Here is a 93,051-nt window from a genome sequence, read left to right on the forward strand (position 1 = left end):
ACGATGCTGGCGCGGCTCGAAGCACGGGTCGCGGAGCAGCAGCGGTTCGCGGCCAACGCCTCCCACGAGCTGCGCACCCCGCTCGCCGTCACCCAGACCCTGCTCGACGTGGCGCGCAAGGACCCCGACGTCGACCACCGCGAGCTCGTCGACCGCCTGCGAGCCGTCAACACCCGGGCGATCGACCTCACCGAAGCCCTGCTCACCCTGAGTCGCGCCGACCAGCGGGCCTTCACCCCGGTGCCCGTCGACCTGTCGCTCCTCGCCGAGGACGCCGCGGAGACGCTCCTTCCCATGGCAGAGAAGCGCGGTGTCACGATCGAGACCTCAGGCGCCGCGACCCCGACCGTCGGGTCGCCCACCCTCTTGCAGCAGATGACGACCAACCTCGTCCACAACGCGGTCGTCCACAACGCGGCCGAAGGCGGCACCGTCTGGGTCACGACCAGCGCGCCCTCGGGCAGCGCCGTGCTCACCGTCGAGAACACCGGCACCCGCCTGACCCCAGCCCTCGTCGCCACCCTCGTCGAGCCGTTCCAGCGCGGGACCGGTCGCGCGCGCACCGACCACGCCGGCATCGGTCTCGGCCTGGCCATCGTCGACAGCATCATCCGAGCGCACGGCGGGACCCTCACCCTCGCCTCGCGTCCCGCCGGGGGGCTCGGCGTCACGGTGCACCTGCCGGGGGCACCCGTACTGGACCCATGAGTGCGGCCATCCTCCCTGGTGGAAGGGATGCCGCAGCCATGGGTCCAGGCTGACGGATGCAGATGGTCCGGCGGTGTCCCGAAGGTCCGTCCTCACCCTCGGTGCGGGCTCACTGGCGCGGCGTGCCGCTTACGGCTCTTCGCCACCACCGGCGAGGAAGCCCCGGTGACCATTGCAGGAGTCGCCCGGCTGGAAGCCGGAAGCCTTGAGGTCGGCCGGAGTGGCACCCGCGGCACGCTCTGCCTGCTGGACGTGTCCCCAGTTCTGGGGCGGTGCCCCGCCGGGCCCGGGGAAGCCGGCGCCGTCGCCGTCCTCCAGTCCCGAGAAGGCGCAGATTGAGTGGGCGTGGGCCGAACCGAGGCCTTCGCCCCCGGCTGGCTTGCCATTGCCGGTGATCTCGCCGGCACTCGCCGACGACAGTCCAACCAGTACAAGAGCTCCGGCAACGGCCGGGACGACGACAAGACGCTTGAGACGCATGGATGCTCCTTGGAGGCTCGCGGTTGGCCAACGCTGGAGGCGTGGTGGAACGACGCTAGGGTCTGCGTCCGCTGGACGCCTCCGCTCGGATGGCTAGGACATGTGCGGGGTACTCGGGGAGCCAGCTCGACCGGACCTCAGGCGGCACCCGCGGAGCTCGCGTGTTGACGTCGGGGATGGCCACGGCCCCGTCCGGCGCACAGTCGCCGGGCCGAAGACCTCGATCGCGCCCTGGGCTCGAACCAGCGGCCGTTGCCGAGGTTGACACCGGTCACCGACAGGTCGACCTTGGGGTGATCTGCGAGAGCCCAGCCTGAGGAGGGTGTCATGGCCAGCTCGATCTTCGCCAGGATCGGCACGATCAAGGGCGAGTCCCGCGATGCCAAGCACAAGGACGAGATCGAGGTCCTGTCCTGGTCGTGGGGCCTGGCCCAGTCCGGCAGCTCCGGTCAGGGCGGTGGGGGCGGTGCCGGGAAGGTGAGCTTCCACGAGTTCACCTTCACCCACCACGTGGACAAGGCCTCGCCGCTGCTGATGAAGGTGTGCGCCACGGGTGAGCACCTCAAGGATGCGACGATCACCCTCCGCAAGGCAGGCAAAGGGCAGCAGGAGTACCTCGTCATCACGATGACCGACCTCCTCGTGACCAGCGTCGCCACGAGCGTCAGCGCCGAGGGTGACGCGACCATCGAGAGCGTCGGGCTCGCGTTCGCAAAGGTCGACCTCGAGTACAAGCCGCAGAAACCGGATGGGTCGCTGGACGCCGGAGTCCACTTCACGTACGACCTGAAGACGCGCAAGGTCGGCTAGTTGGGCCGTCGTGGCGAGCAGGTCCGCTACATCAGCTCTGCGAGCCTGGCCAGCCCGGGGCCGGTGTGCGTCGCCAGCCGTTCGCGGACCTCGTCCAGGGCGGCCGACTCGGGATAGCCGGGTGGGGTGCGCGCAGGGTTCAGCGACACTCCCGCTGACCACTCCTGGATGTCGGGCTCGGCCGAGAAGGTCAGGGTGTTGCGGGTGCCCAAGACGTTCATGCTCGCCCACTCCGACAGCGAGTTGCCGTACTGCGACGGCGCGCAGACCCGGTTCTTCTCGTCGTCGTCATGGCGGGTCGCCTCGACATAGCCGGTCAGGGCCGCGGCGAAGGACGGGAAGCCGGCCCGGACCGTCTGGAGCGTGATCGCCTCGGGGCTCCAGACCGGAGTCGTTCCAGGCGTCCGCAGGCCGTCCGCTGCACAGTGCACGACGACGGCGTCCGGTGCGACGGCGACCGAGCCGTCGGCGAAGTTGAGCCTTCCCTTGTCGACGGTCTGGAGGTGCCCGCGTCGGACGACGTTCTCGAGGGTGCGCAGCTGGTCGAGCTCCCAAGTGGCGAGGGTGGGTGCCTTGGCCATCGTGGGCGTGACCGTGCGGTCGATCCGGAGCATGATGTCGAGCGCCTCGAGCCGCAGGAACAGCTCGTCGAGCGAGGGCGTGTCCCGCGCTGCCTTCATCAGGTCGGCGACCATGCCCAGGAAGATCGCGGGATCGGGCTGGATCATCGCCCGGTTGAGCATCCACGGGTCGCGGGGCCGCACCCAGCAGATCGCATCCGGGTCCACGCCACGCGAGAGCAGCCAGATGCACGTGTCGGTCGCGGTCTTGCCCGACCCCACGACGACGTACTGGCTCGGCGCCTCCTCGAGTCGCGCGAGGTGGTTGACCGGCACCACCCGGGCGTCCTTCGCCACACCGAACGGTGCCGCCGTCTCCGCAGGGATGCTCGGGGACAGGTAGTGCGCGTTGACGACCCGGCACCCCGGGCGCACCTCGAAACGGTCGCCCGAGATGCGCGAGACGAAGGTGCGGTCGCCGGCATACTCACTGTTGGGGAAGAACTCCACGCGTCCGCTCTCCACCAGGCGCTCGAGGACCCGGGCGTAGTACGCGCAGATCTCGGGCTGGGAGGCCCGCTCCTGCAGGCCCTTCTCCGGTCCGCGCTGCTGCAGCTGGCCGTCGCCGAGCAGGGTGGAGGCGACACCGTAGAACACCGAGGACTGGTGCAGCCGAACGAAGGGGTAGGCCTCCAGCCAGTGCCCGCTCACCCCGTGACGGCGGTCGACCAGGGCAACGCGGACGTCGGCATGGTCGATGAGGGTGTCGGTGAACCCCATCCCCATGGCGCCAGCCCCCACGACGAGGTAGTCGGCTTCGACGGTGCGCGTCACGAATCCACGCTGTCACCTTCCGGGCGGCGCGTCCATGGGTTCGGCTGCAGCCGCTGCACGCGGCCGGAATCGGTTGCCCACCAAGGCACTAGTCTCGGCAGGTGAGGATCCAGGAGCTCGACTGGGGCGACACCCCATGGGGTGCGATCAGCCTTCGCCAGCGGTGGGACCGCATCACCGAGCGCGATGTCTACGAAGTCAAGCTCGGGGACGACTTCCTCATGTCCAGCCAGTTCACCACCGGCGAGCAGGAGCTCTCGAGGATCGGCCTCGCGGCCGCGACGGGGACGTCGCTGACGGTCCTGGTGGGCGGCCTCGGCCTCGGCTACACCGCGCTGGCTGCCCTCGAGGACGACCGGGTCACCGAGCTCACCGTGGTCGAGGCCCTGGAGATCGTCCACTCGTGGCACGAGCGCGACCTGCTGCCCGATACCGTTGGCCTGGCAGCGGATTCGCGCGTGCGGCTGGTGCTCGACGACTTCTTCGACGTGGTGCGTTCAGGTCGCGCCGACCGCACCTACGACGCCGTCCTGGTGGACATCGACCATGCACCCGACTGGCTGTTGCGCGACGACCACGGCGACCTCTACACGGTCGAGGGCTTCGCGCGGGTCGGCGCGATGCTGGCCGACGACGGGGTGTTCGCCCTGTGGTCCGACGAGCCGCCCGAGCCCGAGGTGGTGCGGCGGATGGGCGAGGCCTTCGAGCATGCCGACGCCCACGTGGTGCCGTTCCCCAACCCGCTCACGGGCGGCGAGTCGGCCAACACCGTCTACCTGGCTGTCCGTCCGCGTCGCTGAACATTCCCGGGGATACCGGCCGTGCTGCGGCTTCGCGACCGTTGGCTATCACGTCAGGGTCAGGTGCAGGTCACGCCCGAGGATGCCGGCCAGCCGTGCCGCCTCCGCTTCGATGGCGGCATCAGGTCGGTGCCCCTCGTCGAGCCAGCTGACCGTGAGCTCGTCACCCTTGCGCGCCCACGTCCCACACACCACCCCTCCGACGATGACCGGGTTGGCCTTGCGGGTCACCGGTTCCCGTCGGGACGTCGGCGTGACGTGGACGTCCTTGGTCCCTGGACCGATCACCCACTGGTCGTGCCCGGGAAGCAGCCGGACCGCCTCCGATGGCTCTGCGGACTGCAGTGCGTCGACGTCCTCGCGCAGGACGTATGCCGTGCTGCCCTCGACATCGACCGCCACCAGCCGGTCTCCGAGTCCCGCGACCCAGCCGCCCAGCCGTTTGCGGCCCGCGCTCAGGCCATTACCGAGCCAGTAGTGGACATGGTCGACGGTCGCCGGACCGTAGGTCCGGAAGTACGCGGCAACAGCCCGCGGGCCCGCGTCCTCGAGGTCAGGTATGCCGCGCCAGCGTGGGTTGGTGTCGAGACGCTGGAACGTCGCCACTCCGTCGCGTGGCGGACCGAAGCTCATGTCGCCCTGCCAGGTGAGCGGCTTGACCAGCGTGCCGGCACCCTCGTCGAAGACGGCCTTCAGGTGCCGGTAGGCGCGGTGCCCCGCGAGCACCTCGCCGAGCTCGGCAACGGTCAGGGGTCCCTCGCTCAGGGCAGCGCGTACCGCGGCCCGGAAGTCGGGCCAGTCAGCCGCAGTGAGCCGGTAGTAGTCCACCCAGCTCGGAAGCTCCCACTGCCGGCCTGCCGACCTGAGGGCGAGGTAGCTGCCGCCGTCCTCCGGGGACAGGTAGTGCATCGAACCGCGGAACGCGAACACCTTGATGACGGCCCCGTCGACCAGCGCCTGCGCGAGCTCGCCCGGACGGGAGGTCGAGCGGCGGGTCCGGACAGCCAGCTCGGCGAGCGACTCGTCCATCGACAACACGGCGCCCAGTCGGCGGACGACGCCGGCCACCGACTCGGATCCCACGGGGGCGAGCAGCTGCCGCTCCATCCGCCAGGCCAGCGCCTGGGCCCAGGTCACCGAGATCTCCGTCGACGTACTCATGTCGGCAGACTCGCACGGGTTGCGGACGAACGACGTCCTGTTGGCCGACGTCGTCCGAGCTCAGAAGCAAGCGGGGTGAAGGTGTCGCCGGTGGCTTCGTGCAGGATGCTGTGGTGATGTCCGGACCGCCTCAGCAGCCGTCGTTCGACGGGGCTCCTGACGCCGCGCCATCGCGCGTCGACATCGAGGTCGCAGAGCGACTGCGCGAGGAACGGGACGAGGTCCGCGCTCGACTCGCCAGCATGACCAGGGATCTCGAGGCCCTCTTCGCCGCGTCGGCTGACTCCAACGCCGATGACGAGCACGATCCCGAGGGTCAGACGATCGCCTACGAACGGTCCCAGCTCTCGGCGCTCATCCGGGTGGCTCAGGAACACCTCGCCGGTATCGAGGCCGCCACTGCTCGACTGCACCAGGGCAGCTACGGGATCTGCGAGGTGTGCCACCAGCCGATCGCCCCTGCCCGGCTGGAGGCCAGGCCGACGGCGCGGACCTGTGTGCGTCACACCGCACCCGCCAGGCGGTGAACGGGTCTGCGGGGAACGGGTCCGGGCCGGCGGATCACTGGCGCAGGGCGTAGACGTACGCGTGCACCACCCTCCTGCTCCCGAGCCTGACGGGGGCCAGCACCCTGTCGTAGCCATCGCCCTCGAAGAGGTCGAGACGCTCCCAGTGCTCACCCAGCTCCTCGGACCTGAACAGCAGTCCGTCGACCTCTGGCTCGTCGTCGTCGAGGACGATGGCAGGGAAGCCCGCCGCGGCGCCCCACCCCTCGGGCAGGAGCCTGCCCCTGACCGTCCCCGGCTCCCAGGTGCCGGGCACGCCCTCCAGGACATGCGCGTTGGACCGGCCCGGCGCGAGCGTTCCGTAGACGAAGAGCCGATGCGTCATCCAGGTGCCTCCTCTTCCGAGCATCCGTCCACCGGTTTGCCTCCAGCCGCCACCGTTTTGCCTCCAGCCTCCACAGTTTGGCTCCAACGGTAGGCCGCCGCGTGGCCCGCCGCGTTGCTAGGTTCGCTCCAGGTGCAGACCGGCTGACGGAGGGGACGCAATGCAGCAGGAGCACGAACGTGAGCTGGCCCACGACACGGGCCCGGCGGTCGCGGCACGCAGGCTGACCGTCCCCGTCCCCGGCAACCGGGTCCGCCTCGTCCTCGCCAGCGCGCTCATGCTGTTCGTCGAGCTGGCCCTGATCCGGTGGACGTCGTCCAACAACCTCTACCTCGTCCACATGACCAACTTCGTGTTGCTGGCCAGCTTCCTCGGCATCGGGCTCGGCTTCCTGCGGGGCAGAGCTGGCCACGACCTCTTCCCGTTTGGGCCGGTCCTCCTCGCCGTGCTGATCGCGTTCGTCCTGGTGTTCCCGGTCCGAACGGGAACAGGCCGCGGCGGCCAGTGGCAGCTGGTGGGGCTCTTCGACTGGGCGCCCCTGCCACGCTGGCTCAGCCTGGCCGTGATCTTCGTGCTCACCGCGGCGACGCTGATGGCGCTCGCTCAGGAGGTGGCCCGGACCTTCAGCACCTTCGAACCGCTCGAGGCCTACCGGCTCGACGTGATGGGCAGCCTGGCCGGCATCGTGACCTTCGCGGCGTTGTCGTTCCTCCGGCTCCCACCACTCGGCTGGGGCCTGGTCGGCGCCGCCGTGTTCGTGGTCCTCCTTGGCCGTCGGCTGCGGATGGTGCGGCGGCTGCCGGTCCTGGCCCTCGGCGCCCTCGTGCTGATGCTGGGAGCCGAGTCGGTCGTCGGGTCCTTCCAGTGGTCGCCCTACTACAAGATCCACACCACACAGCTCTCCGGCGGGCTCTTCCGGGTCGAGGTCAACAACACTCCGCTCCAGACCGCCCTCCCGGTGTCCGACATCCGCCGCGACTCGCCCTTCTACCTGTACCCGTACACCTACGCCGGTTCGCGCGACGACGTGCTCGTCATCGGGGCGGGCACCGGCAACGACGTGGCCGTGGCGCTCGCCCAGGGCGCCAAGCGGGTCGACGCCGTGGAGATCGACCCGGCCATCATGCAGCTCGGTCGCGACCACCATCCCGACCGGCCGTACTCCGACCCGCGCGTGACGACCCACGTCGACGACGGCCGGGCGTTCATGGAGCGCACCGACCGGCGCTACGACCTCATCCTGCTCGCGCTGCCAGACTCGGCGACCATCGTCACCGGCCAGTCGGCGCTGCGACTGGAGAACTACCTCTTCACCACCCAGGCTCTCACCCAGGCCCGTTCTCTCCTCAAGCCCGACGGCACGTTCGCCATGTACAACTACTACGAGCCGTGGCTGCTCGACCGCTACGCCAACACCGTCCGCACCGTCTACGACGCGGCGCCGTGTGTGCAGCTCGGCCCCAGCTACGGTCCGCGCCAGCAAGCGGTCCTCACCCTCCGCAAGGACGCCAGCACCGGTGGGTGCACGACGACGTGGACGCCGCGGACCACCGCCCTCGAGCCCTCCGTCGACGACCGCCCGTTCCCCTACCTCGGGTCCCGCACGATCCCGTCCTTCTACCTCTGGATGCTCGGCCTGGTGCTGCTTGCGTCCGTCGTGGCGGTGCGTTCGGTCGCAGGACCGCTGCGCACCATGCGCCCCTATGCCGACCTGTTCTTCATGGGCACAGCGTTCCTGCTGCTGGAGACCAAGAACGTCGTCCAGTTCGCACTGCTCTTCGGCACCACCTGGGCGGTGAACGCAGCCGTCTTCGCCGGCGTGCTGCTCAGCGTCCTCGCCGCGATCGAGGTGGCCCGCCGCGTCACCATCGGTCGCCCGATCCTCCTGTATGCCGCGTTGCTCGCCGCCCTCGCGGCCGCCTGGCTGATCCCGCAGGATGCCTTGCTCGACCTCTCCTTGGTGCCACGGTTCCTGGCCGGCGTGACCATCGCCTTCGCGCCGATCTTCATCGCCAACCTGCTCTTCGCCGTGCGGTTCAAGGGCGTCGGCTCGAGCACGGTCGCCTTCGGGGCGAACCTGCTGGGCGCCATGGTGGGCGGTGCCTTGGAGTACCTCGCACTCATCTTCGGCTTCAACGCGCTGCTCGTCGTGGTCGCGGCGCTGTACGGGCTGGCGCTGCTCACCGGGCGCAGGCACCTGGTCGTCTCCAGCACCTGAGGCCCTCCCGCCGGGCGGACGGACACCGCGCCGACGGGGTGGGCGCTCAGGCCTCGGGGGTGTCCAGACCCTTGGCGATGGCGAAGCGCACCAGCTCGATCCGGTTGTGCAGCTGCAGCTTGCCGAGGGTGTTCTGCACGTGGTTCTGCACGGTCCGGTGCGAGATGAACAGGTCGGACCCGATCTCCTTGTAGGACATGCCGGTCGCGACGAGCTTGAGCACCTCGGTCTCGCGCTCGGTCAGCTCGGGGATGGGCCGCGACGGGTCGGTCTGCGGCTGGGTCGACATCTTGCGGAACTCTCCCAGCACCAGACCAGCAAGCCCCGGCGTGAACACCGCGTCGCCCCGCGCGGTCGCGTGGACCGCGGCGACGATCTCCTCGCGGGACGCGGACTTCACGAGGTAGCCGGTGGCTCCCGCCTTCACCGCCTCCAGGACGTCCTGCTGCTCCCCCGACGCCGACAGGACCAGCACCCGGGTGGCCAGGGAGCCCAGCGCGGCGCACACCTCGTGGCCCCGCATGCCCGGCAGGTTGAGGTCGAGGACGAGCACGTCCGGCCGGGTGGCCTTGGTGCGGTTCACCGCAGCAGGTCCGTCGTCCGCCGTGGCCAGCACGGTCATGCCGGCCTCGGCGAGGTCGCGCGCCACGGCGTCCCGCCACAACGGGTGGTCGTCCGCGACCACCACGCTCACTGGTGCCGCATCCGGAGTCCCGGCTTCGATCTCGGTCTCGTGCTCGGTCATCGCACTCCTTGGTTGTCGCGTCCGCCATCCTTCGGCGCCCGCATCCGCACGGTCACCCCGGCACCCTCCCGGCCCGAGTACTCGGCCGTCCCGCCCAGGTCGCTCAGCCGGCCCCGGATGCTCGACGAGGCGCCCAGCCGCCCAGCGGCAGCGGCCTCGTCGAGGCGGCCAGCCGGCATACCCACGCCGTTGTCACGCACGGTCAGGGCGACCTCGCCGCCCTCGTCCTCGACGAGGACCCACGCCTGAGCCGCCTCACCCGCGTGCAGCCGCACGTTGTCCAGCGCCGCCCCCACCGCTGCCACGAGCTCACCGGCCACCCGTGGCGGCACGAGCACCGGGTCGGCCGGGGCCACCAGGTGCACCCGTCCCCCGGCGAACCTCCCGAGCTGCTGGCGCAAGTCGAGGTCGCCGGTCACGGTGGCTTCGGTGTCGGCCGACGAGGTGCCGCTGACGAGGGCGCGCAGCAGTCGCTCCTGGTCAGCCGCCATGCCCCCGAGCTCAGCAGCCTCGCCGCCCAGCTGGGTGCCGCGGCGGTTGATGAAGGCCAGGGTCTGCAGGACGCCGTCGTGCACGGTGCGGGCCAGCCGCTCGCGTTCGCGCACCTGCGCCTCCAGCGCCAGCGCCTCGCGCAGCTTGGCGTGGCCCTCCCGGGCCAGGTCGCAGGCGTAGCCGATCAGGGTGCCGATGAGCACCAGCAGCACGATGTTGTTGACCGTGTTGGGCGTTGCCTTGCCGACCTCGACCACGTCGACGATGCCGATGAAGACGGCGGCCAGCAGGCCACCCTTGCGGCCGAACAGCACCGCCGCCGACACGACGCCGGCCGCTGGCCAGATGGTGGGAAGGGTGCGTGACCCCTCCTCGATGGCCGTGGCTGTGTCGACCAGGAGAGTGGCCATGATCGCGGCGGCGCCGAGCAGCAGCTCGACCACGACCAGCCAGAGCCGCCGCCGCCGGTAGAAGACCAGGAAGACGGTCCAGACACCGAGCAGGCCGAGCACCGCCCAGCCGAGGGCGGGTCGCGCCAGGTCGTGCGGACGGTCCGCGAGGGAGTAGGCGGCATACGCCAGCGCAATCGGGCGGAAGGCGTCGATGCCCTTCCAGAAGGCCGACACGACTTCGGGCTGGGAGTCCGGTGCCGCGATGGCCCGGCGCGCGGACAGGCTCAGGTGCCGCGCCACTGCGAAGGTGCCCTCAGCTCGCCGCGCGGGCGCCCGGGGGGACCTCACCGGACGCGTCCCCGGCGTCGACGCGGACACCCTCCTCGACCACGACCTGTCCGCGGTCGAGCGAACGGTCGTCGTCGTCGCTCTCGGTGTCCTCGTCGATGTCACCGGCGGCGTCGTCGACGCTGGGGCGCACCTTGAGGGCGGTCTCGTCGTCGCCGGCGTCGAGGGCCTCCTCGAGCTCCTTGGCGGCCGAGCCCGGCAGGGCAGCCTCCTGGAGCTCGCGGGCCTTGGTCTTGGCAGCGGCGAGGATGCGGTCCTTCATCGACGTGGCGTACATGTCGACGTACTCCTGGCCGGACAGCAGCATCAGCTCGTACATGATCTCGTCGGTGATCGAACGCAGGACGAAGCGGTCGTCCTCCATGCCCTCGTAGCGAGAGAAGTCCAGCGGCTTGCCGATCTTGACGCCGATCCGGATCAGCTTGGGGATCTTGGTGCCGGTCGGCTGGGCCTTGTCGGTGCCGATCATCGCGACGGGCAGCACCTTGACGTGACCCTCGAGGGCCATCCGGGCGACGCCGGTGCGACCGCGGTACAGCCGGCCGTCGGGGCTGCGGGTGCCCTCGGGGTAGATGCCGAGCAGCTCGTCGCGGCGCAGCACCTTCAGGCCCGAGCGCAGCGCCGCCTCACCGGCGCGACCGCCGGACCGGTCCACCGGGAGCTGACCGACGCCGCGGAAGAATGCTGCCGTCATCCGGCCCTTGATGCCTCGCCCGGTGAAGTAGTCCGACTTCGCCAGGAAGGTCATCCGGCGCGGGATCACCAGCGGGAGGAAGATCGAGTCCGAGAAGGACAGGTGGTTGCTCGCGAAGATGGCCGCGCCGTCGTCGGGAATGTTCTCCTCGCCCTCGACCCACGGGCGAAAGAGCAGCTTGAGGATCGGGCCAAGAACGACCGTCTTGAGCACCCAGTAGAACACCAGCACACCTCCGAAGTGACGCGGTGAACTCTACGGTACCCAAGGGGCTGTCGTGGCCCGTGCGAGAATGCGCCACCCCCAGATCTGTTCAAGTGTTCAGTGCGTTCAAGTATCTGATCAAGCACCCGTCTGTTTCGGCACCCGCCCCAGGAGTCCCCCTTGTCCGTGCTGCCCGGCGCTGAGCCCTACTCCCACGACGGATCCGACACCGGAGTCCTGCTGGTCCACGGCTTCACGGGCACGCCGCAGAGCATGCGTCCGTGGGGTGAGCACCTCGTCGAGCGGGGCTACACGGTCCGCGTGCCTCGGCTGCCCGGGCACGGGACCACGTGGCAGGAGATGAACCGGACCCGCTGGGACGACTGGTATGCGGTCGTCGACGCCGCGTTCCGCGAGCTGCACGAACGCTGTGCCCGGGTCTTCGTCGGTGGGCTCTCGATGGGTGGGGCGCTCGCCCTCGCCCTCGCGCAGGAGCACGGCCCGCGCGTCTCCGGACTGGTCCTGGTCAACCCGGCCGTGAAGTTCGAGGACTGGCGGGTCCGGCTGGTCCCGGTCCTCAAGTACGTCATGCCCAGCGCGGCCGCCATCGCCAGCGACATCAAGAAGCCCGGAGTCGTCGAGCTCGCCTACGACCGGTCGCCGGTGCACGCCGCGCACTCCCAGTTCACGGCGTGGAAGAACGTCATCCGCGACCTGCCCGAGGTGACCCAGCCGGTGCTCCTGCTGCACTCGCCGGAGGACCACGTGGTGCCGGCGTCGAGCTCCGAGCTGGTCCTTGCCCGCATCTCCAGCGAGGACTCCACCGAGATCCTGCTCCACGACAGCTACCACGTGGCTACCCTCGACAACGATGCGCCACGTATCTTTGAGGAGTCGGTGCAGTTCATCGAGCGACTGAGCTAGTCCGAGTCCGCCCGAAGCTCGTCCGAGCTTCGGCGGGGGCTGGTCCGAGCCAGCCACTCGATCAAGACCAAGGGGCATTCCATGAGCGACCGCGACGTCGACGCCGAGTTCGCGGACATCATCGCGCGCTGGGACGAGGTTGCCTCGCTCCCCGACGCCCCGGAGTCCACCGCCTCAGGCAGTGGGGCCGACACGGACCTGGACGCTGGCTCGGAGACCCGCGCGGGCAACGACAGCGCCGACGGTCCCCCGTCCGAGGGCTCCGGATCGCGCGCCACCGGGGTCAACCCGCCGTTGCAGCCGCGCACCAACCCGCCGCCCACCCGGCCGTTCGTGGTGTGGCGCGGTGCCGAGCAGCCCGACCCCGCCGAGGCCGAGCAGGTTCCCGACCCGGTCGAGCTAAGGGACCTGCGGGACGAGGACGACGACGAGCACTTCCAGCCCGGACCGACCGCCCCGCTCCCGCCACAGGAGGACCTGCAGTTCTGGGGGATCATCGTCGGCCTCGTCGCCGGACCCCTGGTGCTGCTCTGGCTGGTGCTGTTCCGCCCCAACGTCAGTGACTGGTGGACGCTCGGTGCCCTGGGGTTGACCGTCATGGGGTTCGTCCTGCTCGTGATGCGCCAGCCGCACGACCGCAACGAGGACGACCCCGACAACGGCGCCCGGGTCTAGCCGGTCCAGCCCCGGCTAGCTCGCAGACTCGTTCCCTGCCGCGTCCTCGGCAGCCGCCTCGGCCTGCTCGACGGTGGACTCCGACACCGCCGGACCCGTCTCGGTCTCGGCCGTCGGGACCACCTGCGGGTCGAGGTCCACGTCGACCCACGTCGGGCGGTGGTCGCTCGCCGCCACCAGGTCATCGACCGACAGCGCGACCTCGCGATGCGGCAGCACGGTCAGGTCGGGCGAGGCGAAGATGACGTCGAGCACCTTGCGCGGGGCCTTGGCCGGATAGGTCGGGATGGACGCCGAGATGAGGCGCAACGGCGAGGCGAACAGCCGCCAGGCCTTGCCGGTCTCCCCCTCGTTGAGGTCGCCGGCCAGCAGCACCGGTCCGCCCCCCGACACCCGCTTGAGGATCTGCACAGCGTGCCGCTCACGTTCGTCGGCATCGAGGCTGAGGTGCACCGAGGCCACCACGAGCGGCTGGTGGCCGGCGGGTCCGACGCGCAGCACGGCATACCCGCGGGTGCGTTGGAGGGCAGCCACCCGCAGCCGGTAGTGGCGCGACTCGGGCACCTGCACGCGCAACGAGGTGAAGACCGTCGTGCCGCCGCTGCCCCGGTGCCGGCCGGACCAGAACATCCCGCACTCCTGCGCGAAGTCGGACACCCGCCACGTGGAGAACAGCCGGCGCGGCACCTCCTGGAGGCACAGCACGTCGGGGTCGATGGCGCGGATGACGCGCGCCGCCGCGTGGCGGTCGAGGGTGAAGTCCTTGAGGTTGTAGGACGCCACCCGCATGGTGCTCATGCGCCCTCGGCGCCCGCGCGTCCCAGTGCGTCCCGTCGGGCCAGGTCCGCGGCCCCGATCAGCCCGGCCTCGTTGCCCAGCGCGGCCGCGACGATCCGCGCCTCGGGTCGGTAGCCGCGACCCGTGAGGTGGCGCCGGAACGTGGTGCGCGCCGGCTCGAGCAAGAGATCCCCTGCCGCGCTCACACCGCCACCGATGACGAAGACGCCCGGGTCGAAGGCGGCGGCCAGGTTGGCGATGCCGACCCCGAGCCACTGCCCGATCTCGCCGAGCAGCTCGGTGGCCGTCGGGTCGCCGTCGCGCGCGGCCTCGGTGATCATCGGTCCGGTCAGCGCCGACGGGTCGCCGTCGGCGAGGGCCAGCAGGTCGGTGGCCATCGGGCTGTTCGCCGTCATCATCGAGCGCGCCTCGCGCACGAGCGCGTTCCCCGACGCGTACTGCTCCCAGCAGCCCTTGTTGCCGCACTCGCAGCGCTGACCACCCGGCACCACCTGCATGTGGCCGAACTCCCCCGCGATCCCGTAGCGGCCGCGGATGATCTGCCCGTCCATGATGATCGCGCCACCGATACCGGTGCCGAGGTTGACCATGACGACGTGCGAGTCCCCTTGTGCCGCACCGAATCTCCACTCCGCCCATGCAGCCGCGTTGGCGTCGTTGTCGACCGAGATCGGCACCGGGACGCGGCGCTGCAGGTTGGCTTCGAGGGGTTCGTCGCGCCAGGACAGGTGGGGGGCGAAGACGACGGTGGCCCGGTCTGCGGCCACGAACCCCGCTGCCCCGATACCGACCGCGACCACGTCGTCACCGGCGATGTCGATGAGCTCGGCGACCACGTCCACGATGGTGTCCTCGACCACGGCCGGTCGCGTGGAGCGGTGCGGGGTGTCGCGTCTGGCCCTGGCGACGACGGTGCCATCGGCGTCGACGACTCCCCCAGCCACTTTGGTGCCGCCGATGTCGATGCCGACGGCCAGCCCGGAGCTCATGAGCCGACGCCTTCGGCGGCGAGTGCTGCCGCGCCGATCAGGCCCGCGTCGTTGCCGAGCCGGGCCGGCACCATGTCGGCGACCGGTCGGTGGCCGCGCCCCGTGAGATTGCGTGCGTATGCCGCGTGGGCGGGTCCGATGAGCAGGTCACCGGCCGCGACGACGCCGCCACCGATGACGATGAGCTCGGGGTCGAGGATGGCGGAGACAGATGCGGCACCCTCGCCCACCCAGCGGCCGAGGTCGGCGAGCAGCTCGACCGACGCCGAGTCGCCGGCCTGGGCGGCAGCGGTGATGTCGTCGCCCTTGAGGGCCGCAGGGTCGCCACCGCAGGCCTCGGCGAGGGCGGCGGCGCTGAGCGCACCTGACGCGACCAGCTCGCGCGCCTCGCGGACGAGCGCGTTGCCGGAGGCGTAGACCTCCCAGCAACCGCGGTTCCCGCAGCCGCAACGGATCCCGTCCGGGACGACCCTCATGTGGCCGAGCTCGCCGCCGACGCCGTAGGCCCCGCGCAGCAGCCGCGAGTCGACCACGACACCGCCACCGATCCCGGTGCCCACCGTGATGAGCACCATGTCGTCGGCCTCGGTGGCAGCTCCGTACCGGAACTCACCCCACGCCGCGGCGTTGGCGTCGTTCTCGATGGTGACGGGCTGGTCGACGAGGGCCTCGAGCCGCATCTTGAGCGGTTCGTCGCGCCACGCGAGGTTGGGGGCGAACAGCACCGTGGAGCCGGTGCGATCGATGAACCCCGCGCAGGCCACCCCGACGCCGCGCACGTCGCTGCGATCGGCGGCGAGCTCGGTGACGAGGTCCGCGACGTCGTGGGCGATCTGGTCCGGGTCCTGGGCCGGCGTGTCCCGACGGGCGCGCGCCAGGATCTCGCCGGTCGCGGACACGACGCCCGCGGCGATCTTCGTGCCGCCGATGTCAACACCGATGGTCACACTCATGAGGTGGCGCTCCCCGCTGTGCCGGGGTGCTCGTCCTCGTCGTCCACGACGATGTCCTGCACCCGGGTCCGGGAGGCTTGGTGCGACGACTTCTTGGTCGGCGGATCGCCCGCATCGGCGCGACGCTGGCCGGCCATGTCGCGCAGGGTGGCCGCGAGCGCACCGGCGAGGTCAGCCAGCCGGTCCACCGTCTCGGGTCGCACCGAGCGCAGCAGCCCGATGCCCTGGCAGACCGGGCACAGCTGACAGGTGACGGCCTGCCCCACGCCGTTCTCCGCACCACAGGACTCGCACCGGGACGCGTGACCGTCCGCGTGCGGGGCCGAGGCGTTCTCGGTCGAGCCGTTCCCGCCCGAGCCGGCCGCCTCTGGAGCACCCTCGTCGGGCGACGCCGGGCTGGGAGTCGTCCTCGCGGCATACCCGGCCTGGGTGCTGCTCGCCCACCCGCCGAGGGCGTCGAGCAGCCGGGCGGCCTCCTCGGCCACCGTGCCCACGGCAGGGCGTTCGTCGTCAGCCACGCGGCCAGACCTCCTCGTCGGGGACGAAGCGCACCCGCAGCAGACCATCGCGCACGGAGGCACCTTCGACCACGCATCGTTGCAGAGCGGCCGGAAGGGTGAGCACCCGGCGGTGCTCCCCCACCGTGACGACCAGCTCGTCGTCACGGCGTTGCAGGCCGAGGTCGGCCGCGTGCGCGAGGGGCAGCGGCAGAGTCATCACGAAACCCTCGTCGGTCTGCTCGACGGTCAGTCCCCGGTGGGTGACCGGCGACAGGACGTCGGCGCCACCCTCCTGCGCCGCGGCGAGGTCGGCCAGCGCGTCGGCCCCGATCGGCTCGGACGGCAGATAGGGGGTCACGACGACGGGCAGCCCAGCGAAGGACTCCCGGACCTCGACCAGACCCTCCTGCTGCGCGGCGTTCCACGAGGCGCGCCAGGCGTCGGGGGTGTGCGGACCGGCCTCGGCCGCGGCGTCCGGGAAGACCCGGTTGACGACCACGGCGTCGACGACGAACCCGTAGAGCGACAACGACGTCCAGGTGCGCCGGGACTCGGCGATGACCACCCGCTCCGGGGTGAGGACCAGGCGCACCGAGGTCTGGTCGCCGGTGAGGATGCGGTGCACGTCGCGCATCTGGCGCTGCCACCCAGTCACTGCCTCGACCACCGCCACGTCGGGAAGCGGCACGCCGGCAGCCGCGGCGGCGGCCGGGCGCAACGTCCGGATCAGCCCGCGCTGGGCCGGGAGCAGCCGCTCGAGGTGCCAGGCGAGGGCTTCGGGCAGGGCCAGCAACCGGAGCGTCTCGGCGGTGGGCGCGCAGTCGACGACGACGAGATCCCACGGACCGGACTCGACCTGCGAACGCAGCTCGAGCAGCGCCGCGATCTCCTCGGCACCTGGCAGCCGGGTCAGCTCCTCGGCCACCACCGGGTCGATGCCGACCGTGTCCAGCACCGAGAGCAGGTAGTCCTGCACCACCCGCCAGGACTCGCCCAGCAGGTGCGGTGGGCTGATCTGGAGGGCGGACAGGCCTGGTTCGACCTCCACCGGGGCGCCACTGCTCGCCCCGCCGAGGCCCACGCCCAGCGCGTCACCGAGCGAGTGCGCCGCATCGGTCGACATGACCAGCGTCTTGACGCCGGCCCGAGCGGCGTGGACGGCCGTGGCCGCGGCCGTGGTGGTCTTGCCGACACCACCCTTGCCGGTGAAGAGGATGACTCGCATGGCTATCGGCGCCCTGGGGCGACGACCTGCCTCAACCCTCCACCCGCTTCTTCAGCGACTTCAGCGCGGTGTCGATGATGACCTTCTCGGCCTTTCGCTTGAGCATGCCGAGCATCGGGATCTTGACGTCGACCGCGAGCCGGTAGGTCACCGTCGTGGCGTCCTTGCCCTTGGCCGCCAAGGTGTACGAGCCGTTCATGGCCTTGAGGACGGTCGCCTCCACCAGGCTCCACGAGACGACACCGGTGCCGTTCTTGGCCACGTCCCACTCGTAGTCGAGGGTGTAGGTGTCCTTGATCGCTCCGGCGTCGAGGGTGAACTGGACCTGGTCGGCCCAGCCGTCGCCCTCCTCGGTGAGGATGGTGACGTTCTTGACCTCGGTCGCCCACTGCGGATAGCTCTCGAAGTCGGCGATGACGTCCAGGACCTCACCCGGCTTGGCGTCGATGTCGATGCTGGATTCGGTGCGGTCGGCCATGCGCCGAAGGCTACAACGCCCAGCCTTTCCCCGACGACCGCGACTAGCCGTTCGCCGCCGTACCGCCTTCGAGCCGGTCCTTCAGCTCGTGCACCGCCCGCTTCCACCGCAAGGTATGCCGCGTGGCCACGTCCCGCGGGGCCCGTGGCCCGCGCGTGCCACGCACGTAGTGGTGCACGACCACCCCGTCCCGGTACGGCTCGAGCCAGACCTCCATCTCACCGACGACCTGACCGGTCACGCTCCATCGCACCCCTTTCACGCCGCGGTCCCTGAGGACCGCACGGGTCAGGTGCGGCCAGATCTGCGCCGTCCACCTCTCGTCGTCGAGGCTGTCGCGGACGACCTCGGGGGCAGCCCGGATGAACGTCTCGTCGACGATGTCGATCCTGGGGTCCCGCACCGGAACAGTGTTCCGCACGTCACGCCGGGATGTAGACGGGCACTCCCCCAGCACCCCTACCCACCGGTAGTCTGTGCGTCACTGAGGCACTGCTGTCACTGAGGCACAGATGCCGTCGTCAAAGGAGACTCTGTGCAGGAACACGTCGCACCCCCACTCGTGCCGCCCACGACCGAGGGGAGCCTTGCCGATCTCCCGGGCCGTAACGCAGTCTCGAACCCCTCGCGCGTGGCGTTCTCCCGCAAGGAGGGGAGCCGCTGGATCGACGTGACCGCAGCCGAGTTCGACCAGGACGTCCAGGGCGTCGCCAAGGGCCTGGTCGCCGCAGGGATCGCCCCCGGCGACCGCGTGGCCATCATGTGCAAGACCCGCTACGAGTGGACCCTCACGGACTTCGCGATCTGGACCGCCGGTGCGGTCACGGTCCCGATCTACGAGACCTCGTCCGCCGAGCAGGTCAGCTGGATCCTCACCGACTCGGGCGCCAAGGGCATCATGCTCGAGACCCCGGCCCACGCGGCCACCCTCGCCGAGATCCGCGACCAGGTGCCCGACCTGGCGCACGCGTGGCAGGTCGACGACGGCGCCATCGCCGAGCTCAAGACCGCAGGCGAGACCGTGAGCGACAGCGACCTCGAGGCCGCCAAGGGCGCGCTCAACCGGGCGAGCATCGCGACCATCATCTACACCTCCGGCACCACGGGTCGCCCCAAGGGCGTGCAGCTCACGCACGACAACTTCCTGGCGCTGTCCGAGAACGCCATCACCAAGCTCAAGTCCGTGGTCAAGGCCGAGGGCGCCTCGACCCTGCTGTTCCTGCCGCTGGCGCACGTCTTCGCGCGGTTCATCCAGGTCCTGTGCGTGACGGGCGAGGCCAAGATGGGCCACAGCGCCGACATCAAGAACCTGCTGGCCGACTTCGCGGAGTTCAAGCCGACCTTCATCCTGTCCGTCCCGCGCGTCTTCGAGAAGATCTACAACTCGGCCGAGGCCAAGGCGACCGCCGAGGGCAAGGGCAAGATCTTCGCCACCGCCGCCGACACCGCCATCGCGTGGTCGAGCGCCCAGGACACCGGTGGGGCCGGCCTCGGGCTCAAGGTGCGCCACACCGTCTTCGACAAGCTCGTCTACTCCAAGCTGCGCGATGCCATGGGCGGCCAGGTCATGTATGCCGTGTCCGGCGGCGCCCCGCTCGGCACTCGCCTCGGCCACTTCTTCCGCGGCATCGGCGTCACCGTCCTCGAGGGCTACGGCCTCACCGAGACCACGGCCCCCGCCACCGTCAACGTCCCGGACCGGGTCAAGATCGGCACCGTCGGCGCCCCCCTGCCCGGCGTGGGCATCCGGATCGCCGACGACGGCGAGATCCTCATCCAGGGCAACAACGTCTTCGCGTCCTACAACAACAACGCCGAGGCCACCGCGGGTGCGGTGCTCGACGGGTGGTTCCACACCGGCGACATCGGCGAGCTCGACGAGGACGGCTACCTCAAGATCACCGGCCGCAAGAAGGAGCTGCTCGTCACCGCCGGCGGCAAGAACGTCGCACCGGCCGGCCTCGAGGACCGGCTCAGGGCGCACCCGCTCATCTCCCAGTGCATCGTCGTCGGCGACCAGAAGCCGTTCATTGGCGCCCTGCTGACCCTGGACGAGGAGATGTACCCCGGCTGGGCCAAGAACAACGGCCTGGCGGGAGTCACCTTCGAGCAGGCCCGCACCAACGAGACGGTGCTGGCCGAGCTCCAGAAGGCCGTCGACGACGCCAACAAGTCGGTGTCCAAAGCCGAGTCGATCCGCAAGTTCGCGGTGCTGCCGGGCGACTTCACCGAGGAGAACGGCTACCTCACGCCGAGCCTGAAGCTCAAGCGCAACATCGTCATGAAGGACTTCCACGACGAGGTGGAGTCCCTCTACGCCGGCGGCGGCAAGGAGTAGTCGGCCGCCCCGTAGGGTCTAGCCATGCGTAGCCACCGCCTCGGACCGTCCACCCGGTCCGGGGCGGTGTCCGCTTTCCTGTTCGCCCTGGGGTGGCTGCTGTTCTTCACCGCGCTGCAGTGGAGCGTGGTGCGCTACCGCATCCCCATCGTGGCCACCCTGACGGCGGCCACCGCGGCCCTGGCGCTGTGGCAGTGGCTCGGGTGGCGGGTCCGGCTGACCCGCCCGGCGGTGGCGGTCATGCTGGCCGGTTCGGCGCTCGCCACCCTCGCAGTCCCCCTGTTCAGCTACCTCGCACCGACCGGAATCGCGCTGGCCACCACCCTGCTCGTCGTCGCACCGCTGGTGGCCGCAGTCCTGTTGTGCACCAACGGTCCTCGAGCCGCGTGGGCTGCCGGGATCGTCGCCGTCACCGGGTATGCCGCGTGCGCGGCCATCGCCGTCGTCTCCTCACCGCGGCCACGCATCGACGTCTGGGTCACCCTGCAACAGGCAGCCGACGGCCTTGCCCGCGGGGAGAACTTCTACGCCATGAACTGGACCGGCTCCCCCGGCATCCAGGACGCCTTCACCTACCTGCCCTGGACCGCCGTCCTGCTCGCGCCGGGACGCTGGCTGTTCGGCGACGTCCGCTGGGCGCTGGCGTTCTGGACCCTCGTGGCGGTGGCCGGGGTCTGGCTGCTCGCGCGCAGCCCTGCACGACGGCATACCGGGTCGGGTGCCCAGCCCGGCTGGGGCTGGACGGCAGCGGCGGTGACGGCGCTGCTGGTCTTCGCACCCGGGACCCTCACCCAGCTCGACCAGGCTTGGACTGAACCCCTGCTGCTCGCCGGCATCATCGGCTGGGCCGTCCTGGTGCAGCGCGACCGGGCCTGGTGGGCCGTCATCCCACTGGCCCTGGCGTGCGCCAGCAAGCAGCACCTCGCGCTGTTGCTCCCGGTCCTGCTGCTGTGGCGCCCATTCGGGTGGAAGCGGAGCATCGCGACGGGCGCGCTGACTGGCATCCTCATCGCACCGTGGTTCCTCGCGAGCCCGCCTGACTTCGTCCACGACACGATCAGCCTGCTGGTGGGCTTCCACCCGATCAAGTTCGCCAACACGCTCTACCTGTTGGCCCTCAACACCTTTGGCGTGACGCTGCCCCTCGCCGTGACAGGGATCGCCGTGCTCGGCACGCTCGCCGCCGTCTGCTGGACGGTGTGGCGCCGCCAGCCTCCGCTGGCCGACGTGCTGCGCTGGCTCGCGCTGGTGCTGCTCGTGGCCAACCTTGTCAACAAGCAGGCCTTCTACAACCAGTTCTGGCTGGTCGGCGCGCTGGTCGTCGTCTCTTTGGGCGTGGCGGAGCTGACGCGGAACACGCCGGACACGGGGAGCGCGTCGGACGCGGGGAGCGCGCCCGCCGACACGGACGGGCGCGCTCCTGCGCGACTGGGCGGACCCAGCTGAGACCGGGCTGTCAGCCGACCTTGGAGAACGTGCCCGAGGCAGCAAACCCGTTGCGCCACAGTGTGTCCACCTCAGAGGCCTCCACCGAGTCCGGGTAGGGGTTGGTGCACGACGGGCCGGGGCCGCCACCGGACATCAGCTTGGAGCACGGCTGGGTGTAGCGGTCCGGCAGGCCGAGCGCGTGCCCCGTCTCGTGGGTGACGATGCGCAGCGGTGCATAGACATTCGCCTGGTCGTAGTCCAGGAAGACGTAGCCGCTGCCGTGCCCGTCGCCGTAGTAGTACGAGCCGCTGGGGTCGGTCCCCTCGTAGTAGCTCAGGCTGGCGTTCGACGAGTTTCCCTCGACCAGCCGCACGTTCGTCACACGGGAGTTCCAGATGGCCGCCCCCTGGTCGATCAGCGAGTCGAAGGACGGCGCCTGCGAGTCGTCGTAGTACACCGTCACGGCAGCCGCGAGCGGCTTGCGCTGACCGCTGGCCTGCTCCTTGGCGGCCTGCGCGATGGCGGTGTCGAGGTTCTTCTGGAGCCGGGCGTTCTGCGCCTTCTCGCGCTGGTTCGGCAGGTAGCTGCTGCCCCGCGCCTGGCCTGGTTGCTCGCTCTGCTGCGTCCACGAGTGCTCCGTCGGTGCGGCGTCGGTGCTCGCCGGCGCTGCGGCGAGGGTGGTGGCGGCGAGCGCCGCGGTGCTGGCGGCGATGAGGGTCAGTCGGGCTTTCGACATGTCCTGCTCCCTTGGAGATGGTCGGTGTCAGGTCGGGTGCCGCGACGGGTGCCGCGGCACTGCCTTCCTTCCTAACCGCGGTGAGGTCGGGCGTTCGCAGGGTCCGGGTCAGGTCTTGGCCAAGTCCCGACAGGTCGGTGTATGCCGCGTGTGCAGCACGTCTGGAACGTCTGGACCCGACAGGTCGGCGCGCGTCCAGCGGTCGACAGAGTCGCCGGTCAGCGCGCGGCCAGGGACCTCAGGTAGGACAGCCACTCCTTGGTGAAGGCGGCCGGTGAGGTGCGCAGGACCGTCCTGAAGGCGGCGGCGACGTTCGCGTCGGGGTCGCTGGTCGCGCTCGATGACGGGTCGGTGGTGGTGGCCGCCGCGAGGTAGAAGCGGATCAGGGCCGCCGAGCCGTAGCGGTCGACGATGCGGTTGACCGCCAGCCAGGCGGCGTTGTAGCTCGGTGCGATGGTGGTGTGCGCCGGGTCGAAGTCACCGGCAGTCGGCAGGGTCTTGGGGCCCTTGCCGGCACGGACGCGGTCTAGCAGGGCGGCGGCGACCTGGGTGCGTGTCGCGCCGATGTCCCGGTAGCCGACGTAGTCGGCCATGCCCTCGGACAGCCACAGGGGCACGGGCCGGTTGGTCGTGGCGCGGATGGCGACGTGGGTCGTCTCGTGGGTCACGACGACCTGCTTGCCACGGGTCTGGAGGTTCGCGAAGGCACCGGGGTTGACCACCACCCGGTCGGCACCGGCACGGCCCTGGAGGTCGAACGGACCGTCCGTGACGGCTGCGACCTGTCCGACACCGTCCTTGTCCGCACCGACCTGCTCGGCCATCTGGGTGGCTGTCCCCGGGACGACGAGGACCAGCCGCTTGTTCCAGGGCGCGGTCCAGACCGCATCGACCCGCTTGACGGCGAGGTTGCCCAGCGTCAGGTACGGACGTAGCCGGCTCGCCGGACCGGAACCGACGACCAACGTCGTCGCGCTGCGCACCACGGTGAACTTCGGCAGGTCCCACAGCTGCACCTGCGTGCCACCGTCAGTGTCGTCGATGAGCCGCCACTCGTCCCCACGCCTGACCACGGTGAAGTAGGACTCGAAGTCCCGCGTCGCGGTGTCGAAACCCGCGAGGCTGTAGCGGCCGGCCACCCGCGAGACCCAGGCGTCCGGCCCGAGCTGGGCCACCCGTTCGACGCTCAGGGCCGGTGCCGGCTCAGGGGTGCCGTAGCTGAAGGTGCCCAGCGGGAGCTGGGCGAGGGCGTCGTACTGGGCGAGCTGACGCAGCCCGAACCCCGAGGAAGGGTCGTCGAGGGTGGCCGAGAACGCCCTCCGGTCATGGTCGCGGACCGCGGCGGCCCGCTGGGCGAGCAACGTCGCGAGCGCGTCCTCGCGGACGGTCGAGGGCTGCGGCGCGTTCTGCTGTGAGGAGGGCGACCAGGTCGTCGAGGACCCGTCCGGCCCGGGCGCCTTGCTCGGCGAGCAGCCGACCAGTCCGAGGCCGAGGACCAGCACGCCGACCAGCACCGCTCCCGCCACCCCGCGGTCCGGGCGACCGCCGCGGGACGTGGTGGGCCGGCTCATCCAGCCATCGTAGGAGCCGCTCAGCCGACGGCGCGGATGTGGGCGGCCCACGGCTCGCGCCGGGCGCTGGCCGAGGTGGCTTCGTGGGCAGTGACCAGCCCGGCCTCGGCGAACCGCGTGACGGCCGCCCGCTCGGCGGCATCGAGGGGCAGCTGCGCCCCCTGGGGCACCAGCAGGGCCGTGACCATGCAGTCGGCGCAGTGCAGGTCGCGCACCGGGCAGCTCTGGCAATCGATGATCATCGCGACCACCTCGCTCTCTGTCGGGACACTTCTGTGGAGAAGTACGGTTGATGGTTTCTCACCTGACGACGACGCTAGGTGAGGGCACTGACAACGCCGGCAACGCGGCATACCGAGCACTGGTCTGCGCCCCGGCCCGAGCCCTGACGGCCGGACACGGAACTGACCCGAGGCAAGGGCGCGCCTGCCGCCGGCTGTCACACCACCGGCCTACCGTCGGGTCCATGCAGATGGCCGGCGACCAGATGGTGCAAGGCACCTTCGACGACTTGGGCACGGCGCTGGCCGATGTCACGTTCGTCGTCGTCGACCTCGAGACCACCGGTGGCAGCCCGGCTGACTCCGCCATCACCGAGATCGGCGCGGTCAAGGTGCGCGGCGGTGAGGTGCTGGGCGAGTTCCAGACGCTGGTCAACCCGCACCTGCCGATCCCGCCGTTCATCCAGTCGCTCACCGGCATCACCACGTCGATGGTGGCCGACGCGCCACGCATCGAGTCCGCGCTGCCGGCGTTCCTCGAGTTCGCCCAGGGCGCGGTGCTGGTCGCCCACAACGCCGGGTTCGACGTCGGGTTCCTCAAGATGGCGGCGCGCGACCAGGGCATCGAGTGGCCCCGGCACGCGGTCCTCGACACCGTCCACCTCGCGCGCCAGCTGGTCAGCCGGGACGAGGCACGCAACCACAAGCTCTCGACGCTGGCCGCCCTGTTCGGCGCGACCACGACGCCCGACCACCGCGCGCTGCACGACGCCCAGGCGACGGTCGACGTGCTGCACGCCCTCATCGGCCGGGTGGGCAGCCTCGGGGTGCACACCTTCGAGGAGCTCGCGAGCTACACGTCGCGGGTCAGCCCCGCCCAGCGACGCAAGCGCTGGCTGGCCGACGGCCTCCCCAGCGAGCCGGGGGTCTACCTGTTCAAGGACTCCGACGGCCGGGTCCTCTACGTCGGCACCTCGGTCAACATCCGCACCCGGGTGCGCAGCTACTTCACCGCGTCCGAGCAGCGCACCCGGATGGCCGAGATGGTGCGGCTGGCCGAGTCGGTCACCCCGATCGTCTGCGCCACCACGCTCGAGGCCGAGGTCCGCGAGCTGCGCCTCATCGCCGAGCACAAGCCGCGCTACAACCGCCGTTCCAAGTTCCCCGAGCGGGCCACCTGGGTCAAGCTGACCGTCGAGGCGTTCCCGAGGCTGTCGATCGTGCGTGAGGTGCGCGGCGACGGCGCCCGCTACATCGGTCCGTTCGGCAGCCGTGGGTCCGCCGAGGCGGCCGTCGCCGCGGTCCACGAGGTCATCCCGCTGCGTCAGTGCGTGCAGCGGCTGAGCCCCACCCGCCCGGTCGGTTCGTGCGTGCTCGCCGACATGGGTCGCTGCGGCGCTCCCTGCACCGGCGCCCAGAGCGTGCAGGAGTATGCCGCCGTGGTGCAGGACGCCGTCCACGCGCTGGCCGGTGACTCCCGCAGCGTGGTCACCGCGCTGCGCACCCGGATGGGGTCGCTCGCCGACCAGGAGCGGTTCGAGGACGCCGGCACGCTGCGCGACCGCATGCTGGCGCTGGTACGCGGCATGGCCCGCGCGCAGCGGATCGCACCCCTGGCCGCCAGCCCCGAGATCATCGCCGCCCGGCCCGCCGTGCCAGGTGGGTGGGAGGTCGTCGTCGTCCGGCACGGACGCCTCGCTGCGAGCACCATCTCGCCGCGAGGTGCCGATCCGATGCCCTACGTCGACGCCGTGCGCACCAGCGCCGAGGTCGTGCTCCCGGCCCACTGGCCGGCCCCTGCGGCCACACCGGAGGAGACCGAGAAGATCCTGCGCTGGCTGGAGTCCCCCGGCGTCCGCATCGTCGACCTCGACGGCGAGTGGACCTGCCCCGTCGGTGGCGCCGGCGGTGCCCGCGCCGAGCTCGAACCCCAGGCGGTCGCCCGGCACGCGGTGGCCGGCTTCGTCGCCGCGTCCTGACCAGGCGGCTCAGTCAGGCAAGCTGCCGGGTCTCGGCCGGTGCCAGGGCCACGGCGAGGTCCACCGCCAGGAGCAGCAGCACCACTCCGGCCGCGAACCGCTCGGCGCCCAGCCCGGCGAGTCGGTAGTGCTCGGGGCTCACACAGAGCACATGTCCCCGGGACACAAGCGGATACGGACAGCCTGGCCTGGCGTCCGCAGGCGTCCCACCCGGCGCAAGCCTGAGACCCGACCATGCCGCGAGCAGCCCTGCCACGGCAATGAGGGCCAGGGCCGCTCCTCCGGGCGAGGCGAACGCACGCGCCAGCCGTCCGACGCTGACCCGGCTACGGGCGCGGCTGGTCAGCCGCAACCTGCCGGCCACACCCACCTGACCGGCGAGCAGCAGCAGGACAGCCGGCACGACCAGTACCGGACTGGCGGGCAGGGCTTCGGGCTGCGTGCAGGTCCACGCGACGACCGCGGCCGAGCCCAGCACACCCACCCCGAGGGCAAGGGGCAGGACGCGCAGCCCCTGCTGCGGCACCACGGTCCCCGTCTGGCCCACCCGGACATGATGATCCAGGACTGCCCGAGATGTGCCGCGTTCGGCAACAGATCCCCCCACGCGGCGTGCGGCAGCGCCGATACAGTGACCCTGTGATCTCCGCCATCGTGCTCATCAACGCCGAAGTCGACCGCATCCCCGAGGTGGCCCAGGCCATCGCCGAGCTCGAAGGTGTCACCGAGGTCTACTCGGTCGCCGGTGACGCCGACCTGATCGCGATGATCCGGGTCAAGGAGCACGAGCAGCTCAACGACGTCATCGCCGACCGGCTCAACAAGGTGCAGGGCGTCATCGGCACCAACACGCACATCGCGTTCCGCACCTACTCCAAGCACGACCTCGAGGCGGCCTTCAGCCTCGGCCTCGACGGGGGCTGACCAGCCGCACCTGCAGCGACAGCTGCAGGACCTGACACCTCCCCGCGGGCCTGCCTCGGCCGCCCGGCCGATCTGAGTAGCAACGCGCATTCGCGACACCCCTGCTGACCGGCACACTCGGACCACCGAGCGCTGCCGCGCCTGCACCCCCCCGGAGGACCGATGTCGCCGATCCCCTGCCCCGCCTGTAGCCGCTTCCTGCCCGAGTCACCGACCTCGTGCCCCGGCTGCCACCTGCCGCTCACCGGCCCCGACGCCGCCCGCCTCTGGCAGGTCGACCAGAGCCTGGCGGCCCTGCAGGTCGAGCGCACCTCGCTCATCGCCGCGCTGCGCAACCAGGCCACCTCGGCCGCGGGCGCCGTCGCTGCGTCCACCGAGGCCTCCCCGACCCTCCCGGCGCAGGTCCCTGGCCTGTCGACCATGGCCGCCCCTGCGCCGCGCCGCAGCTGGACCACCCAGCAGACCCTGCTCGCCGTCGGTGTCCTGCTGGTCCTCGTCGCCGCCTCGATCGCGCTGGCCATCGCCTGGTTCCTCATCGGCCGGACCGGCCAGCTGGTGGTGATGGGTGGTTTCACCGCCGCGGCCGTCGTCGCCGCCCTCCAGCTCTCGAAGCGAGAGCTGCCCAGCAGCGCCGAAGCCCTGGCCGTCGTCTCGGGTGGCCTCCTGCTCCTGGACGTCAGTGCCGCCCGGCGGTTCGGGCTAGCTGACCTCGACTCCCTCGACGGCCGCACGTATGCCGCGATCACCGGCCTGCTCGTCGCCGCCCTCCTCGCGGCCCTGCACCGCCGGGACCGGCGGATCGCCGGCTTCGCGCTCCTGTCGCTGACGGCCGCCTCGGTCGGCTGGGCGGGGATCGTGGCCTTCGCCGACACCGCCGCCGGCGTCGCCGGCCTGTCCCTTGCCGGTGCCGTGCTCTTCGGCCTGGCCCACCTGGTCATCCCCGCCTCGTTCGGGTTGACCCGGCGCGCCGCGACCGGGCCAGCGGCAGGCTGGATTGCCGTGACGTTCGCCAGCGCTGTGGTCGGTGCCCTGGCGGCCTCGACCGACGCGCTGGGTGCCACGACCGGTTCCCGACTCGGCGACCTGACGGTCGACGGCATGGCGTGCGTCGCCATCCTGGTCACCCTGGCCACCGCCGGTGCCCTCACGACCCGGCGGGTCGTGGCGCTGCGGACGGTCCGGATCGGCAGCCGCGCCGCGGTGCGGGCCGACTGGAGCGGCCGCCCGGTCTCCGGGGACTGGCGGGCCCTGGGCGTCATCGCCCTCGTCGCCTCCTTGGCGGCACCGACAGCGGTACTCACCCTGGCCCTGCAGCTCGGCGCGTTCTGGACCGCCGTCCTGGCCGTCCTCACCGCCATCCTCGCGACCGTACTGGCCGTCTCACGCGTCCGGACGACATCGGTGGGCACTGCCTGGTGTGAGGCCCAGACGGGAGTCGCACTCGCCGTCCTCGTCCTCGTCAGCGTGGCCCAGGACTCACGACCGGCGACGATCACCGCCCTCACCGCGACGGCACTCGCAGCCACGACGGCTGCGGTGAACCGTCCGACCTGGCGGGTGCCCGCCACCGCGGTGGCCTCGGCCGCCTTGGTGACCGCGGTGACGCTCGGCGGAGGCCTGCTGTCCCCGAACGTCGAGGTGCTGGCCGCCGCCGCCACCGGGGCCGCCTTCGTCGCCGTCGCACTGATCCGGCGCTCGCTGCCCGAGGAAGCTCCCCTCGTGGTCGTCGGCTACCTCAGCCTCGCGGGAGCCCTGCTCCGTGCGCTGGAGGGTGGTCGACCCGACGGCGTCGTCATCGCCGTCCTGGCGGCCATCGCCGTAGCTGCAGCCGCCACTGCCGTCCTGCGGCCCGTCCTGCGCGCCGGTGCTGCGGGCGTCGCCGCCCTGGCGGCAGCCTGGGCGCTGTGGCTGACTGGCGGCCTGGTCGGCGTCCAGACCCAGTGGGCCCTGCTGGTCGCCGCGGCGCTGGCCCTGGCTGCCCTCGCCCGGTGGCGGCGCACCGAACCCGAGGAGATCGTCCTCGGCGTCCTCGCCTGCCTCGTCGGCCTCACCACCGTCCTCGTCGCAGTCGACCGCTCCTGGCCACACGCCGCTGCCGGCGCCGCCGCGGCCTACGGGCTCATCGCCGTCGGGTATGCCGCCCTCCCGCGCCGTCGCGCGGTGGTCGCCCTCGCGGTGGTGGCGCTCACGTCGGCCACCTGGCTCGAGCTCGCCCACGCCGACGTGACGACGCTCGAGGCCTGGACCCTTCCGCTGGCCGGCCTGCTCCTCGCCGCAGGGCTGTGGTCGCACCGCGAGCTGGGTGACCACACCTGGCTGACCACGGGCCCCGGCCTCGCGGTGGCGCTGCTCCCCTCGGCGCTGTTCACGACCGTCGACGACGGCCTGCTGCGCCCCCTGGTCACCGTTGTCGCGGCCGTGCTGGTCCTCGTCGCCGGGGCGCAGCGTCGCTGGCAGGCGCTCGTCGTGCTCGGCGCGGTCGCCACCATCGTCATCGCGCTCACCCAGCTCGGGCCCTATGCGGTCCAGCTGCCGCGCTACCTCACCCTCGGCACACTCGGCGTCGCGCTGCTGGCCGTCGGGGCCAGGTACGAAGAGCGCCGGGCCGACGCCCGCCAGGCGGTGAGCTGGCTGGCCTCCATGTCCTAGCGCGTCCCCGGCCGACGTCTCATCCCGGCGGCGGAGGCTGTCAGGGCAGGGGCGGGCGTACCTTCGCGGACATGGATGATCTGACCCTCCTCTTCCAGCGGGCGGCCGAACTCGCCGCGCAGCACCGGTCAGGACTGGCCGAGGCACCCGTGCGTGCAGCCGTCGACGCGGCCACCCTGCGCCAGCGCGTGGACACCGCCATCCGGGACGCCCCCACACCGGCGGGTGCGGTGCTCGAGGAGCTCGTCTCGGCTTTCACGCCCGGGCTGGTCGCGACGCCGGGGCCGCGGTTCTTCGGCTTCGTCATCGGCGGCGCCCTGCCTGCCGCCAGTGCTGCCGACGTCGTGGCGGTCGGCTGGGACCAGTGCGCCTTCAACGCGGTCCTGTCCCCCGCAGCCGCAGTCGCCGAGGAGGTGGCCGGCGGCTGGCTGAAGGAGCTGGTGGGCCTGCCCGCCGACGCGTCGGTCGGCTTCGTGACCGGCGCCCAGGGCGCCAACACGGTCAGCCTGGCCACGGCGCGGCACCACGTCCTCGCGGCGGCCGGGTGGGACGTCGAACGGGACGGTTTGCCCGGCGCTCCCGTCGTGCGCGTGGTTGCCAGCGTCGAGCGACACGCGACCATCGACCGCGCCCTGCGACTGCTCGGGTTCGGCACGTCCGCCGTCGAGGAGGTGGCGGCGGACCGCAACGGCGCGATCGACGTCGCCGACCTCGAGGCGGTCCTGGGTCGGGGTGAGCCGGGGCCGACGATCGTCTGCCTGCAGGCGGGCAACGTCAACACCGGGGCGTGCGACGACCTCCGCGCGGGCACGGCGCTGGCCCGGCGTCACGACGCGTGGGTGCACGTGGACGGCGCCTTCGGTCTCTGGGCGGGCGCCTCCCCCAGCAAGGCCCACCTCGTCGATGGCGTCGCCCTCGCCGACTCGTGGTCGTGCGACGGCCACAAGTGGCTCAATGTGCCCTACGACTGCGGTTTCGCGATCTGCGCGCACCCCCAAGTGCACGCCGGATCGCTGTCCTACACCGCGTCCTACCTCACCGGTCAAGGTGGCCCGACGCCTGCCCTCGGTGACCTTGTCCCTGAATCCTCAAGGAGGGCAAGGGGTTTCACTGTCTGGGCTGCCCTGCGCGAGCTCGGCCGAGAGGGCGTCGCCGATCTCGTCGACCGGTGCTGCACCCTGGCGCAGCGGTTCGCCGACGGGCTCGGGGCCGGCAGCGTCGAGGTCGTCAACGACGTCGTCCTCAACCAAGTGCTCGTCAGCTTCGGCAGCGACGCGAGGACCGACCGGATCATCGACGGCGTGCAGCGCGACGGCACCTGCTGGCTCGGTGGCACGACCTGGCGTGGACGGCGGTTGATGCGGGTGTCGGTGTCGAACTGGTCCACCACGGAGGCCGATGTGGACCGCTCGGTCGCGGCGATCCTGCGGGTGGCCGCGGCAGATGCGGAGCAGACGCCGGCAGACTGACCGCCGGGTGGCGGCGGACCTAGGCGGAGTCGGTGCGCTGCGTCGCTGCGGCCCAGCGCTCCAGCTGTGCCGCCGCAGCGCCGGTGTCCAGCGCAGCCTCGGCGCGGTCCATGCCGACCCGCACCGCCGCGGCGAAGGCCTCGTCGGAGAGGTCGTGCTCGATCCGGTCGCCCGCCGCGCGCTCGGTGGCTCCGAGGTCCGGCCCGGCCAGCGCCAGGGCCATTCCGGCGTTGAGCACGACCGCGTCACGGACCGCGCCGCGGTGGCCGTCGAACAGGTCTCGCGCGACCTGGGCGTTGTGCGTGGCGTCAGCGCCACGAAGGGCTTCGATGGGCTGCCGCTGGAGGCCGACGTGGAGGGGGTCGAAGGTGCGCTCGGTGACCTCGCCACCCCGCACCCACCAGATCGACGAGGTGGTGCTGAGGGTGAGCTCGTCGAGCCCGTCGTCGCCCCGGAAGACCACCGCGTCCTTGCCACGGCCGGCGAACACCCCGGCCATGAGCGGTGCCATGCGGGGGTCGGCAACTCCGACCACGGCATACGTGGGCTGTGCCGGGTTGGTGAGCGGACCGAGGACGTTGAAGGCGGTGCCGACCCCGAGCCCGCTACGGGCCACGGCCGCGTGCCGCATCGCGGGGTGGAACGCCTGGGCGAAGCAGAAGGTGATGCCGGCCTCCGAGGCCACCTCCGCCACCCGTTGGGGGGTCAGCGTGAGGTTGACGCCGAGGGCCTCGAGCACGTCCGCCGAACCAGAGGCCGACGACGCGGCGCGGTTGCCGTGCTTGACCACGCGGATCCCGCTGGCCGCGATGACGATCGAGGCCATCGTCGAGATGTTGACCGTGTTGGACCGGTCGGCGCCGGTGCCCACGATGTCCAGGCTCGGGCCGGGGACCTCGATCCGGTTGGCGTGCGCCAGCATGACGTCGGCGAGGCCGCGCAGCTCCTCGACGCCCTCGCCCTTGGCCCGCAGCGCGACGAGGAAACCGGCCACCTGCACCGGTGACGCCTCGCCACGCATGATCTGGTCCATCGCCCAGGCGGCCTGGTCGGTGGACAGGTGGTTGCGCGCGATCAGCAGGGTGAGCAGGTCCGGCCAGGTGTAGGCGGCGGGGTCCGGTGCAGCCACCGGATCAGGAGACGCTGGGGCGTCCGCCACGACCCAGCTCGGCCACGGCGGAGGCCAGGGCGATCGGGTCGAGGGGGTGCGGGACCGCCTGGTCGGCCAGCGACCACGTCGCGAGCCAGCCGTCCTGAGGTCGCCCGGTGAGGACCAGGATGGGCGGGCAGTCGAAGATCTCGCTCTTGAGCTGGCGACACAGGCCCAGGCCACCCATCGGCGCCGCCTCACCGTCGAGGATGAGGACGTCGAAGGCGGCGTTCTCCACGGCCTCGATGACGGCGGCCGCGGTCGCGCACTCACGCCACGACACGACCTCCACGTCACGGGCCGGACGACGTCCCACGGTGACCCTGACGGCGTCCCTCGTGGTCTTGTCATCGCTGTACAGCAGCACCGAGATCTGGCGGCCCGAGGACCCCGACGAGGTCGGTGCGTCGGCGGCGGTCGCGTGCGAAGCGGTCATGTCGCAGATGCTACCGGTGCGGTGATCTGCGGCGTCCATCCACCCATCGGGGGGTCGACGGTGTGCCGCGTCGTGAATATGGCTAATCTGGCGGACGTGGCGACCGCATCCCCTGTGACTTCTGAACCCGCCCGTTCGGCCGGCAGCATCCCCGGCCACGGGCCGGTGTCCCGACCCAACATGGTGTCGGTGGGCACCATCGTGTGGCTGGCCAGCGAGCTGATGTTCTTCGCGGGCCTGTTCGCGATGTACTTCACGATCCGCTCGGTCGAGCCGGAGCTGTGGAAGCAGTCGACGGGCGTCCTCAACGTGCCGTTCGCCTCGGCCAACACCCTCATCCTCGTGATCTCCTCGGTGTGGTGCCAGCTCGGCGTCCACGCGGCCGAGCACGGCAAGGCGCACCGCGGTGACGCAAGCCTCCTGTCGGTCCCCAGCTGGGGCATGCGCGAGTGGTACGTCCTGACCTACATCTTCGGCGCGATCTTCGTATCGGGGCAGGTGCTGGAGTACTCCGAGCTGGTCCACGAGGGCATCACCCTCTCCTCGACGGCCTACGGCTCGGTCTTCTACCTCACGACCGGGTTCCACGCCATGCACGTCACCGGTGGCCTGCTGGCCTTCCTGCTGATCATCGGCCGCACGTTCACGACCCGGCACTACAGCCACGCGCAGGCTGCCGGCGCCGTGGTGACCTCCTACTACTGGCACTTCGTCGACGTGGTGTGGATCGCGCTGTTCGCGACGATCTACCTGCTGAAGTGACCAGCACGATGTCCTCCCAGCCCGCCCTGCCCGCCTCCATCGACAGGACCGCACTGTGAACGCCTTGGCCGCCCGCCGCCGTCACCCGGCCGCGATCGCCCTGCTCCTGCTCCTCGGCCTGATCCTCACCGGGGTCGCCTACTCGGCCCTGGCGCCCAAGCAGGCCGACGCCGCGAGCACCGCCGCCAGCTCCGTCGAGGACGGCAAGAAGCTCTTCCTCGCCAACTGCGCGACCTGCCACGGCCTGCAGGCCCAGGGCACCAAGGCGGCCCCGAGCCTTGCTGGGGTCGGCGCCGCAGCCGTGGACTTCCAGATGGGCACCGGCCGGATGCCGATGGCTGCCCCGAACATCCAGGCTCCCCGGGCCGACGAGGTCCGGTTCACCCAGGAGCAGATCTCCTCGGTCGCCGCCTACATCGCGTCGCTGGCCCCCGGACCCGCCGTCCCCGAAGCCGAGTACACCACCGGCCAGGGTGGCGACGTCGCCCTCGGTGCCGAGCTGTTCCGCGTCAACTGCGCCATGTGCCACAACTTCGCCGGCTCCGGCGGCGCCCTGACCCGCGGCAAGTACGCCCCGAGCCTGCGGGACGTCGAGGGCAAGCACATCTACGAGGCCATGGTCAGCGGCCCGCAGTCGATGCCCGTCTTCAGCGACGACAACATCTCCCCCGACGCGAAGAACGACATCGTCGCGTACCTGCACGAGGTGGACAAGCAGGAGAACGTCGGCGGGATGGCCCTGGGCAACCTCGGCCCGGTGTCCGAAGGCCTGTTCGTCTGGATCTTCGGCCTCGGCATCATGGTCGGCTTCGCCGTCTGGCTCGGCAAGAAGGCCGCCTGATGTCCGTGATGTCTCGGTCACACCCGTTGGCCGAAGCCACCACCTGGGGCGACACTGGAACTGACCACCGCGACTCGACAGGATCGACGACACGATGAGCGAACACGACACGCCGCACGGCGAGGTCGTCGGCACGAGCGACGGCCACGGGAATGGCCACAGCGACGGGCACAGCGACGGCTACGGCTCGACCGCGGTCCGGCTCGACCAGGGTCACGTGGAGGGTTCGGGCGGGCTCCCGGAGCGCTTCGCGAACCCGGGACTGCCCCCGCACGTCCCGCGGATGTCAGACCTGGACGAGAAGGGCGCCAAGCGCGCCGAGAAACAGGTCGCAGCCCTCTTCGGCCTGTCCAGCCTGGCCACCGTGCTGTTCATCGTCGCCTACTTCGCGATCGACCCCGAGCAGTCCGGCTACATCCCCGGCATCGGCAACGCGAGCCTCTACAACGTCGCGCTCGGCGTGACCATGGCCCTGGCCCTGCTGGGCTGCGGCGTCGGAGCCGTGCACTGGGCCAAGACCCTGATGCCCGACACCGAGTCGGTCGAGGAGCGCCACCCGCAGCGCGCCAAGGACGAGGACCGCCAGCGGGTGGTCAGCGAGCTGATGGGTGGTGGCGAGAGGGCCCAGCTCGGCCGTCGCCCGCTCATCAAGTTCTCGCTCGCCGGTGCGCTCGCCCTGCCGCCGCTGGCGATCCTGCTGCCGCTGGTCGGCGGACTCGGCCCAATGCCGAAGGACACGCTCTCCACGACCATGTGGAAGAAGGGCGACCGACTGGTCCGCGACCCGGAGCGCACGCCGATCCGCGCCGACCAGGTGACGATCGGTTCGGTGTTCCACGTGCTGCCCGAGTCGATCAAGGACTCCGAGCACGTCCTGGAGGACAAGGCCAAGGCCGCCGTGCTCCTCATGCGCCTCAACCCCGACGACATCAAGCCCCAGAAAGAGCGTGACTGGGGCCACGAGGGCATCGTCGCCTACTCGAAGATCTGCACCCACGTCGGATGCCCGGTGGGCCTCTACGAGCAGCAGACGCACCACCTGCTCTGTCCCTGCCACCAGTCGACCTTCGACGTGACGCAGGACTGCAAGGTCATCTTCGGGCCGGCCCACCGCCCGTTGCCGCAGCTGAAGATCACCGTTGACTCACAGGGTTACCTGATCGCCGACGCCCCCTTCCGCGAGGCCGTCGGTCCGAGCTTCTGGGAGCGTGGTTCCGCATGAGCACCGACCGCACCGTGTCCGGCGCCGACCCGATCGGGCGCCTGCGCAAGGACGACGCTGAGCCCGAGGCCCCCACGAATCCCGGCCTGAAGGCCGTCGGTGGCGTCGCGGGCTGGCTCGACGATCGCACCGGAGCCGCCAAGCCGGTCGGCTACCTCATGAAGAAGGTCTTCCCCGACCACTGGTCCTTCATGCTTGGTGAAGTCGCCATGTACTCCATGATCATCTGCCTGCTCTCGGGCACTTTCCTCACGTTCTGGTTCGTCCCCAGCGCCGGTCAGGTCGTCTACGACGGCTCCTACCTGCCGCTGCGTGGCATCACGATGTCCGAGGCGTTCCGCTCGACCGTCGACATCTCCTTCGACATCCGGGGCGGCCTACTGATCCGCCAGATCCACCACTGGGCCGCACTGATGTTCATCGTCGCGCTCTCCGTGCACATGCTTCGCGTGTTCTTCACCGGCGCGTTCCGCAAGCCGCGCGAGATCAACTGGGTCATCGGCACGATCCTGTCGATGCTGGCCCTGATCGAGGGCTTTGCCGGCTACTCCCTGCCGGACGACCTGCTCTCCGGCACCGGGCTGCGCGCCGCCGAGGGCTTCATGCGCTCGGTGCCCGTGCTCGGGTCCTACCTGTCCTTCGCCCTGTTCGACGGACCGTTCCCGGGTGAGGCAATCATCCCCCGCCTCTTCTCGATCCACGTGCTGCTGCTGCCGGCCATCCTGGTCGGCCTGTTCACGGCCCACATCGGCCTGGTGTTCGTGCACAAGCACACCCAGTTCCCCGGGCCGGGTCGTACCAACGACAACGTCGTCGGCTTCCCGGTCATGCCGGTCTACGCGGCGAAGGCCGGTGGCTTCTTCTTCATCGTCTTCGGCGTCATCTCGCTCATCTCGGGCCTGGTCACGATCAACCCGATCTGGGCCTACGGTCCCTACGACCCCTCACCGGTCACGGCGGGCTCCCAGCCAGACTGGTACATGGGCTTCGCCGACGGTGCGTTGCGCCTGCTGCCCGGGTGGCTGGAGTTCACCGCCTTCGGCTTCACGTTCTCGTTCAACGTGATGATCGGCGCCATCCTTCTGATCCCCGCCATGTACGGCCTGATGGGCGCCTACCCGTTCCTGGAGAAGTGGGTGACCGGCGACAACCGGGAACACCACCTGCTCGACCGGCCGCGCAACAACCCGACCCGCACGGGGCTGGGGGTGGCCGCGCTCACCTGGTACGGCATCCTGCTCTTCGCCTCCGGCAACGACCTGATGGCGATCAAGCTGCACCTGTCGATCAACGACCTCACCAACATCTTCCGGCTCGGCATCTTCGTGTTTCCGCCGCTCGCCTTCTGGGTCACCAAGCGGATCTGCCTGTCCCTGCAGCGCAAGGACCGCGACCTGGTCCTGCACGGTCGCGAGACGGGGCGCATCGTGCGCACGGCCGACGGGAAGTTCTTCGAGCAGCACGAGCCGCTCGACGAGTTCACCCGATGGAACCTCGTGCAGCACGACCGACACGACGTCCTCACGCTAGAGGCGGGCACCGACCAGCACGGGGTGGTCTCCCCGACGGCGCGCAAGGAGAAGGCTCGCTCGGCGTTGTCGCGGTTCTACTTCACCGACAGCATCAACCCGGTCACCCCGGGCGAGCTCGCGGCTGCGCACCACGACGGCCAGGGCCACGAGGCGATCGAGGCCGCGCCGAGCAGCGAGAGCCGCCCGGCCCTGGAGAGCTCGCGCAGGGAGCCCCCCAAGCGCCCCTGAGCCACCACCTCGACCTCTATGCCGCCCACTCCACCGAGTGGGCGGCATACGGCGTTCTGGGGCCCGTTGGTGACATGGCAGGCTGGGCGCGTGGTCGAGATGGAGGCAGCCGAGTTCGAGGAGGCGGTGGGTGATGCCCTCGACGCTGTGCCGGCGGAGCTGATGGCGCTGCTCGACAACGTCGTCTTCTTCGTGGCGGACGAGCCACCACCGGGCGACCCCGACCTGCTGGGCGTCTACGACGGCACGCCGATCACCGAGCGGGGTGACGGCTGGGCCGGCGCGCTCCCGGACCGGATCACGATCTTCCGTGGGCCGCTGACCCGGATGTGCGCGGACCGGGACGACCTGCTGGACGAGATCGCCGTGACCGTGGTGCACGAGATCGCCCACCACTTCGGGATCGATGACGCCCGGCTGCACGACCTCGGCTGGGGCTGAACCAGGCCGCCGCCCCGGACGGGCGGCGGCGACGCACGGGTGCCGTGCCCCGATGTCCGGGACACGGCACCTGTCGTGCTTGCTGCTACAGCGGTTGCTACTTCTTGGCGCCGCTCAGCTGGACCGTCTGCTCGGTATAGCCCACTGCGCACTCGAAGGTGCCGCAGGCGAAGGCGAAGGTCACGTTCGCTCCCTTGCCGCCCTTGAAGACACCGTTGTCGGTGAACGCCGTCCCGGACCAGCTGTGGGTGGCCCTGTCACACTGGATCGGGTTGACGAAGAACGAGCCGTTGATCTTCACCCGGCCGACCTGCTGGGTGAGGGAGCCCTCGATGTCGCTGAAGAAGTCGTCGGCGTTGCTGCACGAGTAGGTCCCGCTCAGGGTCGCCGAGCCGTCCTTGTTCGCGACTCCCCTGGGGTTGACCGTCACGGTCGCCTCCGGCGGCGGCGGGGCGTTGTCGAAGGTGACCACCAGGTTGCCGCCCTGGGTGGCGGTGTCGCTGAAGGCGACCACGTAGTAGGTCTGCCCAGCCGTGGTCGCGAACCCGACCGTGGTGGGACCGCACGCGATGAGGTTGCCGCCGGCCGGGTCGCCCTCGGTGACCAGGAAGCCGCCGGTGTAGCTCGAGGCCGACATGTCGGCGATGACCCCGCCGTCAGCGCTGGCGGTGTAGCGGAACCAGACGCTGGCGTTGGTGAACGGTGCCCCGCACTGCGCGTTGAGCGCGGCATCGGTCGCATCGGTCGTGGCGCCGGTGGTGTCCTGCTCGATCGTGCTGGGCAGTGCCGAGACGACGGTCGCCGTGGCGGCGGTGTCGTTCGGGGCGGGTGCCGCGCTGGCGGCGGTGGCGAGCAGCGGCACCAGGATCAGTGCGGCCGCCGCTGACAGGGCAGTGCGCTTCATCAACAACATGTGAATCCCCCAGCTGTGTGATGGGCCATCCCCCGTTGGATGGTCACACCCGGATTGACTCCGGCAAGCGGTCCCGAGGTTGCTTCGTTGACCAAGAAATGGGCCAAGGGCTACCAAGCCTGTGCCGGCGCTCGGTCAGGGCAGCGGGAGGTCGAAGGCCGTGGCCATCGACGCTGCCTTCGCCCCGTGCCCGAGCGGGGCCGTCCCGGTGACCTCGGCGTAGAGCCGGGTGAGCGAGTAGTGGTCGAGCCGGGTCGTGACCACGGCGCCGTGCTGGCTGGGGTGCACCACGACCGTCAGCACCCTGTTGCCCGCGGACCTGTCGTCCTCGTCCGCGGTGAGCACCACCAGCAGGTGACCCGACCTCCAGTCCGGGCCGGCCTGGATCCTGGTCATCCAGTCCTTGAACCAGGCGTCGGCGGTCGAGAGGCGGCAGTCGTGCGCGTCGTGGCACAGGTCCGGGACGACCATGCCCGCGTCGGGCAGTGACCCGGCGGTGATGTCGGCCGCCAGGGCGCTCATCGGCAGGTCGTGCTGGCGGCACAGGGCACGCTCGTCGACGAAGTACGGCCACGGGTTGTGCTTCACGGCGTACCGCCCGGAGGGAGTCAGGGCGCACGGCTGTGGCATGGCGTCGGCATACACCCCCGCGGTCCGACCTGCCGCGATGGCGCGGCCGAACACCGACTCCCCGGTGACGGGGACGTTGTCCCCAGGCGCCGCGTCCGTGGTGACGCCGTGGGTGCTGCCCGACGCGATCGCGAGGTAGTTGGGCAGCGAGGGGTGCCGGGTGGCGAAGTAGCTGGTCGCGTAGCCGTAGGTCCTGGCCAACCGGTAGGTGTAAGGCATGCCGGCCTTCATCTGGGCCAGGGAGTGGTTCTCGACCACGAAGACGAGCAGCTTGGTGACCGGTGTGCGCACCGTGCTCGGCACCGCGGTGGTCGTCGTCGTTCCGGCGGTCGTACCGGTCGCCGTCCCGCTCGGCGGGAGGGCGGGAGTCGACGACGACGCGGCACTGGTCGTGCCGCGCTGGCCGGAGACGCCGTCCGGCGTCGAGGTCGCGCACCCGCTCAGGGCAACGACCAGGCCCACCGCTGCGAGGAGCAGCCCACGGCAACGGGTTGTCGTGGACACCACGAACTCACCACCTCAGGCTTGCCGTGGGGCGACCCACCATCAGACGAGGGCGCTCTGCGCCTTCCAGTTCGCGAACGAGTACTGCCAGACGCCGATGCCCTCGGAGGGCTGGAACACGCGGGACGAGCCGGTGAACTTCACGATGTCGCCGGCCTTGGAGTTGGCGTACATCCAGGCAGCGTTCGCCGGGGACATGTTGACGCAGCCGTGGCTGACGTTGGCGCTGCCCTGGGAACCGACCGACCACGGAGCGGAGTGGAGGTACTCGCCCGTCCAGGTCACGCGCATGGCCGACTGGGTGGTGATCTTGTAGTAGCCGGGCTGGCCCTTCTTGATCCCGATGGTGGTGGAGTCCATGACCACGGTGCCCTCCTTGCGGATGATCACCTTGATGCCGGAACGGGTCTCCGTCTTCGGACCGGGACGTCCGGCGCTGATCGGGATGGTGTTGATCACCTTGCCACCGCGGGTGACGGTCATGACGTGGCGCTTGATGTCGACCGTGGAGATCATCGAGGAGCCGATGGTGAAGCTGGCGCTGTCGTCGTTGCCGATCCACTTGCCCTCACCCGTCTGCACGCCCGTGAGCGGCGCACTGATGGTGACCTTGGTGCCGGGCTGCCAGTAGCTCACGGGGCGCCACATGAGCTGGCGGTTGTCCAGCCAGCCCCACGCGCCGGGCTGCTTGGGCGAGGTGCTGACCTTGACCAGCCTCTCGACCTCGCCGCGCAGCTTCGCGGTGGCGACGGGCGAGTCGAACTGGATGCTCGCCGGCATACCGACGCCCACGGTCTCACCTGAGTTGAGGATGCCGTAGGTGGCGGTGACCTTGGGCTTGAGGGTCGAGAAGGTGGAGGTGGTCGTCGAGGGCGTGCCGTCCGGACCGGTCGCGGTCGCGGTGACGGTGTATGCCGCACTGGGCGCCAGGCGCGCGCTGGAGGTCCACGATCCATCGCTGCCGAGGTCGCCGGTGACCTTGCGGCCCTTCGCGTCGGCCACGGTGACCTCGCCGAGCGTGCCGGTGGTGGCCTTGACCACGACGGACTCGCTGGGCAGGACGTCGGTGGCGTCCTTGGCCGGGCTGATGGTGAGCTCGGCGGGCGTCGCCGTCGCGGAGGACGAGGATGACGAGGAGCTGCTGCTGGAGCCGGCAGCGACGTTGTCGGTCGCCGGGCTGTCCACGCTGCCTGAGCACGCCGCCAGCAGGGTCACGGCGGTCAACGCTGCCACGGTCATGGCCAGTCGTGACCCTTGTGTCCTACCCACCACGTGTGTGCTCCTGTGCTCTGCGCCACCGTGGCGCCCTGTGCGTGAAATGTCTCGTGTCTGCCGGCTGGACCGGTCGGACGGTGTCCGATGAAGTCCATCACCCGAACAGACGCCGGGCAGCCGTGATTGGTTGGCTATGCAACTGTGTCCGGCCGGGCGATCACGATTTCGCGCCAGGCCCCCTGAAGGCCCGCCCCTGCGCGGACCTGACCCCAGTCTACCTGCTCGGCGTGGATGCCCCGTCACGACGAACAGCCGGGCGCGTCACCCCGGGTGGGGTGACGCGCCCGGCTGGGCGATCTGCGAGCCGTCCTCAGACGGCGTGCGGGCCCTTGAAGTACTCGAACGTCCAGCCCACGAGGGCGACGACGCCGAAGGCCGCACCGATGATGAACAGCCACATTCCGACCGCCAGGCCGAGGAAGCACACGGCAGCGGTGGCGGCGAGGGCCAGCGGCCACCAGGAGTGCGGGCTGAAGAAGCCGTACTCGCCCTCCTGCTCGGCGATCTCACCGCTCGGGTTGTCTTCCGGACGCTCCGGAAGACGTCGGGCAGTGGCCCACAGGTAGAAGGCGATCATCGCGCCGAGCCCAGCGGACAGGAACAGCCCGGCCGGGCCGACCGGCTCCTTCCAGTGGGTGAAGATGCCGTAGACGACCCCGACGGGGGCGAAGAAGGCAGCCAGGATGACGAAGAGCTTGTACTCGATCTTCACGGGTCAGTCACGCTCCTCGTGGAACCGCGGGTGCTTGTCATGGTCGAGCTCGCCCGTCGCGTGGTGCTCGGACGAACGGGTCTCGGCCATGATCCGGGTCAGGGTGTCCGGGTCTGCGTAGACCCCACCGAGCTCGGATGCCTCGGGGTGGTGCAGGTCGAAGGCCGGGCGTTCCGAGCGGATCCGCGGGAGGGTGTCGAAGTTGTGCCGCGGCGGCGGGCAGGACGTGGCCCACTCGAGCGAGGCGCCGTAACCCCAAGGGTCGTCGGTCTCGACCAGGGGCGCGGTGCGCCAGGTCTTCCAGACGTTGTAGAGGAACGGCAGGGTGGACGCGGCAAGCAGGAACGCACCGGCCGTCGACACCTGGTTCATCCAGGTGAAGCCGTCCTCGGGCAGGTAGTCGGCGTACCGACGCGGCATGCCGTCCACGCCCAGCACGTGCTGGATAAGGAAGGTGGTGTGGAACCCGATGAACAGCATCCAGAAGTGGATCTTGCCGAGCGTCTCGTCGAGCATCCGCCCGGTGAACTTGGGCCACCAGAAGTAGAAGCCGGCGAACATCGCGAACACCACGGTGCCGAAGACGACGTAGTGGAAGTGAGCCACGACGAAGTAGCTGTCGGACAGGTGGAAGTCCAGGGCCGGGCTGGACAGGATGATGCCGGTCAGGCCACCGAACAGGAAGGTGACGAGGAAGCCGATCGCCCAGAGCATCGGCGTCTCGAAGGACAGCTTGCCGCCCCACATCGTGCCGATCCAGTTGAAGAACTTCACGCCGGTCGGGACCGCGATCAGCATGGTCATCACCGCGAAGAACGGCAGCAGCACCTGGCCGGTGGCGTACATGTGGTGGGCCCACACGGTCACCGAGAGGGCGGCGATGCCGATGGTCGCGAAGACCAGCGTCTTGTAGCCGAAGATCGGCTTGCGCGAGAACACCGGCAGGATCTCGGAGATGATGCCGAAGAACGGCAGCGCGATGATGTAGACCTCGGGGTGGCCGAAGAACCAGAACAGGTGTTGCCAGAGCATTGGCCCACCGTTGTCGGCCTCGAAGATCTGCGCCCCGAACTTGCGGTCGGCACCGAGCGCGAGCAGCGCCGACGCCAGCACCGGGAAGGCCATCAGCACGAGCAGGCTCGTGACCAGGATGGTCCAGGTGAAGATCGGCATCCGGAACATCGTCATGCCGGGCGCGCGCATGCAGATGATCGTGGTGATGAAGTTGACGGCACCCAGGATGGTTCCGAAACCACCGAGCGCCAGGCCGAAGACCCAGAGGTCACCGCCGAGGCCCGGGGTGTTGGACGCGTCCGACAGCGGGGAGTACGCGAACCAGCCGAACGACGCGGCACCCGTGGGGGTGAGGAAGCCGGCGGAGGCGATCAGCCCGCCGAACAGGTAGAGCCAGTAGGCGAACATGTTCAGCCGCGGGAAGGCGACGTCGGGGGCACCGATCTGGATCGGCATGAGCGCGTTGGCGAAGCCGGCGAACAGCGGCGTCGCGAACAGCAGCAGCATGATCGTGCCGTGCATCGTGAACAGCTGGTTGAACTGGTCGGGGTTGTCCACGACCTGCAGCCCCGGCTGGAACAGCTCGGCTCGGATCAGCAGGGCGAGGATGCCGCCGAAGATGAAGAAGATGAACGAGGTGATGAAGTAGAGGTTGCCGATCACCTTGTGGTCGGTCGTCGACGCCCACTTCACGAAGGTCTGGCCCTTGGTGAGGCGACGGGTCGCCGTGGCCTCGGTGGAGCGGTAGTACATCCCCGCCGAGGTGGACTCGGTTGCCGCTGCCATCAGTTGCTCCCTGCACTCGGAAGAAGGCCTTGGTCTTCGTCCATGACCTTCGAGGGGTTCAGGCTGTTGTCCAGCTGACCGGTGTTGCCCTGGGCCTTGAGCTCCGCGATGTGCTGCTCGTAGGCCGCCTGGTCGACGACCTTGACGTTGAACAGCATCTGGGAGTGGTAGGCGCCGCAGAGCTCGGCACACTTGCCCTTGAAGTCGCCGGTCTCGGTCGGGAACACCTGGAACTTGTTGACCCGCCCGGGGATCATGTCGAGCTTCTGCAGGAACGCCGGCACCCAGAACGAGTGGATGACGTCCCGCGAGGTGAGCACGAACTCGGTCCGCTTGTTGACGGGCAGGTAGAGGGTCGGGAGGTTCTTCTCGGCGCCCGGCTTCCCCGTCAGCTCGGCCTGCGTGCCGCTCTCGAAGGTCTGCTCGTTGACGTAGTTGAAGTCCCAGCTCCACTTCTTGCCGACGACGTTGACCACGACGTCGGGGTGCTTGGAGGTGTCCAGCAGGGCCGCCTCGTCACGCGCGGTGTAGTAGAAGAGCACCGCGATCATGAAGACCGGGACGATCGTGTAGAGGATCTCCATCGGCACGTTGTAGCGCAGCTGCACTGGCAGGGTGGTGTCGTCCTTCTTGCGGCGGTAGGCCACGACGCACCAGCCGATCAGGCCCCAGACGATGACGCCGACGATGAGCGCGGCGATCCAGGCTCCGTTCCAGAGCGTGGTCACCCGCTCCCCGCCCTGGGTCACCGCGCGGGGCAGGAAACCGTCCTGCACGCGGCCGGCACACCCCGAGAGGGTGAGGGCCACGAGCGACAGCCCTAGAGCCGTGGTCGTGCTCCTGCTGAGGGGCCGCCGCCGGTGTGGGCGCGGCGCAGAGACGTCGTGCTGACGCAACGGTGCACCTTCTTCGAAACAGTGATGGGCCATCGCGCCAAACCCTACTCCAGAGGGTGCCTGCCGTCCGGTCAGGGTGGGACTAACGTCGAGGTGTGGCGAACCCCTCCCCGGACATCGATTTGAACAGCCGAAATGACCGTTCTTTTCAGCGCACGCTCCTGGACGCCGCGCCCGGCCCGATGCACCCTCGCGCGAGGGACACCTTGGTCGCGGCCATCGACGCCGGATGGGCCGATCCGCGACGCCTGCACAGCGAGGCGAGGACGGCCCGCCGGCTGCTGGACCAGGCCCGGGAGGTGCTCGCGACCGGCCTGCAGGTGCGCCCCTCCGAGGTCTCCTTCGCGCCGGACGGCCCGACCGCGGTCCGCTGGGTGGTCGACGGCCTCCGGTATGCCGCCCGCCGCCGCGGAGCGCGCGTCGTCGCCTCCGCGGTCGAGCACTCCTCGGTGCTGGTGCCCGGGCGGCACGCTGCCGACTCCTCGGGGGAGTCGACGGCCTTTGCGACCGTCGCGGTGGACCGGACGGGCCGGGTCGACCTCGGGGCGTGGGCGCAGGCCGTGACCGGTCCCGGCACCGTCGGGGCAGCCCTCCAGCACGCCAACGGTGAGGTCGGGACGGTGCAGCCGCTCGAGGAGGCCTGGGCCGTCTGCCGGGCTGCCGGTGTGCCGCTCGGCGTGGACGCCCAGGCATCGCTGGGCCGGACCGTCTCCCCCACCTCCTACGACGTCCTCGCGGGTGACGCCCAGTCGTGGGGCGGACCCGGCGGCCTGGGGCTGGTCGTCCTCCCCGAGCGGACCAGGTGGCTGCTTCCGGGCGCGCCGGACCCGGACGCTGCGCTGAGCGGTCCGACCCGGCACACGCCCTGGATCCCCCTGGCCCTCGCCGCGGCCGAGGCCTGGCAGCAGACCGAGGCGACCCGCGAGGCAGACGCGCTGGAGGCGTTCGCCCTCGTGGACCGGATCCGCGCCGCAGCGGCCGCCGTCGCCGATGTCGAGGTCGTGGGCGACCCGGTCGACCGGCTCCCCCACGTCGTGACCTTCTCGGCCCTCTACGCCGACGGTGAGGCCCTCGTCCGCGAGCTCGACCGCCGGGGCTTCGGGGTGGCCTCCGGCTCGGCCTGCACGGCCAGCACCCTCGAACCCAGCCACGTCCTCGCGGCCATGGGCGCCCTGACCCACGGCAACATCCGCGTCACCCTCCCCCTCGGGGCGGTGGCCCCCGACCGCGCGGCGCAGGTGGCGGCCTTCTGCTCGGTCATCGCCGAGGTGGTGGCCTCGGTCCGGGCCGAGCTGGGCGCGCACCGGCTGTGAGCCCGACCTTCGAGGCAGGCGACGGCCAGTCCGCGCCCATCGTCGTCGACGCCCGCGGGCTGCGGTGCCCGCTCCCCGTCATCCGACTGGCCCAGACCGCCCGCGATGCCGCAGTGGGAGCCGTCATCGAGGTGTGGGCGACCGACCCTGCGGCCAGGGCCGACATCCCGGCGTGGTGCCGGATGCGCGGCCAGGACTTCCTCGGTGAGGTGCCCGCGGACGGCGGGCACGCGGCATACCGGGTGCGCACTGTCGGCTGAGGCTCAGCCTCAGGAACCCGCGTCGAAGGTCGGGGGCGCCAGGTCGACGGCATCCTTGAGCAGGCTCAGGTAGTCCGGCCGCGACACCGTCACCACGCCCAGGCTGCGCAGGTGGTCGGTGGCCCACTGCACGTCGATGAGCCGCCGCGGGTCGCCGTCGGCGAAGACGTAGGCCGCGGTGGCGACCACGGCTGCCTTCGACGCGTCGGTCACCCGGTGGAACATCGACTCCCCGGCGAACAGCCCGCCCACGTTGATCCCGTACAACCCACCGACGAGCTCGCCGTCCTGCCACGTCTCGATGCTGTGCGCCCAGCCCAGCGCGTGCATCTCCGTGTAGGCGTCGGCGATCTCCTCGGTGATCCAGCGCCCGTCGCGGCTCGGGTCGGCGCAGGCGTCGACGACGTCGCGGAACGCCGTGTCGACCCGCATCTCGAAGCGCCGCAACGACTTCTGCAGCGAGCGGCTGGCATGCACCCGACCCGGCAGCAGCACGCCGCGCGGGTCCGGCGACCACCAGGCGAGCGGCCGGGCGCCGTGCTCGCCCAAGCCCATCGGGAAGACCCCGCTGCGGTAGGCCTCCACGAGGGTGCCGGCCCGCAGGTCGCCACCCACCGCGACCATGTCCTCGCCGTCATCGACCTCACTGACGTCGAACACCCACGTCGTCGGCAGGGGCTCGACCGGTTCGGTCACCACGGGGTGTGCGCCCGGTCCCTAGGGCGCGACGCAGGCGATGTGGGGTTCGATGGCGTCGGCCGATGCCTGGCCGTAGGCCTCCGCCAGACGCTGCAGGAAGCTCGCCTTGCCGAGGGTGTACTCCTGCGTGCCGACCGTCTCGATGACGTAGGTCGCCAGCATGGATCCGAGCTCGGCGCTGTGCCGAAGGCCCAGGTCTGCCGCGAGGCCGGTGAGGAACCCCGCGCGGAACGCGTCGCCGACCCCGGTCGGGTCGGCGCGGCGGACCTCGCGGGCCACCGACACCTCGATGGGGTCCTCCCCCTTGCGCTCGATGGTGACGCCGTCCTTGCCCTTGGTGACCACCCGGGTGTTCACGCGGTCGGCGATCTCCGCGGCGCTCCACCCGGTCTTCTGCTCGGTCAGGGCGGCTTCGTACTCGTTGGTGAGCAGGAAGTCGGCGCCGTCGATGAGCTGGCGGATGGTCGCGCCGTCGGCGAAGGCCAGCTGCTGGCTCGGGTCCGCGGCGAACGGGATGCCGCGCGAGCGGCACTCGCGGGTGTGGCGCAGCATCGCCTCGGGGTCGTTGGCGCCGACGAGCACCAGGTCGAGACCGCCGACGCGCTCGGCGATCGGGCCGAGCTCGATGGCCCGCGCCTCACTCATCGCACCCGCGTAGAAGGTGGCGATCTGCGCCATGTCCTCGTCGGTCGTGCAGACGAAGCGAGCGGTGTGCTTGGACTCGGACGTGTGCACCGAGGCGCAGTCGACGCCGTGGCGCTCCAGCCAGCTCCGGTAGTCGCCGAAGTCCTCACCGACCGCCCCGACGAGGATCGGTCGCTGTCCGAGGTTGGCCATGCCGAACGCGATGTTGGCGGCCACCCCTCCCCGGCGGACCTCGAGGTCGTCCGCGAGGAACGACAGCGAGACCTTGTCGAGCTGCTCGACGACGAGGCTGTCGCGGAACCTGCCCTTGAAGGTCATCAGGTGGTCGGTGGCAATGGATCCCGTGATGGCTATCTGCACGGTGGAAAACCTACCCCGTGGGCGCGACGTGCGGCATCGCAGGGAGTTACCTCCTGGTAGCGGCGTGTCCCCGACAGGTCCGGCCTAGCGTGGGTGCATGACCCCGCGCCGGATGGTCCCCGCAGCCCGCCACGCTGCCATTCCGGGGCCCTTCCCCGGGCCGCGTGACGCCCTCGACAGCGGCAGCGTCTCCGAGCTGGTCGAGGACGGCCGCGGCGTGCAGCTGACCGTCGCCCGGGCGCGTCCCTGGCCGGTCCAGCACCACGACATCGTCGTCCCGACCGGCGCGCCCTCGCTGCTGGACGGTCTCGGGAGCTACGGCTCCTGAGCCGCCTCGGCGCACGCCGCTCGTGCGGACCTGCCAGCTGGCCGCCTGCCGCCTGCCGTCTGCCGAATGACCGCCTCGTGACGCTTGCCGGGGACCGGCCGAGCGGGCACAGTCGGTCGCATGAGTGATCCCGAGATCAGCGCCTTCGACTTCAGCGGCCTGCGCGCGACCTTCGTCAACTGCACGCTCAAGCGGTCGCCGGAGCCGAGCAACACCCAGGGCCTGGTCGACATCAGCGCCGCCATCATGCGCAAGCACGGGGTCGACGTCCAGGTGATCCGGGCGGTCGACCACGACATCGCCACCGGTGTCTACCTCGACATGACCGAGCACGGCTGGGAGCGCGACGAGTGGCCGACCCTGTTCGCGCGGATCATCGACTCCGACATCCTGGTCGTCGCCGGACCGATCTGGCTGGGCGACAACGCCAGCATCACCAAGCAGGTCATCGAGCGCCTCTACGCCGGGTCGTCGATGACGAACGCGTCGGGCCAGTACGTCTACTACGGCAAGGTCGGCGGAGCGATCATCACCGGCAACGAGGACGGCATCAAGCACTGCTCGTCCAACATCCTCTACAGCCTGCAGCACATCGGCTACGCCATCCCGCCTGCCGCCGACGCCGGGTGGATCGGTGAGGCCGGACCCGGCCCGTCCTACCTCGACCCGGGCAGCGGGGGCCCGGAGAACGAGTTCACCCAGCGCAACACCACGTTCATGACGTGGAACCTGATGCACCTGGCTGCCCTGCTCAAGGCCGCCGGCGGCTTCCCCGTCGGCGGCAACCAGCGCACCGAGTGGGATGCCGGCGCCCGGTTCGACTACCCCAACCCCGAGTACCGCTGACCGACGTCCCACGACGGAGGCGGGGCACGCCCCGGAACGCACGTGGCCGGCATACCCCGAGGGGTGTGCCGGCCACGTGCGTTCCCTGGGTGCGATGCCCAGGTCAGTCTTGGTCGATCAGCTGCCGTGCTTGCTCAGCTGAACGAGTCCCCGCAGGCGCACGAGCTGCCGGCGTTGGGGTTGTCGATCGTGAAGCCCTGCTTCTCGATGGTGTCGGCGAAGTCGATGCTCGCGTCCACGAGGTACGGGGCGCTCATCCGGTCCACCACGACCTCGACACCGTCGAAGTCGCGCACGAGGTCACCGTCGAGGGTGCGCTCGTCGAAGTAGAGCTGGTAGATGAGGCCGGAGCAGCCACCGGGCTGGACTCCGACGCGCAGGCGCAGGTCGTCACGCCCCTCCTGCTCGAGCAGGGACTTGACCTTGGCAGCCGCAACATCGGAGAGGAGCACGCCGTGCGTGGTCTCGGCAGGCGCCGCGGTCGCGTCGGCGGTGGTCGCCGTAGCGGTCTGGTCCTGAACACTCATGGGATGAGTCCTTCATGTCGGTGGAGGTTGGCCACCAGTGCCAACCTGCGGTTCTCGCGAAATGTTCCCCGCGCACCTCCCACTGTACGACCTGGTCAGCTCCGAGGGGACCAGGTGGCCGCCACCCGGGCAGCGCGCGCCGCCAGGGTGCCCACCGGATCGGACATCGCGGCCTCGACCTGGGCGGGCGTTTCGGCCACCGCATAGCTGCCCGACAGACCGAGCGTCATCGCCTCACGACGCCCCACGGTGGCCTGCCCGGCGATGACCACGCTGGGCGTCGCGGTCTCGAGGGCCAGCCCGGCCACGCCGGCCACGACCTTGCCCTGCAGGGACTGCCAGTCGAAGCAGCCCTCCCCCGTGACCACCAGGTCCGCCGCGCGGAGCAGCTCGCGCAACCCGACCGCCTCGAGCACCTCCGACACGCCGCTGACCCGGACGCCTCCGAGGAGGGCCAGGCCGTAGCCGAGACCACCCGCGGCACCTGCCCCGGGTGTCTTGTCGATCCGGCGAGCGGTACCGGTCAGCAGGTCGGTGTGCTCCGGAACCGTGCGACGGACCACCTCGACGAACCGCCCGAGCGCCCCCTCCAGAGCCTGGGCGACCTCTGGCGAGGCGCCCTTCTGTGGGCTGAACACGGCACTGGCGCCCTGCAGCCCCAGCAGCGGCGACTCCACATCGGTGGCAAGCACCAGCTCGACCCCGGCGAAGCGCTCGCGGGTCGTCGCGAGTCCCGGCAGGGCCGCGTCGGAGATGTCGGCCAGGGCCAGCCCACCCCGCGCGAGGTCCTTCGGTGCGCCGGCTCCCAGCGCCGCGAGCATCCCTGCGCCGGCGTCGTTGGTGGCGCTGCCACCGAGACCGACGACGATGCGGGTGGCCCCTTCGGCCAGGGCCGCCTCCACGAGCTGACCCACCCCCCAGGTGCTGGTGACGGCCGGGTTGCGCTCGTCGGCGGCGAGCAGGTGCAGCCCCGCTGCCTGCGCCGACTCGACGTATGCCGTGCGGTCGCCTTCCGCACCGACCACCAGCAGGGCGGCGGGCACGTCGCGACCGAGCGGGTCTGCCACGGTGACCGCGAGGGTCTGCGCGTCCGGGAGCGCTGAGGCGAGGACGTCGAGGAACCCCGGGCCGCCGTCCGAGAGCGGACGCAGGGTCAGCAGGTCGTGCGGCGCGCTGGCGGCCCACCCCTGGGCGATGGCCTGGGCGGCCTGCTGGGCGGTGAGGGTGCCGGTGAAGCAGTCCGGCGCGATGACGACGTGCACGCGGTCATCCTTTCAGCCTTCGCGCCCGGCGCCACGGCGGGTTTCTTCCGTGCTCCTGAGCACGGGCGCGCCGGAATCCGCATCGCGGTGGAGGCCGCAGGGGCAAAACAGGTCCACAATGGATGGATGCGCCCCCGCCAGCCCGCCAAGAAGCCGCATCTGCCTAACAGCCCGTTCCGGGCCGCTCCGGTGCCCGACATCCCGGACTTCGCCGTGAACGACCGCGTGACCCACGACCGGCACGGGCTCGGATCGGTCGTCCGGATCACCGGCGACCGGATCCACGTGAAGTTCGGTGAGAACACCGTCAGCGTGGCGATGTCCAGCAGCAAGATCCACCCGCTCTAGACCTACCCGCCCCACGGTCCGCTAGGGCACCAGAGCAGCAGCAAGGAGCCGACGGGCGGCAGCCTCGTCACCGTCGGTCACGAGCACCGCTGAGTCCGCGCGGTGCCACAGCGCAAGGTAGAGGTGGGACGCCGGTCCCCTGACCCGGGCGACCGCCTCCTGCGCCACGCTGTCGATGACGCGAACCGCTCCGTCGACCACCCCTACGGTCCACGAGGCGTCGGTGTCCGTGCACGCGAAGGCGATCGGTTCCCCGGCCGGGACCACCTCCAGCGGCGGACGGTCCGCGTGCCGGACCAGGCTGCGCGGGGCCATCACCTCGAAGACCTCCGTGACGCCGTCGGCAGCCTGCTCCGTCGTCATTCCGGGGATGCGGTCAACGAGCCCGGTCGTGGGCAGCAGACCGCCTGCCTGCAGCGCGTCGACGTGGTGGACCGTCGTCTCGTGGAGCTGGCGACGCCGCCAGAACCGGACGTCCTGGTGACCCGGCACGGCGGAGAAGCTCCACGACGGGTGGTCGGGCGACAGCTCGGCCAAGGTGCCCACGACCGTGTCGGCGGTTGCGGCATACCAGTCGGGCAGCGGCTGCTCGCGGTCACGACGCGGGTAGGGATCGGGCGGTGCGCCGTGGCGTGCGCAGTGCGCCGCCCACAGGTGCACCCGGCCGAGGTGGTCGACGAGGTCGGTCACGCTCCAGCCCGGGCAGGCCGGGACCGGTGCGTGCGGGTCGGCACCTCGGACGGTGGCTCCCATCGCGGCGGTGGCCGTCCGCAGGGCTCTCACGAGGCTCTCGTCGTCCATGGCCGCGACCCTAGGGCACCGGACGGGGGCCAGGTCGGCCGTCGACGACCACTGGGCGCTGGCAGTGCTCCGGTTGCCCACGGCATACGATCGAGGACGTGAGCACCCCTGTGACGCAGTCGGACTCCCGGCCCACCACTCCCCTGCCGTTGCTCGTCCTCGGACGCGGCACGGAGCTGCACACCGAGCGCGGGGTCGAGTGCCCGGGTGATCTGCCGGCACCCTCCGACCCCGGGCTGGTCGACCGCGCTCGCGCGGCCAAGGCCGCCCTGGGAGACCAGGTGTTCGTGCTCGGGCACCACTACCAGCGCGACGAGGTCATCGAGTTCGCCGACGTGACCGGTGACTCCTTCAAGCTGGCCAAGGACGCTGCTGCCCGGCCCGACGCGCCGTACATCGTGTTCTGCGGCGTGCACTTCATGGCCGAGTCGGCCGACATCCTCACGGCCGAGAACCAGACCGTGATCCTCCCCGACCTCGCGGCCGGGTGCTCGATGGCCGACATGGCCGCCATCCGCCAGGTCGAGGACTGCTGGGACGACCTGGTCGAGGCGGGGGTCGCCGACGTGACCGTTCCGGTGACCTACATGAACTCCTCCGCCGCCATCAAGGCCTTCACGGGTCGGCACGGCGGCACCATCTGCACGTCGTCCAACGCCAAGACGGCACTGACGTGGGCGCTGGACCAGGTGGGCGCCGGCGGCAAGGTGCTGTTCCTGCCGGACCAGCACCTGGGGCGCAACACCTTCGTCCGTGACCTCGGCGGCTCGCTCGACGGCTGCGTGGTGTTCGACCCGCACAAGCCGATGGGTGGGCTGACCAAGCAGGAGCTCCAGGACGCGACGATGATCCTGTGGCGCGGTCACTGCTCGGTGCACGGCCGGTTCAGCCTCGCGGCCGTCGAACAGGCCCGCCGCGAGATCCCGGACGTCAAGGTGATCGTCCACCCCGAGTGCCAGCACGAGGTCGTCGAGGCCGCTGACGAGGTCGGCTCGACCGAGAAGATCATCCAGACCATCGCGGCCGCTCCCGATGGCACGAAGTGGGTGGTCGGGACCGAGCTCAACCTGGTGCGGCGACTCGGGACACTGTTCCCGCGCCAGCAGATCTCGTTCCTGGAGAAGAACGTCTGCTACTGCTCGACGATGAACCGCATCGACCTGCCGCACCTCGTCTGGACCCTCGAGTCGCTCGTGGCCGGCCGCGTGGTCAACGCGATCAAGGTCGACGACGAGGTGGCCCACTTCGCGCGCCTCGCCCTCGACCAGATGCTGGCGCTGCCGGGCGAGACCTCGAAGGACTAGTCCTGCTGGCGGAGGCCACCGCAGGCCAGCCCCCGCAGACTGATTGGTTTGCAGGGGTCCGCAACCCGCCAGGAGGATCACCCATGGTTCGCATCGTCGACCCACGAGGACGAGGACGTCGCACCCTACTCACGTTGACCGCCACGGTGGCTCTGGTCGCCGCCGCAGTGGCTCCCGCCCAGGCCCACAGCAGCCACGGACACCCCACTCCGCCGCCGACGAGGGTGGCCAGCGGCCTGGACAACCCGCGGCAGCTCATCGTCAACGGCCACGGCGACCTGTATGTCGCCGAAGCCGGACGGGGCGGCAGCACCCTCTGCATCACGGGCCCGGAGGGTGACGACATCTGTCTCGGGTCGACCGGCGCGGTGACGCGGGTGACCCGGAAGGGCACGCAGTCGCGGGTCGTCACCGGACTGCCGTCGCTCGCGGCTCCCGACGGCTCAGCAGCCATCGGACCCTCGGACGTCGAGTGGCTGGGCGGGCGTCAGCTCGCTGTGCTCATCGGGCTCGGCGCCGACCCAGCGGCCCGCGACGCAATGCCTGCTGAGGGCTCCCGCCTGGCGACGTTGCAGCTCGCCAAGGTCGGCTCCACGCACACCCGGACCATCGCCGACCTGGGCGCCTACGAGGCCAAGGCCAACCCGATCCACGACCCGGACAGCAACCCGAGCTCGTTGATCCGGGTCGGCGACAAGTTCGTCATCACCGACGCCGGGGGCAACGACCTCGTCAGGACGGGACGTCATGGCCTGTCGACGGTGGCCGTGTTCGACGACCAGATGGCCGACGCCCCGCCATTCCTGGGCCTACCTCCCGGTACCCAGATCCCGGCTCAGGCCGTGCCCACAGCGGTCGTTCGCGGACCTGACGGCGCGTACTACGTCAGCCAGCTCACCGGCTTCCCGTTCCAGCCCGGCCTGGCGAACATCTACCGCGTCGTGCCCGGACACGCCCCGACCGTGTGGGCCTCTGGGCTGACCAACGTCACCTCCCTGGCGTTCGACTCACGTGGTTCGTTGTATGCCGTCCAGCTCGCCAAGGACGGTTTGCTCAACGCGCCGCCGGACGCGCCGCCGGTCGGTTCGCTCGTCAAGGTGTCGCGCAGCGGCGCCCACACGGTCGTTGCCGACAACCTGGTCGCGCCGTACGGCATGGCCATCAGCGGGCACCAGGCCTACGTGTCGACCTGCTCGGTCTGCCCAGGTGGCGGGGAGGTGTGGCGAATCACGTTGTAGGAGAAACTGGTCCTGGACCAGCTGGATTCCGTGGGCGAGCGACCCGACCGTGAGTTTCAGGGGCGGTCGGGCAGCTCGTCCACGGTCAGCGTGAAGGCCTGCGCGCGGAGTCGCTCCACGAGCGCGTCGCCCATCGCGGTGGCGGGAGTGAGCACTCCCGCCGCCTCGGGCAGCTTCTCGCCGTCCAGGGCGAGGCACAGAGCGGACTCGCCGAGCATGACTGCCGTCGCGGCATACCCCGGGTCCCCCTGGGCGGACACCGTCGCGAGGTAGCGTCGCCCGGTCTCCGTGGTCGTGCGGATCTTCATCGCGAACCAGCCGGAGCGCCGGTTCTGCTCGCTGGGACCCTCGCCGGGCGACGGCGCGAGCCGGTCGAAGATCGGCCGCGTGCGGGGGTTGGCCAGGCCGGCGATGGCCAGACCCATCACACCGGTGAAGACGGTCGCCTGGCGACGTCCACGCAGTCCACGGCCGTAGGCGCTGACCTCGCGGTAGCGGAACCGGCGTCCATAGGCGTGGTCGCGCAACGCGTTGCTCCGCCTGACGATTCGCGTGTTGAAGCCAGCCATGATGAACGGTCCGACCCACTCGCCCGTCTCGGCGTCGGCGAAGACCGACCTGACGTCGCGCTCCTTGCCCAGGTCGGGCTCCGCGACCCGGTCGGGGCTCAAGGCGTAGGGGTCGAAGATGACCTTGCTCAGCGCCTTGTCCTCGCTGACCGCCTCGAGCTGGGCCCTCGACGAGTCGATGGTACCGCCGCTCAGGCCACCCTTGGACTTGGCGTGCAGGGTGGTGTCGAGCAGACCACCGGCGGCGTCGGCGACCGCGCGCTCGTGCAGCAGCAGGACCCCGAGGTCGGAGGGGATCGAGTCGTAGCCGCACGCCGTCACGATGCGCGCGCCGGTCTCCTTTGCCCTGGCGTCGACGGCGTCGATCGCCCTGCGCACGAACAGGACCTCGCCGGTGAGGTCGGCGTAGTGGGTGCCTGCCTCCGCGCACGCCTGCACGACGGGCAGGCCGTAGCGGAGGTAGGGGCCGACGGTGGAGGCCACGGCGGTTGTCGACTCGGCAAGCGCACGCAGCGAGCTCGGATCGGCCACGTCGGCGACGACCAGGGGCCAGTCCCGGGCGCGCGGCGGCAGCGTGGCGCGGACCTGCACGAGGCGCTCGCGCGACCGGCCGGCCAGGGCGACCCGGACGCCATCGGGGGCGTGCTCGGCGAGGTACTCCGCCACGAGCCGGCCGACGAAGCCGGTCGCCCCGAAGATGACGACGTCGTGGGGGCGGGTGGGGTTGGTGGCTGCACTCATGATGGCGATCCGTTCGCTCGGGTGTGCGCGATCAGGTCGCGGTACCAGTGGTAGGAGTCCTTCGGCGTGCGGACCTGCGTGTCGTAGTCGACGTGAACCAGGCCGAACCGCTCGGCGTAGCCAGCAGCCCACTCGAAGTTGTCGGTCGCTGACCAGGCGAAGTATCCCCTGACATCGACGCCGTCGGCGATCTCGGCCGCGATGGCCCGGAGGTGGGCGTCGTGGTAGGCGACGCGTCGCGGGTCGGCAACGTGGCCGTCGACGGGGTCCGCGTCATGGAAGGAGCACCCACTCTCGGTGATGTAGACGGGCGGCAGCGAGTCGCCGTAGCGCTCGCGAAAGGTCCGCACGATCTGGGCAAGACCCTCGGGCACGATCGGCCAGTCGAAGTCGGTGCGCTGGTAGCCCTCGATCCGGCGGTTCTCGAAAGGCAGCCCCGGCGGGAGCTCGGCACCGTCGAGCTGGGAGCTGTCCTGGCCGGCGCCGGGCGCCCCGATCAGCGCAGGGTTGTAGTAGTTGATCCCGAACCAGTCCAGCGGCTGCGCGATGGTGGCGAGGTCTCCGTCCCGGTAGGTGGGAAAGCCCTGCTCGGTCCCCTCGACGGGGTAGCGACCGAGCAGCACCGGGTCGGCGAACATCCAGTTCCACAGGTTGTCGTACACCTGCGCCGCCTCTTGGTCCTCGGGTGACGTGGATGCGGGCCAGACGGGCGAGTGGTTGCTGGCGATCCCGATCTCACGGCAGCCAGCGGCGCGCAACGCCTGGGTCGCGAGCCCGTGACCGAGCAGGAGGTGGTGGGCGACGGGGAGCGCCTCGAACCCGAGCGACCTTCCGGGCGCGTGGTTGCCGATCGCGTACCCGAGCATGGTGACGACGTTCGGCTCGTTGAGCGGCACCCAGCGCGCGACCCGGTCCCCGAGCCGCTCACCCACGATGCCGGCGTATGCCGCGAAGTGCTCGGTGATCTCGCGGCCGGTCCAGCCGCCGAGGTCCTCGAGTGCCTGAGGAGTGTCCCAGTGGAACAGGGTCGCGGTCGGGGCGATCCCGGCTTCGAGCAGCTCGTCGACGAGGCGGTCGTAGAAGTCGAGACCTGCTTCGTTCACCGCACCGGCGCCGGTGGGCAGGATGCGCGGCCAGGCGATCGAGAACCGGTAGCTGTCGACGCCGAGCTCCTCGAGCAGGGCGACGTCCTCACGGTGGCGGTGGTAGTGGTCGCAGGCCACGGCACCGCTCGCGCCGCCGACGATGGCGCCGGGGCGGTCGCAGAAGGTGTCCCAGACCGACCTGCCGCGTCCGTCTTCAGTGACGGCGCCCTCGACCTGGTAGGAGGCGGACGCCACGCCGAAGGTGAAGTCCCTTGGGAGAGTGGGGAACTCGGTCACAACCGCCTCCTCAGGCAGGTGTCTGTGTGCGTCAGGCAGGTGTCGTTTCGTCCAGCAGGTGCCGCTTCGGCAGGTGCGCTTCCAGCGAGGCCGTCATCGGGCGGGCGGGAGCCGCTGGCGGTCAGCGAGGCATGGCGCCGAGCCGTGCGAGCAGCACCGCCTCGGCGACGCAGACCTTCTCGAACTCGCCCAGGTGCAACGACTCGTTGGCGCCGTGGGCTCGGGTGTCGGGGTCTTCGACGCCGGTGACGAGGATCGCGGCATCGGGGAACTTCTCGGCGAACGACGCCACGAACGGGATGGATCCGCCCACACCGATGTCGACCGGCTCGACGCCCCACGCGTCCGTGAACGCAGCGCGCGCCTGGTCGTAGACCGGCCCGTCGGCGTCGGCGTCGAAGCCCGCGCCCTGGTCGTCGAGGTGCACCTCGACCCTGGCACCCCAGGGGATGTTGGCTTCGATGTGTCGCTGCATCGCGGCATACGCGTCCATCGGCACCTCGTCGGGGGCCAGCCGGATGGACACCTTCGCGCTGGCAGTGGGGACCAGGGTGTTGGAGGACTTGGCGACCGAGGGCGCGTCGATGCCGATGACGGTGGCAGTCGGCTTGGCCCAGATCCGGTCGAGGAGGCTGCCGGTGCCGATCACCTCGACGCCGTCGAGCAGACCGGACTCTTCGCGCAGCCGTGCCTCGTCGAAGGCCAGGTCGCTGGCTTTGCCTGACTTGAGGCCCGCGATCGCGACGTCACCGGCGTCGTCGTGCAGTGTCGCGAGGATGCGGATGAGCGGGGTGATCGCGTCGGGGACGGCACCGCCGAACATGCCCGAGTGGACCCCGTGGTCCAGCGTCGTGACCGTGACGACGACCCGGATCAGGCCACGCAGCGTGGTGGTGAGGGCGGGCTCCCCGATGGCCCAGTTGGTGGAGTCGGCCAGGACGATGGCGTCGGCGCGCAGCTTCTCGCCGTGCTTCTCCAGCAGGGTCGGAAGGGAGTCGGAGCCGATCTCCTCCTCGCCCTCGACGAAGACGGTCACTCCCACGGGCAGGTTGCCGGCGTGGGCACGCAGCGCAGCGAGGTGGGCCATGATGCCCGCCTTGTCGTCAGCGGCACCGCGGCCGTAGAGGCGACCGTCCCGCTCGGTCGGCTCGAACGGCGGGCTGTCCCAGTCCTTGTCGTCACCGGGGGGCTGCACGTCGTGGTGGGCGTAGAGCATCACGGTGGGTGCGCCCTCGGGCCCGTCGATGTGCCCGATGACCGCGGGACGACCTCCCTCGCGGACGATCTCGACGTCGAGACCCTCGGCGCGCAGCAGCGCAGCGGTGGCTTCGGCACTGGCTTCGACGTGGGCCTGGTCGAACGCGTCGAGGCTCACGCTGGGGATACGGGTGAGGTCCTCGAGGTCCTTGCGCAGGCCGGGCATCAGGCCCGCGACGGTGGTCTTGAGGGCGGAGATCTGGTCGGTGGTCAGCACGTCGTCAGTCACGTCGGCGAGCCTAACGCGTGGCTCCGCCACGACCTCGAGGTATGCCGCGTGGCCAGCGTGACTGCCCACAAAGGAGGCGCAAGACGCCTGGCTGGCAGTGCGGGCGGCGGCCTTGTGGCTACCACATGGCACCGACATCGGATGTTCGAATTCCGTTTACTGTCAACACTATTCGTTCCCCTGGGTCTTGCACTGATGTTCGAACAGGTGTACGATTGAGACATGTCCATCACCGCCGCAGCTGTCGTCGCTCACGAGGCGACGACCAACTCCCTGTGGGAGCGGGCTGCGCAGGTCGCCGGCAGGTTGAACCTGGCACACGGCGAGCTCGTGGACATCGCGGCCGAGCTGGTCGAGGGCGGCCACTGGGGCGATGGCGGCTTCAGCTCGCCAGAGCACCTCCTCGTGGTTCGCGCCGGCCTGTCCCCCGCCCAGGCGGGCGACGTGGTGCGGATCGCGCGCCGCCGTGCCGAGCTCCCCGATGCCGTGGCCGCCCTCGCCGCAGGTGAGCTCTCGATCGGCCAGGCCGCCGTCGTGGCCAGGCATGGCCGCGCCGACCACCAGGCCGGCATCGCCAAGTTCGCCCGCACCGCGACCGTCCCCCAGCTGAGGCGGGCGCTGTCGACGTCGGTGTTCCTCGACCCCGACACAGGACTGCCCTCGACCGCGCCCGCGCCCGATGGCACCGACTCAGCCACGGGCGACGATGCGCACAGGGACGTGTCCGACGGGGTCGTTCAGGAAGCGACCAGGCAGCACGATCCACTCGCAGCCCTCCGTGCTGCGGAGGCACAACGGATCGCTGACAGGGCATGCGCGCGCCCCGACCTGTCCATGCACTTCGACGAGTCCGGTCGATTCCACCTGCGGTACTCCGCGCCCGCCGAGATCGGGGCTCTCGTCGAGCAAGCCGTCAAGGAAGCCAGGGATGCCTTGTTCACGGCAGCGTCCGGCGCCGACGGGGCCTCACCTGCCCAGGGCGCTCAGTCTGGCGACCTGCTCACAGGTGTGACGTCGTCGCGACCGAGCTACGCCGGCGCGATCGCGGAGATCGCCAGCCGATCCCTTTCCACCATCAGCTCCACCAGCCGGGCCAGCCACTACCGCGTCTACCTCCACCTCGACACCAACGGCGGCTGGGTCAACGGCGGCGGCGCCATCACGCCGCGGATGGCTGCACGGTTCAGCTGCGACGGCACCATCACCCCACTCTGGGAGACCGAGGGACGTCCGATCTCGGTCGGCCGCGACCAGCGGATCCTCCCGGCCCGCACCCGTCGCCTCATCGAGGACCGCGACCGGGGCTGTCGCATCCCCGGGTGCAGCACCACCCGGTTTGTCGAGATCCACCACCTCGACCACTGGGCCGACGGCGGCGCCACCGACTACGACACCCAGGTCAGCCTCTGCCCCTTCCACCATGACGCCCACCACCGCGGTGACCTCACCATCACTGGCGACCCGACGAGACCGGACGGGCTGACCGTCAGCAACCGCTATGGCATTCCCATCCGACCGCCCGCAGCGGCCGAGCTCGTGCCGGCCGACCCTGGTGCGGCTGCAGCTGATCCTCCTGGGTGCGGGCCGTACCCCAGTCCCAGCGGCGGACCGATGCGTGCCCGCGACATCGAGTTCGTCCCCGACGCCTGGCAACGCTGGCGAGAGCCCGCCGTGGAAGGTCAACCCGCGCCGCTTCGCCTCGTCCGCCGGGATCTGAAGTCTGGCGTCTGAACGCCCGTTGCCTCGAGTAGCCAGGAGCTCGCGATTCAAGGGATGGCTGCCACACGGCATACAGTGAGGTCGTGTTTGGACGCAACAAGACCTTGAACGAGCAGCAGGCCGAAGCGGTCGGGCATGCGCCCCGTGAGGGTGCCAAGAACCGGCCCACGCCCAAGCGCAAGGACCAGGAGGCAGCCAACCGGCGTCCGCTGGTCGTCACCGACCGCAAGGCGGCCCGTGACACCGACAAGGTCAAGCGTCGCGAGGCACAGCTCAAGCAGCGTGCCGCGATGGCCACAGGTGACGACGCCCACCTGCCCGCTCGTGACAAGGGACCGGTGCGGCGCTACATCCGCGACTACATCGACGCCCGCTGGAACCTCGGCGAGTTCATGCTGCCGGTGATGATCGTGGTGCTGGCGCTGTCGTTCATCCGCATCCCTGCGCTGTTCGCCATCGTCTCGATCTCCGTCTATGGCCTCCTGCTGGCGGCAGCGGTTGACGGTTTCCTCATGTGGCGCCGCCTCAAGAAGCAGCTCATCGCGAAGTTCGGCGAGGACAAGGTCGGTCGCGGACTGGCGATGTACGCCGTGATGCGCGGTTTCCAGATCCGTCGCTCGCGGATGCCCAAGGCCCTCGCCAAGCGCGGCGACTACCCCACCTGACCGGGCGTTCGGCGCCCTACTCGGCCGCGCGCAGGCTCATCGGCCCGTACACGAGGGCACCCTCGTGGAACAGGTTGACCGCGTCGACCCCGAGGTCGGTCAGGTCGTGCCACGACTCGCCGAACCAGTTCTCGGCATCCGACTGCGACGGGAACGCCGTCGTCACCAGCTCGTCGCCAGCCATCGCGTTGCCCTCGGCATCGACATAGGTCCAGGTCCACGCATCGCTCATCCCTCCACTCTAGGGTTCGCTCCGTGATCGTGTCCGAGGCAGTGACCGTCGCGCATGCCGGCGTGCCGGCCTTGCGCGACGCCTCCTTCACGGTCCCCGAGGGTGAGCTGGTCCTCGTGGTCGGTCCGACCGGATCGGGCAAGACCTCCCTGCTGCAGTGCCTGGGTGGCCGGCCGGCGGCCGCGGCGCAGGTGACCGGTCGCGTCCTCGTGGACGGGGTGGACCTGAGGGACCGAAGCGCCGACGGGAGCCGAGCCCTCGTGGGCCTGGTTCGACAGGATCCTGCCGCCGAGATGATGAGCGGCACCGTGGAGTCCGTCATCGCCGCAGGGGTGCGACCACGCGCCGACGACCCGCACGCGGGCCAACGCCAGGTCGAGGAGAGCCTCGACCTGCTCGGCCTCGCCACCCTCCGTGACCGTCCTGTCGCCGAGCTGTCCGGCGGCCAGCAGCAGCGAGTCGCCATCGGTGCCGCCCTGGCCGCCGGACCCCGGGTGCTGGTGCTCGACGAACCCACCTCGGCGCTGGATCCCGTTGCGGCAGAAGAGGTGTTGGCGATACTGCACCGCCTGGTGCATGACGTCGGCATCACCGTGGTCGTGGCCGAGCACCGGCTCGAACGGGTGGTCCACCACGCCGACTCCGTGCTCCTCGTCGAGGACGGGCTGGTGACCGGCCCCTTCCACCCGGCAGCCGGGATGGCCAGGTCCACCATCAGGCCACCCGTCGTGGAGCTGGGCCTGCGGCTGGGTTGGACCCCCCTTCCCCTGTCCGTTCGTGCGGCCCGGCGTCAGGTTCGTGGTCTGCGCGCCACCCTCGCAGCTGCACCAGCCGCACCAGCCGCGCTAGCCGCACCCACTGCACCCGCGCCGCCCGCTGCCGGCACCCAGGTCAGGGTCGAGGTGCAACGGCTCAGCCTGGTTCGCGGGGACGTCGTCGCGCTCCGAACCGTGACCCTTCAGGTTCGCCCCGGCGAGGTGGTCGCCCTGATGGGTCGCAACGGGGCCGGCAAGTCGAGCCTGCTCGGCATCCTCGACGGTGCCCTGCAGCCCACGTCCGGTCGCACCGCTGTCTCCGGACGATCGGGGCTGGCCCCCCAGGACCCGAAAGCCCTCCTGACCGACGCCACCGTCGACCATCAGCTCTCCGCCAACGACGAGGCGTTCATGCTTCCCGCCGGAGCGACTTCGGCTGTCCTCGAACACCTCGCGCCGAGGCTGGCCCGGGACCGTCGCCCTGCTGAGCTGTCCGAGGGGCAGCGGATGTGTGTCGCCCTGAGCCTCGTGCTGGCTCGCGGCAGTGAGGTGGTCCTGCTGGACGAACCCACGCGCGGGCTCGACTACCCGGCCAAGGCGCGCCTCACCATCCTGCTCACCGACCTCGCCGAGGCCGGGAGGGCCATCATCGTCGCCACCCACGACGTCGAGCTGGCCGCGGAAGTCGCCACCCGGGCCGTCATCCTGGCCGAGGGCGAGGTGGTAGCCGACGGTCCGGCGAGACGGATCCTGAGCGACTCCCCCGCGTTCGCACCCCAGGTCGCCAAGATCATGGCCCCGCTCCCCCTGCTGCGGGTCTCGGACGTGGCTGCCGCCGCCACTCCCTAGCCGGGTGGCCCAGCCTTCACCCTGCGTCGGATCTCGGCCAGGCCGGCTGGACCGGGCTGCACGCTCCACCAGCTCTCGACCCACCAGGTCGCGCCGATCGTGGCCCACTGGTCAGGCGTTCCCGCGGACTTGACGAACTCACCCGTGCTGTCGCCCTCGATGACCACGTCGTAGCCGTCCCACGGCATCCCGGCGCCCTTCCGCAGCTCGCGCACGACCCCCAGGGCCTCGGCCACGGAGTCAAGGGTGAGGTGGGGACTGCCCGGTTGGGCGTCCGGGACGGCGACGGTGGGCAGCACGCCCTGCCACCGCGAGGCACGCTCCAGGGACGGCTGGCTGGCCCGACCGGGTCGGTAGGCGCCCACCACCCACACGGGCGGGTGCGGACGCTGGGTCGGGGGCGGCGGCAACGGCGGAGCGCCCTCGCCCTCCGGACCGACCGGGTAGTGGACCCCGTCGAAGGTGAAGGGCTGCCCGGACAGCAGCCCCCGGTAGACGGCGAGCGACTCGTCGAGCTTGGCCGCCCGCAGCGCCCGCCCCTCGTCTGGCTCGAACCGGGTCCACCCGGGGTGCAGCGCACCCAGCCCGACCGACATCACGACGCGGCCCCCACTGAGCCGGTCAACGGTGCTCACCATCGAGGCGAGGTCCCACGGTCGGTGTCGCGAGGCGGGCGTCAGCAGCGTGCCGAGCCGGATGCGCGAGGTCTGCATGGCCGCGGCGGCCAGGGTCACCCAGGCGTGCTCACCGTAGAGGCTCTCCCAGGTGAAGACGGCGTCCCAGCCGTGCTGCTCCCCCAGGGCGGCCACCTCGGCGAACTCGCGGGCCTCTGCGTACGGGACGACGAAGCCGTATCTCATCGTCCGAACGTAACCCCGACCCCTGACACCGGCCGGCACCCGCTCACGTCTGTGCACAGATCCAGGTGGTTCTGCGCAGAGAGCGGGTCTCTGCGCAGCCTGTCTCCGGTCTGTGCACAGACCGGAGATCAGACCGGAGATCAGGTCAGGTCAGGTCCGGACGACGATCTCGGGCTCGACGACGACGTCGGTGGTGAGCGAGTTCGCGATGTAGCACTGCTCGTGCGCCTCGTGGGTCATTCGCTCGACGGTCGGCAGGTCGGTCCCGGCTGCGACCGTCACCACCGGGCGCAGCACGATCCGGGTGATCCGTTGCGGCACGATGTCGTCCGGCATCTCGCCCGTCGCGTCGTCCGCATAGCCGAGCACGTCGACGCCGCCCCGTGACGCGACGGCGAGGAACGACAACAGCTGGCACGACGACGCCGCCAGGACCAGTAGCTGCTCAGGGTTCGGCAGGTCCGGGTCACCGCGGAAGTGCGCGTCCGAGCTCAGGTCGAAGCCCTCGGTGGCCGGCGGCGTCCACGCCGTGTGGGCGCGCGGGTAGGCCCGGTAGCCCATGCCCGTCGACCCGCTCCACTCGACCCGCGCGGAGTAGACGTGTCCGCGAAAGTCCTTGTCCGGCATACCGATCCCTCCCGGCCCGACCAAGCGTCCGGCCGACCGCTCAGTCCTCGCGGACGTCGACCTGCACGAACGGGGGCTTCACGACCGTGGCCGTGACCTCCCGACCACGGACGTCGATGACGACCTCGTCGCCGGCGGCGACCGACGGCGCCAGCAATGCGAGCGCGATGCCGTTCTTGAGGGTCGGGCTGAACGTCCCCGACGTCACCTCACCGACCACCTCGCCGTCGACCTTCACCTGACAGTGCGCGCGAGGTATGCCGCGTCCGGTCGCGAGCAGACCCCAGGCCGCCCGCGCGGGACCGGCAGCCTTCTCGGCGACCAGAGCCTCGCGACCCCAGAACGCCTCCTTCTTCCAGCCGACCGCCCAGCCGACGCGGGCCTGGACGGGGCTGATCGTCGGGGACAGCTCGTTGCCGTGCAGGGCGTAGCCCATCTCGGTGCGCAGGGTGTCGCGGGCGCCGAGGCCACACGGCAGCCCGTCGAGCGGGGCGGCCGCCTCGAGGAGGGCGTCCCACAGCTGTGCGGACACCTCCCACGCAGGCACCAGCTCGTAGCCACGCTCACCGGTGTAGCCGGTGCGGCAGACGATGACCGGGTGGCCGTTCCAGTCGGTCTCGACGAAGGACATGTACTCGTGGCCCGTGGGCAGGCCCAGTGCCTCGAGAACCTCGTCGCTCTTGGTGCCCTGGACGGCGATGACGCCGTAACCCTCGTGCAGGTTCTCGACCGTCAGCCCCTCGGGCGCCGCGGCGGCGAGCAGCTCGACGACGGCGCCGGTGTTGGCGGCGTTGGGGATGAGGAAGACGTCGTCGTCACTGCGCAGGTAGGCGATCAGGTCGTCGACCACGCCGCCGGTCTCGTTGCAGCACAACGTGTACTGCGCCTTGCCCTCGTGGATGCGGCCGAGGTCGTTGGCCAGGCAGGAGTTGACGAACTCCCTGGCTCCCGGCCCGGAGACGCGCGCCTTGCCGAGGTGTGACACGTCGAAGACCCCGACCGACGTGCGGACCGCCGAGTGCTCGCGGACGACGCCACCACCGGGGTACTCGATGGGCATCTCCCATCCGCCGAAGTCGGCCATCTTGGCCCCCAGGGCCACGTGCCGGTCGTGCAGGGGTGAGGTCTTCAGGGCTCCATCGGTCATGCGCCGAACGCTACCGCCCTCGACCGCGACTCCTCACCCGCACGGCTATCCTGCGCTGTGCAGGTGCCAACCAGCCCCCACACGAAGGATGAGTGCGTGACCACCGTCAACGTCTCCGACCGCCCCGCCCACGACCTCAAGGCGGACGTCCTCGTCCTCGCCACGGTCGACACCGACGGCAAGGCGGCTCTCGCCGCCGGCCACGGTCTTCCTCGGGGCGCCGCCACCCATGTCGCCGCCCAGCTGGCCGCGCTGCACGCGACCGGCGCCGCGGAAGAGGTGCTCACCATCGCCGCAGTGCCCGGCGTGGCCGCTGCTCGGGTGGTCCTCACCGGCCTCGGGAAGGCGTCCGCGCGCACGACAGCCTTCGACCACGAGGTGCTGCGACGCGGTGCCGGCGCCGCCTCCCGCTCGCTCAAGAACGCCACCAGGATCGTCGTCGCCCTCCCGACGACCGGTGCCGAGTCGGTAGCCGCCGTCGCTGAAGGCGCCGCCCTCGGCGCCTACCGGTATGCCGGGGTGCGCGGTCCGTCGGCCCAGCCCACCAAGGGCGTCACGACGGTCACCGTCGCCACCTCCGACGCCCGCGTCAAGGCAGTCAAGGCTGCGGCCACCCGCGCAGGGATCCTTGCCGACGCCAAGGCCTACGCCCGGGACCTGGTCAACACTCCCCCGAACCAGCTCTTCCCGCAGTCCTTCGCCGACTCGGTCAAGGCGCGCAACGCCGCCGCGACCGCCAAGGTGACCATCAAGGTGCTTGACGAGAAGGCGCTCGAGAAGGGTGGCTTCGGCGGCATCGTCGGCGTCGGCCAGGGTTCGGTCAACCCGCCCCGCATGGTGACCCTGACGTGGAACCCGCCTCGGGCCAAGGCCTCGGTCGCCCTCGTCGGCAAAGGCATCACCTTCGACTCCGGCGGTCTCAACCTCAAGCCCGCCGCGTCGATGCTGGGCATGAAGTCGGACATGGCCGGGGCAGCCGCCGTTGCCGCCACCGTCTTCGCCGCCGCCGAGCTCGGGCTGCCCGTGAAGGTGACCGGGTACCTCTGCCTGGCCGAGAACATGCCCAGCGGCACCGCGCAGCGTCCGAGCGACGTCGTGACGATGCGCAACGGCACCACGGTCGAGATCCTCGACACCGATGCCGAGGGACGGATGGTCCTCGGTGACGGCATCTGCCTGGCCGGCGAGGCCAAGCCGGACGCCATCGTCGACATCGCGACCCTCACCGGCGCGCAGATGGTCGCCCTCGGCGCCCGGGTCGCCGGGATCATGGCCAACGAGGACACCTTCCGCGACCGGGTCGGCACCGCGGCCGCCTCGGCCGGCGAGTCCGCCTGGCCGATGCCACTGCCGACCGACCTGCGCAGCCAGCTCGACTCCAGCGTCGCCGACCTCGCCCACAAGGGCGAGCGGTGGGGCGGGATGCTCACGGCCGGCCTGTTCCTCAGGGAGTTCGTCACCGAGGGCACGCCGTGGGCCCACGTCGACATCGCCGGGCCCTCCTACAACGAGGGCTCCCCGTGGGGCTACACCCCCAAGGGCGGCACCGGCTTCGGCGTCGGGACCCTCCTCGCGCTCGTCGAGGGCTACGCCGGCTGACCTGGCTCTCCTCAGCGACTCCCGGCCACCGGTCGCACCGCGAGCGCCGACATGCCGGCCGCTGGCGCATGAGTGGCCAGAACTGCTGAGAAGCAACGCCAGAGGGGCCCGTCCGATGCGGACAGGCCCCTCTGGCAGATATATCTACGGCTGCATCTGCTGCGACTTCTGGTGCAGTTCAGCCACCGCTCTTGCGACGGAACATCTGCTGGGTCGCCGTGGTCGCCGCCGCCTGGGCATGGTCGACCTTGCCGTGCTCGGTGTCGTCCGAGACGTCCTTGCCGGCGTGCGACTGCTTCTTGTCGAGGGCCTCGCGGAACTTGCGCTTCATGTCCTCGCTCGGTCCCTGCCCCGCTGGCTTCTTTGCGTCACCGGACTTGGCCATGGTGTCTCCTGCTCCTCGTGCGGACGAGCCGGTTCCGGCCCGAAGGTCTACCTCAACTGTGTCATCCCGCGGCTGGTCGGACCACCGGGTTTGACCCGGTGCGGCGACCACGCGGCATACGGTCACTGCTTCTTGCGCTGGCGCGAGTTCCACTCGCGCATCCGGTTGGGATAACCCGTCTGGAGCACGTCGTAGACCGGCACCTCGAGGCTGCGCGCGAGCGCGAACGCGGCGTCGCGCGAGCCTGCCGCGCGACGGGTCCACTCGCCGTCGAAGGCGATCAGGATGACGGTGGTGGCGGTGACGTTCGTCGGCGGCTCGACATAGGCCTCGACGCCTCGGCGGCTCGTGGCGAAGTCGGTCAGGTGCTTGCGCACGGCCTGTTGGTCGACCGCCATGTTCGGGCCGTCGCGCGGACCCCGTTCCGCCCGCTTGCCACTCCGCTTCCACCACGCCATGGGGCAACGATACGGGGAGCGTCGCCGCGAGCCGACGCCATTCGCGGGACCGGAGCGCCGTCGCCTTCCGACCCGTGGGCCATCGGTCGACCTGCTTGCGCCCCGATGTGCAATCAGTGACAAGATGCTCTGTGTCGATCCGGACCGGCCACGAACTGACCGCGACCCGTGAGCGACGCGACCGTCCGACGCACACGACGCAAGGGAGCGAGCATGTCGGCTGACGCCGAGACCACCGAAGAGACCACGTACGACGTGGTGATCCTGGGTGGAGGCAGTGGCGGCTACGCGTGTGCGTTCCGGGCTGCCGAGCTGGGCCTTCGTGTCGCGCTCGTGGAGAAGGACAAGCTGGGTGGCACCTGCCTGCACGTCGGGTGCATCCCGACCAAGGCGCTGCTGCACGCCGCCGAGGTCGCCGACACCGCTCGCGAGGGTTCGCAGTTCGGCGTGAAGTCCACCTTCGAGTCCGTCGACATGTCCGGCGTCAACGCCTACAAGGACGGTGTCATCGCCCGTCTCTACAAGGGTCTGCAGGGCTTGGCCAAGGCGCACAAGATCGAGCTGGTCGAGGGCGCCGGTCGCCTGGTCGACCGCTCCACCGTCGAGGTCGACGGCCGCCAGATCCGCGGACGCAACGTCGTGCTCGCCACCGGTTCCTACGCCAAGTCGCTGCCCGGCCTCGAGATCGCCGGCCGCATCATGACCAGCGAGCAGGCCCTGACCCTCGGCTTCGTCCCGCCGCGTGTCGTGGTCCTCGGCGGCGGCGTCATCGGCGTCGAGTTCGCGTCGGTCTTCAAGTCGTTCGGCTCCGAGGTGACCATCGTCGAGGCCCTGCCCCGGCTCGTGGCTGCCGAGGACGAGGCCATCTCCAAGACCCTCGAACGGTCCTTCCGCAAGCGCAAGATCGCCTTCAAGACCGGCGTGAAGTTCGCGGGCGCGACGCAGTCCGGTGACACCGTGACCGTCTCGCTCGAGGACGGCAGCACCATCGAGGCCGACCTCCTGCTCGTGGCCGTGGGCCGTGGGCCGGTCACCGATGGTCTCGGCTACGCCGAGGCGGGCGTGACGCTGGACCGTGGCTTCGTGACCACCGACGAGCGCCTGCGCACCGGCGTCGAGGGTGTGTATGCCGTGGGAGACATCGTCCCCGGCCTCCAGCTCGCGCACCGCGGGTTCGCGCAGGGCATCTTCGTGGCCGAGGAGATCGCCGGGCTGTCGCCGGCCGTGATCGACGAGGTCGGGATCCCGCGGGTCACCTACTGCGACCCTGAGATCGCGTCCGTCGGTCTCACCGAGGCGCAGGCCGGCGAGAAGTACGCCGAGATCGAGACCTACGAGTACAACCTTGGTGGCAACGGCAAGTCCCAGATCCTGCAGACCCAGGGCTTCGTGAAGCTGGTCCGCGAGAAGGACGGCCCGGTCGTCGGCGTGCACATGATCGGCGCCCGGATGGGCGAGCAGATCGGCGAGGCCCAGCTGATCTACAACTGGGAGGCGCTGCCCTCCGACGTGGCCGCCTTGATCCATGCCCACCCCACCCAGAACGAGTCCCTCGGCGAGGCCCACCTGGCCCTGGCCGGCAAGCCGCTCCACGCGCACAACTAAGAGGAGAAAGACCAGATGTCTGAACGCGTGACCATGCCAGCCCTGGGTGAGTCCGTCACCGAAGGCACCGTGACGCGCTGGCTGAAGAACGTCGGCGACACGGTGGCGGTTGACGAGCCACTGCTCGAGGTCTCGACCGACAAGGTCGACACCGAGATCCCGTCCCCGGTAGCCGGTGTGCTGCAGGAGATCCTCGCCCAGGAGGACGACACCGTCCCCGTGGGCGCCGACCTCGCCGTGATAGGCGATGGCTCGGACACGTCCGGGGGCGGCGAGCAGCCCGCTCAGCAGGACGGCGGACAGGACGGCCAGGCGCAGGACCAGCCAGACGGGGACCAGCAGGAGCAGGCGCAGGAGCAGCCCGCCGAGGAGGCGCCGGCTGCCGAGGCACCCTCCACCGAGCAGGAGCCGCAGCCCGCGACCTCCGAGCCCGAGCAGCACGAGGCGTCCGGTCAGGACGACTCCCCCGCCGCCGGCTCCGACTCCGGTTCGGACGCCGGGTCCTCCGGGTCCTCCGGCGGCGAGACCGTGAAGATGCCTGCACTCGGTGAGTCCGTCACCGAAGGCACCGTCACCCGCTGGCTCAAGGCAGAGGGCGACAGCGTCGAGGTCGACGAGCCGCTGCTCGAGGTCTCCACCGACAAGGTCGACACCGAGATCCCCTCCCCCGTCGCGGGCACCCTCACCAAGATCCTGGTCCAGGAGGACGACACCGTCCCGGTAGGTGGCGACCTCGCCATCATCGGCGGCTCCGGTGGGGGCGCGGCTCCGGCCCAGGAAGCCCCGGCCCAGGAGGCGCCCACGCAGGAAGCGCCCGCGCAGGAGGCTCCCGCGCAGGAGGCCCCGGCCCAGGAAGCACCCGCGCAGGAGGCCCCGGCCCAGGAAGCACCCGCGCAGGAGGCCCCGGCCCAAGAAGCACCGGCCCAGGAAGAGCCGACGCAGGAGACCCCGGCCCAGGAGGCACCCAAGCAGGACGCCCCCGCCGCAGCCCCGGCGCCGGCTCCCGCAGCCGCGGGCTCTGACGACACCGACGCCTCGGCCTACGTCACACCGCTCGTGCGCAAGCTCGCGTCCGAGAACAACATCGACCTCGGCTCGCTCAAGGGCACCGGCGTCGGCGGGCGGATCCGCAAGCAGGACGTCCTCGACGCGGCCCAGGCCGCCAAGGCAGCCAAGGAGGCCGCCGCTGCACCCGCACCGGCCGCAGCGCCCGCTGCCGCACCTGCTGCCGCCGCACCCGCGGCGTCGGCTGCCAGCGCTCCGGCTGGCGTCTCGCCCAAGCGGGGCACCACCGAGAAGATGTCGCGGCTGCGCCAGACCATCGCCAAGCGGATGGTCGAGTCGCTCCAGGTGTCGGCCCAGCTGACCACCGTCGTCGAGGTCGACGTCACCAAGATCGCCCGGTTGCGGGCCAAGGCCAAGGCCGAGTTCGAGCAGCGGGAGGGCACCAAGCTCAGCTTCCTGCCGTTCTTCGCCCTCGCCGCGGTCGAGGCGCTCAAGGCCCACCCGTCGGTCAACTCCAGCGTCGACGGCACCGAGGTGACCTACCACGGCACCGAGAACCTCGGCGTCGCGGTCGACACCGAGCGTGGCCTGCTGGTCCCGGTCATCAAGGACGCCGGCGACCTCAACATCGCCGGGCTGTCCCGCAAGATCGCGGACCTGGCCGAGCGCACCCGCACGAACAAGATCGGTCCGGACGAGCTCGGCGGTGGCACCTTCACGCTGACCAACACCGGCAGCCGTGGCGCCCTTTTCGACACCCCGATCATCAACCAGCCCAACGTCGCCATCCTCGGCACCGGCGCGGTCGTCAAGCGTCCGGTTGTCGTGTCCGACGGGGACGGCGGCGAGACGATCTCGATCCGCTCGATGGTCTACCTCGCGCTGTCGTACGACCACCGGGTCGTCGACGGTGCCGACGCGGCCCGCTTCCTCACGACGATGAAGGCGCGTCTCGAGGACGGCAACTTCGACTCCGACCTCGGTCTTTAGGAGTCGAGACCCAGGAGCAGCTCATGCCGCAGCGCGTTGCCATCACCGGTGCCTCCGGACTGATCGGCGGCGCGCTGTCGGCATTCCTGACCGCCCGCGGCGACGAGGTCGTCCGGCTGGTCCGCCGACCGCCCTCGGCACCGGACGAGGTCCAGTGGGACCCGACCAAGGGTCGTCTGGACCCCGCCGACCTGGCGGCCGTGACCGCTGCGGTCCACCTCGCCGGTGCTGGCGTCGGGGACAAGCGGTGGACGCCGTCCTACCAGCAGCAGATCCTCGCTTCCCGCGTCGACGGCACCACGACCATCGCCACGACCTTGGCGACCCTGGCGGCCCAGGGGCAGCAGGTCCGGCTGGTCAGCGGTGCCGCGGTGGGCTTCTACGGCGACCGCGGCGACGAGGTGCTCACCGAGGAGTCGACCGCCGGCGAGGGCTTCCTCAGCGAGGTCGTCCGCGCCTGGGAAGCCGCCGCCGATCCGGCCCGCGCCGCCGGGCTGTCGGTGGCCACCACCCGCACCGGCCTGGTGTTCGCGCCCGACGGCGGCGCCCTGTCGCGGATGCTGCCGCTGGCCAGGCTCGGCATCAACGGTCCCCTGGGCAACGGCCGGCAATGGTGGCCCTGGATCTCGTTGCGCGACACCGTCGCAGCTCTCGCGCACCTTGTCGACCACCCCGAGATCCAAGGCCCGGTCAACGTCGTCGGACCACACCCCGACCACCAGGTCGACATAGCACGGGAGCTCGGCCGGCAGATCCACCGCCCAGCCGTGCTGCCGGCCCCGGCCTTCGGGATCAAGCTGGTCCTCGGTGGCTTCTCCGACGAGGTGCTCACCAGCAAGCGCGCCGTCCCGGCCAAGCTGACCGATTCGGGCTTCATCCACCAGGACCAGAGCGCCGAGTCGGCGCTGCGCTGGGTGCTGTCCCAACAGCCCTAGCTCGCAGCCCCGGTGATGCTCGCGACTCGCCACCGACCCGCCGACCAGACCAGCGCGAACCGCATCTCCTCCCCCGCCACCGCCGGCCGCTGTTGCGCGCGTCCCGACCTGTCGACGAGCCGGTATGCCGACGTCTGCACCACCGCATCGACAGTCGCCGACGTCGCGGTGTGGGTCACGGCGCGGGCCGAGGTCACTGTCAGTACCACGCCCTGCCAGGACTGACCCGACGCAGCGAGGCCCTTCAGGAGTGCCGTGTCCTGCGCGAGAGCCTCAGAGCCGGGAGCGTCGAGCCTGGCCAGATCGGTCAGCTCTGCCGAGGTCATCAGGTCCGCCCTCAGCGTCGAGAGGGCCATCATGAGACCGCGCGGATCCCGTTGCGGGGCATCCTGATCCGTTGCAGGGTCAAAGCCCGACGCAACCGGCTCGAGGATCGAGGGCCGGCCAGCGGCGCGGTCCTGCGACGGGTGGACCCAGTCCGGGGTCGTGAGGCGCCCAGCCGCCATCAGTCCACCCACCCCCAGACCGAGCACGAGCAGCACCACGGTGACGAGGGCCGCCGCGCGTCTCGGCTCAAGCCCCCACCGCGCGACCGCCGACACGGAGCGCAACGGCGCCGACATCCAGGACCACATCAGGGACGACAGGAGGGCTGCCGCCAGGACGACAACCCGCCGTCCGCGCTGGCGCAGGGCTGAGACGCCAGAACTGGGCGGACCAGCTGGCTCCAGTGGTGGCGCGGCGCCGGTCTGTCGCAGCCGCTGGGTCAGCAGCGACGTCTCGTCGCTCCCGACCACCAGTCGAAGTGGTTCGCACGGAGCCGAGTCGTAGTAGGCCAGGGCGAGCTCGGCTGCCGTCGGCCGGGCCTCCGGGTCACCACGCAGGGCTTGGCGGGTGATCTCGGACCAGGCCTCGGGCAGGCCGGGCGCCAGTTCCTCGAGCGGCCGCCGGAGCGCCACCGGTGCCGGTGCCGAACCCGTCGCGCACCACCACGCGAGCGCGCCCACGGCATACACATCGGAAGCGGTCGTGACCACGCCGCGATCGAGGACCTCGGGCGCGACGAAACCCTCTGTGCCATAGAGCTGCCCGGGCACGTCGCCGGCCAGGGAGGCCACCCCGAGGTCGGCGAGCAGAGGGCGTCCGGTGCGTTCGAGCAGGATGTTGCCGGGGTGCACGTCGCCGTGCACGACCCCGAGCCCATGCAACCCGGCGAGGGCGCGCGCGACGGGGGCCAGCATGGTGACCGACTCCCCCACGCTCAGGTGGCCACGCGCCCGCACTATGCCCTCCAACGAACCACCGCCCACGTGGTCGAGGACCAGGGCCACCGACGCCGGCTCACCCGCGAGCCCGACCGCCTCGTGGAAGCCGACCAGCCCCTCGACGTCGACCCTGGCGAGGACGGCGATCTCGCGCGCCAGCGAGTCAGCCTCCGCCCCGGCGCCGAGGGCCACCACCTTGACCGCCACCGGCGCCCCGTCGCTCACGCGACTCGCAGCCCAGACGGTGCCGGAGCCGCCGCGCCCGAGCGGCTCCCCCACGTCGTAACCCGGCACCTCCGGTGCGTGCAGGGCGAGGTCCGCGCTCATGCCGCCACTATGCCCAGTCGCGCGGGACCGCCCTGAGAGTTGTCCACAGGGCCTCGTAGGGTCGAGCCATGCCAGCAGACCAGCCGACGATCCTCGCCACCTCCGGTGGCTACCGCTACGCCCAGCGCACCCGTTTCGAGTTCGACGCCCTGGTGCACCACGCCGTCGAGCTCTCCGGGGCCGGCGGCACACCCAAAGTGACCGTGCTCGGCACAGCGAGCGGCGACCCGCGGAACTTTGCAGCCGACATCGACGAGGCCGGCCGCGTCGCCGGCTTCGCGGTCACCAACCTGCACCTGTTCCCCATGCCCAACACCGAGGACATCGAGGGCCACCTCCTCGACCAGGACGTCGTGTGGGTCAACGGCGGTTCGGTCGCGAATCTCCTTGCGGTGTGGCGGGTTCACCAGCTGGAGGAAGCCTTCCGTCGCGTCTGGGACGCCGGGGTGGTCCTCGCCGGCGTCTCCGCCGGATCGATCTGCTGGTATGCCGGCGGCACGACCGACTCGTTCGGCCCCGAGCTCCGCGCGGTGACCAACGGCCTGGGCTTCCTGCCCTACGCCAGCGGCGTGCACTACGACTCGGAGGCCCGTCGGCGCCCGCTCGTCCACCGCCTCGTCGCGGACAGCACGCTCCCGACGACGCACTGCACCGACGACGGGGTGGGGCTGGTCTACCGCGGTACCGAGCTCGTCGAGGCGGTCACGGAGCAGGACGGCAAGGGTGCCTTCATCGTCACCCGCGACGGAGACCAGGCCGTCGAGGAGCGCATCGAGCCGCGGCGCCTCCCGACGCCCCGGTGACGGGTCGCTAGTCCTTGCCGCGGGCCAGCGCGCTGGGCGCCCAGATCCGTCGGCCGATGTCATGGCTGAGGGCCGGCACGAGCAGCGATCGCACGACGAGCGTGTCGAGCAGCACCCCGAACGCGACGATGAACGCGATCTGCACGAGGAACAGGATCGGCAGCACGGCGAGCGCGGAGAACGTCGACGCCAGCACCACCCCCGCACTGGTGATCACGCCCCCGGTGACCGCCAGCCCCACGAGCACGCCACGCCTGGTCCCCTGCTCGACCGCCTCCTCACGCACCCGGGTCATCAGGAAGATCGAGTAGTCGATCCCCAGCGCCACGAGGAAGACGAACCCGTACAGCGGGGTGGACGGGTCCGACCCCGGGAAGTCGAGCACGTGGTTGAAGACCAGGGCGGCCACACCCATCGTCGCCGCGAACGACACCACGTTGGCCGCCACGAGGACCAACGGCGCGACGAGTGACCGCAGCAGCAGGGCCAGCACGACGAAGATGACGACGAGGATCGCGGGGATGACCGTGCGCAGATCTCGGTTGCTCGCCTCGAGCACGTCCAGACTCATCGCTGTCTGACCCCCGACGAGCACGTCGTCGCCGACCGTGTCGAGGTCCGCCCGCAGGCGCTTGACGACGTCGGTCGCCGCAGGACTGTCGGCTGCCTCGGTGAGGGTCGCCTGGACGAGGACCTGGCCGTCCACGACCTTGGGCGGGGCACCCGGTGCCGCGCCGGCATACGGGTCGTTGACGCCGTCCTCGCCGCGCAGGGCGGTGAGCACCGCCGCCACCTTGGCCTCCGGAGTGAGCACCTGGATGGGGCTGCCCGAGCCCGCCGGGAAGTGCTTGGCCAGCACGTCCTGGCCGGTCACCGACTCCACCTTGTCGAGGAAGATGTCGGACTGGCTGACGCCGTCGGCCTTGAGGGTCGGCAGGAACGCTGCGAGCGCAAGCAGACCGGTGAGGGTGAGCACCCAGGTACGCCTGGGGTGGCTGCCGACGAGGGCCGCTACCCGGCCCCACAGCCCGCGCGTGCCGATCTTGTCCTGGGCGTGGACGTGGTCCAGCCGCGGGACCGCCGGCCAGAACGCGGCCCGTCCGATGAGCAGCAGCACGGCCGGGAGGAAGGTCAGCGCCGAGACCAGCGCACCGGCGATGCCGAGGGCGCCGACCGGCCCGAGACCCGAGGTGTTGCCGAGGTCGGACAGCAGCAGGCAGAGCAGTCCGAGGATGACGGTGGCAGCGCTGGCAACGATGGGCTCCACCGCCCCGCGCCAGGCCTTCTTCATCGCCACCCAGGTGCTCTCCTCGTCGTGCAGCTCCTCCTTGTAGCGGGACACCAGCAGGAGTGCGTAGTCGGTGGCGGCGCCGACGACGAGGATCGACAGGATGCCCTGGCTCTGCCCGGACAGCCCGATGACGTCGTTCTTGGCCAGCGGGAAGACCACGAGCGCGGCGGCGGCGAGCCCGAAGACGGCGGTCAGCAGCACCGCGATGGGCAGGATCGGGCTGCGGTAGACGATGAGCAGGATGAGGAAGACCACGCAGAGGGCGACCACGAGCAGGATCCCGTCGATCCCGGCGAACGCGGTCACGAAGTCGGCCGTCACTCCGCCAGGTCCGGTCAGGTAGGGCGTGAGCCCACTGGGCACCAGGTCGGTCTTCGCGGCTGCCCGCAGCGCGTCAGCCGCGGCGAACAGCGGGGCGGTGTCACCGATGGTCTCGGCAGACGTGACGGCGTTCATCGGCACGACCAGGAGCAGGGCCGAGCCGTCCTGGCTCGGGATCGCGACCTTCGGCGTCTCGGTGAGGTAGTCCAACAGCTTCGGCTCTCCCGGCAGGTCCAGGGTGAGCCCGGGCAGGGTGGCGACGAACCGCTGTGCAGCCGCCTGCTGCTCGGTGCTGACCGTGCCGCGGCCCTCCATGACGATGATGAACGGCAGTGACTCGGTGTCGCTGAACTTCGCGACCTCGTTCATCACCTCGGTCGACTCCGCCTTGGCCGGCAGGAACGACGCGTTGTCGTTCTTCTGCACCTCCGAGAGGCGACCGACGAGCGGGCCACCGATGCCCGACACCGCCAGCCAGACCAAGAGGGCGCCGAGCGCCACCAGACGAACTGTCCAACGTGACCGCATCGGTGAACTCCCCCTGCTCGACGGTGTGTGCAGTCAGCCTATGCACCGGGCGTAGGCTTGCCGCATGCGGTTCGAGCACGTGGGCTTCGCCCCCGACTTCGTCGACTACGAGGCGGCCTGGGCGCACCAGCGGGAGGTGCACGCCGCAGTCGTCGAGGGTGGCGAGGACACCGTGCTGCTGCTCGAGCACGCCGCGGTCTACACCGCCGGCAAGCGCACGGAAGCGCACCAGCGGCCGTTCGACGGCACGCCGGTCATCGACGTGGACCGCGGGGGCCTGATCACCTGGCACGGCCCGGGTCAGCTCGTCGGCTACCCCATCGTCCGGCTGCACGGCGTACCGATCGACGTGGTCGCCCACGTGCGCCGCCTCGAAGAGGTCATGATCCGCACCTGCCGCGAGTTCGACGTCGAGGTCACCCGGGTCGAGGACCGCAGCGGTGTCTGGGCGCTGGCCGACGACCACCCGGGCGGTCGTCCGGACCGCAAGCTCGGCGCCATCGGCGTACGGGTGAGCCACCAGGTCACCATGCACGGCTTCGCCCTCAACTGCGACGCGGACCTCTCGTGGGCGGACAACATCGTCGCCTGCGGCATCGACGACGCGGGCGTGAGCTCGCTGAGCCGCGAGGCGGGGCGCGTGGTCACCGTCCAGGACGTGCTCCCGTATGCCGAGAAGCACCTCGGCGACGTCCTCGCCTCGGGCGCGTGACGGGCGCCGTCGGCGCTCGGGCACCTCGCAGATCCCCTTGACCACGAAGCACACCGCTCCCGCAAGCCTGTCGCGACGCCTCGTGCAGCTGGTGCTCTCGTGCATCGTCCTGGGTGCCGGCGTCGCCTGCCTGCTCGACGCGGCGCTGGGCTCGGACGGCTACTCCACCCTCATCTCCGGACTCACGAAGACGTCCGGGCTGCCGTTCGTGGTCGTCAACGCCAGCGTCGGGGTGCTCCTCATCGCGCTGGCGTGGAGCCGGGGCACCCGGCCGGGTGTTGGCACCATCGTGCAGACGGTCGTCGTCGGAAGCACGGTCAGCCTGCTGCTCCCCCTCCTGCCGACACCCGACGCGCTGGGTGCACGGTTCGTCGAGCTGGCCATCGCCTTTGCCCTGCTGTCCCTTGGCGTGGCGGGCTATCTCGCCTCGCACACCGGGGCGGGTCCCGCGGAGGCCGCCGCGATCTCCTTCGACCCGCCGATGCCGTTCAAGTGGAGCTACACGGTGCTGCAGGCGATCAGCGGCCTGATCGGCTGGGCGCTCGGGGCCGCGGTCGGGCCCGGCACGCTGCTCGTGTCGCTGTTCGTCGGGCCCACCGTCGACCTGCTCACCAGGGCGCTGTTCCACAGCCGCAAGGTCAGCGCCTAGCCAGCACACCGGGCCGACCCGTCCGACCCGCCCTGTTGGAAGCGAAACTTCCGGATATCGGGAAGTTTCGCTTCCAACAGGGCGGGTCGGGGCGCGGCGTGAGGGCACGGGAATACCCGTGGAGCCACAGGCGTACCCTTGAAGGACGCCCGGTGACCTCCGGGCGCTTTGGTGAGTGAAGGGGATCGCGCGTGACCATCGCACCCGAGGGCCGCCGACTGCTGCGCGTCGAGGCGCGCAACGCCGAGACGCCGATCGAGCGCAAACCCGAGTGGATCCGGACCACCGCCAAGATGGGGCCCGAGTACACCAAGCTCCACTCGATGGTGAAGACCGAGGGTCTGCACACGGTGTGTCAGGAGGCCGGTTGCCCCAACATCTTCGAGTGCTGGGAGGACCGCGAGGCGACCTTCCTCATCGGCGGTGACGTCTGCACCCGCCGCTGCGACTTCTGCGACATCGCCACCGGCCGCCCCGAGTCGCTCGACCGGGACGAGCCGCGCCGGGTCGCAGAGTCAGTCGCCCAGATGGGCCTGCGCTACTCCACCGTGACCGGCGTCGCCCGTGACGACCAGCCCGACGGCGCCGCCTGGCTGTATGCCGAGACGATCCGCCAGATCCACGCCAAGAACCCGAACACCGGCGTCGAGATCCTGCCGCCCGACTTCGGGGCCAAGCCCGAGCTCGTCGGCCAGCTGTTCGACGCACGACCCGAGGTGTTCGCCCACAACCTCGAGACCGTGCCGCGCATCTTCAAGCAGATCCGGCCCGCCTTCACCTACGAGAAGTCGCTCAAGGTCCTCTCCATGGCCCGCGACGCCGAGCTGGTGACCAAGTCCAACCTCATCCTCGGCATGGGCGAGGAGGACCACGAGGTGGAGCAGGCGATCGGCGACCTGCACGACGCCGGCTGCGACATCCTCACCATCACCCAGTACCTCCGCCCGTCCAAGCTGCACCACCCGATCGACCGGTGGGTCAAGCCCGAGGAGTTCGTCCACTGGAGCGACGTCGCCCAGGAGATGGGCTTCAAGGGCGTCATGGCCGGCCCGCTCGTGCGCTCGTCGTACCGGGCCGGACGGCTCTGGGCGACCGCCATGAAGAAGTGGGGCCGCGACATCCCCGAGCACCTGCAGCACCTCGCCGAGGCCGCCGGGGACCCCGCCCGCCAGGAGGCTTCCTCGCTGCTCGCCGCCCGCCAGCCGGGCGCGTTGGGCGCGTCCGCCTGACACCCGTATCCTGACCCTCATGGCCCGCAAGGAAAAGCAAGAGTCAGACACGCCCAAGAAGCCGGGCCGGTTCGCCCAGATCCGTCAGGTGTTCACCGCATCGCGCAAGGCGGACCCCACCATCCCGTGGTGGATGCTGCTCGCCTTCGTCGCTGTCCTCGCGGTCGGCGTGGGCATCGGCGTGCTCCTGGGCCACTGGAAGTACGCCCTGTTCCTGTCCATCCCGATGGGCCTGCTGGCTGCCACGCTCGTGCTGTCCCGGATGGCTGAGCGGGCGGCCTACAAGTCGCTCGAGGGTCAGCCCGGCGCGGCTGGCGCCGCCCTGGGCGGCCTGCGCCGCGGCTGGTTCTTCGACCAGCAGCCCGTGGCCGTCGACGGCGCGCGGGGTACGCGTCCCGAGGACGTCGCCACCGCGGCGTTCGTCTACCGCGCCCTGGGTCGTCCCGGCATCGTGCTCATCGGCGAGGGTCCTGACGCGCGTCGCACCAAGCTGCTCACCCAGGAGCGCAAGAAGGTCGAGCGCGTGGCTCCCGGCGTTCCGGTGATCTCGGTCGTCGTGGGTGACGGTGCGGACCAGGTGCCGATCCGCAAGCTCAGCGGCAAGCTGACCCGGATGAAGCCGGTCCTCACGAAGGAAGAGGTCTCGGCCGTCAACAAGCGCCTCAAGTCGCTAGGCGGCCTGCGTCCGCCGATCCCCGCGGGCATGGACCCGATGCGCGCCCGTGTCGACCGCAAGGCGATGCGCGGCCGCTGAGGATCTAGCGGGGGAAGGGTAGGCCCGAGAAACGAGGGACCTGCCCGGAGGAGCGCTGACGAAGCGGCCACATCGAGTGCGGCCGCTGAGGATCGAGCCCGCTAGCTAGAGGCGCGCTCGACCAGTGAGGCGTCGAGCACGAGGTGCTCCGGGGCCGCGACGCCCCCGCTGCTGATCTGGGCGAGCAGCATGGTGGCCATCTCGCGACCCAGCTGCTCCATCGGCTGGTGCACCGTCGTGAGCGGAGGGTCGGACACGGCGGCGAGCGGCCCGTCGTCGAAGCCCACCAGGGCGACGTCCGTGGGCACCTTGAGCCCGGCTTCGCGCAGCACCCGCAGGGCGCCGAGGGCCATCAGGTCACTGGCCGCGAAGACGGCGTCGATGTCGGGCCGCCGGTCCAGCAGGGTCCGCATGGCTGCCGCCCCGCTCGCCTCGCTGAAGTCGCCGACCTCGACGAGCGAGTCCTCGACCTCTCGACCGGCAGCCCTGAGGGCGTCCCGGTACCCGTCGAGGCGGTCGCGCCCAGCGATCATGTCCTGCGGCCCGGCGATCAGGGCGACGGCGCCACGTCCGCCGGAGACCAGGTGGGTCACCGCGTCGCGGGCTCCCCCGGTGTTGTCGACGTCGACATAGCTCATCCCGGCGAACTGTCCGGGACGTCCACACAGGACGATCGGCAGCCCGCGGCCCTGGATCCGGCTGGGCAGGGTGTCGGAGTCGTGGGCCGAGAGCATGAGCACGCCGTCGACGTGCTGCGGCGTGAGGTAGGTGTCCAGCCGGTCGACCTGCTCACGGGTCTGGGCCAGCGCGAGAACCAGCTGACGGGACGCATCGCCCACGACGGTGGTGATGCCGCGGACGACTCCGGCGAAGAAGGGCTCCCCGAAGATGCGCTCCTCGGGTTCGCTGATCACCAGGGCGATGGCCCCGGTGCGACGGGTCACCAACGCGCGTGCCGCCATGTTCGGCACGTAGCCCAGCTCGTCGACCGCCCGCATGACGCGCACCCGGGTCCGTTCCGACACCTGCGGAGACCCGTTGACCACCCGCGAGACCGTGCCGCGACCCACGCCCGCCCGTGCCGCCACCTCTTCGAGCGTGGGCTGTCCGCCGGTGCTGTTGCTCACGAGCTGCGCCTCATGGGGTCAGTATTGCGTGCGGTCCCCGGCGAGGAACGCGGCATACCAGCGACCGCTGTCCTTGACCGTCCGCACCTGGGTCTCGAAGTCGACGTGCACGATGCCGAAACGCTTCGCATATCCCTCGGCCCACTCGAAGTTGTCCATCAGGGACCACGCGAAGTAGCCCTGCAGTGGCACGCCGGCAGCAACCGCCCGACCTGCCGCCTCGAGGTGGCCAGCCAGGAAGTCGATCCGCAGCGGGTCGTGGACCAACCCGTCCGCGCTCAGCTCGTCGTCGAACGCCGCGCCGTTCTCGGTCATCACCAGCGGCAGGTCGCCGTAGTCCCGCGTCACCCGGGTGAGGATGTCGAACAGGCCGTCGGGGTCCACCTCCCAGCCCATCGCCGTCGTGGGCAGACCACGGTCGGCGAATTCGACCACGCCTGACCCGGGGAAGGCGCCCGGCCCCACGATGTGGCGGGTGTAGTAGTTCACGCCCAGGAAGTCGAGGGGGCTCGCGATCGTCCCGAGGTCGCCCTCCGCGACGAACCCGAGGTCGCTCACGTGCGCGACGTCCTCGACCACGTCCTTGGGGTAGGCCCCCCGCAGCACCGGGTCGAGGAACCAGCGGTTCGACAGCCCGTCGATGCGCCGGACCGCGTCGTCGACCCCGTGGCCGTCGTGGACGCCCGCTACCGGATAGAGGTTCAGGGTGATGCCGACCTGCGCGTCCGGCACCAGTTCGCGCAGCTGCTGGACCGCCAGCCCGTGTCCGAGCATGAGGTGGTGGGCCGCCGCGAGGGCGTCCGCGCCGTCGGCCCGTCCCGGGGCGTGCCGACCGCTGCCGTAGCCGAGGAAGGCCGAGCACCACGGCTCGTTGAGGGTGATGAAGTGCTTGACCCGGTCGCCGAGGGCATCGGCGACGTGCCCGGCATACTCCGCAAACCGGTATGCCGTGTCGCGGGCCGGCCAGCCGCCGGCATCTTCCAGCGTCTGCGGGAGGTCCCAGTGGTACAGGGTTGCCCACGGCGTGATGCCCTGCGCCAGCAGGGTGTCGACGAGCTGGTCGTAGAAGTCAATGCCCTCAGGGCTTGCCGGGCCCCTGCCGGTCGGCTGGATGCGCGGCCACGCGATGGAGAAGCGGTAGGCCTCGATCCCGAGCCGTGACATCAGGTCAACGTCGTCACCGAAGCGTTTGAAGTGCTCGACCGCGACGTCGCCGTTGTCCCCGTCGATGACACGCCCGGGGGTTGCGGCGAAGGTGTCCCAGATCGATTGGCCCCTGCCGCCCTCGGCCGTGGCCCCCTCGATCTGGTAGCTCGACGTGGCCACGCCCCAGGCGAAGTCGGTCGGGAAGTCGTTGCGCGACAGTGAGTTGTGGATCGGCATGGTCATCCCTTGACTCCGCCCTGCATGATGCCGCCGATGATCTGGCGGCCGAACACGATGAACACGATGACGAGCGGCAGGGTCCCCAGAAGGGTGCCTGCCATGACCAGCGCCTGGTCGGTGTAGTAGCCGCCGGAAAGCCTCGACAGCGCCACCTGAACGGTGGGGTGTTCGGCGTCCAGGGTCAGGTAGGGCCACAGGAAGTCGTTCCAGCGCTCCATGAAGGTGAGCAGCCCGAGCACCGCCGCGGCCGGACGCAGGATCGGGAAGACGACCGAGAAGAAGATCCGGAATGTCGACGCTCCATCGACGCGCGCCGCCTCGATGAGCTCGTTGGGGATCGCCTGCGCCGCATACTGCCGCATCATGAAGACCCCGAAGCCGCTGACGAGGAACGGCAGCAGCGCCGACGGGAGGGTACCCGCGAGACCGAGCTTGCCCATCAGCATGTAGAGCGGCACGAGGCCGAGCTGGACCGGGACCATCATCGTGCCGATCACGATGAGCAGCAACGCATTTCGCCCGCGGAACCGCAACTTGGCAAAGGCGAAGCCGGCCAGGGCCGACAGCACGACGACCGATACGGTGGCGACGCCGGCAACGAGCACCGAGTTCACCATCGCCTGGCCGAACATCACGTCCTGGTTGTCGAACACCCGGGTGATGTTGGCGCCGAGCTGGTTCCCCGGAGTGAGCGGCGGCGGGGTCGAGGTGATGTCGCTGTTGGGCCGGGAAGCCATCACGACCATGTAGTAGAGCGGTCCGGCGGCGAGGAGCACCGAGATCGCGAGGCACAGGTAGATGAGCTTGCCCGCAGGGGTGGCTCCGGTGCTCTGCGCGGCCAGGCGAGCGAGCGATCGGGTGTGGCGCGCGCTCGGTGGCTTCGACGGCGCGGCCACCGGTGGCACCACCGCAGGGATCTGGGTCTGGGTCATGTCCGCCTCACTCCGCCGACCGGATGCGGCGCAGCAGCAGGACGTTCACTGCCGAGAAGACCGCGATGAACAGGAAGAGCACCCAGGCGATCGTCGCGGCATACCCGAACCGTTGGCCGGTGAAGGCCTGCTGGACGAGGTACATCGCCGCGGTCTGGAACTGCGCGGTCGTGCCGCCGCCGATGGAGTTTGCTCCCGGGTTGAACAGCAGGGGTTCGGTGAACAGCTGGGTGCCACCGATCGTTGCCACCACGGACACGAAGATCAGGGTCGGGCGCAGCATCGGCACGGTGATCGACCAGAAGGTGCGCCAGCCGTTGGCCCCGTCGATGCGGGCCGCCTCGTAGATCTCGACCGGCACCGACTGCAGAGCCGCCAGCAGGATCAGGGCGTTGTAGCCGGTCCAGCGCCAGTCCACCATCGTGGAGATCGCCAGCCAGGACGACCAGCGGTGGTCCTGCCAGGCGATGGGTTCGACCCCGACGTGGCCGAGCACCCAGTTGAACAGCCCGAAGTCGCGACTGAACATCAGCGTGAAGATGATCCCGACCGCCGCCACGGACGTGACGTTCGGGAGCAGGATGCCCATCCGCCAGGCAGTGGCACCCCGCAGCCTGGCGTTGAGCATCTGCGCCAGGACCATGGCCAGGACGAGCTGCGGCACGGTCGCGATGACGAACATCGCGAAGGTGTTGAGCATCGCGTTCCAGAAGTCCTTGTCCTGCATCAGCTCGCTGTAGTTGCCGAGCCCGAGCCAGCCCTGGTCACCCGCCAGCAGGCTCCAGTCGTGCATCGACACCCACGCGGTGTAGACCAGTGGGAAGAACCCAAAGACGGCGAACAGCAGGAAGAACGGGGAGACCATGGCGTAGGGCGACAGCCGGGTGTCGGCCCGCCTGAGGCGCTGCCGCCAGCGCGGTGTCGAGCCCGGCGCTCCCGGCGCTCCCGGTGAGCCGGGTGCCCCGGGCGTGGCCGCGCTCGTGGCCTTGCCCGTCGGCGTCGTGGTGGTCACGGTGCTCCCTGTGGTGTGGTCGGCGAGGTGGTGCTCGCTGGTGACGCTCGGGTGCCGGCCGCGAGAAACGCCGGCACCCGAGCGCGGTCAGGTGGTCCGCTGGGCTACTTGGCGGCCTTCTGGGCCGCCGCGAGGGCCTCGGCCCACCCTGCTGCCGTGGTGCGCTGTCCGCCTTCGACGGATCGCAGGGCGTTCTCGACAGCATCCCGCACCGGCTGGTTCTTCGCACCGAGGTAGACCGGCTTCAGGTTGGCCGCTCCGGCGACGAACAGCTCACCGACCGGCGCGTTGTTGAAGTAGTCGTTCTTCGCGTCCTTCAGGGCCGCTTCGGTGTAGAGCTTGGGGTTCGACGGGAGGTTGCCCGCCGCCTTGAACGCCGCCAGCTGGCTCTCACCGGTGGTGAGGAACTTGGCGAGCTCGACGGCTTCCTTCTGGTGCTTGCTCTGCGTCGGGACTCCCAGCCAGGAGCCACCCCAGTTGCCACCACCGCCGGGGACCGTCGTGATGTCCCACTTGCCGGTGTTCTCGGCGCCCGCCTGGTCCTTGATGTAGCCGGTCATCCACGCGGGGCAGGCCAGGGTGGCGAACGAACCGTTCTTGAACCCGGCGTTCCACTCCGGCGAGAACGCCTTGAGCTTGGCCGACAGGCCGGTGCTGACCATCTTCAGCGACTCGTCCCACGCCGACTTCACGGCGGGGTTGCTGTCGATGACGAGCTTGTCGCTCCGGTCGAAGTAGGTGTGGTCGCCGGACTGCATGAGGATCGAGTTGTAGGTGTTGGTGGCGCTGTCGACGAAGTGCGACTTCGCGTCCTTGATGCCGGCCTGGTACTGCTGGCCGGTCGCGATGTAGGCATCCCAGGTGGGCCAGAGCTTGCCGACCTCCACCCGGTCGGTCGGGAGGCCGGCCTTCTCGAAGAGGTCCTTGCGGTAGCACATGGCCAGGCCACCGACGTCGGTGCCGAGACCGATGGTGGTCGCACCGTCTGCGGTGGTGGCGTTGGCGTACTTCCAGGGCAGCCAGTTGTCCTTGAGCTCGTTGCTGCCGTACTTCTGCAGGTTCACGAACTTGTCGGCGCTCTGGAGGAAGTTGACGACCTGCCCCTCCTCGATGGCGACGACGTCGCCAGCACCGGAACCGGCCGCGATCCGCTGGATGAGCTGGGTGTTGTACTTGCCCAGGTCACCCTCGGCGGTCTCGACGACCGTGACGGTGGGGTGGTCCTTCATGTACTGCTTGTACAGGTCCGTGTAGCCGAACTTGCCGAACGTGCTCACCCGCAGCGTGACCTTCTCGCCGGATGAGGTGGAGCCGCCGCCGTCGCCGCCGCACGCGGCGGTGAGGGCGGCCGTAGCGATCATTGCGGCTGCGGGAACCAGCCAGCGAGAACGTGAGTGCACCGTTGCACCTTTCGTCGGGCCCCCTTATGGGAGCGCTCCCGAACAGAGTGGGACCGAGTCCGCGGTCGGGTCAAGAGTTCCGTGGGAGCGTTCTCATTTCGTGACCTTCTCGTGACCTTTGGTATGCCGCGTGCTCACTCCGGCGCGCGGAGTCACCCCTGCAGCTGGGCCGCCACCGCGACAGCGAAGCGTTCCACCGACCCCGGGGCGGTCCGCAGGAAGAGATCGGGCTCGATCAGCTCGAGCTCCATCAGGGTCGGCTGGCCCGTCACGTCGAGGAGGTCGACACGGGCGTAGACGAGCTCGTCGGGCGCCATCGCCATCGCCATGGTGGCCACCTCGAGCTCCTCGGACGTGGGCTCGTGGTCCTCCTCGGAGCCACCGTGCATCGCCTGGACGCGGTAGTCGCCGGGCTTGGGGACCTTGCGCACCGCGTGCGAGAAGGTGCCACCGAAGAAGAACAACGACGTCTCCCCCAGCTCCACACTGGGTGCGTAGGCCTGGACGATCGTGTCGCCGGCCTCGACCAGTCGGCTCAGGTGGTCCGCGGTCTCCGGCGAGATGGCTGGACCCTTGAGCGCTCCCCGGGCGCCCCCATCGACGGCCGGCTTGATCACGACCTCGCCCCACCCCGTGGCCAGCATCCGCTCGACGGGGCGCGCCGCCCCCTTCGCGAGGGCGAGACTGGGCAGCACCGGTATGCCAGCCTCCCCCAGCTGTGCGAGGTAGCCCTTGTGGGAGTTCCAACGTATGACCTTGGGGCTGTTGATGATTCGTGACGCGGAGTCGACCCGGTCCGCCCAGTCGAGGAACTCCTCGAGACGGTCGAAGTAGTCCCAGGTCGAGCGGATCACGACGAGGTCGAACGACGCCCAGTCGACCTCGTCGTGCCAGACGACGACCTCCGCCTCGAAGCCCATGTCGCGCAGCACCGCAGCGATCTGCGGGGGCTCGGGGTCGAGGTACGACGGGTCGGACCAGGTGCACAGGGCGATGCGGCGCGTCGTCACACACGGATTGTTTCAGGCGCAGCGCCGGCTCAGCAGGGGGCGCGCCCGGGGACTTGCCCACGCGGCATTCGCGATATAACGTGAGTCTCGACACGCGATATAGCGCGAGATGAAGAACAGCGAAAGGACATCCCATGAGCGAGGAATGGTCGATCGACACCGCCAGGGTGCTCGACATCGGTGGCGACGGTGAGCGGGTCCGCCGGCTCAGCGTGGCGATCGTCGGCGGTCGGGTCGACGTCGTGACCCACACCGACTCCCCCACCGCCCGCGTCGAGATCGCCAAGGTCGAGGGCATGCCTCTCAAGGTCGTCTGGGACGGGTCGAAGCTCAAGATCACCCACGGCGTGGACTCCACCCGGATCCTGGACAAGGTGCGCCAGGCCTTCGACGGCCTCGACCGCAACCGGGTCGCCCTCAGCATCTCGATCCCCGAGGACGCCGAGACCACGGTCAGCACCGTCAGCGCCAGCGGACTCCTCGCCGGTATGCGGTCGGGCGCCAGGGCCAACACCGTCTCCGGCTCGATCACCATCGACGACATCGTCGGGGCGGTCGACGTCAACACCGTCAGCGGTGAGGTGGAGTGCGGCAACGTGCGTGGTCCGCTCAAGGTGCACTCGGTCTCGGGCGCGGTGACCGCCCAGCACAGCGACGTGCCCGAGGTGAGCATCAGCACGGTCAGCGGCGATGTCGCCCTCGACCTGGTCAACGGTGCCGCCACCATCAAGTCCAACTCCGTCTCCGGTGACGTGACCGTCCGCGCCCCGCACGGTGGCTACGACGTCCAGGTCAACACCGCTTCGGGCCAGGTCGTCATCGACGGCCACACCATCGACAAGCACTCGCGCCAGTCCGGCAACCGGCTCACCGAGGGTGACGGCAGCCTGCGGCTGAAGGCGAATGCCGTGTCCGGCAACGTCGTGGTCCTCAAGGCCAGCCCCGCGGCGCCGGTGGACGAGGCGTCCGCATGAGCCCCGTCTTCGCGCACGGGCAGCTCCGGCTCTACCTGCTGGCTCTCCTGAACGAGGGCCCGCGGCACGGCTACGAGGTCATCCAGGACCTCGAGCACCGGTTCAACGGGCTTTACACCCCCAGCGCCGGGACCGTCTACCCACGGCTGGCCAAGCTCGAGGAGGAAGGGCTGGTCGAGCGGTCCGATGAGGGACGCAAGGCGATCTACCGGATCACCGACGCCGGTCGCGAGGAGGTGCGAGCGCGCCAGGACGACCTGTCCAGCCTCGAGTCCGACCTCGACCTGTCGGTGCGCGAGCTCGCCGAGCAGGTCCGTTCCCGGGTCCGCGGCCAGACCAAGGACCTGCGCGCGGAGCTCAAGGCTGCCGCGCAGGAGGCCAGGCGGACCGCGACACCGGTCGGCGGGCCCGAGCCCTGGAATGGCTGGAAGGGCAGTGACCCCAAGGCAATTCGCGACCTTGAGCAAGCTGTTGCCGAGCTGCGCTCCGAGGCGCGGGGCGCGTGGAAGCGGCACGGGCTCACGAGCGACCAGAGCCGGGAGATCATCGAGATCCTCAGCGAGGCGACGGGCCGGATCCGCGACGTGATCACCCGTCGCTGAGCTGACGCGCCCCCGCCGCCCGTCAGCCCCGTTGGTCAACCCCTGGCGATGAGGGTGCCCGCGGCCTTGTCGTGCAGGCCGCGGCCGTCCTTGTCCCAGAACAGCGCCGGCAGGAACAGGCAGAGCAGGACGGTGCGCACCAGCACCTGGAACGGCCGCGCCCGCTGGCCGTCCAGGGACAGCACGCGCAGGCCGACGATGCGGTGGCCGAGGGTGTAGCCGGTGGTGCTCAGCAGGAGCAGGTTCTCCAGCGCGAACAGCGCCAGCAGGATGGTGGTGTCCCCACGGGAGGCCACCCCCGCGAACGGCAGCGGCACGCTGAACAACGCGGCCGCGATCAGCTGGCAGGCGGTCCAGTCGATGATCGCCCCGAGCAGGCGGCGCCCGAACCGGGCCATCGAACCGGCGCCGTCACGCGGCATACCCAACCGCTCACCGGGGTATGCCGAGGGCGCACCCGAGCGCGAACCCGGCCCCTCGAGCCACGAACCGATGTCCTTGCGGTCGACCACGAGGAAAGCCTATGTGGGCGTAACACCCGCGAAACATTCGGGTCATGGGTGGGTAATCCCCAGCCGTTAGTGTCGTGGTCGACACCAAGTCAGTCAGTCGTGCGTGGACGCTCTGCGCCACCGCCCCACCAACAGGAGGATGCACTTTGTTCAGCAATGCTGACGAGGTCCTGAAGTTCATCAAGGACGAAGACGTCATTTTCGTCGACGTGCGGTTCTGTGACCTGCCCGGCGTGATGCAGCACTTCAACGTGCCGGCCAAGAGCCTCGACGCGGACTTCTTCAAGGAAGGGCAGATGTTCGACGGATCCTCGATCCGCGGCTTCCAGGCCATCCACGAGTCCGACATGAAGCTGATCCCGGACCCCACGAGCGCGTACCTCGACCCGTTCCGCAAGGAAAAGACGCTCATCCTCAACTTCTCCATCGTCGACCCGTTCACGGGCGAGGAGTACTCCCGCGACCCGCGCAACATCGCGGCCAAGGCCGAGGCCTACCTCAAGTCGACCGGCATCGCCGACACCGCCTACTTCGGTGCCGAGGCCGAGTTCTACGTCTTCGACGACGTGCGGTTCGAGACCAAGCAGAACGCCAGCTACTACTACATCAACTCCATCGAGGCCGCGTGGAACACCGGCCGCGAGGAAGAGGGTGGCAACAAGGGGTACAAGACCCGCTACAAGGGTGGCTACTTCCCGGTCCCGCCGACCGACCACTTCGCGGACATGCGCGACGCGATGACCCTGGCCCTCGAGGAGGCCGGCCTGTCCGTCGAGCGCGCCCACCACGAGGTCGGCACCGCCGGCCAGCAGGAGATCAACTACCGCTTCAACACGCTGAAGCAGGCTGCTGACGACGTGCTGAAGTTCAAGTACATCGTGAAGAACGTCGCGTGGGATGGCGGGAAGACCGTCACCTTCATGCCGAAGCCGATCTTCGGCGACAACGGTTCGGGTATGCACTCGCACCAGTCGCTCTGGAAGGACGGCGAGCCGCTGTTCTACGACGAGCGCGGCTATGGCGGTCTGTCCGACCTGGCTCGCTGGTACATCGGTGGCCTGCTCAAGCACGCCCCGGCGCTGCTCGCCTTCACGAACCCGACGGTGAACTCCTACCACCGCCTCGTCCCGGGCTACGAGGCTCCGGTCAACCTGGTCTACTCGGCCCGCAACCGCTCGGCGTGCATCCGGATCCCGATCACCGGTGACAACCCGAAGGCCAAGCGCGTCGAGTTCCGCGTTCCGGACCCGTCGGCCAACCCCTACCTCGCGTTCTCCGCGATGCTGATGGCTGGTCTCGACGGCATCAAGAACCGGATCGAGCCCCCGGAGCCGGTGGACAAGGACCTCTACGAGCTGCCGCCGGAGGAGCACGACGCGATCGCGCAGGTCCCCGGTTCGCTCCCCGAGGTGCTGGCCGCCCTGGAGGCCGACCACGAGTTCCTGCTCGAGGGTGACGTGTTCACCAAGGACCTCATCGAGACCTGGATCGAGTGGAAGCGCAAGAACGAGGTCGACCCGATCCGGTTCCGCCCGCACCCGCACGAGTTCGAGATGTACTACGACATCTAGGCGGCCACGTCACAACTCGAGACAGCACCCTCGCCACTCAGGCGGGGGTGCTGTCTTGTTGATGGGGTTGGGGGCAGGACTCCCCCCACCTCAGATCGTGGTGGCAGCGCCGTTGAAGATGCCCGAGATGTTGTTTCCGAGCAGTGTCACGGCGCCGATGATGACAAGCGCAATGAGGGCGACCATCAGGCCGTACTCGACGGCGGTGGCGCCGCGCTCGGTCCGCTTTGCCTGCAACTTGATGATGTAGCTGGTCATTGTTGGCTCCGTCCCTGGATCGATGGCAGGGACGTCCGGCCCTGCTGGGGCAAGCGTGACAGTCATCGCGCCTGCTGCGGTCGTCCGTTTGTGGGAGTCCGCCATCCGGCCTACAGCGGCCAGTTCGGTCCGCTACCGTCGCCACGTGTCCGACCTCCAGGTGGAGCGCTGGGAGCGGCGAACCAGCGTCCCCCTGCTTGTAGCGGCTGGGTTGTTCCTCGTGGCCTATGCCTGGCCGATCCTCCAGCCCGGCATCCCTCGGACTGCTGGCCACGTCTGCTCCGCAGTCTCGTGGGCCGTCTGGATCGTCTTCGGCCTCGACTTGATCGCGCGTTTGACTCTTGCCGAGCATCGCTGGGACTTCCTGCGCCGCAACTGGCTCGACGTCGTCACGCTGGCCGTCCCCATGCTGCGCCCACTCCGAGCGCTGCGCGCCGTGGTGGCACTCAACATCCTCAGCCGCCGAGGGAAGGGATTCGTCCGCGGCCGGGTCGTGGCGTACGTCGTCGCCGCGGTGGGCATTGTCGGCTTCGTCGCGGCGCTGGCGATGCTTGACGCCGAGCGCACCAACCCCGAGGCCAACATCGACTCGTTCGGCGATGCCCTCTGGTGGGCGGCCACGACCGTGACCACCGTCGGCTACGGCGACCAGTTCCCCACCACCACAGAGGGGCGCTTCGTGGGGGTCGGACTCATGCTGACTGGAATAGCCCTGCTTGGTGTCATCACGGCCGCGTTGGCCTCATGGTTCGTCGAGAAGGTGGCCGAGGTGCAGGCCGCAGAGGAGCGCACCGAGGAAGGCGTGTCCGACCTCGTCGCCGAGGTCAGGAGCCTGAGGCTGGAGATGGCACAACTACGACGGGTGAAACCACGGCCGTGATCCGTGGCAAGGGTTCAGTGCTGCGTACGGGTGGGGCTCTGCGGACCGGTGTCAACGTACGAGCGTCGCCACCTCAGCTCCTCGTGGAAGCGCGCAACGCAGGAGCGAGGGCCGGTCCGCAGAACCACATGGGGCGGATCGGACCAAGTCCTTCAAAAGGGCGCAAAACCTCCGTCCGGCCGATCTAGACTGCGGTTTGCCTGGACCCCCTGACGAGGGTTCGGCATTGGTCACCGTTGCCGCGCTGTCGGCCCGAGCTGTCGAGGTTGATGTGCGCCGAACTCTCCGCCTACTTGTCCCTGTCCTCCTCCTGTCGTTCATTCAGCTCGGGAACGCCACGGGAGCGATGGCCGCCACGCCAACTTCCTATGTCCCCCTGGCGCCGTCGCGGGTGTTGGACACCCGGGCTGGTGTGGGTGCGCCGAAGGCTGCGGTGGGCCCGGGAGGCATGGTCGACCTGCAGGTTGTCGGTCGAGGCGGGGTGCCTGCCTCGGGGGTCGGCGCTGTGGTGTTGAACGTGACTGCCGTCGCGCCCACTCGGAGCGGATACCTCACCGTCTTCCCCTCCGGTCAGGTGCGTCCGACCGCGTCGAACCTGAACTTCGTCGCAGGCCAGGCGGTGGCCAACCTGGTCATCGTCAAGGTCGGCGCCGGCGGCAAGGTCGCGTTGTACAACTCCAGCGGACAGACCCACCTCGTCGCGGACGTGATGGGCTGGTACCCCAGCGGTTCGGAGTACGCCGCACTGGCGCCGTCGCGGGTGTTGGACACCCGGGCTGGTGTGGGTGCGCCGAAGGCTGCGGTGGGCTCGGGAGGCCTGGTCGACCTGCAGGTTGTCGGTCGAGGCGGGGTGCCTGCCTCGGGGGTCGGCGCTGTGGTGTTGAACGTGACTGCCGTCGCGCCCACTCGGAGCGGATACCTCACCGTCTTCCCCTCCGGTCAGGTGCGTCCGACCGCGTCGAACCTGAACTTCGTCGCAGGCCAGGCGGTGGCCAACCTGGTCATCGTCAAGGTCGGCGCCGGCGGCAAGGT

Annotated in this window: 92 protein-coding genes (1 of these 92 only partly in view); 42 read left to right on the forward strand and 50 right to left on the reverse strand. The window is 70.3% G+C overall.

Translation table 11 applies throughout. The features are described from left to right. Nucleotides 1-708, forward strand: the 3' portion of a protein-coding gene (locus EAH86_RS07895) for a sensor histidine kinase (protein WP_140739038.1). The gene continues 384 nt to the left of window position 1, outside the view; only the last 708 of its 1,092 coding nucleotides appear in the window; the start codon falls outside the window, past its left edge; the stop codon is at nt 706-708. A 129-nt stretch (nt 709-837) separates the two neighbouring features. On the opposite strand, the gene EAH86_RS07900 is transcribed toward EAH86_RS07895, so the two are convergent. After that, nucleotides 838-1,188: a hypothetical protein gene (locus EAH86_RS07900; protein ID WP_140738595.1), complete on the reverse strand. Its 351-nt coding sequence runs from the start codon at nt 1,186-1,188 to the stop codon at nt 838-840. 327 nt (nt 1,189-1,515) lie between these two features. On the opposite strand from EAH86_RS07900, the gene EAH86_RS07905 reads away from it, so the two are divergent. Next, complete coding sequence (locus EAH86_RS07905; protein ID WP_140738598.1) at nt 1,516-1,998, forward strand: Hcp family type VI secretion system effector; 483 nt, start codon at nt 1,516-1,518, stop codon at nt 1,996-1,998. 26 nt (nt 1,999-2,024) lie between these two features. On the opposite strand, the gene EAH86_RS07910 is transcribed toward EAH86_RS07905, so the two are convergent. Next, nucleotides 2,025-3,392: a pyridine nucleotide-disulfide oxidoreductase gene (locus tag EAH86_RS07910; RefSeq protein ID WP_140738601.1), complete on the reverse strand. Its 1,368-nt coding sequence runs from the start codon at nt 3,390-3,392 to the stop codon at nt 2,025-2,027. A 101-nt stretch (nt 3,393-3,493) separates the two neighbouring features. On the opposite strand from EAH86_RS07910, the gene EAH86_RS07915 reads away from it, so the two are divergent. Then, a complete protein-coding gene (locus tag EAH86_RS07915) occupies nt 3,494-4,192 on the forward strand; it encodes a spermidine synthase (protein WP_140738604.1) in 699 nt (232 codons plus the stop codon). Between the two features lie 48 nt (nt 4,193-4,240). On the opposite strand, the gene EAH86_RS07920 is transcribed toward EAH86_RS07915, so the two are convergent. Further along, nucleotides 4,241-5,353: a winged helix DNA-binding domain-containing protein gene (locus EAH86_RS07920; protein ID WP_140738607.1), complete on the reverse strand. Its 1,113-nt coding sequence runs from the start codon at nt 5,351-5,353 to the stop codon at nt 4,241-4,243. A gap of 116 nt (nt 5,354-5,469) precedes the next feature. On the opposite strand from EAH86_RS07920, the gene EAH86_RS07925 reads away from it, so the two are divergent. Continuing rightward, entirely contained in the window at nt 5,470-5,880 is a 411-nt protein-coding gene (locus tag EAH86_RS07925) for a TraR/DksA family transcriptional regulator (RefSeq protein ID WP_140738610.1), read from the forward strand. 34 nt (nt 5,881-5,914) lie between these two features. Here the strand turns inward: EAH86_RS07925 and EAH86_RS07930 are convergent, their stop codons facing one another. Beyond that, nucleotides 5,915-6,244 (reverse strand): gamma-glutamylcyclotransferase family protein, encoded by a 330-nt coding sequence (locus EAH86_RS07930; protein ID WP_140738613.1) that lies wholly within the window; start codon nt 6,242-6,244, stop codon nt 5,915-5,917. A gap of 160 nt (nt 6,245-6,404) precedes the next feature. Between EAH86_RS07930 and EAH86_RS07935 the strand changes: the two genes are divergently transcribed. Then, a complete protein-coding gene (locus EAH86_RS07935; RefSeq protein WP_140738616.1) occupies nt 6,405-8,462 on the forward strand; it encodes a methyltransferase domain-containing protein in 2,058 nt (685 codons plus the stop codon). 46 nt (nt 8,463-8,508) lie between these two features. Here the strand turns inward: EAH86_RS07935 and EAH86_RS07940 are convergent, their stop codons facing one another. The 3 genes from EAH86_RS07940 to EAH86_RS07950 are packed head-to-tail and all read right to left on the reverse strand — an operon-like array spanning nt 8,509 to nt 11,358. Then, nucleotides 8,509-9,207 carry a response regulator gene (locus EAH86_RS07940; protein WP_140738619.1) on the reverse strand — a complete coding sequence of 233 codons (699 nt, stop codon included), beginning with the start codon at nt 9,205-9,207 and terminating at the stop codon, nt 8,509-8,511. Further along, nucleotides 9,204-10,439, reverse strand: a complete 1,236-nt coding sequence (macS, locus tag EAH86_RS07945; RefSeq protein WP_206665766.1) for a MacS family sensor histidine kinase — start codon at nt 10,437-10,439, stop codon at nt 9,204-9,206. Before macS ends, EAH86_RS07940 begins: the two co-directional genes overlap by 4 nt. Then, nucleotides 10,405-11,358 carry a lysophospholipid acyltransferase family protein gene (locus tag EAH86_RS07950; RefSeq protein WP_194150753.1) on the reverse strand — a complete coding sequence of 318 codons (954 nt, stop codon included), beginning with the start codon at nt 11,356-11,358 and terminating at the stop codon, nt 10,405-10,407. The genes macS and EAH86_RS07950 overlap by 35 nt, the downstream gene beginning before the upstream one ends. A 165-nt stretch (nt 11,359-11,523) precedes the next feature. Between EAH86_RS07950 and EAH86_RS07955 the strand changes: the two genes are divergently transcribed. Further along, entirely contained in the window at nt 11,524-12,261 is a 738-nt protein-coding gene (locus tag EAH86_RS07955) for an alpha/beta hydrolase (RefSeq protein WP_241668284.1), read from the forward strand. 81 nt (nt 12,262-12,342) lie between these two features. Continuing rightward, a complete protein-coding gene (locus tag EAH86_RS07960; RefSeq protein WP_140738625.1) occupies nt 12,343-12,936 on the forward strand; it encodes a hypothetical protein in 594 nt (197 codons plus the stop codon). Between the two features lie 15 nt (nt 12,937-12,951). On the opposite strand, the gene EAH86_RS07965 is transcribed toward EAH86_RS07960, so the two are convergent. From EAH86_RS07965 to EAH86_RS07995, 7 genes are read right to left on the reverse strand one after another with little or no spacing between them, the layout of a single operon-like run. Continuing rightward, entirely contained in the window at nt 12,952-13,734 is a 783-nt protein-coding gene (locus EAH86_RS07965; protein ID WP_140738628.1) for an endonuclease/exonuclease/phosphatase family protein, read from the reverse strand. Further along, complete coding sequence (locus EAH86_RS07970) at nt 13,731-14,723, reverse strand: ROK family glucokinase (RefSeq protein WP_140738631.1); 993 nt, start codon at nt 14,721-14,723, stop codon at nt 13,731-13,733. The genes EAH86_RS07965 and EAH86_RS07970 overlap by 4 nt, the downstream gene beginning before the upstream one ends. Further along, the gene (locus EAH86_RS07975; RefSeq protein WP_140738634.1) at nt 14,720-15,676 is read right to left on the reverse strand and encodes an ROK family glucokinase; all 957 of its coding nucleotides are present in this window, start codon (nt 15,674-15,676) and stop codon (nt 14,720-14,722) included. The genes EAH86_RS07970 and EAH86_RS07975 overlap by 4 nt, the downstream gene beginning before the upstream one ends. Next, nucleotides 15,673-16,194, reverse strand: a complete 522-nt coding sequence (locus EAH86_RS07980; RefSeq protein ID WP_140738637.1) for a hypothetical protein — start codon at nt 16,192-16,194, stop codon at nt 15,673-15,675. The genes EAH86_RS07975 and EAH86_RS07980 overlap by 4 nt, the downstream gene beginning before the upstream one ends. After that, nucleotides 16,187-17,401, reverse strand: coding sequence for an ArsA family ATPase (locus EAH86_RS07985; protein ID WP_140738640.1), 1,215 nt, complete (start codon nt 17,399-17,401; stop codon nt 16,187-16,189). Before EAH86_RS07985 ends, EAH86_RS07980 begins: the two co-directional genes overlap by 8 nt. 31 nt (nt 17,402-17,432) lie before the next feature. After that, entirely contained in the window at nt 17,433-17,879 is a 447-nt protein-coding gene (locus EAH86_RS07990; protein ID WP_140738643.1) for an SRPBCC family protein, read from the reverse strand. A gap of 43 nt (nt 17,880-17,922) precedes the next feature. After that, entirely contained in the window at nt 17,923-18,282 is a 360-nt protein-coding gene (locus EAH86_RS07995; protein ID WP_140738646.1) for a polyketide cyclase / dehydrase and lipid transport, read from the reverse strand. Between the two features lie 132 nt (nt 18,283-18,414). On the opposite strand from EAH86_RS07995, the gene EAH86_RS08000 reads away from it, so the two are divergent. Together EAH86_RS08000 and EAH86_RS08005 are read left to right on the forward strand one after the other, a co-directional pair. Continuing rightward, nucleotides 18,415-20,217 carry an AMP-dependent synthetase/ligase gene (locus EAH86_RS08000; protein ID WP_140738649.1) on the forward strand — a complete coding sequence of 601 codons (1,803 nt, stop codon included), beginning with the start codon at nt 18,415-18,417 and terminating at the stop codon, nt 20,215-20,217. A gap of 24 nt (nt 20,218-20,241) precedes the next feature. Further along, the gene (locus EAH86_RS08005; protein ID WP_140738652.1) at nt 20,242-21,663 is read left to right on the forward strand and encodes a glycosyltransferase 87 family protein; all 1,422 of its coding nucleotides are present in this window, start codon (nt 20,242-20,244) and stop codon (nt 21,661-21,663) included. A gap of 10 nt (nt 21,664-21,673) precedes the next feature. Here the strand turns inward: EAH86_RS08005 and EAH86_RS08010 are convergent, their stop codons facing one another. The 3 genes from EAH86_RS08010 to EAH86_RS20430 all read right to left on the reverse strand — a co-directional run bounded on the left by EAH86_RS08010 (nt 21,674) and on the right by EAH86_RS20430 (nt 24,194). After that, the gene (locus EAH86_RS08010) at nt 21,674-22,381 is read right to left on the reverse strand and encodes a snapalysin family zinc-dependent metalloprotease (protein WP_140738655.1); all 708 of its coding nucleotides are present in this window, start codon (nt 22,379-22,381) and stop codon (nt 21,674-21,676) included. Between the two features lie 218 nt (nt 22,382-22,599). Beyond that, entirely contained in the window at nt 22,600-23,952 is a 1,353-nt protein-coding gene (locus EAH86_RS08015) for a hypothetical protein (protein ID WP_140738658.1), read from the reverse strand. Nucleotides 23,953-23,972: 20 nt separating this feature from the next. After that, nucleotides 23,973-24,194 (reverse strand): hypothetical protein, encoded by a 222-nt coding sequence (locus EAH86_RS20430; RefSeq protein WP_140738661.1) that lies wholly within the window; start codon nt 24,192-24,194, stop codon nt 23,973-23,975. A 224-nt stretch (nt 24,195-24,418) separates the two neighbouring features. Between EAH86_RS20430 and EAH86_RS08025 the strand changes: the two genes are divergently transcribed. Continuing rightward, nucleotides 24,419-26,152: a DEDD exonuclease domain-containing protein gene (locus EAH86_RS08025; RefSeq protein ID WP_241668264.1), complete on the forward strand. Its 1,734-nt coding sequence runs from the start codon at nt 24,419-24,421 to the stop codon at nt 26,150-26,152. A 13-nt stretch (nt 26,153-26,165) separates the two neighbouring features. Here the strand turns inward: EAH86_RS08025 and EAH86_RS08030 are convergent, their stop codons facing one another. Next, nucleotides 26,166-26,699, reverse strand: a complete 534-nt coding sequence (locus EAH86_RS08030) for a hypothetical protein (RefSeq protein WP_140738664.1) — start codon at nt 26,697-26,699, stop codon at nt 26,166-26,168. A 92-nt stretch (nt 26,700-26,791) separates the two neighbouring features. On the opposite strand from EAH86_RS08030, the gene EAH86_RS08035 reads away from it, so the two are divergent. From EAH86_RS08035 to EAH86_RS08045, 3 genes are all read left to right on the forward strand, one after another. Continuing rightward, on the forward strand, nt 26,792-27,076 hold the full coding sequence (locus EAH86_RS08035; protein WP_140738667.1) for an Lrp/AsnC family transcriptional regulator: 285 nt from the start codon (nt 26,792-26,794) through the stop codon (nt 27,074-27,076). A 162-nt stretch (nt 27,077-27,238) separates the two neighbouring features. Further along, nucleotides 27,239-29,725 carry an SCO7613 C-terminal domain-containing membrane protein gene (locus EAH86_RS08040; RefSeq protein ID WP_140738670.1) on the forward strand — a complete coding sequence of 829 codons (2,487 nt, stop codon included), beginning with the start codon at nt 27,239-27,241 and terminating at the stop codon, nt 29,723-29,725. A gap of 71 nt (nt 29,726-29,796) precedes the next feature. After that, the gene (locus tag EAH86_RS08045) at nt 29,797-31,194 is read left to right on the forward strand and encodes a pyridoxal phosphate-dependent decarboxylase family protein (RefSeq protein WP_140738673.1); all 1,398 of its coding nucleotides are present in this window, start codon (nt 29,797-29,799) and stop codon (nt 31,192-31,194) included. Between the two features lie 19 nt (nt 31,195-31,213). On the opposite strand, the gene trpD is transcribed toward EAH86_RS08045, so the two are convergent. Continuing rightward, on the reverse strand, nt 31,214-32,323 hold the full coding sequence (trpD, locus tag EAH86_RS08050; protein WP_241668265.1) for an anthranilate phosphoribosyltransferase: 1,110 nt from the start codon (nt 32,321-32,323) through the stop codon (nt 31,214-31,216). A 4-nt stretch (nt 32,324-32,327) separates the two neighbouring features. Continuing rightward, entirely contained in the window at nt 32,328-32,780 is a 453-nt protein-coding gene (locus EAH86_RS20785) for a hypothetical protein (protein WP_241668266.1), read from the reverse strand. 78 nt (nt 32,781-32,858) lie between these two features. Here EAH86_RS20785 and EAH86_RS08055 point away from each other — a divergent pair, with 78 nt between their 5' ends. The 5 genes from EAH86_RS08055 to EAH86_RS08075 all read left to right on the forward strand — a co-directional run bounded on the left by EAH86_RS08055 (nt 32,859) and on the right by EAH86_RS08075 (nt 37,806). Next, nucleotides 32,859-33,542: a cytochrome c oxidase subunit 3 gene (locus tag EAH86_RS08055; RefSeq protein WP_425325219.1), complete on the forward strand. Its 684-nt coding sequence runs from the start codon at nt 32,859-32,861 to the stop codon at nt 33,540-33,542. A gap of 55 nt (nt 33,543-33,597) precedes the next feature. Next, nucleotides 33,598-34,383: a c-type cytochrome gene (locus EAH86_RS08060; RefSeq protein WP_140738679.1), complete on the forward strand. Its 786-nt coding sequence runs from the start codon at nt 33,598-33,600 to the stop codon at nt 34,381-34,383. A gap of 94 nt (nt 34,384-34,477) precedes the next feature. Then, entirely contained in the window at nt 34,478-35,605 is a 1,128-nt protein-coding gene (locus EAH86_RS08065) for a ubiquinol-cytochrome c reductase iron-sulfur subunit (protein WP_140738682.1), read from the forward strand. After that, the gene (locus EAH86_RS08070) at nt 35,602-37,365 is read left to right on the forward strand and encodes a cytochrome b (RefSeq protein WP_140738685.1); all 1,764 of its coding nucleotides are present in this window, start codon (nt 35,602-35,604) and stop codon (nt 37,363-37,365) included. The genes EAH86_RS08065 and EAH86_RS08070 overlap by 4 nt, the downstream gene beginning before the upstream one ends. Before the next feature lie 99 nt (nt 37,366-37,464). Then, a complete protein-coding gene (locus EAH86_RS08075) occupies nt 37,465-37,806 on the forward strand; it encodes a metallopeptidase family protein (RefSeq protein WP_170212789.1) in 342 nt (113 codons plus the stop codon). A gap of 97 nt (nt 37,807-37,903) precedes the next feature. On the opposite strand, the gene EAH86_RS08080 is transcribed toward EAH86_RS08075, so the two are convergent. The 6 genes from EAH86_RS08080 to coxB all read right to left on the reverse strand — a co-directional run bounded on the left by EAH86_RS08080 (nt 37,904) and on the right by coxB (nt 44,569). Further along, nucleotides 37,904-38,710, reverse strand: coding sequence for a DUF6299 family protein (locus EAH86_RS08080; protein WP_140738691.1), 807 nt, complete (start codon nt 38,708-38,710; stop codon nt 37,904-37,906). A 144-nt stretch (nt 38,711-38,854) separates the two neighbouring features. Next, a complete protein-coding gene (locus EAH86_RS08085) occupies nt 38,855-39,856 on the reverse strand; it encodes an alkaline phosphatase family protein (RefSeq protein ID WP_206665767.1) in 1,002 nt (333 codons plus the stop codon). A gap of 39 nt (nt 39,857-39,895) precedes the next feature. Then, nucleotides 39,896-41,092 carry a L,D-transpeptidase gene (locus EAH86_RS08090; RefSeq protein ID WP_140738694.1) on the reverse strand — a complete coding sequence of 399 codons (1,197 nt, stop codon included), beginning with the start codon at nt 41,090-41,092 and terminating at the stop codon, nt 39,896-39,898. Between the two features lie 346 nt (nt 41,093-41,438). Further along, complete coding sequence (locus tag EAH86_RS08095; protein WP_140738697.1) at nt 41,439-41,840, reverse strand: cytochrome c oxidase subunit 4; 402 nt, start codon at nt 41,838-41,840, stop codon at nt 41,439-41,441. 3 nt (nt 41,841-41,843) lie between these two features. Then, complete coding sequence (ctaD, locus tag EAH86_RS08100; RefSeq protein WP_140738700.1) at nt 41,844-43,640, reverse strand: cytochrome c oxidase subunit I; 1,797 nt, start codon at nt 43,638-43,640, stop codon at nt 41,844-41,846. Further along, entirely contained in the window at nt 43,640-44,569 is a 930-nt protein-coding gene (gene coxB / locus EAH86_RS08105; protein ID WP_140738703.1) for a cytochrome c oxidase subunit II, read from the reverse strand. The genes ctaD and coxB overlap by 1 nt, the downstream gene beginning before the upstream one ends. A 62-nt stretch (nt 44,570-44,631) precedes the next feature. Here coxB and EAH86_RS08110 point away from each other — a divergent pair, with 62 nt between their 5' ends. Together EAH86_RS08110 and EAH86_RS20530 are read left to right on the forward strand one after the other, a co-directional pair. Next, a complete protein-coding gene (locus EAH86_RS08110; RefSeq protein ID WP_241668267.1) occupies nt 44,632-45,849 on the forward strand; it encodes an aminotransferase class V-fold PLP-dependent enzyme in 1,218 nt (405 codons plus the stop codon). After that, nucleotides 45,846-46,109 (forward strand): sulfurtransferase TusA family protein, encoded by a 264-nt coding sequence (locus EAH86_RS20530; RefSeq protein ID WP_194150755.1) that lies wholly within the window; start codon nt 45,846-45,848, stop codon nt 46,107-46,109. Before EAH86_RS08110 ends, EAH86_RS20530 begins: the two co-directional genes overlap by 4 nt. A 9-nt stretch (nt 46,110-46,118) precedes the next feature. Here EAH86_RS20530 and aat read toward each other — a convergent pair whose 3' ends face one another. Both aat and EAH86_RS08120 read right to left on the reverse strand, forming a co-directional pair. Further along, nucleotides 46,119-46,808, reverse strand: coding sequence for a leucyl/phenylalanyl-tRNA--protein transferase (gene aat / locus EAH86_RS08115; protein ID WP_338325234.1), 690 nt, complete (start codon nt 46,806-46,808; stop codon nt 46,119-46,121). 18 nt (nt 46,809-46,826) lie between these two features. After that, nucleotides 46,827-47,813, reverse strand: a complete 987-nt coding sequence (locus EAH86_RS08120; protein ID WP_140738705.1) for a carbohydrate kinase family protein — start codon at nt 47,811-47,813, stop codon at nt 46,827-46,829. Nucleotides 47,814-47,910: 97 nt separating this feature from the next. On the opposite strand from EAH86_RS08120, the gene EAH86_RS08125 reads away from it, so the two are divergent. Both EAH86_RS08125 and EAH86_RS08130 read left to right on the forward strand, forming a co-directional pair. Next, nucleotides 47,911-48,141 carry a hypothetical protein gene (locus EAH86_RS08125; RefSeq protein ID WP_140738709.1) on the forward strand — a complete coding sequence of 77 codons (231 nt, stop codon included), beginning with the start codon at nt 47,911-47,913 and terminating at the stop codon, nt 48,139-48,141. Nucleotides 48,142-48,261: 120 nt separating this feature from the next. Further along, a complete protein-coding gene (locus tag EAH86_RS08130; RefSeq protein WP_140738712.1) occupies nt 48,262-48,987 on the forward strand; it encodes a flavodoxin family protein in 726 nt (241 codons plus the stop codon). Between the two features lie 134 nt (nt 48,988-49,121). On the opposite strand, the gene EAH86_RS08135 is transcribed toward EAH86_RS08130, so the two are convergent. Continuing rightward, a complete protein-coding gene (locus EAH86_RS08135) occupies nt 49,122-49,514 on the reverse strand; it encodes a HesB/IscA family protein (protein ID WP_140738715.1) in 393 nt (130 codons plus the stop codon). A 95-nt stretch (nt 49,515-49,609) separates the two neighbouring features. Further along, a complete protein-coding gene (locus EAH86_RS08140; RefSeq protein ID WP_140738718.1) occupies nt 49,610-50,776 on the reverse strand; it encodes a glycerate kinase in 1,167 nt (388 codons plus the stop codon). Nucleotides 50,777-50,902: 126 nt separating this feature from the next. On the opposite strand from EAH86_RS08140, the gene EAH86_RS08145 reads away from it, so the two are divergent. After that, a complete protein-coding gene (locus EAH86_RS08145) occupies nt 50,903-51,124 on the forward strand; it encodes a hypothetical protein (RefSeq protein WP_140738721.1) in 222 nt (73 codons plus the stop codon). A 21-nt stretch (nt 51,125-51,145) separates the two neighbouring features. Here EAH86_RS08145 and EAH86_RS08150 read toward each other — a convergent pair whose 3' ends face one another. Next, nucleotides 51,146-51,925: a maleylpyruvate isomerase N-terminal domain-containing protein gene (locus tag EAH86_RS08150; RefSeq protein WP_140738724.1), complete on the reverse strand. Its 780-nt coding sequence runs from the start codon at nt 51,923-51,925 to the stop codon at nt 51,146-51,148. 98 nt (nt 51,926-52,023) lie between these two features. Here EAH86_RS08150 and nadA point away from each other — a divergent pair, with 98 nt between their 5' ends. Both nadA and EAH86_RS08160 read left to right on the forward strand, forming a co-directional pair. Continuing rightward, a complete protein-coding gene (nadA, locus tag EAH86_RS08155) occupies nt 52,024-53,229 on the forward strand; it encodes a quinolinate synthase NadA (protein ID WP_241668268.1) in 1,206 nt (401 codons plus the stop codon). A 134-nt stretch (nt 53,230-53,363) separates the two neighbouring features. Next, nucleotides 53,364-54,467, forward strand: coding sequence for a ScyD/ScyE family protein (locus EAH86_RS08160; RefSeq protein WP_161988596.1), 1,104 nt, complete (start codon nt 53,364-53,366; stop codon nt 54,465-54,467). A 56-nt stretch (nt 54,468-54,523) separates the two neighbouring features. Here EAH86_RS08160 and EAH86_RS08165 read toward each other — a convergent pair whose 3' ends face one another. The 3 genes from EAH86_RS08165 to EAH86_RS08175 all read right to left on the reverse strand — a co-directional run bounded on the left by EAH86_RS08165 (nt 54,524) and on the right by EAH86_RS08175 (nt 58,645). After that, complete coding sequence (locus EAH86_RS08165) at nt 54,524-55,777, reverse strand: saccharopine dehydrogenase family protein (RefSeq protein WP_140738730.1); 1,254 nt, start codon at nt 55,775-55,777, stop codon at nt 54,524-54,526. Beyond that, entirely contained in the window at nt 55,774-57,159 is a 1,386-nt protein-coding gene (locus EAH86_RS08170) for a GH1 family beta-glucosidase (RefSeq protein WP_140738733.1), read from the reverse strand. The genes EAH86_RS08165 and EAH86_RS08170 overlap by 4 nt, the downstream gene beginning before the upstream one ends. 121 nt (nt 57,160-57,280) lie before the next feature. Next, entirely contained in the window at nt 57,281-58,645 is a 1,365-nt protein-coding gene (locus EAH86_RS08175; protein WP_241668269.1) for a dipeptidase, read from the reverse strand. Nucleotides 58,646-58,867: 222 nt separating this feature from the next. On the opposite strand from EAH86_RS08175, the gene EAH86_RS08180 reads away from it, so the two are divergent. Further along, entirely contained in the window at nt 58,868-60,376 is a 1,509-nt protein-coding gene (locus tag EAH86_RS08180) for an HNH endonuclease signature motif containing protein (protein ID WP_140738739.1), read from the forward strand. A gap of 71 nt (nt 60,377-60,447) precedes the next feature. Next, nucleotides 60,448-61,029 (forward strand): DUF3043 domain-containing protein, encoded by a 582-nt coding sequence (locus EAH86_RS08185; protein WP_140738742.1) that lies wholly within the window; start codon nt 60,448-60,450, stop codon nt 61,027-61,029. Nucleotides 61,030-61,045: 16 nt separating this feature from the next. Here the strand turns inward: EAH86_RS08185 and EAH86_RS08190 are convergent, their stop codons facing one another. Beyond that, nucleotides 61,046-61,261 (reverse strand): hypothetical protein, encoded by a 216-nt coding sequence (locus EAH86_RS08190; RefSeq protein ID WP_140738745.1) that lies wholly within the window; start codon nt 61,259-61,261, stop codon nt 61,046-61,048. A 23-nt stretch (nt 61,262-61,284) separates the two neighbouring features. Between EAH86_RS08190 and EAH86_RS08195 the strand changes: the two genes are divergently transcribed. Further along, nucleotides 61,285-62,865, forward strand: a complete 1,581-nt coding sequence (locus tag EAH86_RS08195) for an ABC transporter ATP-binding protein (protein WP_140738748.1) — start codon at nt 61,285-61,287, stop codon at nt 62,863-62,865. On the opposite strand, the gene EAH86_RS08200 is transcribed toward EAH86_RS08195, so the two are convergent. The 3 genes from EAH86_RS08200 to gcvT form a co-directional block, all read right to left on the reverse strand. After that, nucleotides 62,862-63,725, reverse strand: a complete 864-nt coding sequence (locus EAH86_RS08200; RefSeq protein ID WP_140738751.1) for an LLM class flavin-dependent oxidoreductase — start codon at nt 63,723-63,725, stop codon at nt 62,862-62,864. The genes EAH86_RS08195 and EAH86_RS08200 overlap by 4 nt on opposite strands. Before the next feature lie 150 nt (nt 63,726-63,875). After that, complete coding sequence (locus EAH86_RS08205) at nt 63,876-64,352, reverse strand: OsmC family protein (protein ID WP_140738754.1); 477 nt, start codon at nt 64,350-64,352, stop codon at nt 63,876-63,878. 40 nt (nt 64,353-64,392) lie between these two features. Beyond that, nucleotides 64,393-65,499 carry a glycine cleavage system aminomethyltransferase GcvT gene (gene gcvT, locus EAH86_RS08210; protein WP_140738757.1) on the reverse strand — a complete coding sequence of 369 codons (1,107 nt, stop codon included), beginning with the start codon at nt 65,497-65,499 and terminating at the stop codon, nt 64,393-64,395. Nucleotides 65,500-65,595: 96 nt separating this feature from the next. Between gcvT and EAH86_RS08215 the strand changes: the two genes are divergently transcribed. Further along, nucleotides 65,596-67,098 carry a leucyl aminopeptidase gene (locus EAH86_RS08215; protein ID WP_140738760.1) on the forward strand — a complete coding sequence of 501 codons (1,503 nt, stop codon included), beginning with the start codon at nt 65,596-65,598 and terminating at the stop codon, nt 67,096-67,098. Nucleotides 67,099-67,276: 178 nt separating this feature from the next. On the opposite strand, the gene EAH86_RS08220 is transcribed toward EAH86_RS08215, so the two are convergent. Together EAH86_RS08220 and EAH86_RS08225 are read right to left on the reverse strand one after the other, a co-directional pair. Beyond that, nucleotides 67,277-67,483 carry a DUF5302 domain-containing protein gene (locus EAH86_RS08220; protein ID WP_140738762.1) on the reverse strand — a complete coding sequence of 69 codons (207 nt, stop codon included), beginning with the start codon at nt 67,481-67,483 and terminating at the stop codon, nt 67,277-67,279. Nucleotides 67,484-67,605: 122 nt separating this feature from the next. Next, nucleotides 67,606-67,941, reverse strand: coding sequence for a hypothetical protein (locus EAH86_RS08225; protein WP_140738765.1), 336 nt, complete (start codon nt 67,939-67,941; stop codon nt 67,606-67,608). A 213-nt stretch (nt 67,942-68,154) separates the two neighbouring features. Between EAH86_RS08225 and lpdA the strand changes: the two genes are divergently transcribed. Genes lpdA through EAH86_RS08240 form a run of 3 tightly spaced genes read left to right on the forward strand, consistent with a single transcriptional unit; the run spans nt 68,155 to nt 72,476 of the window. Then, nucleotides 68,155-69,546, forward strand: coding sequence for a dihydrolipoyl dehydrogenase (gene lpdA / locus EAH86_RS08230; protein WP_140738768.1), 1,392 nt, complete (start codon nt 68,155-68,157; stop codon nt 69,544-69,546). A 15-nt stretch (nt 69,547-69,561) separates the two neighbouring features. Then, complete coding sequence (gene sucB / locus EAH86_RS08235; protein WP_140738771.1) at nt 69,562-71,541, forward strand: 2-oxoglutarate dehydrogenase, E2 component, dihydrolipoamide succinyltransferase; 1,980 nt, start codon at nt 69,562-69,564, stop codon at nt 71,539-71,541. 23 nt (nt 71,542-71,564) lie between these two features. Continuing rightward, nucleotides 71,565-72,476, forward strand: coding sequence for a TIGR01777 family oxidoreductase (locus EAH86_RS08240; RefSeq protein WP_140738774.1), 912 nt, complete (start codon nt 71,565-71,567; stop codon nt 72,474-72,476). Here the strand turns inward: EAH86_RS08240 and EAH86_RS08245 are convergent. Then, complete coding sequence (locus EAH86_RS08245; protein ID WP_140738777.1) at nt 72,473-74,068, reverse strand: serine/threonine-protein kinase; 1,596 nt, start codon at nt 74,066-74,068, stop codon at nt 72,473-72,475. The genes EAH86_RS08240 and EAH86_RS08245 overlap by 4 nt on opposite strands. Nucleotides 74,069-74,136: 68 nt before the next feature. Here EAH86_RS08245 and EAH86_RS08250 point away from each other — a divergent pair, with 68 nt between their 5' ends. Continuing rightward, nucleotides 74,137-74,871: a peptidase E gene (locus EAH86_RS08250; RefSeq protein WP_140738780.1), complete on the forward strand. Its 735-nt coding sequence runs from the start codon at nt 74,137-74,139 to the stop codon at nt 74,869-74,871. 7 nt (nt 74,872-74,878) lie between these two features. Here the strand turns inward: EAH86_RS08250 and EAH86_RS08255 are convergent, their stop codons facing one another. Continuing rightward, the gene (locus EAH86_RS08255) at nt 74,879-76,984 is read right to left on the reverse strand and encodes an MMPL family transporter (protein ID WP_338325235.1); all 2,106 of its coding nucleotides are present in this window, start codon (nt 76,982-76,984) and stop codon (nt 74,879-74,881) included. Nucleotides 76,985-77,075: 91 nt separating this feature from the next. On the opposite strand from EAH86_RS08255, the gene lipB reads away from it, so the two are divergent. From lipB to EAH86_RS08275, 4 genes are all read left to right on the forward strand, one after another. Beyond that, the gene (lipB, locus tag EAH86_RS08260; RefSeq protein WP_140738786.1) at nt 77,076-77,723 is read left to right on the forward strand and encodes a lipoyl(octanoyl) transferase LipB; all 648 of its coding nucleotides are present in this window, start codon (nt 77,076-77,078) and stop codon (nt 77,721-77,723) included. A gap of 37 nt (nt 77,724-77,760) precedes the next feature. Continuing rightward, the gene (locus EAH86_RS08265; protein ID WP_140738789.1) at nt 77,761-78,372 is read left to right on the forward strand and encodes a YczE/YyaS/YitT family protein; all 612 of its coding nucleotides are present in this window, start codon (nt 77,761-77,763) and stop codon (nt 78,370-78,372) included. A gap of 191 nt (nt 78,373-78,563) precedes the next feature. Beyond that, nucleotides 78,564-79,601, forward strand: coding sequence for a lipoyl synthase (lipA, locus tag EAH86_RS08270; protein WP_140738792.1), 1,038 nt, complete (start codon nt 78,564-78,566; stop codon nt 79,599-79,601). A 19-nt stretch (nt 79,602-79,620) separates the two neighbouring features. After that, the gene (locus EAH86_RS08275) at nt 79,621-80,355 is read left to right on the forward strand and encodes a DUF4191 domain-containing protein (RefSeq protein ID WP_140738795.1); all 735 of its coding nucleotides are present in this window, start codon (nt 79,621-79,623) and stop codon (nt 80,353-80,355) included. Between the two features lie 101 nt (nt 80,356-80,456). Here the strand turns inward: EAH86_RS08275 and EAH86_RS08280 are convergent, their stop codons facing one another. The 6 genes from EAH86_RS08280 to EAH86_RS08305 form a co-directional block, all read right to left on the reverse strand. Further along, entirely contained in the window at nt 80,457-81,482 is a 1,026-nt protein-coding gene (locus EAH86_RS08280) for a LacI family DNA-binding transcriptional regulator (RefSeq protein ID WP_140738798.1), read from the reverse strand. Nucleotides 81,483-81,500: 18 nt separating this feature from the next. Continuing rightward, nucleotides 81,501-82,865 (reverse strand): GH1 family beta-glucosidase, encoded by a 1,365-nt coding sequence (locus tag EAH86_RS08285; protein ID WP_140738801.1) that lies wholly within the window; start codon nt 82,863-82,865, stop codon nt 81,501-81,503. Between the two features lie 2 nt (nt 82,866-82,867). Continuing rightward, nucleotides 82,868-83,800: a carbohydrate ABC transporter permease gene (locus EAH86_RS08290; RefSeq protein WP_140738804.1), complete on the reverse strand. Its 933-nt coding sequence runs from the start codon at nt 83,798-83,800 to the stop codon at nt 82,868-82,870. 7 nt (nt 83,801-83,807) lie between these two features. After that, on the reverse strand, nt 83,808-84,812 hold the full coding sequence (locus EAH86_RS08295; protein WP_194150758.1) for a carbohydrate ABC transporter permease: 1,005 nt from the start codon (nt 84,810-84,812) through the stop codon (nt 83,808-83,810). A gap of 104 nt (nt 84,813-84,916) precedes the next feature. Continuing rightward, nucleotides 84,917-86,212: an extracellular solute-binding protein gene (locus tag EAH86_RS08300; protein WP_206665768.1), complete on the reverse strand. Its 1,296-nt coding sequence runs from the start codon at nt 86,210-86,212 to the stop codon at nt 84,917-84,919. A gap of 152 nt (nt 86,213-86,364) precedes the next feature. Then, a complete protein-coding gene (locus EAH86_RS08305; protein ID WP_194150759.1) occupies nt 86,365-87,222 on the reverse strand; it encodes an ATP-grasp domain-containing protein in 858 nt (285 codons plus the stop codon). A gap of 134 nt (nt 87,223-87,356) precedes the next feature. Here EAH86_RS08305 and EAH86_RS08310 point away from each other — a divergent pair, with 134 nt between their 5' ends. Together EAH86_RS08310 and EAH86_RS08315 are read left to right on the forward strand one after the other, a co-directional pair. Further along, nucleotides 87,357-88,196, forward strand: coding sequence for a DUF4097 family beta strand repeat-containing protein (locus EAH86_RS08310; protein ID WP_140738807.1), 840 nt, complete (start codon nt 87,357-87,359; stop codon nt 88,194-88,196). Further along, nucleotides 88,193-88,798, forward strand: coding sequence for a PadR family transcriptional regulator (locus EAH86_RS08315; protein ID WP_140738810.1), 606 nt, complete (start codon nt 88,193-88,195; stop codon nt 88,796-88,798). The genes EAH86_RS08310 and EAH86_RS08315 overlap by 4 nt, the downstream gene beginning before the upstream one ends. Before the next feature lie 35 nt (nt 88,799-88,833). Here EAH86_RS08315 and EAH86_RS08320 read toward each other — a convergent pair whose 3' ends face one another. Continuing rightward, complete coding sequence (locus EAH86_RS08320; RefSeq protein ID WP_140738813.1) at nt 88,834-89,310, reverse strand: RDD family protein; 477 nt, start codon at nt 89,308-89,310, stop codon at nt 88,834-88,836. A 146-nt stretch (nt 89,311-89,456) separates the two neighbouring features. Between EAH86_RS08320 and glnA the strand changes: the two genes are divergently transcribed. After that, complete coding sequence (glnA, locus tag EAH86_RS08325) at nt 89,457-90,881, forward strand: type I glutamate--ammonia ligase (protein ID WP_140738816.1); 1,425 nt, start codon at nt 89,457-89,459, stop codon at nt 90,879-90,881. 90 nt (nt 90,882-90,971) lie between these two features. Here the strand turns inward: glnA and EAH86_RS08330 are convergent, their stop codons facing one another. After that, nucleotides 90,972-91,139: a Flp family type IVb pilin gene (locus EAH86_RS08330; protein WP_140738819.1), complete on the reverse strand. Its 168-nt coding sequence runs from the start codon at nt 91,137-91,139 to the stop codon at nt 90,972-90,974. A 145-nt stretch (nt 91,140-91,284) separates the two neighbouring features. On the opposite strand from EAH86_RS08330, the gene EAH86_RS08335 reads away from it, so the two are divergent. Together EAH86_RS08335 and EAH86_RS08340 are read left to right on the forward strand one after the other, a co-directional pair. Beyond that, nucleotides 91,285-92,019, forward strand: coding sequence for a potassium channel family protein (locus tag EAH86_RS08335; protein WP_241668270.1), 735 nt, complete (start codon nt 91,285-91,287; stop codon nt 92,017-92,019). A gap of 517 nt (nt 92,020-92,536) precedes the next feature. Then, nucleotides 92,537-93,051: hypothetical protein (locus tag EAH86_RS08340; protein ID WP_206665769.1), on the forward strand; the 515-nt coding region annotated here is incomplete at its 3' end.

The sequence above is a fragment of the Pedococcus bigeumensis genome, assembly GCF_006438965.1.
GTDB classification, from domain to species: Bacteria; Actinomycetota; Actinomycetes; order Actinomycetales; family Dermatophilaceae; genus Pedococcus; species Pedococcus bigeumensis_A.

What these genes read in the sequence shown, in the direction of transcription:
- EAH86_RS08165 (WP_140738730.1), bottom strand. Translation starts at nt 55,777, where the DNA reads ATGAGTGCAGCCACCAACCCCACCCGCCCCCACGACGTCGTCATCTTC.
- EAH86_RS08225 (WP_140738765.1), bottom strand. Translation starts at nt 67,941, where the DNA reads ATGGCGTGGTGGAAGCGGAGTGGCAAGCGGGCGGAACGGGGTCCGCGC.
- EAH86_RS08065 (WP_140738682.1), top strand. Translation starts at nt 34,478, where the DNA reads ATGAGCGAACACGACACGCCGCACGGCGAGGTCGTCGGCACGAGCGAC.
- EAH86_RS08310 (WP_140738807.1), top strand. Translation starts at nt 87,357, where the DNA reads ATGAGCGAGGAATGGTCGATCGACACCGCCAGGGTGCTCGACATCGGT.
- sucB (WP_140738771.1), top strand. Translation starts at nt 69,562, where the DNA reads ATGTCTGAACGCGTGACCATGCCAGCCCTGGGTGAGTCCGTCACCGAA.
- EAH86_RS08090 (WP_140738694.1), bottom strand. Translation starts at nt 41,092, where the DNA reads ATGACCGTGGCAGCGTTGACCGCCGTGACCCTGCTGGCGGCGTGCTCA.
- EAH86_RS07905 (WP_140738598.1), top strand. Translation starts at nt 1,516, where the DNA reads ATGGCCAGCTCGATCTTCGCCAGGATCGGCACGATCAAGGGCGAGTCC.
- EAH86_RS20430 (WP_140738661.1), bottom strand. Translation starts at nt 24,194, where the DNA reads ATGATCATCGATTGCCAGAGCTGCCCGGTGCGCGACCTGCACTGCGCC.
- EAH86_RS08200 (WP_140738751.1), bottom strand. Translation starts at nt 63,725, where the DNA reads ATGAGATACGGCTTCGTCGTCCCGTACGCAGAGGCCCGCGAGTTCGCC.
- EAH86_RS08290 (WP_140738804.1), bottom strand. Translation starts at nt 83,800, where the DNA reads ATGACCCAGACCCAGATCCCTGCGGTGGTGCCACCGGTGGCCGCGCCG.
- EAH86_RS08080 (WP_140738691.1), bottom strand. Translation starts at nt 38,710, where the DNA reads ATGAAGCGCACTGCCCTGTCAGCGGCGGCCGCACTGATCCTGGTGCCG.
- coxB (WP_140738703.1), bottom strand. Translation starts at nt 44,569, where the DNA reads ATGGCCCATCACTGTTTCGAAGAAGGTGCACCGTTGCGTCAGCACGAC.
- EAH86_RS08240 (WP_140738774.1), top strand. Translation starts at nt 71,565, where the DNA reads ATGCCGCAGCGCGTTGCCATCACCGGTGCCTCCGGACTGATCGGCGGC.
- EAH86_RS08275 (WP_140738795.1), top strand. Translation starts at nt 79,621, where the DNA reads ATGGCCCGCAAGGAAAAGCAAGAGTCAGACACGCCCAAGAAGCCGGGC.
- EAH86_RS08245 (WP_140738777.1), bottom strand. Translation starts at nt 74,068, where the DNA reads ATGAGCGCGGACCTCGCCCTGCACGCACCGGAGGTGCCGGGTTACGAC.
- EAH86_RS08315 (WP_140738810.1), top strand. Translation starts at nt 88,193, where the DNA reads ATGAGCCCCGTCTTCGCGCACGGGCAGCTCCGGCTCTACCTGCTGGCT.
- EAH86_RS08220 (WP_140738762.1), bottom strand. Translation starts at nt 67,483, where the DNA reads ATGGCCAAGTCCGGTGACGCAAAGAAGCCAGCGGGGCAGGGACCGAGC.
- EAH86_RS07990 (WP_140738643.1), bottom strand. Translation starts at nt 17,879, where the DNA reads ATGGCCGACCGCACCGAATCCAGCATCGACATCGACGCCAAGCCGGGT.
- EAH86_RS07960 (WP_140738625.1), top strand. Translation starts at nt 12,343, where the DNA reads ATGAGCGACCGCGACGTCGACGCCGAGTTCGCGGACATCATCGCGCGC.
- EAH86_RS08040 (WP_140738670.1), top strand. Translation starts at nt 27,239, where the DNA reads ATGTCGCCGATCCCCTGCCCCGCCTGTAGCCGCTTCCTGCCCGAGTCA.
- EAH86_RS08330 (WP_140738819.1), bottom strand. Translation starts at nt 91,139, where the DNA reads ATGACCAGCTACATCATCAAGTTGCAGGCAAAGCGGACCGAGCGCGGC.
- EAH86_RS07965 (WP_140738628.1), bottom strand. Translation starts at nt 13,734, where the DNA reads ATGAGCACCATGCGGGTGGCGTCCTACAACCTCAAGGACTTCACCCTC.
- EAH86_RS08190 (WP_140738745.1), bottom strand. Translation starts at nt 61,261, where the DNA reads ATGAGCGATGCGTGGACCTGGACCTATGTCGATGCCGAGGGCAACGCG.
- lipB (WP_140738786.1), top strand. Translation starts at nt 77,076, where the DNA reads ATGCGGTTCGAGCACGTGGGCTTCGCCCCCGACTTCGTCGACTACGAG.
- EAH86_RS08250 (WP_140738780.1), top strand. Translation starts at nt 74,137, where the DNA reads ATGCCAGCAGACCAGCCGACGATCCTCGCCACCTCCGGTGGCTACCGC.
- EAH86_RS08055 (WP_425325219.1), top strand. Translation starts at nt 32,859, where the DNA reads ATGGCTAATCTGGCGGACGTGGCGACCGCATCCCCTGTGACTTCTGAA.
- EAH86_RS08180 (WP_140738739.1), top strand. Translation starts at nt 58,868, where the DNA reads ATGTCCATCACCGCCGCAGCTGTCGTCGCTCACGAGGCGACGACCAAC.
- EAH86_RS08205 (WP_140738754.1), bottom strand. Translation starts at nt 64,352, where the DNA reads ATGCCGGACAAGGACTTTCGCGGACACGTCTACTCCGCGCGGGTCGAG.
- EAH86_RS08045 (WP_140738673.1), top strand. Translation starts at nt 29,797, where the DNA reads ATGGATGATCTGACCCTCCTCTTCCAGCGGGCGGCCGAACTCGCCGCG.
- EAH86_RS08145 (WP_140738721.1), top strand. Translation starts at nt 50,903, where the DNA reads ATGCGCCCCCGCCAGCCCGCCAAGAAGCCGCATCTGCCTAACAGCCCG.
- EAH86_RS07930 (WP_140738613.1), bottom strand. Translation starts at nt 6,244, where the DNA reads ATGACGCATCGGCTCTTCGTCTACGGAACGCTCGCGCCGGGCCGGTCC.
- EAH86_RS07935 (WP_140738616.1), top strand. Translation starts at nt 6,405, where the DNA reads ATGCAGCAGGAGCACGAACGTGAGCTGGCCCACGACACGGGCCCGGCG.
- EAH86_RS07975 (WP_140738634.1), bottom strand. Translation starts at nt 15,676, where the DNA reads ATGAGTGTGACCATCGGTGTTGACATCGGCGGCACGAAGATCGCCGCG.
- EAH86_RS08125 (WP_140738709.1), top strand. Translation starts at nt 47,911, where the DNA reads ATGACCCCGCGCCGGATGGTCCCCGCAGCCCGCCACGCTGCCATTCCG.
- EAH86_RS08075 (WP_170212789.1), top strand. Translation starts at nt 37,465, where the DNA reads ATGGAGGCAGCCGAGTTCGAGGAGGCGGTGGGTGATGCCCTCGACGCT.
- lpdA (WP_140738768.1), top strand. Translation starts at nt 68,155, where the DNA reads ATGTCGGCTGACGCCGAGACCACCGAAGAGACCACGTACGACGTGGTG.
- EAH86_RS08070 (WP_140738685.1), top strand. Translation starts at nt 35,602, where the DNA reads ATGAGCACCGACCGCACCGTGTCCGGCGCCGACCCGATCGGGCGCCTG.
- EAH86_RS07940 (WP_140738619.1), bottom strand. Translation starts at nt 9,207, where the DNA reads ATGACCGAGCACGAGACCGAGATCGAAGCCGGGACTCCGGATGCGGCA.
- EAH86_RS20785 (WP_241668266.1), bottom strand. Translation starts at nt 32,780, where the DNA reads ATGACCGCTTCGCACGCGACCGCCGCCGACGCACCGACCTCGTCGGGG.
- EAH86_RS08130 (WP_140738712.1), top strand. Translation starts at nt 48,262, where the DNA reads ATGAGTGATCCCGAGATCAGCGCCTTCGACTTCAGCGGCCTGCGCGCG.
- gcvT (WP_140738757.1), bottom strand. Translation starts at nt 65,499, where the DNA reads ATGACCGATGGAGCCCTGAAGACCTCACCCCTGCACGACCGGCACGTG.
- EAH86_RS07920 (WP_140738607.1), bottom strand. Translation starts at nt 5,353, where the DNA reads ATGAGTACGTCGACGGAGATCTCGGTGACCTGGGCCCAGGCGCTGGCC.
- EAH86_RS08150 (WP_140738724.1), bottom strand. Translation starts at nt 51,925, where the DNA reads ATGGACGACGAGAGCCTCGTGAGAGCCCTGCGGACGGCCACCGCCGCG.
- EAH86_RS07925 (WP_140738610.1), top strand. Translation starts at nt 5,470, where the DNA reads ATGTCCGGACCGCCTCAGCAGCCGTCGTTCGACGGGGCTCCTGACGCC.
- EAH86_RS08015 (WP_140738658.1), bottom strand. Translation starts at nt 23,952, where the DNA reads ATGAGCCGGCCCACCACGTCCCGCGGCGGTCGCCCGGACCGCGGGGTG.
- EAH86_RS08005 (WP_140738652.1), top strand. Translation starts at nt 20,242, where the DNA reads ATGCGTAGCCACCGCCTCGGACCGTCCACCCGGTCCGGGGCGGTGTCC.
- EAH86_RS08285 (WP_140738801.1), bottom strand. Translation starts at nt 82,865, where the DNA reads ATGCCGATCCACAACTCACTGTCGCGCAACGACTTCCCGACCGACTTC.
- EAH86_RS07970 (WP_140738631.1), bottom strand. Translation starts at nt 14,723, where the DNA reads ATGAGCTCCGGGCTGGCCGTCGGCATCGACATCGGCGGCACCAAAGTG.
- EAH86_RS08010 (WP_140738655.1), bottom strand. Translation starts at nt 22,381, where the DNA reads ATGTCGAAAGCCCGACTGACCCTCATCGCCGCCAGCACCGCGGCGCTC.
- EAH86_RS08025 (WP_241668264.1), top strand. Translation starts at nt 24,419, where the DNA reads ATGCAGATGGCCGGCGACCAGATGGTGCAAGGCACCTTCGACGACTTG.
- ctaD (WP_140738700.1), bottom strand. Translation starts at nt 43,640, where the DNA reads ATGGCAGCGGCAACCGAGTCCACCTCGGCGGGGATGTACTACCGCTCC.
- EAH86_RS08135 (WP_140738715.1), bottom strand. Translation starts at nt 49,514, where the DNA reads ATGAGTGTTCAGGACCAGACCGCTACGGCGACCACCGCCGACGCGACC.
- EAH86_RS07985 (WP_140738640.1), bottom strand. Translation starts at nt 17,401, where the DNA reads ATGCGAGTCATCCTCTTCACCGGCAAGGGTGGTGTCGGCAAGACCACC.
- EAH86_RS07900 (WP_140738595.1), bottom strand. Translation starts at nt 1,188, where the DNA reads ATGCGTCTCAAGCGTCTTGTCGTCGTCCCGGCCGTTGCCGGAGCTCTT.